This is a genomic window from Nocardioides sp. NBC_00163, from assembly GCF_045206295.1.
In the GTDB taxonomy this organism is placed as follows: Bacteria; Actinomycetota; Actinomycetes; order Propionibacteriales; family Nocardioidaceae; genus Nocardioides.
In genome coordinates this window covers 3,333,734-3,448,051 of the sequence record NZ_CP108155.1, presented here as the reverse complement: position 1 = coordinate 3,448,051, position 114,318 = coordinate 3,333,734, and the positions used below count along the sequence as shown (strand labels likewise).

Sequence of the window (114,318 nt, the reverse complement as noted above, 5' to 3'; positions counted from 1 at the left end):
CCGGTGCCGTTGTTGTTGGACGCCTTGCGCAACGGCGGGTGGGTCTCGTACTCGTCGGCGGCGGGCATCTCCCACGTCTCGGCAGTGAAACCGTCCTTGCCGGAGATCAGGACCGACGCCTTGTTGAGGTACTCGTAGTCCCCGTCGCCGGCGCGCAACGGGTTGACCAGGTCGTCCCGACCGTCACCGTTGACGTCGGCGACCGCGGGGATCTGAGACCCGCTGACGGCGTCGTCGTTCTTGACCGGGTCGTCGATGTCCCACGACGGCTCCGGGACGAACTTCTTGCCCTCGGGGTCGTAGGAGTAGACGCGAATGGCCCACTTCTGGTCCACGATCTCCTGGGTGATGAGCTCGTCCTTGCCATCGCCATCGACGTCGGCGAAGTTGGACGACCCGGCGACCCGATCACCGTCGGGCCCGGGCACCTCGAGGTCGGTCTTGGTGAGCTTCGAGCCCTGGCTCATCAGCAGGACCACTGCGGCCGGGGAGGCCTCCCTGGCGCCCATGATGACGTCGGCTCGCTTGTCGCCGTCGAAGTCGCCGACGTCGAAGTTGACGTCGAACGTGGCGCCCTGCCAGGGACCGGTGTACCAGTCGGTGCTCTTGCCCCAGGTGTTGTCGGCCATGCTCGGCATGACCGTCACCTGGAACTCGAGGTCCTTGAGCTTTGCCAGGTCGGCGTCCTCCTCGGGCAGCTTGGTCCCGTTGCCGACCGAGATCATGCCGATGTCGTCGCGGCCGTCGCCGTTGAAGTCGGCGCAGAACATGGCCAGGCGCTTGCCGGACGCCGGCACCTGGATGGCGCCGTCGGGTTGGTTCTTGGCGTTGGAGTCGACGTTGAACGAGGATCCGATGCCGGAGACCTGCACTACGTCGACCCGTCCGTCGGCGTCCACGTCGCCGAGCAGATTGCCGAACTTGAGGCCCTTGGTGGTGCCGGCCTCGAAACCCTTGCCGGTGGAGGCGAAGAGGGTCGCGGCGTTGCTGTCCCAGTTGTAGTTGACGTCACCGAACGGCGCACCGAGCACCAGGTCGCCCAACCGGTCCCCGTCGATGTCTCCGCTCACCGCCGGTTTGGGCTTCGCGGGAGTGTTCTCCGTGGTCGCGAGGGTGACACCCACCGCGGTGCCGCCCGCAACGACGACCGCGAGTGCCGCCGCGCCGGCGATCCACCACGTGGCCTTGGCACGTTTGAGCGTGACGGTGGCTCCGGACGCGAAGCCCATCTGTCGCCCGGCCATCGCGGCGAAGCGGTCCCGAACCCGGACCGCCTCGTTCGTACGCTGAGCCGGATCCTTGGCGAGGAGACCTCGTTCACCGGAGAGCAGGTCGTTGGCCTGCAGGGTGAAGTCATCGCGGCCCGGCAGCGTCGGGATCGGCTGTGATCCGTGGGCCATCGCGGTCTCGACGTCGTTCGCCCCGGTGAAGGGAACGGCCCCGGTGACGAGCTCGTAGAACAGGCAGCCCAGCGAGTAGAGGTCGCTCGCCGGAGTGGCCGGCGCACCCATCGCGCGCTCGGGGGCCAGATAGTTCCACGCACCGGAGTGGATCCCGGGCCGGGCGGTCGCGGAGTCGTCGGCGCGCGCCGCCGCGAAGTCGGCAAGGTAGGCGTACGGCGGGGTGTTGCCGTCGCGCAGCAGGATGTTCGACGGTTTCACGTCGCCGTGCACGACGCCGACCTCGGGCGAGTGGATCGCTGCCAGACCATCGGCGATCTGGGCACAGATGTCGGCGGCGAGCGGGCCGGGTAGACGGCCACGGGCCTTCAGCAGCGAGCCGAGGTCGCCGCCGTCGGCGAACTGGGAGACCAGATAGGGGGCGCCGTCGTTGGTCCGGCCGTTGGTGTAGACGCCCATGATGTGGGGCGAGTCCAACTTGGCCATCAGCGTGGCCTGCTTGTCGAACCGGGACACGAACTCTGGGTCCCGGGCACTGTGCCCGAGGAGCACCTTGATGGCGACCGCTCGGTTGAGGCGGGTGTCGGTGGCCCGGTAGACGACCGCCATCTCGTTGGACGCCACCTGCTGCTCGAGCCGGTAGGGCCCGATCATGCCGGGCGCATCCGCTCCTAGCACGGTCGCCGGCAAAGGTGCCTGCACAGGCGGAGGCGGCGGCGGGGCCTGGGTCGGCGGCAGGGTCGTAGGAGGCGGTGGTGGTGTCGGAGCAGGAGGCGGCGGTGGCTGCGGCGTACTGGAAGGTCCGCTGGGCCGAGCGACCCGAGGCCTGATCGTGGTCTTGTCGGGGTCGTCGACCGGAGGACGCTCGAACGACGGCTGCGGCCCGCGTGGGGCGTTGTCAGGGGTTCCGGTGGAATCGCTCATCCGAGGGTTCCTCCCATCAGGTTGTAGCGGCGTACATCGTCGGGCGACTTCTTCCACGTCGCCATCATGTGACCGGGGAACGTGCCGGTCTTCGAGGCCAGCGCCACGTAGAAGGCGTACGGGCTTTCGCTGGTGTCCTGCGTAACCGCGACGATGTCGGTCCGTCCGTCGCCGTTGACGTCGGCAACGGTCACGGGATACCTGCTGGTGGTCTTGAGGGTGTTGCGGGGCTTGGGAAGCTTCCCGCGGTTGGCGACCGAGAACTGGGTCAGGTCCTCGCTGAACGTGCCGACGGTGATCGACTGGCCCTCACCACGACCGGACTCCGCGGCGACGATCTCATCGCGACCGTCGCCGTTGACGTCACCGGCGACGAACGAGCTGATCGATTGATGCTTGAACGGGAGCGGCTTCGCGGCAGCGACAGACGTCCCCGCTCCCTGGTAGAGGTCCAGGTCCGACGTGCCAGACGTGAGGGTCATGTCCTCCGGACTACCTTCGACCCGATTCAGGACCACCAGATCGGCCTTCTCGTCGCCGGTGAACTCGCCCACCGCGACCTGCTCCACCGGTACGGCCGGATAGGACGCGAAGAGTGTCGGCTCCTCGAACCCTGACCCAGTGCCTCGGTAGACCCAGATCGTGCCGTCCCCGGCCCTTCTCCCCTGCGTGTCGAGATCGGGGTTCGGGTTGCCGAAGTGCGCGCTCATGAACAGGTCGGCGACACCGTCACCGTCGAAGTCGTCGGTGCCGAGGTCGTAGTAGAAGTTCGACCCCGTCATCTTCTTGCCCTGCTCGACGACCCCCGCGGGAGCTTTGATGGAACCCTCCAGATCACCGTGGAACTCGAAGCCCTTCTCGCTTCGCACGAAGGTGACGAGCGTGTTCTTCCCATCGCCTGCGAAGTCGCCGCAGAGCGGAAAGACCTCACCCCCGTCGTTGTCGGCCGGAAGCGCGGGGTCGTCGTACGTGACGGGCTTCGACGGGGTCAACGTGCGTCCGTCCGACTTCCACGTGACGACATCCACCCCCTCGCCGTCGGGGTTCTGGACGTTGGTGATCACGTCGCCGAACTTGTCCCCGTTCACATCCGCGTACGCAGCGCCCTTGACGGTCGGCACGATGGGCTCGGGTCCGTGGTCGACCCAGGGCTGGGTGATAGCCAGGGCTCCACCGACTCCGAGGGCGGCGACGCCGACCATCGCGGCACCGACCCGGAGCGGAGTGATCTTGGACGGCCGCTGCGCCTCCTCGATCAGGATGGCTTCGCTCTCGGAGGGCGCCCGGACGGCCGCGACCAGGATGGGCGCCGGGTTCGGGTCGGTCATCGACGGCGCGGGCACGAGCTGAGCGGGCGCGGTGATCTCGCGCAGCTTCAACAGGTCGTCCTTGAAGACCGCCGCGCTCTGGTAGCGGCTCCGTCGGTCCTTCGCCATCGAGAGCTGCAGGATCCGGTTGGCCGCCTTGGTCCAGTCATCGGAGCCGACGAACTGCGGGATCGGCGCGCTCTGGTGGGCCATCGCCACCTGCACGGCCGCACCCGAGTAGGGGATCTTGCCGGTCAACGTGAACCACAGCATGCAGCCGGCCGCGTAGATGTCTCGTGACGGCTCCGGCGAGATCGGCCGGCCCTGCGCGTCACGCTCGTCGCGGATGTATTCGGGCGCCAGGTAGTTCCAGGTGCCGGTGATCCCGCCGACAGGCGAGTCGGTGGACGAGGTCGCGATCCCGAAGTCGCACAGGTACGCGAACGGGTCGAGGGGGCTCGCCGGGTTGCGTACGAGCACGTTCGACGGCTTGACGTCCTGGTGGATGATCCCCGCCTGGTGGGCGTCGTGAAGCGCCCCCGCCACCTGGGCGTTCACCAGGCAGGCCAGGTGCGGCGCCAGCGGTCCGTTGCTGCGTACGAGTCCGGTCACATCACCGCCCTTGATGAACTGGGTGACGATGAACGGGCTGCCCTGCTGCTCACCGATGTCGTAGATCGCGATGATGTGGGGCGACCTGATCTGCGCCAGGGTCTGCCCCTCGCGGATGAACATGTCGATGAACTGTCGGTCGGCGAGGTGGGCATGCACCATCTTGAGGGCAACTTGCCGTTCGAGCTTGGTGTCGAAGGCGTCATAGACCACGCCCATTCCACCCTCACCAAGAATGCGATCCAGGCGGTAGTGGCCGAACACTGCCCCGGGATGAAGCGTCGTCATGCCCGCACCCTATTCAAGGGTGGAGCAACCCAACCACTCCAATGCGCTAAAAGTCGCCTACTTCTTGGTCGGCGACCATTCGACGATGGTCGAGACCAGCGGCGCGACCTGCCCGGAGCGGGGACGTACGCTGTCGACCTTCTTGTCGATCACCGTCACCGTCGGGTTCATCACGATCGGCACGACGATCGAATCCCGGACCAGTGTCTTCTCGATCTGGACGCGTACGTCGCGAGCCTCATAGGGATCGGCGGTGCGGGCCAGCTCGCTGATGAGGCGGTCGCGCTCGCGGTCGCCGCCACCGGTCGCGTTCTGGCTGCCCTTGCTACCCCACTGCGCCGAGATCTCCTCCGGCGTCTGCGGGACCGGGATCCGGACGAGCGCGGCGTCCCACTTGCTGCCGGAGAGCACCTTGTCGGCCGAGGACACACCACAGTCGGTGGTGCCCCAGCCCTCGTCGTCCACGACGTTCGAGATGGTGTCGTAGGCGCCTGAGGCGAACGCGCTCGACTTGTCGTAGGAGATGCACACCTTGGCGCCGCGCGGGGCCGTCGCGTCCTCGGAGGCCTTGAACTTCGTGGAGAACCCAGAGTCCTCGGTCGCGATCTGGTAGCCCTCGCCACCCGGCGGGAAGAGCATGACATCGGTGGCTTCGTACGCCTCGGCCCACTCGCCCGCGCCGCCCTCGGCGATGTCGCCGCGGGGCACCGCCCGCAGATAGGCCGTGCGGGTGTCCTTGCGCTTGAACAGGCCCCGGTCGGTGCGGAGGATCAGTGCCCACATGGTGCCGTCGTTGGCGTTCGCGACGCCGTAGTCGCGGCGCTCGAGGTCACGCACCTGCTTCCGGTTGGCCTTGGTCGGGGTGACCTGGACGACGTCGACCTTCTCCCCCAGGCTGTCCAGCGCGTCGGCGCTGGCCGGGGTGAGGCGTACCTGCTCGTAGGTCGGCCTGGCCTCGCCCGCGTATTCCGGGTTGGCCTCCAGGTCGACCTCCTGGCCGCTCTCGCCGGCCGAGATCTTCGAGACCCGGTAGGGGCCGCTGGAGAGCAGCGCCTCCTCGGATGCCTTGCCGTTCTCGGCGATCGCGAAGGACGAGGTCCAGGCCTCGGCGATCTTGGTGAGCTTCGCGGTGTCGGACTCCTCGATCGCGGTCTCGACGACCTCCTTGGCCTCGATCGGGTCCTCGATCTTCAGCGCCTTCTGGCCGACGACGTGCGCCGGCACGGCGACGTCCAGGGCCGTACGCCAGTCGACCACCGGCACCACCAGCGGGACCTCGATGGCGCGGGCGCCCTCGTCGACCTCGGGGATGTAGGCGCTCTTGGTCAGACCGGTCGGCACCGCGCCGAAGTCGACCGTGCCGTCCGGGCTTCCCTCCTTCGGAGTGCGGAAGTAACCCGAGGTCGCGGCCCAGGCGAGCATGAGATCGGCGGTGTCGATCGGTACCCCGTCGGACCAGGTCGGCTCGGCCAGGTCGTAGCGCACCCTGGCCTGCTCGTCGCCCTCCATGGTGACCTTGCCGAAGGTCTCGTCCATCTCGACGGTGTCGTTGACCAGGGTGCCGAAGGCTCCGCGGGTCAGCGAGGCGATGTCGAGGTTCCCGTCGGTCACGCTCGCCGCGCTCGCCGGGTTGGTGCTCGTCAAGGACTCCGTCCACGCGACGGCGACCTCAGACCCCTCCTCGACCGAGGCCGGAAGATCACCCGAGCAGGCGGTGGCGACCAGCGCCAGACTGGCAACGGAAACGAGTCCCGCGCGACGACGTGCCCCAGGATGCACCTTCAAGTCCCCTCTCCGAGACAACGGACGCCCAGATCCTAACGAGCCTCGGCCGAGACCGCCCACCGACGTAGCCGGTCTCCGCCGAGCAGCTTGTCGAGACCTCAGCCGGCGGGGATCTCCACCTGCTCCTTGAACTCGGCGATCGTCTTGTCCGAGCCGATCACCTTCGCGCCGTCGCGGACGTACTCGACGAGGTACGTGTCAGCCTTCTCGTCCACCTCGAAGGCGATCCATCCGGTGTGCTCACCGCCATCGCGCCGCGACACGTCCTCGAACGGCGTACGCTTCGCGGCGGTCAGCTCCGTGGCCACCTCGTCGGTGTCGGGCGACCAGAAGTCCGCCCCGTTGTCCCAGGAGATCTCGAAGTTCCCGTCCTGGATGAGGCCGCCGTACTCCTTCCCAGGAGTGACCTTGATCTGGAGCAGCACGATCTCGCCGCCTTCGGCGATGAGCTCAGCCTCCTCCGTCGACTGGAAGTCACGAACCGCGGAGATGACCTCGATCGTGTCGCCCATGTCGGGGTCCTTGAGCGTCTTCCCGATCTTCACCTCGGCCTCGGCGCCGGCAGGAGCCGCGGACGCTGACTCGGAGGCCGGGGCGCTGGACTCGACCTCGACCGCAGCGTCGGCATCGGCCTTGGTGTCCTCGGAGCCGCATCCCGTCAACGCGAGCGCGAGGCCGAGGCTGAGGCCGACGGCGGCCGATCGACAGGTCCGGACGGTGGTGCGAGTGCGCATGGAAAGGGTCCCTTTCAACAGTGAATGTTCCCGAGATCGAGAGGTACGGCGTCACCCTGGCAACCCGAGCCCCTGGTGGTCGCTCTCTACTTCGGCGTGTCGCACGGTGATCTGCACGACATCGCCTGGCCCTCGCCTATTCGCTGTTCTCGGCCAGCCACTCCGGGTTGATCGCCATCGCCGTGACCCTGGTGTCCTTGGTCGGGAAGTCGACGTCCTTCACGCCGACCTCGAGAGCCAGCGACGCCTTCCCCGTGGCCAGGTCGGTGCGCACCAGGCTCAGCTCGGTGAGCTCGGTCCACACTCGATCGCTCCGACGCCTGGTGAAGCGCTCGTGCAGGTCGCTCTCGTTCGTGACCGTGTAGGCGGCATTCGACGCGTACGTCATCACCTCAGCGTTGAGCCCGGCGGTACCTTCCAGATAGCCGACCTCGCGAGCACGAATCGGCGCAGCCTCGGTGGTCGGCAACGGCGCGCTCCACATCGTGTTGTCGACGACCCAGAAGAGCCGTCCGTCCGAGACCGTCACCCGAGCCGGTCCCCCGATGGGCGACGAGTCGTCCTGCGGATAGACGATCTCGTGGTCGACGGCGACCTGCGCCGCAGGCGTTCCCTTGGCCGTGTTCCAGACCCGCACGAGGTGCTGGTCGGCGTCGTTCTCCCACCCTTCGTACACAATGCCGTCGACACAGGGCGACGTCGTGCCCGGGAAGGTCGAGGGCTCCAAGGTGCTCAGGATGTCCGCACCGTCGTGTGGATAGGCCGACGTCAACGCGGCGCGGTTCAGCTGGCTCTCCGGGATGGACCCGCTGTCGTCCTCGAAGGCCTTGGTGTCGGTGCCCCTTCCCGATGAGAACACGCGCTCACCGCACACCGCCGCGGTCGATGTCTGACCGTACGGAGACACCCGCGTCGTCGCCTTGCCGCTGTCTCCGTCGATGTACGTCACGAACGGATCCTTCGACCCGTCCTCGGGGCTGAACCCGATCAACGTCCCCGCCCCGACCGGCACTCGATACCACTCATGTTGCGTCTCGATCTCGTTCCCACCGCTCGTACGCTCGTTCGCGGTCAGGCCCTTCTCATCGATCACGTAATCGTGGCTCCGATCGGACGTCGTGATCCCATCCTCCGTCCATGAGATCGCGGCGCCTTCGACCCGGCCGAGCTCGATCGCACGCGTCTCCCCCTTCGCGGAGACCAGCACGAGGTAGCTGGAGTCCTCGCCGCCCTCATGGATCCGCATCGCCAGGACCGCGTCCTCGGTCGCGAAGTCCTTCGGAGGCGGACCGACCTGGCCACATCCGGAGAGCAGAGCCGCCGAAGCCACCGCCATCGCCGCCACACGTCGAGTCAACGCACACATCCCGTCGTCAGTAGATGAGCAAAGGATGCTCAGGGTAGCGATCCCCGAGCGCCACCTGACTCAGACCCATGGGTCGCCGCAGACTAAGGTGAAGCCCTCGGCCTCGGGTAAGTGGAGCACTCATGAGTTTTGGCGCTGTCGCCGCCTTACTGATCGGTATCGCGATGCTGATCCTCCCGGCATGGCTGACGATTCATCTGGCACGCCGCCAGCGACGCCTGGCCACCTGGACCCGCACGGAGGCGACGATCCGCCACGTCTGGAAGAAGAAGTACGAGTCCTCAGCGACCGGAACATCCACGACGGAGACGTCCATCAATGCGCGCTACGAATACCGTGACGCCGCCGGGATCCAACACATCGGCGAAGTGGAGCACTTGGCTGACCCGAAGGTCGGTGACGTCATCGAGATCATCTACGACCCCAACGATCCAAAGACCAATGAGACCGTCTCTGGCGGCTCGGTCGTCGGCCGCGTCGTCAACTACAGCGTCGCCTTCATCGTCTTCGGCGGCATCGGGATCTTCCTGATCCTCGCGTCCCTCGGCCTGATCTCGGCGTAGCGATCAGGGACGGGCCGTGAAGGATCTACTCGGAGCACTCGCCGCTGGTCTCGAATCAACGCCCGCGTCACCAAGGCGTGGAAGCAGGATGTCAGCGGTGCGGCAGGCGACGTGACGTACCACGTCACCTGCACCTTCACCGCGCCCGAGACCGGCGGCAGCTACTACGGCCACAGCGAACATGGCTCGCAAGGCGTCGAGACGGGTGGCACCGTCGAGGTGATGTACGACCCCAAGGCTCCCCACAACAACGAACTACCCGGGGCCCGCTTCGCGATTAGGCCGCCGGCGGCGCCCAGCGAAGGGTCGAGACGCATACGTCGAACGCCGTCTTCCAGCCCACGAACACCGGGTCGGTCGCCGCCATCTCCACCGGCCGCGCGACAGAAGCCGTCAACTGCAGGCCACGGCGGTGATTCGACCCAGGGATCGGGGTCACGTACACGATCGAGGTCATGACGATGGAGCCGCCTTCGAGCTCCTTCGTCGACTCCCGTTCGAACCGGATGAATCGCTTGTCACCGAAGAGCGGCTTGGCGTCGTACGTCTGGATCGCATGCGTCACGTAACCATCGAGGCTCTCGCCGTTCGGCGCGCGACGGATGGTGGCGAACATGGAACCCGGAATGTAGACGTCGCCGGTCGGCTGCCCGGTGGCCGCGAAATAGGCGATCACGTTCTGCTGCTTCATGAGCGAGAACGCCTGGTCCATCTGCATCCGAAGATGCGCGTGCAGGTCGGGCCGGTTGGCAGCCATGCAACGCTGCTTCATCTCGGCGTCGATCGCGTCCCGGTCGGAAGCGTCGGGAACGTGGCGCTCCCATCCGTCGAGGAGCTTCAGGTGGAACTGCGGGTCCTTGGTTGCACCCAGCATCTCCCTCAACGAGCCTGCGCCGTTTCCAGACACCTCAAGCCTTTCCTTCGGCACTTGCAGTCAGAGGACTGCGGTCCAGTGCATCAAATTCATCGTAGGACACGATTGAACGCGAGCGGAGCGTGGTCAGCGCTTGACGCCTCGAGGCGAGGAGCACGTCCATTTCGTCCGAGGTCAGCGCGTTGACGTCGACCGCCGGCGGCTTCTCGCGAGAGTAGAGCCGAAACTCCGCGACGATCACCGCGATCCCGAACACCAGCAACAACAGCGGTGCCATCGCGAGGGGAACCCGCGGATATGCATCTGGGTCGCTCATGAGGATCAGGACCAGAAGCAGGACGGTCGAGACCGACACGAAGACCGAGAACCCGAACAGGGATCGGTCCCACTGTCGATGAGTCGAGCGAGCCCACGGCACGAAGTGATAGAGCAGGGCAAGGAATCCGAGCGCGCATCCGATGTAGACGCACGGAACCTCGAAACCCGGCGAGAAGTCTTCGGAGAGCTTCCTCGTGCCTCCGCCACTGGCAAAGATCGCCACGGAGAACAGCGGTCCGGCCAGACCGATCAGCGCGACCCAGTACATCAACTTGGCAGCAAGATTCGCCCCACCCGAGCGGCGACGCTTCCTCTCAGCTGACTCCAGTTCGATCTGCGCGTAGTCCAGAACGATTCGGTTCAGCTCGTTGATGTCGAAGCGATCGAAATTGCTGTGCACCGTTGCCCAGTTGCCCGGATCAATCGCTGCCGCCTTAGGCATTGGAAACCTGCTCCCATTCGTCAACTTGGTTTCGTGTGAGACCCGGAACCGGGCGAGCTTCGAAGGGACGCCCATCCGGATCGAGAAGTGACAGGCTCGACAGGATGATCGGCATCTGAGCGATCGTGAGCTGGAACGCCAAGGGGACGCCTGACTCCACGATCAACCCCACACCACCGGATTCGCCGCTGAAGGCGTAGACCGCGGTAGACAGATGGAGATCATGTCCGTCGACGCTCTCATCCCGCGATGCGATGCACTTGATACCGGGTCCAACCGCAGCACCGATGCACTCGTCGACGTCGAAGCCAGACTTCTCCCAAGCTTTCACGTCGAGGTCGCCGGCCTCGGCGAGCACGAGTCTGACTCGGCTGGGAATCGGGACCGTCAGCGGCCAGTGGAGCATCGTGACCAGCCTGCCAGGCTCGCCGATGGTAGCGAGGGAGTCGGCCAGTATGCGGCGAACGTCCTCGTCAGACCGCTGGCTCGCGTCCTCGCCGAACCACTCTCGGACTCGGGCACACTCGCTCGACACCCACGCGTCGGCGTCCTGCCCCAAGTCACTGGGGATCAACGTCCATTCGCGTTGCGGGTAGATTCCTTCAGCCCGCCAAGTTCCGACCACGGTCGTCCTCCGTTTTGATTACAAGCTCCGAGCAGCACTCATCATGCATGGAAGGTCGTCCGATCAGGCGAAGATGTCGACGGCTGAGTCGGGCAGGCCCTGGATCGTGTTCACCGTGCTGTAGAAGGAGTTGGCCTGCTTCGCCAACGCACCCTGAATGTCACCGGCGGCGCCCCAGATCTTGCCGTACTCGCTGATCCGCGTGAAGTCACCGACGTCAAGGCCGGCGTGGAGGCTGGTCATGATGTCCGGGAAGGCCTTGAGCTTGACGGCGTCACCAACGCCGCCAGCGGCCTTGTATGCAGCCGAGAACTTGGCGAACTTGCCAGCGTCTGTCAGGGCACCGACCGCATCGGCCATCTTTCCGAACTTGCCGAACGGTATGACGTCGAGAACCGCCAGCCCAAGGTCGACGATCGAACATTTTCCGGCACAGAACTGGATGGTCCTAGCAAGGAGTACAAGCGCCGATACCGCCATCGCGATGGCCGCAAGGGGTCCGGCAATGAACAGGGCCGCCACGAAGAGCACCATCGCGACGATCTCGAGGACCGCGATGATGTCGTCGAGGACCTCCCAGAAACCATCCTCGATCTTGCCGGACATCTCGTTACCGATGCCGCTGACAGCAGCGTCGTACGCATCCTCCCAGGAGTCGTAGTAGCCGTCCCAGGTCTCGGCGGCGTTCTCCCAGTCCTTGCGGGCCTGGTCCTTCGCCTCCTCGGCGTCTTCCTCCTGCTGCGCCTCCGGGCTGCCTTCCTTGGGACCGGCGCCCGGAAGGTGGGTCGGCGCACCTTCCATGCTGTCGAACTTGGCCCACAGGTCCTGGCAGGTGTCGACCTGCGACCTGATCAGCGGCTGCCACTGCTGAAGCTCTTCACCGTACTTCGCAATGATCGGGCCGACCGGCCGGTAGAGCTGACTGGCTTCACGGAGAGTCCCGTGCGAGTCACCGATCTTCTCCTGAAGCTTCTCTACCGCCTTGCCATCCATCTCGCCGTTGGCGAGATCGTGGGCGGCGATCATCGCCAGCTCATCGGCGCAGGAGCTCATCATCTCGCCCAGTCGCTCGATGGCGTTTCCGCGCTCGATGACGCCGGAGGGATTTCCCTCGACGGTCTTGATCTCTCTGCCCTTAGGGGACGAGTCCATGGTCTATGCGCTCCTTGGTCCGAGCAAGTGTGTCGTGGATGCGCGTCTTAGACGGCCGCGCCCGAAGGAGCACCGCCAGGCGCCCCGGGGGCTTGAATCGAAGTGTTCGACTGGAACTGAAGGGCAGTCTCGCTGTCCCAGTTCTCGAATCCGTCGACTACCCCTTTGACGTGCTCTTGGAGCTCTTTCAAGCTCTCCTTGAGATCGTCGCGCTTGTCATCCCAGCGCTCCTCGAAGTCCTGTGCCTTGTCACGAAGGTCGCTGCGCCCGTAAGGGTTGCCGATGTCGGCCTCCAGCTCCTCGGACTGACTTGTCGCGTTCTCGAACTCGCCGACAATCGAGTCGAGCTGCGACGCGATCCTCGAAAGAGTCTCGATCTTGATCCTGACGTCCGCCATCGCCCGCTTCCCTTCGATCTTCCGTCAGTTTGCCCCGTCAAAGTGCCGAAATGCTGCTGCGGGCGGGGCGACCGTTGATGTGTCGCCCCGCCCAGCAAGCAAGTGATCAGCCGCCGGCGAGCTGGCTGTCCAGGTCCTGGATGGCCGTGGCCATGTCACGCAGAGCCTGAGCCATGTCCTCGACACCAGCAATGGCGTCCTTCAGACCGGTGGTCATCTCCGTGTAGCCGTCCTGGAACTTACCGGACGCCTTCTCCGTCTTGAACCCGTCCTGAACGAGCTCGTCGACGTAGCCCTGGCACTCGTCCAGCGCGGACTCGATCGTGTCCTTGCCCTGGTCGAGCTTGTCGGCGGTGCCGGTCATCTCGTCGTATGTTGCCCCGAAGTCACTCATCGATCATTGCCTTTCCCGCGATTTCATTACACGGTGCCCCGCTGGGCAGCCGCTGGTCACCGTAGGCCACGCTTCACAAACTTGTGAAGCGCAATAACGGATTCGTTGTCATATTCATGCACAGTTCTCGTTACCGCCCGCCAGCGGCATCCGCCGGGTCGCCGATGAGACCGTCGCGACCCGACCGAGATATCCCGTAAGGCACACAAGAACACGGGATAAGGGCGACCAGAACCAGCCGCTCACCTTACCTACGCGACCGCACATCGATCGCGCGACAGGCCAATGTGCCTCGTCCCGAGTCAGGGAGTTGAGTGCCCTCAGAACTCGGGGAGTTCGTCCGGGTCATCCCACGGGAGCTCGGAGCCGTCGTCACGAACGTAGTGGGAGGTCACCGCGGTCGCCGGAGCGGTGACGGTTCCGTCCAACGTGCCCTGAATGCCGCCGAGGTACTTCTCGGCGATCTTTCCGTTGAAGACACCGTCGAGCAGGGCAGTCGGTCCGCCCGGGATGTTCTGGACCAGGACGTTGACCGAAGACCCCGACCCGTTCTGGTGGACTCGAAGCATGATGACCTTCGGCCACGACAGGGCCTTGGTCTTCTGCCTGATGATCAGGGCCTGGCCCTCATTGTGCACCGCCCGGATCTCGTACTTCTTCTCGTGCTGCGCAACCCCGAGCGCAGCCTGGAAGGCCGCCTCTGGGGTGACGTCGAGGTCAGCACTTCTCGCTCGTTCCGATCCCACGTGAACCCTTTGCTACCTAGATGGATGAAAGCCGTGAAGTTAGACGCGACCCTGAGCATCGAACTTGTGCCACGTTCCGACGCGCATTCGCTGCATCCGGTGACGCTGGTCCGCGGTCAGTTCGACGATCCCGCGCTCGCTGAGCACGTCGAGAACTTCCTCGCGCGCGGCGCTGTAGCGCCGCTGCGCACGATCGCTCTTCGGCACTCCTGCACGATGCTCCGACTTCGACACGAACTGGAGGATCGTCAGGGCGAGACCGAGTACGCCGGCGACCAACGCCGACCACTCGAGCCAGTCGCCGGGAAGATCGCCGTCGTAGGACTTCCCGACGACGAAGGTGACCACGACCGACACCGTCGCCACAAGACCGGAAACGATCGCGATCATCGACCGGGAACGCGTCTGCCACCACATGCTGAGCCAAGTCGCCGAGACGACGATCGAGATGATGAACAGGAAGGTCGCGATCAGCGTCAGATCATCCTGGGTGGAAGCGTCCTCCGTCGTGGTTGCCCAGGCGACCAGACCGGCCGCGAGCGCCGGCGCCAGCAGAAACGCACCGAGCGCCATCATCATCGCAACCATGAGTACGCCGAGGGTCCAGTTCGGCCCACCGTCGTCTCCGCTCGGGGTGAGCCGCTCCGAGATGATCTGCTTCTCTAGGTCACCCCATTTGATCGGGGTGGCGACGTTGGCCGACCGTGCCCACTCATGTGCCGACGGGCCCTTGTCAAAGGACAGCAAGTTCAGGCCTTCCACAATCGATAGGAGTCAGTCCCCGGGTCACGCGGTACCGCGGTTCCACCGAAGCGTAGCGACGCATGCGTCAAGGACCGCGCGGGTCGCCACCAGCGCGGGTGCGTCGGGTCCTACGTCCGGCGTACGTGCGAAGGCTGCCACCAGCTGCAGCGCCCTACGCCGTTGGGTGCCGGGGATCGGGGTGAAGTAGATCAGGGAGTGGTTGATGATCGGCTCGCCATCGAGGTCGATCGTCCGCTCCCGCTCGAACCGCAACGTGCGCGGGTCGCCGAACAACGGCTTCGCGCCGTACTTCTGGATGGCGTTGTGGGCCATCTTGTCCAATGACTGACCGGGCTCACCCGTGCGGATCGAGGCGTTGATCGAGGCCGGCAGGACGACGACGTCGTCCGGCTGCTCGCCTGCCGGCGCGAAGAAGGCGAAGACGTCGTTCTTCCGCATCCCGTCGAATGCCTTGTCGAACATGGCCTTCGCCTCGACGAACAGATCGGGGCGGTGAGCCTCCATGAACCGCTTCTTCATCCCATTGAGGAGCTCATCGTGGCCACCATCGATGTCGAAACGAGCCCACCCTCGCGGAAGGTCGATCTCGAAGTCCACGGTCTTACGCACTCCAAGTTGCTCACGTAGGTTCACAGCGTCGCCCCATCCGTCGCGATCGGCCAAGACTCGTCCACCGGCACTCCGGGCAGAGGAACCGACTGGAACACCTTCCCGTCCTCACGGACCATCCGAAGTATGTCCTTGAGCGCCACCAGTCCGCGAACGACCGAGGTCGTCAGCTGCGGAATGCACTCGTCCACGCCGAGCAGCAGGAGAGCCTCACCATCGCTGAAGGCGAAGTTCACCGACTCGATGATGACCGACCCACCCTCGAAGTTCAGCTCCTTGCGCGAAGACAGCTGAGCGCCAGGTCCGATGTGATCGGCCTCGGCCGCGTGCACGACGCCGTCCCATTGAGACATGTCCGGGACCGACTCGCTCTCCACCACGTGCAGGTGGCACGTCACCGCAGCCGCCGACATGACCGGCCACACCTGGAACAGGGCGTACGCCTCAGAGGTCTCACGCTCGTCGAGGGCCATCTGCAGCAGCCCGCGGATGTCTTCGATCGTCGTCGCCTCACCATCCCAACGCGGCGTACCGACCAGCTCATCGAGCATGCTCGAGGTCTCGTCGACCCACCGTTCACACTCAGCGGGCGTCAACCCTTCAGGAACAGGAAGCCACCCCGGAACATCCAGGTCGTCAACCAGCTCTACTGCCCACTTCGCCACTCTGCACCTCAGACGTTTGTTGCGCTTGAACCGAACCTAGAAACCAAGCCAGGCAGGCATGCCCGGGACCTTGATCTCAGGGATGTCGATCGGGATGGGGTCGAAGTGATCCGTCCCCTGCGTGAGCTTTCCGGCATTGCCGAGAGTGCCGAGCGTCGCGCCGAAGCGGGCAACCCCGAACTCGATCTTCGTCATGCCCCGGAACGCTCCCAGGCCACCCTTGAGGGCGTCGAGGTTGCCCATGTACATCTTCAGGTTGTCGGTCCGGAAGGCCTTGAAGGGCTTACCGATCAAGCCCTCGAGAACCTCGGCGCCGCTCTTCACCTTGAAGGCGTCCTTGAGTCGAGCTGCCTTGGTCAGGTCACCGATCGGACCCTTGCTCATGGCCTTCCAGGTCCTGGACAGAGCGGTCAGCTTGCTGCCCTTCGCCATGTTGGCCAGATGGCCGAGCTTGGAAAGGTTCGACAGCTTCCCGATCGGAATGATGGCCAAGGCATCAAGGGCCAACTGCCCCAGACTCTGCTGCCCGCAGGCGAACTTGATAGCGGAAACCGCAAAGGCAGCGAGCGCGAGGATGGCGGCCAGCGCACCGAAACCGGTGCAGAAGATCGCGACCACAGCGATGATCAGAGCGGCCCAGGTCAGGACCTCGTAGACCGCGTCGATGAAGTCTCCGTAGTTGTCCCAGAAGCCGTCCTCGATGGATCCGGAAAGGCCGTCGGAGATCCCGCTGACGGCTGCGTCGAAGCCGTCCTCCCATACGTCGTACCAGGTGTCGAAGACTTCGGCTTCGGTCTCCCAGTTCTCGTAGGCTTCCTTCTTGGCCTTGTTGTCGGCGGCCTCTTCCTTGTCGGTGTCGCCGATGCCGAGGAAGCCGCCGTCGTCCTCGGTCGTGCTGTCGTCCTTGTCACCGGGTAGGGCGTTGTAGATATCCCAGAGGTCACTGCACGAGTTCGCGGTGCGGTCGATCAGCGGTTTGTAGGTCTCCAGCATCTCACCGTAGGTGACGAGCACCGGACCAACAGGCTTGTAGAGGTCGGCCGCTTCCTCGAGGACCTTGTAGGAGTCACCGATGGTCTCCTGAAGCTTCTCGATGGCCTTACCCTGCTGCTCGCCACCAGCGAAGGTGTTCTCCTTGATGTCGCGCAGCGTGTCAGCGGAGGCATCCATCATCTTGCCGAGCCGCTCGATAGCGGACCCTCGCGCGATGATCCCCGAGGGCGAACCCTCGACCGACTTGATCTCGCGCCCCTTCGGGGAATCCTGCATGCCACCGAACATGGGGGTTGTCCTTTCCGTCAGGAGCGATTAAAGACTGTGGGTTCTACTACTTCTTCTTGGGCTCGAACTGGAGAGCGGTCTCGCTGTCCCACTCCTCGATCCCGTCGATAACGCCCTTGATGTGCTCACTGACCTTCTTCAGGCTGTCTTTGAGGTCGTTGCGCTTGTCGTCCCAGCGCTCCTCGAAGTCACACGCCTTGTCGCGCAGATCGCTCATGTCGAACGGGTCGCCGATATCAGCCTCGAGGTCCTCAGAGCTGTCAGTGGCGTTCTCGAACTCGTCGACGATCGAGTCCAATGACGTCTTGACCTTCTCGAGCTCAGAGATCTTGATCAAGATATCCGCCATGACTGTGCACCTTTCACGTAGTTACTGAGCACGCCGTCGAGTGTGGTCATCGCAGCGCGTGATCGAGAGAAAATGGAGAGATGGTGGGCCAGCAGACGCCAGCCCACCATCTGGCAAGCGTTGTTGCTCAGCCGCCGGCGAGCTGCGAGTCCAGGTCCTGGATCGCCGTGGCCATGTCACGCAGAGCCTGAGCCATGTCCTCGACACCAGCAATGGCGTCCTTCAGGCCCGTGGTCATCTCCGAGTAGCCGTCCTGGAACTTGCCCGACGCCTTCTCCGTCTTGAACCCGTCCTGAACCAGCTCGTCCACGTAGCCCTGGCACTCGTCCAGCGCCGACTCGATCGTGTCCTTGCCCTGGTCGAGCTTGTCGGCGGTGCCGGTCATCTCGTCGTAGGTTGCCCCGAAGTCACTCATCGATCATTGCCTTTCCGCAATTTTCATTACACGACACCGCGTTGCGGCGCCGTTCGTCACCATCACTCACGCATCACATGGTCGAGAAGCGTGAACCCGACGAGCCGACACCGTTATCCCGGGCGTGGTCCGAGATCCAGGCGATCAACGTCGTCGCGGTAGTTCTACCCGCTACGTCCGGTTCTAAACATCTCCGAAGGTAAAGGTTTCTGCTCACCTCGGTTAGGAGGTCGCAACAGCGCGCCAGCGGGAGTCGACACCGCGGCAGCATCTGGCCGAGACGGGTGATGGTGGGCCCGATGAAGCAAGCCCACCATCGTGACCAACGTTGTCGCTCAGCCGCCGGCGAGCTGCGAGTCCAGGTCCTGGATCGCGGTCGCCATGTCACGCAGAGCCTGAGCCATGTCCTCGACACCAGCAATGGCGTCCTTCAGACCCGTGGTCATCTCCGTGTAGCCGTCCTGGAACTTACCGGACGCCTTCTCCGTCTTGAACCCGTCCTGAACCAGCTCGTCCACGTAGCCCTGGCACTCGTCCAGCGCCGACTCGATCGTGTCCTTGCCCTGGTCGAGCTTGTCGGCGGTGCCGGTCATCTCGTCGTATGTTGCCCCGAAGTCACTCATCGATCATTGCCTTTCCCGGGATTTTCATGAGGTGACGCCTCTGAGAACGCCGCTGGCCACCGTAGGCCACCCGTCACAAGGATGTGAAGGGTAAAAACGACCTCGTTGTCAGATTCATGCAGAGTTCTCGGAGTCGCTCGCCAGAGGCATCTGCATGGTCACCATGCGCCCGGCCTGGACGAAGATTCCGCGGCCCACCGGGAAGTCGGTGCGCTTCAGCTTGCCGAACGGAACCTTGAACAGCGTGTCGCCGTCGTAGGTGTCCGGCTTGAGCACGAGGCCCTGGCGGGCGGCCTTCCACTCACCCATGACGCCCGAGCCGCCGCCGGCTCGAGTGACGTCGGCGTCGCCGACGAAGAGGTGGTCGGAGTTGTTGATCGCCTGCAGCAGGGCACGCATCGGGCGGTCGGCGGGACCGTCGGCCAGGTGGGTCATGTCCTCGGCGACGATCATGATGCGACCGGGGAAGGACTCGTCGGCGACGATCTCGGCGAGCTCGGTGACGAGCGCCTTCTCGTCGTCGGGGCGGGTGGCGCTGCGTACCCACGGCCGGAAGTCGCCGAGCATGGCGCGACGGCTGCCGAGGTGGAACAGCTTCACCTCGGGGTCGAAGCGCTCGACGGACTCGATGAGCGCCTTGAGGGCGTTCGTCTTACCGGACTGCGGCGGGCCGGTGATGATGAACGAGCCGATCGGGTCGAAGCCACGCGCGGACAGGGTGTCGTCGGCGATACCGAAGACGGGCTGCCCGTTGGCCTGCGCCGGCATGGCCCTGCTGGAGATCTTCGTCGGCAGGGCGCCGATCTCGCCGACCTCGGGAACACCCAGGGCCCGCAGCTGCGAGACCAGCTCGTCGAGAGCCTTGGTCTGCTCGGCCACGTTGGTCGTACCGCCCAGAACGGCGAGCTGCACCTCGGCCTTGTCGACGACGGCGCGGCCGGGCACCGACTGCTCGTTGAGTACGTCCTTGGGTGCTCCGACCAGCACGTACTGGCTCGGGTCGGAGAGCCGCATGACGACACGACGCGGGATGTTCGCGAAGACGGCCGTCGGGACGGACCCAGACCGGTCGGCGGTGATCACCGCGTGGATGCCGAGCGGGCGGCCCTCACCGAGGACCCGCATGAAGGACTGGTAGAACGGCGCGCGACCGGCTGCGATCTCCCACTCCTTCTTGAACTCGGGGTAGTTGTCGATGAGGAGCAGGATGCGCGGCATCGACTGGTCGGCGATCTCACGGTATTCGGTGAGGTTCGCGGCCGCGGCCTTGGAGAACAGCTCGGAGCGGCGGTCCATCTCCCGCTCGAGGGTGCGCATCAGCCGCTGCAGACGCTCGGCGTCGTCGCCGTCGATGATCGAGCCGACGTGCGGGAGACGCGCGATCGCACCCAGCGCGCCGGAGGCGAAGTCGAGGCCGTAGACCTGGACTCGACCGAGTTCCGGCCGCGCACCGGCAGCGGTCGCGATCGTCTTCAACAGGGTCGACTTGCCCGAACCGGAGGACCCGAAGATGAGCAGGGAGCCGTCGCGGTCGGGAGCGAAGTAGATCGCGTTCTGCTGCTGACGCTCCGGGATGTCGGCAAGGCCCAGCAGGATCTGTCCGTCACCCTCCAGCGGCAGGTCGCGCATGTCGACCACGGACGCCAGGTCATCGAGCCACGGTCGCCGCGGGGTCATCAGACCAGCGGTGGCGGAGGCCTTGATCAGGTTGGCCACGATCCGCTTCTGGTCGTTGGGGCCGAGGTCCTCGTCGTGCGAGTCGCTCTCCGGCGGACGCTCCGGCTCCCACTCCGTGATCGAACCGAACTTCAGCTCGGCCACCTTCACGTCAGCGGTGACGACCTCGTCATCGCGCGTCCATCCACCGGCGTACGCGGACTGGAACGGTGTCAGGCGACCCGGTCCGGTCTTCGCGATGCCGCGGCCCGGCAGGGACGGCGGGAAGGTCCCGGCGATCGGGTCGTCGACGACGTCCTTGGAGTCGGTCTCGTCGGCCATCCGCAGCGCGACGCGGAGGTTGGTGTTGGCCCGCAGGTTGTCCTTGATGACGCCGGCCGGGCGCTGGGTCGCCATGATCAGGTGGATACCGAGCGAACGACCTCGCTGGGCGATGTCGACGACGCCGTCGACGAACTCCGGCACCTCACCGGCCAATGCGGCGAACTCGTCGATGACGAGCACCAGCGCGGGCGGGCACTCCGGGTCCTGTCGCTTCTCCAGCTCGAGGAGGTCCTTGGCCTTCTTCCGGTTGAACAGGTGCTCGCGGTAGTGCAGCTCGGCCTTGAGGCTGGTCAGCGCACGGCGTACGAGGTGCGGGCTCAGGTCGGTCACCAGACCGACGCAGTGCGGCAGCTCGATGCAGTCGGCGAAGGCCGAGCCGCCCTTGTAGTCGACGAAGAGGAACGTCACCCGGTCGGGCGAGTGGGCCGAGGCGATGCCGAGCACCCACGCCTGCAGGAACTCGGACTTACCGGCACCGGTGGTGCCGCCGACGAGGGCGTGCGGGCCCTGCGTACGCAGATCCAGCGTCATCGCGTCGGAGGCTCCCTGACCGATGATGGCGCGCAGGTTGCCCGCCTTCTTCAGCCGCGGCCGCGGCCGGTCGGAGCGGTCGATGACCGAGTTGTTCTGCCGCCAGCGCTCCACCACGGAGTGCGGGTCCTCGGCAACCTCGTTGCCGACCAACGACAGGAAGCCGACCGAGTTGGGGAGGTCGGAGGAGTCGTGGACGACGGTGCTGGCGTCCACCACCGGCGCGAGCCGCTTGGCGAACATTTCCATGTAGGCGTTCGAGACGCCCTCGACAATGACACCCTCGTAGAGGTCGCCGTTGCGGACGAGCCCGACGGTGGCACGCTCCAGGCCGTCGCTCACGTCCAGGAAGCTGCGGCACACCGCCGGCAACGCCTCGACGGTGGAGGACATGAAGACCGCGTGTACGCCGACATCGGCGCCGCGCTCGAGCACCTGGACCAGCCGGGCCCGGTCGACCGGAGCATCGTTGGTGACGAAGACGACGATCGAGACCTGCACCCGGGCGTTGGTCTCCTCGCCGGCCCGGGCGACGTCGGTGCCGTACTGCATCGGGTTCCACTTCTCGGCGAACGGGCCGCGGTGCTCCGCGGTCCGGCCGGCGCGCATGATGTATTCCTCAAGTGCGCTGAGCAGGGCGTTGGCCGTCGGCGCGGAGTCGGCCAGCGGCATGTCCTTGAACCGGTTGGTCTCCGAGGTGGTGTGCGGCAGCCACTTGAGCCACTCGAACTCCTCGACCCAGTCCGGGTCGGCGAAGGCGACGGTGACGACCTCGTTGGGCGCGTGCAGACCGAAGAGCTGCACCGCGAGCCCACGCATCGCATCGGCGGCCGGGCCGGCCGGGCCGGCGACACCGACAGAGCCCACCGCGGGGAGCGACTCCAGCAGCGGTACGTCGTCGACGTACTTGTAGCGCTCCTTGAGGCGGTCGATCCGCTCGATGAACTCGGGCAGGCCGTTCTGGGTGTCACGCTCCGCGATCGAGTTGCGCGACAGGGAGCGGGTGGTGCCGAGGCGTACGGCCAGGAAGTTCCAGTGCTCGGGGCGCCGGGTCCACAGCCGCGGACCGAGCTGCATTGCCTGCTCGAAGACCTCGGCGACCGCCGGGACCTCCTCGTTGCGAGCGAGCTCCTCCTCGGGCTTGCTGCGGTAGAAGACCTCTTCCAGCTTCTCGAACTGCCGCTCGAAGAGCTCGATCTCGTGGTCCTGCTTCGCGCCGGCCTGGCGGTGCTGGTTGATGTAGTTGCCGACCGCCATCATCGGGGTCATCACGACCAGCAGCAGCGCGCGGGCGCGGCCGGTCATCGCGTAGATCGAGAGCGCCATGATGATCGGCGCGATCAGCACGAACCACGGGAACAGCTTCTTCTGCATCTCCGTGGGCATCCACGGCGGCGGGTGCTCGGTGCCGGGGTAGCGGACATCGACCCGCGGGCTGCGGTTGAAGAGCAGGCCGCCACCGCGCTCGAGGACCGGGTCCTCGACGGCGGAGAGGAAGTCGGCCGAGAGCTGCATGACCAGCGTGGTGCTGCCGATCACGACGGGCGTGTCCGGCGCCAGACGTACGCGGGAGACCTGGGTGCCGTCGACGACGACGCCGTTGGCCGAGTTGAGGTCGACGAGCTCGACCGAGCGGTCCACCTCGATGCGGGCGTGACGCTTGGAGACCATCGGGTCGGCGAGCACGATCTCGTTCTCGGGACCGCGGCCGATCGAGGCGTGGCCGGTGGTCAGCGGGAACGCCTGTCCCCGCACCGGACCGTCGATCGCCCGCAGCACACCGACGCTCTTGCGCCGCGAGCCGGTCGTCTCGTTGTCCGGGCCCATGTTGACGACCGCGGCCGCGAACCCGGAGCCGATCGGCGCGTCGCCGATGGGTACGTCGGGCTCGAGCGGCTCCATCCGGTCGGCGGTCGGCGGGGCGACAGCCAGGGTCAAGATGTCGTGCTCATTAGCGATCACGGAGCGCGCCGGGTCCGCGTCGGCGATGTGCCGAGCGACGTCACCAGCGGTGGCCGTGGAGTCGGCTGTGACGATCACATCCGCAGGCGCGACACCCGGCCGGTGCAGAGTGAGCTTGACCTTCATCCTTCGTTCCCCTCGTCAACGTGCCAGTCATTGCAGCCAGATGCGGCGGATGGAGCGGCGGTCACCCGCGACGCACCAGGGCCGAGCGGTCACCGAAGCGGATCATCGCGCCGACCGGTGCCAGCACCGGCTCCCACGCGTTCAGCCGTCGGGTGGCACCCTCGTGGATCACCACGGTGCCGTTGGTGGAGCCGCGGTCGGTGACCTCGACGCCGTCCCCGCTGGGGCGCAGCGAGAGGTGGGTCTTCGAGACCGACACGTCGATGATCGAGACCGTACGCGCCCCCAGCGTGTTCTCCGTCAGAGCGGGGTCACGGCCGACCAGCACCAGGCCGGCCACCGGGATCCGCTCACCGGAGTCGACCTTGAGCATGATGCCCCGCTCGCGCGGCTGCGCCGGAGGCTGCTGACCACCGGACGTGGGCAGCGGCGTGGGGGCCGGCGTGGGAGCGGGCGTAGGCGTCGGCGTCGGGGCCGGATGCGGGGTCGGTGTCGGGTAAGGCGTGGGCGTCGGGGTCGGAGGCGGCGGGGGAACCGTCTGGCCCTGGTTGGGGGTCACCGCGCGCGAGGGCGGGATCGACGGGGTCACCGGCTTCGGTGCCACCGGTCCCGACGGCGGTGTCGCGAGCGAGCCGCCCGCGGAAGCACCGGGCTCGTCGTTCCTCGCCTTCGGACGGGAGACGCCGAGTACGCCGGCGCTGACCCGCCCCGAGGGCCGGTAGCTGCCGGCGTCGTGATCGTTGGGTGTGGTGAGCGAGGGCAGCGACTTCCGCTGCGCGACGGGCGCGGCCGCGACCGTCTTCCGGGCGATGCGCATCCGCTTCTCGTCGTAGGGGTCGAGGCCCTCACGTACGTCGACCATCCAGATCTCGGCGACCTTGTCGTGCCAGCCGCGGTTCCGCTGTTCCTTGTCGAACAGCGGCGAGGCGAGGAAGGCGATCGGAGCGATCGGGATGATCCCGGAGCCCCAGAGCACCAGCGCGCGGAGGAAGGCGCGGCCGACGCCCGGCCGCTCGAGCGTCTTGACGTTGATCGAGCGGATTCCGACGACGGACTTGCCCAGCGTGACCCCGCGGCGGCCGTGGAAGACGATCTGGACGATGACGAAGATCAGGCTCAGCAACACGGTGGCGCCGCCCGCGATCGCCGCCAGCATGAAGTCGGGGTGGCTCAGGAACCGGGCGAAGCCGAACTTGCCCTGGGCAAGCTTCAGCAGCAGCGGGAGCGTGAAGACCAGGTAGGGGACCTGCAGGAGCAGGTAGCAGACGATGTCGACGGCGGCCGCGGCCGCACGGCGGCCCAGCGGCGCGTCCTTCAGACCGAGCGAGGCGGCGTAGGCCGGGTCCGGCTTTCCGTCGGCGGTGAGACCCTCGATCCGGTCGTCATTTTCGGCGACCTCCCATATCTCCACCGCAAGAACTCCCTCACGCCCGATGTCCGAGTAATTTCGGCGCTGACCAACAACGCCAGAAGGCTACCGGAATGTCCCGGCTCGGGCGCGATGGTGTCTGGCAGGATCGAGGTATGTCAACACCCTCCGGGCCATCAGGGAGCCTCGAGCGCATCGTCTTCTCGGACGGCAGCACCGCCGATCTCGTACGCAAGGAGGACGGCTGGGCGATTCAGATCGACGGCGTCGCGCAGTCCCACCTCGGGGAGGACCCGGCGCAACCGCCGAAGCTCGCCTCGATCCGGTGGATGCTGGCTGCGCTCGGGGACCAGGCGCCCCGCAGCGCCGCCCACCTGGGCGGCGCGCTGCTCGCGCTCCCCCGTGCGGTCGCCCACCGATGGCCGGCGACCAGGCAGACGGTCGTGGAGATCGAGCCCGCGCTGGTGGAGCTGACCAGGTCACGGTTCCCGCTTCCCCCGGGGATCACCATGGAGACCGCCGAGGCACGCTCCTGGCTCGAGGCGCACCCGGGTTCGGAACACGATGCCATCGTCATCGACGTCTTCGTCGGCAACCGGATCCCGCCGGCATTCACCTCGCTGGAGTGCATGGCCGCGGCGCGCAGCGCGCTGAGCGAGGAGGGTCGGCTCGTGCTGAACTCCGTCGCCGGCCCCGAACTGTTCTTCACCCGTCGTGAGCTCGCGACATTGCGTACGGTCTTCGGGCATGTCGCGATGATCGTGCAGGGGTCCGCGCTCGCGGGAGCGAGGTTCGGCAACGCCACCCTGATCGCCTCGGCGTCCCCGATCGACGGCGACGTGATCCGCTCCTCGCTCGCCGGCGACCCGTCGAAGGGTGCGCTGGTGACCGACCTCGACCCGATCATCGACGGCGCCGATCCGATCAGCGAGGCCGACCAGCTCTGGTCTCCGGAGCCGAACCTTCCCGACGCGAGCGCCGCGCTGCGGCTCCTCGAGCAGGCCCGCCAGGCCGTCGACACGCTCAGATCCGCCGCTGACTGAGGCTCCATCGCCTTTGTCTAGCGAGATTCGGCCCTATCGCTCGGCAGATACCGCAACAGGCATCGACAGCCATTTCTTTTACCGAAACCGGCTTGTAACGTTCAAACAACCTGCTTGCGACTTGCGGGCGGGATGCTTGATGCGCAGGACAAACCACGATGCACACCATCTATCCGTTGTAGGGGGGACCTCGATGGAAACACTCACCGCCACCCAGCCTGAGGCCAACAGTGCCGCGAAGCAGCACAGCCTCAAGTTCCGTCACGCCAGTGCCCTGACGAAGCTCATGGACGAGCGCCAGGACCTGCGCGGTGTTCACGTGTTCGCCGACTTCGTCGACGACTCGGTGCGCTGGTCCGCCTGACCAGCAGCTAAATGGGGGGATCCACGATCCCACGGCGCAAGGCCCGGCCGGTGAAGGCCGGGCCTTCGCTACGCCCGGTGGACGATCCGGCCGCCGACGGCGGTCAGCACGACCCCGCCATGGGCGATCGCGGCGAGATCCCCGACCGAGGCCCGGAGCGGGTCGATGTCGAGCACAGCCAGGTCGCCGCGTGATCCGGGAGCGACCGTGGGCTGACCGTCGACCGACGCCGCCAACGCCTCCTGGACGGTGAGTGCCTGCTCCGGGTGCCACGGCTCCTTGCCGTCCCGCGAGCGACCGACGGCGGCCGCGATGGCCAGCCACGGGTCGAGCGGCGCGACCGGAGCATCCGACCCGAGCGCAACCCGCACTCCCTCGTCGAGCATCCAGCGGGTCGCGAAGCAGCGGTCCTCCCGCCCCGGCCAGACGTCCTCGGTCATCTCGCGGTCGTCGAGGATGTGCGCCGGCTGCACGGATGCGGTGATCCCGAGCCGAGCCATCAGCGGCAGATCCTCGCGACGTACGAGCTGGGCGTGCTCGATGCTGCCGCGCGCCCCCGTCATCGCGTACGCCGCCAGCGCCTCCGCCACCGCCCGGTCACCGATCGCGTGCGTGGCCACCTCGAGGCCGGCCGCGTGTGCCCTCTCCAGGAGCCCCTGCAGCTCGTCCAGTGACTGGTTCGGCGCTCCGCAGCTGTCCGGGTCGTCGGCGTACGGGTCACAGCACCACGCCGTCCGCGTGCCGAGCGAGCCGTCGCTGATGATCTTCAGCGGTCCCATCGTCAGCCGATCATCGCCCGGGAGCAGCGGGTCGCCCGTACGCCGCCCCTCGGCGATCGCCTCGTCGAGCTGGTCGGCGTACGTCGCGACCCGGATGCGGAGCAGATCGCAGTCGTACGCCCACCGCCACCGCCAGTCGTCGAGCCGGACACCGACCTCGAAGTCGGTCATCCCGACCACCCCGAGCCCGGCGGTCCGGGTCAGCATCCGGCGGTAGGCCGCCGGTGTGTTCCCGCTGGCCTCGAAGAGCTCCGCGACCGTCGGATAGGCCTGGTACCACTCGGTCTCCTGCACCATGTCCTCACGGCGCGGCAGCCCCACCGCGTCGAGCGCGGCGGTGTTCAGCCAGGCGTGGTGGAAGTCGTGGTTGACCAGGATCGCGGGGATGCCGCCGGTGACCGAGTCGAGCTCGGAGACAGTCCCCCAGCGGTCCCAGGTGCCCGCCGAGTGGCCCGTCCCGACGATCGCCTCGCCCGGCTCGATCTCGCGCGCGGCCGCGGCGACCCGCGCCAGCGCCTCGGCGGGGGAACGGGTGCCCTGCAGGTCCAGCCTGCTGGCCCGCAGCGTCCACTGGCCGAGGTGGGTGTGGGCGTCCCACAGCCCCGGCACGAGCCAGCGCCCACCGGCGTCGTACGCCTCGACACCCTCCGGTCGGGACAGGCCTTCTCCGACCGCCGACACGACACCGTCGGCGACGAGAACGTCAACCACCCCGGCGGGCGCGTTCGCCTGAGGTGAGAGCGGAACGATGCGTACGTTCCTGAGGAGAAGGTCGGGCATGAGCAGACGATAAGGAGTCTGCCCATGCTCGAGCCAATCAGATACCGAGGAGCCTCAGCGGCGCTTGAAGATTCCCCTGACGAGTTCCCTTGCGGCGGTGCGCGCGGCCTGCTTGAAGGCAGTCGACTTCACCACCGTCTCGATCATCGAGTCGTCGTCGTCACGCGACCGGGATCGCGACCCGGAGGACTTCTTCGGGGCGGTCTTCTTGGCGGCCTTCTCCTCCGCCTCGGCCGTGCGTGCGGCCTCCGCGGCGTCCGTCTTCGCCTTGAGCTGGTCGACGGCGGACTCGACCTCGACGGACGCGGTGTACTTCGCCGCCAGCGGCGATGCCGCCACGGCGGCTTCCATCGCGGTGGCCTCCGCCGGACCCATCAGCGACTCGGGGGCGCGCAGCCGCGTCCAGGCGACCGGCGTCGGCGCGCCGCGCTCGTTCATGACGGTCACGATCGCCTCGCCGATCCCGAGCGTCTGGATGACCGCGCCGAGGTCGTCGTAGGAGGAGGTCGGGTAGGTGTTGACGCTGGCTTTGAGAGCCTTGGCGTCGTTGGGCGTGGCGACCCGCAGCTGGTGCTGGATGCGCGAGCCGAGCTGGCCGAGCACGTCGTCGGGGACGTCGGTCGGCTTCTGGGTGACGAAGAAGACGCCGACGCCCTTGGAGCGGATCAGCCGGACCGTGTTGGTGATCTGGTCGAGGAACGCGTCGGAGGCGTCGTTGAAGAGCAGGTGCGCCTCGTCGAAGAAGAAGACCAGCTTGGGCTTGTCGACGTCACCGACCTCGGGCAGCGCCCGGAAGAGCTCGGCGAGCAGCCACATCAGGAAGGTCGAGAAGATCGCCGGCCGGTCCTGCAGGTTGGGAAGCTCGAGCAGCGAGATGATCCCGGCGTCCCCGTCGTTGCGTACGAAATCCGTGACGGCGAACGCCGGCTCACCGAAGAACTCGTCCGCACCCTGGTCGGCGAAGGCGATGAGCGTACGCAGGATCACCCCTGTCGTCGCGGACGAGAGGCCGCCCAGGCCCTTGAGATCGGACTTGCCCTCGTCGGAGACCAGCCACTGCAGCACCGCCCGCAGGTCGTCGAGGCCGACCAGCTTCAGGCCGGCCTTCTCGGCGTAGTGGAAGACGAGACCAAGTGAGGACTCCTGGGTGTCGTTGAGATCCAGGACCTTGGAGAGGAGCGTCGGACCGAAGGCGTCGACCGTGACCCGGACCGGGATGCCGGCGCCCTCGCCGCCGAGCGCGAAGAACTCGACCGGGAACCCGCGCGCCTGCCAGGCCTGCCCGACGGAGGCCGCCCGTGCGGTCAGCTTCTCGCTCGACTCGCCCGGCGCGGACAGACCGGAGAGGTCGCCCTTGATGTCGGCTGCGAACACCGGGACCCCGGCTGCGGAGAGCTGCTCGGCGAGCAGCTGCAGGGTCTTCGTCTTCCCCGTGCCGGTCGCGCCGGCGACCAGCCCATGCCGGTTCAACATCCCCAAAGGAATGCGAATCGGCGTCTCCAACAACGTCTCAGCGTCCGCCATCAGGCCCCCGAGCTCGAGGGCGGAACCCTCGAATTGGTAGCCGGGCCCGACCGCTTCTGAGAGAGCAGCAGCATCCGTCATGACCAGGACTCTATGACTTCGTGCCCGATAGGGCGCCGAAGCGAGCGCCGTCCCAGTGCGTGTCCGGCAAGGCGGAGGAGGGAGGCGGCCCGGTGTTGGCCGTCGACCGACGACAACGCCGCCGGGCGCGTGCTGGGGCGGCGCGTAGCCGGCGATCTCCTATCGGGCACGAAGGCATGTGTTGGGATTTGGTCAGGGGGCGATACAGTCACGAGGGTGATCTTCAAGCGTGTCGGCGATTCTCGCCCCTACCCTGACCATGGTCTGACGACCAAGGGGTGGGCCGCGCTGCCTCCTCGGACGGTCCGCCTCGACGAGCTGGTGACCACGAAGGACACCCTCCAGCTGGTGGCTCTGCTCAACGAGGACTCGACGTTCTTCGGCGACCTCTTCGCCCATGTCGTGGAGTGGAACGGCGAGCTCTATCTCGAGGACGGGCTCCACCGGGCGCTCCGCGCGGCGCTCCAACAGCGCAACGTGCTGCACGCCCGCGTGCACAGCCTCGGTTAGGGCGTACCGAGCGGTTAGGCTCGGCGTCATGCTCGATTCGGCCCTCACGGGACTTCGTACGTTCATCATCCTCGCCGTGCTCGCGGCCGCGGTCGCTCTGGCCGGTGCCTGGGGATGGAACGCGATGACCGCACCCTTCCCGCAGAAGGTCGATGTCGGTCCGTGTGTGGACGCGCCGGTCAAGAAGGGCTCCGAGGTCTACCCGTCGCAGGTGGTCGTGACCGTGCTCAACGCGAGCACGCGCGCCGGGCTCGCCACCCGGGCGATGACGGATCTCGTCGACGCGGGCTTCGTCAAGGGGTCCACCGGCAACGCCCCCAGCGGCACGAAGCTGAAGACCGTCGAGGTGTGGACGCCCGACAAGAACGCGCCCTCAGCCGCGCTCGTCGCGAGCTGGCTCGGTGACGCGAAGATCATGGAGACCAAGTCCGACATCCCGGGCATCGTGGTCGTCACCGGCGAGAACTTCCCCGAGGTCACCGGCGGCGACAAGACCGTCACCGCCAAGGCGGACGCCACGATCTGCAGCCCTCCGGTCGAGTAGGCGCGTTCGCACGGATCTGCGAGGTTGGAATACCCGGTTAACCGGGTATTCCTGCACTTCTCTGGCATTGCAACACCTGAGAAGTGCAGGTTTCACCGGTTAACCGGGTATTCCGACCCACCCCTCAGCGCAGCCAACCGGCAAGCCGTCCCTTCCGGCTGACCATCTCGAGACGCCGTTCCGCGAGCTCACGCTGGTGACGGGGTACGACGACCAGGACGACGTCGCGGGCGCGGAGGACCGTGGTGTCGTCCGGAACCATGGTCCGCCCGTCGCGGATCAGCAGCGACACCGACGACCCCATGGGCAGCCGGAGCTCGCTGACCTCGACGCCGTGCAGGCGCGACTCGGGCGGGATCCGGAGCTGGATCAGATCGGCCGCGATCTGCTCCAGCGGCGCGACGTCGAGGTCGAGCGAGCGCGGGTCGTTGGGGCGAGCGACGTCGAGCACCCGGGCGACCCACGGCAGCGTCGGGCCGGTCAGCAGCGTGTAGACGACGACCATCACGAAGACCAGGTCGAAGAGCTCCTCGGCGCCGTCGACGCCCGCGGCCAGGGGGATGGTGGTGAGCACGACCGGCACTGCGCCGCGCAATCCGGCCCAGGAGACGAACGCGGTCTCGCGCCACGTCATCCGGGAGACCACGGTGCTGACCAGCACGGAGGCGGGCCGGGCGACAAAGGTCAGGATCAGCCCGGCGGCGAGCGCGAAACCGATCGTCTGGAGGTCGATACGCCCGGGGGACAACAGCAGCCCGAGCATCACGAAGAGCCCGATCTGGGCCAGCCAGGCGACGCCCTCGGCGAAGGACCTGGTGGCACCGCGGTGGGGCAGCTCGGAGTTACCGAGCACGAGCGCGGCCACGTAGATCGCCGCGAAGCCGGACCCGTGCAGCCACGCCGCTCCGCCGTACGCCAGGAAGGCCAGTGTCATCACCGCCAGCGGATAGAGGCCGGCGGAGGGCAGCGCGGCCCGCCGCATCAGCCATGCCCCACCGAACCCGACGAGCAGGCCGACCACGATGCCCAGCAGCAGCTCGCCGACCACGATCCCGGCCACGACGACCGGATGGTGCTCAGCGATCGCCCCGCTGGCGATCAGCGTCACGATCACCACGGTCGGGGCGTCGTTGAGCCCCGACTCCGCCTCGAGGACACCGGTCAGCCTCTTGGGCAGCGGAACCACACGCAGCACCGAGAACACCGCCGCGGCGTCGGTCGGTGAGGTCACCGCCCCCAGCAGGAACGCCAGCTGCCACGGAAGGCCCAGCAGGTAGTGCGCACCCACCGCGACGATCCCGATCGAGACGACGACCCCGACCGTGGCCAGCATCAGCCCGAGACCGAAGGCGGGACGTACGTCCTTCCACGACGTCGTCAGACCACCTTCAGCCAGGATCAGCGCCAACGCCCCGAAGCCGACCGCGTGCGCGAGCTGGGCGTCGTCGAACCGGATCCCGAGCACCGACTCGCCGAGCAGGACGCCCATCAGCAGGTAGATCAGCAGCGACGGGAGCCCGGCCTTCGTCGACATCCGCACGGCGAGGATCGCCAGGAGCGTGACCAGGGAGCCGATCAGCACGAACAGGTCGAACTGATGGACGTCGAAACTCATGTACGCCGGGCCCCCCTCCGACCTATGGACCTGCATCTTAGTGTTTGCTCCCATGGACCGCCTGACTGTTGCGCAACGCGCGAACGTGCCTCCTTTTCACGTGATGGACATGCTCGAGCGGGCGGCGCAGCGGCAGCGGACGTACGCCGATCTCATCTCGCTCACCTCGGGGCAGCCGTCCACGGGGGCGCCGCAGGCGGTCAGCGCCGAGGCGGTGCGGCTGCTGCAGAGCGGTGACCCGCTGGGCTATACGCCGGCGACCGGGATCCTGGAGCTGCGCCAGGCGATCGCGGGGCACCACCGGGCGTGGCACGGGATCGACGTCTCTCCCGAGGACGTCGTCGTGACCACGGGCGCCAGCGGCGGCTTCCTGGCGACGTTCCTGGCGGCGTTCGACACCGGGGACCGGGTGGCGATGGCCCGGCCGTCCTATCCCTGCTACCGCAACGTACTCGCGGCGCTCGGGTGCGAGGTCGTGGAGATCCCGACCGGTGCCGCCGAGCGCTTCCAGCCGACCGTGGAGCAGGTGCGGGAGCTGCACGAGCGCGTCGGTCTGAAGGGGCTCGTGGTGGCCAGTCCGGCCAACCCGACCGGCACGATGCTGCTGCCCGAGGAGCTGGCCGCGCTGGCTCGCTACTGCGAGGAGGCCGGGATCCAGCTGATCTCGGACGAGATCTACCACGGGCTGACCTACGGCGGGGACGGCAGCCGTGGCCGCAGCGCCTGGGAGACCTCGCGCGACGCCGTCGTGTTCGGCTCGTTCTCGAAGTACTTCTCGATGACCGGCTGGCGCATCGGCTGGCTGCTCGCGCCCGCCCACCTGCGACGCGCGATCGACGTCCTGGTCGGCAACTTCACCATCTGCCCGCCGACCCTCGCCCAGCATGCCGCGGTGGCGGCATTCACCCCGGACGCGTACGCCGAGCTCGACGGTCACGTGACCCGCTACGCGACCAACCGCGGGGTGCTCCTCGACGGCCTCCGCTCCCTCGGGGTCACCGAGATGGCGCCGGCCGACGGAGCGTTCTACGTCTATGCCGACGTCAGCCGCTGGACCGACGACACCATGGCCTGGTGCCACCAGATCCTCGACCGCACGGGCGTCGCGATGGCGCCCGGGGTCGATTTCGACCCGGTCGACGGACACCGCTTCGTACGCCTCTCCTTCGCCGGCTCCGCCGCCGAGATCGAGCAGGGCCTCGACCGCCTCTCCACCGTCCTGCGATAGGGCGTCGCGAGCGAATTTGAGAAAGTTCACGATTTTACGTTTAGAAACCGTTCCTGCGGGGTAGGACCATCACAGAGACCTGTCCGAGGAGGGATATGTACGGCGACAGCGACGTGATCCGTCGTCGGGTGAGCCGTCTGCGAGAGCAGGCTGGCGACATCCGCGCGAGTGCCGACAAGCTGGTGGTGCAGTCCGAGGCCGTGCCATGGCACGGTCGGGCTGCCGAGTCCCTCCGTGGGCGGATGAAGGAGCGTGCCACCGCGCTGCGGAGCTCGGCCGAGAAGCATGACCGGGCGGCCGACGCCCTGGCCAAGCACCTCAATCAGGTCGACCTGTTCAAGGAGCAGATCGCCGAGGCCGAGGCACGCGCCGAGGCGCTGATCGCCGAGGACAAGCTCGACGGATTCGAGGCCCCTGAGCCGGGCCACAAGGACTGGCTGGAGGTCACCTTCCGATGACCACGATCGACCTGGGCCCCGCTCCGGCGGCGCCGACAGAGCCGTGGGCGGGTGTGCCCCGCCGCGTCGGCCTGACCCTGCCTGAGCTGACCCATGCCTGCGAGACCATCGGGGCGCCGCTCCCGTTCGAGGTCGCGACGCACCGTGATGACGGGCTCGACGCCCGCTTGGGGCAGACCCGCTCGGCAGCCGAGGCCGAGGCCCTGGCGCGCGCCGTCGCCGGCTTCGGCGAGGGCAGCACCTCGCTGCAGCGCCGCGACCTCCTCGACGCCGACGGGACCCTCGACGCCGGGATCGCCGGCGCGCTGGGACTGCTGGCGACCCCGGAGGTGGTCATCGACCTCGACGTCGTCATCGACGGCCTCCGTGGCCGCGCCTGGCACCGGCAGAAGGGTGAGGCAGCCGCCTCGCTGGCCACCGTGGACGGGCTCGTCTTCGAGCTCTCCTGGTATCCCTCGGCGGCCTGGTCGACCGAGCTCGGCCGCACCGCGACGCTGCCGGGTGACACCGCCCGGCTGGCCTCGGCGGTGCCCGAGCAGCTGGAGGTCCCGTTCGCGACCGCTGACGCCGTCTTCGAGGCGCTGCGCACCGGGCGCGGCGATCTGGTGCCGGTGCTGACCGAGGGCGACGTGGTCGTCTCGCGGGCCCTCGAGGCGCTGTCCACCGAGGCCCACGGCCGGCTGCGTGCCATCGTCGCGACCACCGCCGATCCGGAGAACCCGCTGATCGGCACGGTCTCCTGGACGCTGGTCAACGACGGCTGGCGTTCGATGCGTACGGTGTCGCTCGATGGAGAGCTGACACTGCTGATCACCAGCGTGGAGCCGTCCGAGCTCGCCGCAGACCTTGCCCCTGTTCTCGCGGAGGTGGCTCGATGAGCTCTTCGTCCAACGATCCGATCAACCGCCTGGGACCACTCCCGAGTGGCGCACCCGACTCGGTGCCGCCGCCCGCGGGCCCGGAGGACAAGTACGAGCAGATCCTCGGCCTGGCCGGCTCCATCGGCGATGCCGGCGCGCAGCTGCTCGAGTGGGCCGAGCTCGGGCCTGCGATCCTGACTGACGACGACGTCACCTCCTCCGCCGAGCTCTCCGCGAAGACCTGGGAGCCGGCCGAGGACGAGATCCGGGCCGCGACCTCCGAGAAGGGTGGCGTCCTCGGGCTCAGCCAGGCGCTCGAGGCCGATGCGCTCTCGGTGCGGGCGACCGTGCAGACCTACCGCTGGATCGACGAGCTCCAGGCCGCTGCCCGCAGCACACTGGGCGCCATCGCGGCCAACGCGCTCGACTACCTCGCCCCCGAGGTCGAGCTCGGCGGGTCACTGCTGTCCGCCGGCCTGATCGAGACCGACGCGCTCGACCGTGAGGGCGTCACCGCCTATCTTGGCGAGCTCGCCCAGGGTCATCCCGAGCTGATGGACCACATCGCCACCGGCGGCGGGCTGCTCGAGTCGCTCGAGCTGCGCTCGTTGCTCACCGCCGGCTTCCCGCGCGGGGACGACGCCGGGGCAGCCACCGCGGGCGCGCTGCGCGCCGCCGGTATCGACGCGTTCGCGACCGACGCCGGGCACGCGCTGCGCGACATCGGCGGGGCGCTGGCCTCCACCGAGGAGGACACCGCGGCCGGCGACGTCACCGCCGCCACCCCGGCCACCATCGAGGAGCTGATCCGCACCCTCGAGGCCACCGAGACCGGTGTCGCGGTCCAGAAGACGGCGCCCGGCCGCTACATCGCCTATCTGCCGGGCCCGTACGCCGGCAGTCGGCGCCTGCGGCTCGTCTCCGGTGACCTCTCCGACTACATCGCCACCGCGTCGCGGACCATCGAGGAGGCGGTCGAGGCCGGCTCCCACGTGATGCTCGTCGGCGCCGCGGCCGGGGGCACCGCGGCGGCCGCGATCGCGGCGGCAGCCGGGGGTGCGTACGTCGTGGACCAAGTAGTCACCGTGGGTGCTCCTGGCGCGGCAGCGCCGCGCGTTCCCGAGACCACGCGAGTGCTTTCGCTGGAGGACCGCTCCGACCCGGTGGCGCTCCTCGGCGGGCTCATCAACGCAGGTGTCGGACACCGGTTCACGGTTGTCTACGACGGCACCACGGCGCAGGAGAGCCACTACGTCGCCGGCGGGCGGGCTGCGGACAACGCCGCCCACGACGAGCTCCGTGACGAGATCGGACGGATCCGCAGTCTGGGATACCTCGGCTGAGTTGCGGGCTTGCCTCGATGACGTGAGTCGATACGGTGTAGGTCGCCCTCGGCACCATCCCCGACCTCACCTGTCCTCGGACACCGGCCAGTCGATCGCGGAGGGCACTCTGACGCCTACCTGATCGGTCCCTGTGAAGTCCATCGTCGTCCATGCCGGCCTCCCCAAGACGGGCACCTCCGCGGTCCAGGCGTTCTTCCACGCCAACACGGAGACGCTCGCGAAGGCCGGCATCTTCTACCCTCAGCACACGGTCGACAAGAACGGCATCAGCGCCGGCAACGCCGGGTCGCTCATGGAGCGCTCGGGCCACCTCTTCGTGGCCTCGCCTCACGAGGTCGCCAGGACGCTCGAGGAGTTCGAGGGCAGCGGATGCCACACGCTGCTGCTCTCCTCCGAGGCGTTCCTCCCCGAGCTGCCCGGGATCGCCGAGCTGCTGCCGCCGCAGACCCGGTTCGTCCTGTACGTCCGCGATCCCCTCGCCTTCCTGGAGTCCGACTACAACCAGCGGGTCAAGCGGCTCGGGCATGTCGAGCCGTTCGTGGCGTCGCCTGATGCGTACGGCGGTTGGCTGGGTCACCAGCACCTCTACAACGCTCTCGACTCCGAGGCGGTGCGCGCCCGGCTCGTCCTCCGGCCCTACCTTCCCGAGCTCTTCGTCGGCGGCAGCCTGCTCACCGACCTGCTCGACACCGCCGCCATCGACCCCACCGAGCTCGGCGACCTGTCCTTGAGGCAGGTCAACCTCTCCTACTCGCTGCACGCGCTCGAGATCAAGCGCGCGCTCAACGTCCTCCCGCTCGGGCCGCAGCTGCAGGAGCGCCTCGACGTCCACCTCCAGTCCTGCCCCCTCGGGCCGACGACCTACACCCTGATGCCTCCCGCCGACCACGAGCGGCTCCGGAAGATCGCCGACGACGAGCTGCACGCTCTGGCCCTGCGGTACGACATCGACTCCCTCGAGCTCATGCGGGACCTGCTGCGGGAGAAGCCGCAGAAGCCCTTCCACCCGCAACAGCTCACCGACGACGAGGTCGACGCCGTCGTACGCCACATCGCCACCGTCGGCAAGCGCCTCACCCGCCGGATCGCCCAGACGCTCGTCGAGCACCCCGAGATCGAGCTCGTCTACCCTTCCCTGCGCGACTCTTTCGCCGCCGCTGCCGCCGAGCTCGACGAGGCGCCGGCCGCGCGGCAGCGCTGGTGGTCACGCTGGTTCTGAGCGGGCGGTTGGGATACCCGGTTAACCGGGTATCCCTGCACTTCTCAGGCGTTGCATTGCCAGAGAAGTGCAGGAAAAGCCTGAGAAGTCAGGCCAGGTCGGCAACCACGATGGTGTGGTTGTCCGGTTCTCCGGCGGCGACGACAGCGGCGGCCACCGCGTCGGCGACCGACTGCGGGCCGGCCTCGGCGGCGATCAGCGGATTCAGGTCGTCCGCGTAGGAGTGGACGCCGTCGGTGGTCAGCACCAGCCGGTCACCGGGCAGCAGCTCGAGCGACATCTCGTCGGCGACGACCCCGGGGACCAGGGCGCGGTTGAGCAGCGCCCGGTGCTCATGGGAGCGAGCCTCGTCGGCCGTAAGCTGGCCGGCCTCGACCATGGCGGCGACGACGGTGTGGTCGTGGGTGACCTGGCGTACGTCTCCGTCCCGCACCAGGAAGACCCTGGCGTCGCCGATGTGGGTGATTCGCGCGGTCGAGCCGTGCAGATCGACCGCGGTCAGGGTCGTGCCCGACTTCGGCACCTCCGCGAACACCTCCTGGATGGCCGACCGCAGCCCGCCTGCGGCGTACGCCGTCAGGGCCGCCCCGGCAAGATCGTCGCGCTCACCAAATCCGTCGGCGACGGCGATCAGCTCCGGGGTGACCAGGACGGCGTCCTGCTGGCTGGATCGGCCACCTGTCTCGTGGCTGAAGCCGAACTCGACGTTCAGGGTCTCGGTTGAAGTAGTCATCTGACGTGCCTCGCTCCTCAATCGGTGGACGAGGACGGAGACCATCTTGCGGCGGGTGGCCGTGTCGGCCTCGACCTGGCGCCAGTAGGTCTCGACCTCGACCGCCGCGAGCGCGGCGGGCATGTCGACGACCTCCCGGATCCGGGCCAGCGGCATCCCGACCAGACGCAGTGCGGCCACCAGGCGTGCGCGTTCCACCTGGTCGGGCCCGTAGCGGCGATAGCCGGAGACCGGGTCCACCTCGGCAGGAAGCAGCAGACCGAGGTCGTCGTACAACCTCAGTGCCTTCGGCGTCAGCCCGGTCTCCCGGGCGAAGTCGCCGATGTTCACAAGCCCCTCGAGCCCGCTCATGGTCACCATCCTCCCCGGTGAAGGTCACCGGTGGAAGCAGATTGGTGCTTCCCCTTGGGGCAACCTCAAGCCCCGGTCTGCTCGGTCCACTTCTCGAGCAGCCGGGCAAGCGACCGCCGCTCGGCCGCGGTGAAGACGGCGAGCAGGCGGTGCTCGTTGGCGATGTGGTCGGTGAAAGCCGCGTCGATCAGCTCGCGCCCACGCTCGGTCAGCGCGACCCGGCGCCCGCGACCGTCCTCATCCCGGCGGTCCCGGCTGACCCAGCCCTGAGCCAGGCAGCGGTCGACCCGCTTGGTGACCGCCCCCGAGGAGACCATCGTCTGCTCGCCGAGCTCCTTCGGAGTCAGGGCGTACGGAGCGCCTTGCCGTCGCAGCGTCGCCAGGACGTCGAACTCGCCCTCGCCCAGCCCGTGTTCGGCATAGACGCTGACCAGTTCGTCGGTGAGACGCAGCGCCAGTCGGTGCAGCCGGGCGATGACGGCCTGGGGGGTGATGTCGAGGTCGGGACGCTCCCGCTCCCATTGCTCCATCACGGTGGAGACGTGGTCTGCCATGACGACGGAATATATCTCACGCGGAAGGTATTATACCTTCCATGGAAAGTAGATTTGTGACCCTCGCGCTGACCGCGATCGCCCCGGTGGCATGGGGGTCGGGCTACTTCGTCACCGCCACGTTCCTGCCGCCGGACCGGCCGCTGTTCGGCGCAGTGGTCCGGGCACTGCCCTTCGGCCTGCTGCTCCTGGCACTCCGGCCGGGTCTGCTCCATGGCTCCTGGTGGTGGCGCACAGCGGCGCTCGGACTGCTCAACTTCGGGGCGTTCTTCGCCCTCGTCTTCGTCGCCGCCTACCGGCTCCCCGGCGGCCTCGCCGCCACCCTGACCGCGGTCTCGCCGATCGTGGTGATGCTGCTGGCCTGGGCCTTCGCCGGCGAGCGGCCACGGGCCGGATCGCTCGCGGCCGGCGTCGTCGGCGCCATCGGTGTCGCCCTGCTGGTGCTCCGTGGCGGCGCAAGCCTCGACCTGATCGGGGTCCTGGCCGCCTTCGCCTCGGTCGCCGTCTTCTCCACCGGCTTCATCCTCGTCAAGGTCTGGCGGCCGCCGGTCGGACTGCTCACCTTCACCGCCTGGCAGCTCGTCCTGGGCGGCCTCATCCTCGCCCCGGTGGCTCTCCTCGTCGAAGGCCCGCCGCCCACTCTCGACCTGCCGGCGATCGGGGGCTACATCTACATCGGCATCGCCGGCACCGTCGTCGCCTACGCGGTCTGGTTCCGTGGCGCGCGGCGCCTTCCCGCCGCCGCGGTGTCGCTGGTCGGCCTGCTCAACCCGGTCGCCGGGATCCTCATCGGGCTCGCTTTCGCGGGCGAACATCTCACTCCGACCAGCGGGCTCGGGATGGCGTTGGTCCTCGGTGGCGTACTCCTCGGACAGCCTGCGGTGCTCGACCGGATCAAGGCCGGACGTCGGCCAGAACCGGCCTCGCGTGCCGACGTTGGAGCAGCCGGATAGGTTCACCCCATGAAACTGCGTGCGCGTGCGCTTGAGCTTCTCGTCTTCACCGTCGGTGCCGGCACCTTGGGGTCAGAGATGGCCGCGGCTCGGCTGCTCGCTCCGTGGTTCGGCGACTCGACCATCGTGTGGGCCAACACGATCGCGACGGTGCTGGTGGCACTGGCGATCGGCTACGCCGTCGGCGGCAGGATCGCCGACCGGAACCCCCACCCCTCCGGCCTGGCCAAGATCGTGCTCGCCGCCGCCGCCCTCCTGGCCGCGGTGCCGTTCATCGCCGACCCGTTCCTCCCGCTCGCGGTCAGGGCCGTCGACCAGCTCAGCATCGCCACCTTCGCCGGCTCGCTGGTCGGGGTCGGCGTGCTGCTCGCGATCCCGCTGTTCCTGCTCGGCATCGTCAGCCCCTACGCCGTCCGGCTGACCGTCGAAGCCGTCGAGGACGCCGGCCACGCTGCCGGGCGCCTCTACGCGATCTCGACGGTCGGCTCCCTGGTCGGCACCTTCGCCGCCTCGCTGTTCCTCATCCCGGTCGTCGGGACGCGGCGTACGTTCCTGATCTTCGCTCTCCTCATGGCGATCTGCGCGATCCCGCACCTGGTCAAGCGCCGGCTGCCGGCGGCAGTCGTACCGGCGGTGATCCTCGCTCTGATCGCGCTGCCGACCGGGTCGATCAAGACGCTGACCAGCAACGGCGGCGAGGTGATCTGGGAGAAGGAGACGGAGTACCAGTACGCCCGCGTGGTCGAGTACGACGACGGCAGCCGCTACCTCGAGCTCAACGAGGGCCACGCCGTGCACTCGGTCTACACCGAGGGCCAGTACCTCACCGGCGCCTACTGGGACGAGATGCTCTCGCTGTCGTACGCCGGCGCGGAGGCGCCGAAGTCGGTGGCGATCCTGGGCTCGGCCGCCGGGACGACCGCGCGCCAGTTCGGCCACTTCGCCCCCGAGACCCGGGTGGACGCCGTCGAGATCGACGAGGACGTCACCGAGGTCGGCCAGAAGCTCTTCGACCTCAAGGACCAGCCGAACCTCCACCTCCACACCGCCGACGCCCGCCCGTGGCTGCAGAAGCAGACCCGGAAGTACGACGCGATCATGGTCGACGCCTACCACCAGCCCTACATCCCGTTCTACCTGACCACGAAGGAGTTCTTCGCCCTGGCGAAGGACCACCTGAACCCGGGCGGGGTGCTCGTCGTGAACTCAGCCCACCCGGAGGGCTCGACAGCGCTGGAGAAGGTCCTCACGGCAACGCTGCGGACCTCGTTCGGCGAGGCCGTGTGGCGGTCGGACTCCGGCCCGACCAACACCCACCTGATCGCGACCGTCGACCCGGAGGCGGATCCCGCCGCCAGCCTCGTCGCCACCGCGAAGTCGCAGCCCGCCGACCTCGCCGGCACGCTCACCGACTCCGCCGCCCGGCTCGAGCCGGGCACCCGGGGCGGGACGGTCTACACCGATGATGTCGCGCCGGTCGAGTGGCTCACCGACCTCAGCCTGCTCGAGGTTGCCTGACCCGCTCGGGCGCTTCACCTCGCCGATCGGCGTCTTGCGCAGGCACCCGACGCAGACCTGATTGGGCGCGACCTTGCTGAGCCTGCGCGGCGGCAGCACATGCCACGTCCCCAGCCGCCGGCCGCACACGGTCATGACGTACCCGTTGCTCCTCTTGCCTGAGCGAAGGTGCCAGAAGCTCCCACGGTCGGTGCGGTAGACCAGCGGGTCCTTGGACAGGACCGGCGGCCTCTCGCTGGACCCCATGCTGAGTCTGTCGTCTACGAACACGAATTCCCCCCAAGGAATGTCGATGGCTCTCGTCGTTGAGTGCCTCGAGACGCCGGTGTCACAGCTGGGCCATGCCGCCCAACGCCCCGAGACACGTTCGACCATAAGTCCACTCATTGCAACGGGTCAAGGCGGAAAGGGTGGGGCTATGCGGCTATTCGGGATCTGTACGCCTCAGTAACGTGTTCTCCCATGAGTAACCCCCGTCCGCGCGGCCTGCCGAAATACCTGCACGTGGCCGACTATCTGCGGGCCCAGATCGACGACGGCACCTATCTGCCCGGCGAGCGTCTACCGACGGAACCCGAGCTGATGGATACGTTCCCCTACGACCGCGCCACGATCCGGCGGGGTCTGGCGGTGCTGCGCAACGAAGGCCTGATCACCAGCGAGCAGGGCCGTGGTGTCTTCGTACGCGACGCCACCAAGACCCGCTACGACCTGATGAGCATGCTCATCACCGACCGCAGTCACCCGGCGAAGCCGGACGCCGCTTACAACCAGCCCCCGCGCGGCCCGGACGACGGTCTCTCGGTCGAGCACACCTACGAGGTGATCCCCGCCGGCGAGAAGCTGGGGGCGGCCTTCGACCTCGACCCGCGCAGCGAGCTGCTCAGCACCACCTTCACCTTCTACATCAGCGGCGACGACACCGCCGAATACCGCACCACGGCCTACATCCCGTATCCGCTGGTCATCGACACCCCGCTGGCCACGCCGTCCGCCGACTGGCCGCAGCCGCCGATCAAGGACCTGCTGGCCACGGTCGGCGTCAAGGTCACCACGGTCGCGATGGACATCGAGTCCCGGATGCCGACGCCGCAGGAGACCTACGACCTGCAGATCCCCGACGGCACCCCGGTCCTCTCCGACCGACGCCGCTTCCTCGCCGAGGACCGGGTCGTGTGCGTCACCGACTCGGTCGGGGTCGCCGACCGGATCGTCTACGGGCTGGACCTGAAGCTGCAGTGAGCCTGGCCCCGAAACGGCACGGCTTCAGGCCAGGTCGTGGACGAACTCCGACAGCTGGGTGAGGTTGCGGCACTCCCGCATCTCGATGATCGAGCCGTAGCGGGTGGCCTCGGAGTCGCCGGTGTCCCACTGCGTACGGACCTCGGGGTTGAGCCAGTGGGCGTGCCTGCTCGCCTCGGCCATCGCCCGTAGCGAGTCGACGGCGAGGTCCGAGTAGTTGGACCGGGCGTCGCCGAGGATCAGCAGCGACGACTTCGGTCCGAGGGCGTCGGCGTGCCGCTCCTGGAAGAGGGAGAAGGCGCGGCCGTAGTTGGTGCGCCCCATCCGGGCCGCGTGCTCGGTCGCCTTCGTCAGCTCGGTCATCGTGTCGACCAGGTCGGCGCCGGGCTTGAAGTAGGACGTGACCTCGTGGATCTCGTCGACGAAGGTGAACGCGCGCACCTTGCCGAACTGCTCGCGCAGAGCGAAGACGAGCATCAGCGTGAAGGTCGCGAAGTTGGACACCGAGCCCGACACGTCGCACAGGATCACCAGCTCGGTGCGGTGCGGCCGCTTCGGCCTGAAGCGCAGGTCGACGGGGACGCCGCCGGTGGACATCGAGGACCGGAGCGTACGCCGCAGGTCCACCGCTCCTCGCCGGCGCGCGTGATGCTCCTGGGTGAGCCGCGTCGCCAGCCGGCGCGCCAACGGGTAGATCTCGCGCCGCAGCGCCTCCAGGTCGGCCCGCCGCGCGTGCAGGAAGTCGAGCTTCTCGATGGTGGGGCGTACGGCGATCTTGGCGATCTGCTCGGGGCCCTTCTCCTCCGCGATGCGGCGGCGGGCGTCGGCCTCCACCAGGCCCGCGAAACGGTCCACCCGACGGGTGCCGACCCGGGCAGCCTCCTCGTCGGTCCAGCCGCCCTGCTGGAGCCCCTCGATGAGCCGCGAGGTGAGCTCGTCGGTCGAGAGCCGGCGCAGCGCGGTATAGGACGACCACGAGCTCAGCCCCGGGCCGCGACCGGGCATCGCGCCGAAGCGCGCCACCGCCTCGGCGGCCAGCTGACGGAGCATCTCGACATCGTCGGCCTCCAGCGCCTCGCTCAGCCGCGAGGTGAACTCGGAGAGCGCCTCCGGCCCGTCCTTAGCCACTCCAGCAGCCTCGGCGTCCGCGTCCATCCCCGAGCCGACCATCCGCGGGAAGTAGAGCTCGAAGAGCCCGTCGAAGGTGGCTCGCTGGTTGGCGCGCTTGACCAGGGTCGCGGCGTACGCCTCCTTCACCTGGGTCCGGTCGTTCCAGCCGATCAGGCCGAGGGCGGTGACCGCGTCGAGGCCTTCGGAGAGGGACACCGGCAGCCCGGCTCCCCGCAGTGCTTCGAGGAACTCGATGTGCCGGTCGAGGAGAGTCACCTCTTCAACCGCAGCTCTCGGACCGCGCGGTCGACGTCGGAGGAGTGCTTGAGGACGACGCCGAGGGTGTCGGCGACGGCCTTGTCGGAGAGGTCGGTGATCTCCAGCGCGATCAGGGTGCGCGCCCAGTCGACCGACTCGGCGATCGAGGGGGACTTCTTGAGCTCCAGCTCGCGCAGGCGGCCGACCACGGAGACGAGCTGGCGCGCCACCTTGTCGTCGAGGCCGGGCACCTGGGAGAGCACGATCTCGCGCTCCCGGTCGGCGTCGGGGTAGTCGAGGTGGAGGTAGAGGCAGCGTCGCTTGAGCGCCTCGGAGAGCTCGCGGGTGGCGTTGGAGGTGAGCACGACCAGCGGACGGCGGGTCGAGGTCATCGTGCCGAGCTCGGGGATGGTCACCTGGAAGTCGGAGAGGACCTCGAGCAGCAGCCCCTCGACCTCGACGTCGGTCTTGTCGACCTCGTCGATGAGCAGCACCGTCGGCTCCTCACGGCGGATCGCGGTCAGCAGCGGCCTGGTCAGCAGGAACTCTTCGGAGAAGATGTCGTCGTGGGTCTCCTCCCACGCCTGGCCGTCGTTGGCCGCCTGGATGCGGAGGAGCTGCTTCTTGTAGTTCCACTCGTACAGCGCCCGGGCCTCGTCCAGGCCCTCATAGCACTGCAACCTGACCAGCTCGGCCCCGGTCGCGCGGGTGATCGCCTTGGCCAGCTCGGTCTTGCCCACACCGGCCGGTCCTTCGACGAGCACCGGCTTCTCCAGCGCCCCCGCGAGGTAGGTCGTCAGCGCGGTCGAGTCGTCCGCGAGGTAGCCGACGTCTCCCATACGGGTGACGGCCTCGGCGGGCGAGGAGAACCAGGAAGACGTACGCGAAGGCATGACGCGACACTAGCGAGTCTGCTCCTGGTCTGCTCCCGGTGTCCGGGTGGGACGTTCGTCATAATGACGATCGGAGCCGTTACCGTCGGGCCCATCCGTCGTTGTGGTAGGCGTGCACTCGGACACTCCGCGACATCTGACGCTGGTCGTCGTCGCCATGAAGGTATGCGCGCTGACCGCGCTGGCGGCCTTCTGTCTGGTTGCCCTCACCACGCCGTCCGAGCCTCGGTCGCTGGCGAAGCGGGAGCAGCCCGAGCTCGCCGCGATGCTCGAGCAGCACCACTGCGTGGCGCCTCCGACGATCGCGCCCTGGCGCCGGGAGAGTGCCATCATCCGCTCCCCGCTCGGCGAGCTGAAGCACGTGCCGCTCGACGTCGGTCAGCTGATCGAGCAGGGCAAGGCACGCGGCGAGCTGATCGCGTTCTGCGCCGACCCTGCCTCCTAGACCTCAGCCCACCGCGGCCATCGCGTCGGCGAAGACCCGGAGCACGCGCGCCAGCACCGCCCGGTCGCCCTCGACGCGGAGATCGCCCTTCGCCAGTGCGTCGTCCAGGGACTGCCCGAGGAGCGCGACGCCCGCCCAGGCCGTCGAGTCGCCGGTGACCGCGACGTCGACTCGGGGAAGGTCACCGACGTCCAGGTCGAAGCCGTACTCGTTCCAGTCGAGACGGAACTCCTGGGCCTCCACGTCGGGGCACCGCGAGTCGGTCAGCTTCCAGCCCCAGTCGGTCAGGGCGTACGCCGTCGTCTTGGTGAGGTAGCCGAGCTCGGTCTCGACCACGACGCCCGCGCGCTCCAGGAACTGCAGCCGGTCGTTGAGCTCCTCGGTGCTGATCCCGATCAGGGACGACCTCAGATCAGGAGACGTACGCGGTCCGAACATCAGCTCGCGCACCACGATCAGACTCCACCGATCGCCGATCAGGTCCAGTGCGTGCGCCGCCGCGCACGCATCTCCCAGGCCCCCGTAGGACAGGTTCAGGGTCACGTCGATCCCTCCGAGCAGCTGGATCAGGTCGCGTCCAGTGAACCACGCCGGGCCGAGCGGAGAACCTCAGCTGGCCTCTGCGAGCGTGTCCGCGAACAGTCCGAGCACACGATCCAGCGCGGCGCGGTCACCCTCGACCTTCAGCCCGGCCTCGGCGATCGCGGCGTCCACGGGGAAGCCCATGAACACGACACCGGTCCAGGCCGTCGAGTCGCCCGCGATGGTCACGTCGGCGTCCTCGAGCGTGCCCTCGGCGAGGTCGAACTGGTTGCCCTTCCACACGAGCCGGAACTGCTGCGGGTCGACGTCCGGACGGCGGGCGTCGGTCAGCTCCCAGGCGACGCTGATCGGCTCGGGGGTCGTCGCGCTGCCGGCGGGCACCATCGTGCGCATCGCCACCATCACGCCACTGGGCGTCATCCCGGCGGACATGATCGGGAAGCGGGTCGAGCCGTGGGCCCAGCGACCGAGCGCCCCGAGGATCGTCTCGAGCTCGCGGCCCCACGGGGTGAGGGCGTAGGCCGTCGTCTTGGTGATGTAGCCGAGCTCTGTCTCGACCACGACGCCGGCATGCTCGAGGAACTGCAGGCGGTCCTTGAGCTCGTCGGTGCTGACACCGATCACGGAGGATTCCAGGTCACGCGCCGTACGCGGCCCGAACATCAGCTCGCGCACCACGATCAGGCTCCACCGGTCGCCGATCAGGTCCAGTGCGTGCGCGGCCGCGCACGCGTCTCCCAGGTCCCCGTATGTCAGGTTCAGGGTCACGTCGATCCTCTCCGAGTCATTCGATCGCATCGAGCGTAGTGAGCCCGAACTAGGCGTCGTCAGAGCCAGAAGTCCCGGCGTGCCCGCTGAAGATGCGGTGCCTAGGCGATGGCGGAGTACGCAGCAGCCACCCGCTCCACGGCTCGCCGGTCGCCCTCGACGGCCATCGAGCCGACCGGGCTCCCGGCGAAGACGACGTCCGCCCAGGCCGACGAGTCGCCGGAGACGGTCGCCGCGGGCGCGTCGTCCGCACCCTCGCTCAGCTCGAAACGGTCCTCGTCCCAGTGCAGGCGGTAGCGGCGTACGCCTGCGGCGGGACGCCGCTCGTCGTGCAGCTCGATCGCGATCCGGACGGGGCCGTCGCCCCAGTCGGCCATCGTGGCGTAGGGGGCCATGGTGCGCATCGCGACGATTGCGCCGTCGGGGGTCATGCTCCCGTCCACCGGGAAGCCGGGCGAGCGCTGCGCCCAGTGACCGAGCGATCGCATCACGTCCTCCAGCCCCTGCCCCCACTCGGTGAGCCGGTAGACGCGGGTCCGTCCGAGGTCGTCGAGCTGGGCCTGCTCGACGACGCCGCTGTCGCGCAGCGCCTTCAGCCTGGAGGTGAGCACAGCGGGCGTGATCCCGACGACGGCCGAGGCCAGGTCGGCGAACCGGCGCGGACCGAGCACCAGCTCGCGCGCGATCACCATGCTCCACCGGTCGCCGATGACGTCCATGGCGTGCGCGGTCGCGCAGGCATCACCCAGGTCGGCGTACGTCTGCTTCTTCGGCATCGATCCTCCAAACTCTCTTCACAAGAGTATCAACTATGTTTAACGTAGTCAGTATGACCACGATCTCACTTCCGCCCGTCGTCGACCGGACGACCTATCTGCACGAGCGCGACGCGCTCCTCGACCGCGAGAAGGAGCACACCCGCACGGGCGACGCTCTCGCCGCGGCCCGCCGAAGGCTCCCGATGACCGAGGTCGACGCGGCCGCACCGCTCGTCGGCGGCGCTGGGCGGGTCAGCCTGCTCGATGCCTTCGAGGGGCGTACACAGCTCTTCGCGAGCTACCACATGTGGCACACCGGCCATGCCGCCGCCGACCAGTGCGAGGGGTGCACGTTCTTCAGCGGCGGTGTGAGCGAGCTCGGCTACCTGCACTCGCGCGGGGTGACGTACGCGGTCTTCTGCCAGGGGCCCTACCCGGAGAGCTCCCGCTACCGGGACTTCATGGGGTGGGAGATGCCGTGGTACTCCGTGCCCGAGGAGTCGTGGGACGTCCTCGACGCCCGCGGGTTCTTCGGCGGCAAGGTCTGCTACCTGCGCGACGGCGACCGGGTCTTCGAGACGTACCGCACGACGGGACGTGGCGTGGAGCCGATGTCGGCGTCGTACGGGATCCTGGACATGACCGTCTACGGACGGCAGGAGACCTGGGAGGACTCACCGGAGGGCTGGCCGCGGCGCACAGGCATCGACGGCAGCCAGTTCCGTAGCGAGGAGGCGTCGACGACCAACCACCGCGCCGGCGTGAGCGGTCGCCCGACGGCGCAGTGGTCGCGGCTCGCCGCCGGGCGCGACGACGATCTCGGATCCGACACCGCCCCCACCGCCGACCACTGCTGTCACTGAGGAGCTCCGGATGCGTACGACGATCGCCCTGCCCACCCGGGACCGCGCCCGGTCCCATGTGTTCCTCCGCGACGGCCTCGGCCTCGAGACTCCCGGCGAGCTCGCCGACGACGGGGTCCCCGAACCGCTGCGCGCGACCCTGTCGGACTCCTGCGAGGTGATGATGATCCCGACCGGCGGGTTCAAGTGGGTCACCGGCCAGCTCGCGGACGAGCCGATGGACGCGGCTACCCTGCCTCCGCCGGAGGGCCCGAAGCAGTGCCTGGTCACCATCGAGCTCGGCTCGCGCGACGATGTCGACGCGCGCTATGCGGCTGCCATGGCTCTCGGCCGCGGCATGATCGAGCCGGAGTCGGCGCCGTGGGGTGAATACCGCGCGGTCGTCGCCGACCCCGACGGACACCTGTGGCAGCTGACGTCCCACTGAGGCCCGGTCTTGCCGCCCCTAGAATCTCCCTATGGCCGGAGACGACACACGGATGCTGCTGCTGGGAGCAGTGGCGCTGTTCGAGCCCGTCAACGGCTACCAGATCCGGCGCGAGCTGATGTCGTGGCAGGTCGACCAGTGGGCCAACATCAACCCGGGCTCGATCTACCACGCGCTGACCTCGCTGACCGAGAAGGGCCATCTGACCAGGCACGATCTGGTCGACAACGGGCGTACGGTCGCGGTCTACGAGATCAGCACCGGCGGCCGGGCAGAGCTGGAGCGCCTGGTCACCCGCTCGCTGCAGGCCGTGGACGTCTACAACGGCGTCTCCTTCTACGCCGCGTTCTCGCTGGTGCCGCTGCTGGAGCGGCCGTCCGTGGTCCAGCACCTGAGCGTCCGGCTGAAGAACCTGGAGCGCACGATCAAGGAGCTCGACGCCGCGGTCCGGGTGAACGCCCGCATGGTGCCGCCCCACACCGTCGCCGCGCTGCACCTCCAGCTCGACAAGCTCCGCTCCGAGCGGGCGTGGCTGGTGGAGGTCCTGGACGACGTACGCAGCGGCAAGCTCTTCTTCGCCGGCGACGCCCCCGACTGGGCACCGGCCGCGGACGACCCGGGCTGGCAGATGGACGCCGACCGGAAGCGCTACCGGGAGATGCTGCGCGGCTGAGCCGGCGCGGATCGCGCTCTATTCGTTTGACATACCGGGATCAAAATTGAACACTCACGGTATTCAAGTTTGAACATCCGAGTAAAACCGGGTGATTGTTGTCGGTGGTCCGTGCTTGTCTGGGACTCGCACGCACAAGGGAGTGACACATGATTCACGCACGCGGCTTGAGGCACACCTTCGCCTCCGGCCATGGCAAGCAGAAGAAAGAAGTCGTCGCGGTCGACGGAGTCGACCTCGACGTCGAAGAGGGCGAGGTGGTCGGCTTCCTGGGCCCGAACGGCGCCGGCAAGACAACCACCCTGCGCATCCTCACCACCCTCCTCAAGCCCACGGCAGGCACCGCCACGGTGGCGGGCTTCGACGTGGCCAAGCAGTCCGTGGAGGTCAGGCGGAGCATCGGCTACTGCTCCCAGGTCGGATCGACCTTCTCGGGTGCCTACGCCGGTGACGAGGTCGTCGACCACGGGATGCTCTACGGGATGTCCAAGAAGGACGCGGTCGCCCACGGCCAGGCGCTCTTCGAGAGGCTTCAGCTCGAAGGGCTGTGGCGCCGCAAGCCCCGCAACATGTCCGGCGGGCAGAAGCGCCGCCTCGACATCGCAATGGCGCTGATCCACGCCCCCAAGCTGGTCTTCCTCGACGAGCCGACCACCGGCCTCGACCCGCAGGCGCGGGCCAACCTGTGGGACCACATCGCCTCGCTGCGTACGGACCACGGGGCGACTGTCTTCCTGACCACCCACTACCTCGACGAGGCCGACACCCTCGCCGACCGGGTGATGGTCATCGACCAGGGCCGCATCGTCGCCAACGACACCCCGGAGAACCTCAAGGCCGCCGTCTCCGGCGACCTGGTCTCCCTGGAGGTCGCCACCGACGAGCAGGTCGCCATCGCCCGCGACAAGCTCGGCTCGATCTCGGAGACCATCGAGGTCGACGAGCGACTGGTCAGCGGCCGGGTGCCGCGGGCCGGGAAGGCCGTCCCCGGCCTGCTGCGCGACCTGGAGTCCAACGGCGTTTCCCTGGAGTCGATCGAGGTCGCCCGACCCACCCTGGACGACGTCTTCCTGACGTTGACCGGACGATCGCTGCGCGATGCCGACTCAGGCATTCCTGAGGCCGACGAGGCCACCGAGCAGACCCAGGAGGCCCGGTCATGACCGAGTTCCAGCAGCCCGTCCTCAAGTCCGGCTTCTTCCGCGAGTCGATGGTCGTCTTCAACCGCCAACTGCGGATGAACCTCCGCAACCCGGCCTGGGTGCTGATCGGCGTGATGCAGCCGATCCTCTACCTGCTGCTCTTCGGCCCGCTGCTCGAGCCGCTCATCGAGGAGCTCGGGGGGAACGCGTACAACTGGTTCGTCCCCGGCATGCTCGTTCAGCTCGGCATCTTCGGTGCCATGTTCGCCGGCTTCTCGCTGATCGGCGAGTGGCGCGAGGGCGTCATCGAGGCGGAGCGGGTCACCCCGGCCTCGCGTGGCGCGCTGCTGTTCGGCCGTCTCTACCGCGATCTGCTGCAGATCCTGGTGCAGGCGATCATCCTGGTCGCGCTCGGCCTGGTGATGGGCATGGACTTCAAGCCGGTCGGGATCCTCGTCGGGATCGCGATCACCGTAATGATCGGTGGCGCCGGTGCCGCCGCCTCCAACGCGTTCGCGCTGCTCGTGAAGAGCGAGGACGTGATGGCGCCGGTGACCAACATGCTGCTGATGCCGATCCTGCTGCTGTCGGGCATCTTCCTGCCGATGAGCTTCGGTGCCGGGTGGCTCGAGGCGCTGGCCGACGTCATCCCGACCAAGCACATCGTCGACGCGGTCCGAGCCTCGTTCTTCGGTGACCTCGGGGTGGCCGACATCGGCTGGGGCGTCGGCTGGACCCTCGGCCTGTTCGCACTCGCGGTCTGGTGGGGCATCTCCACGTTCCGCAAGGAGAACGCCTGACTTCTCCGGTGTTTCCTGCACTTCTCGGGTGTTGCATTGCCTGAGAAGTGCAGGAATACCCGGTTAACCGGGTATTCCTGCACCCCGGCCGATCTAGCGGAAACACCAGCGTCCTCTCAGCGGTGACTCAGCGAGAAGTGGCAAGGTAGGAGTGTGAACAGCCCTGCCACCCCGAGCGACAGCCCCGGCGACAAGCCGCACGTGCTGGTCGTCGACGACGACAAGGCCGTGCGTGAGTCGCTGCGCCGGTCGTTGGAGTTCAACGGCTACGTGGTCGCCTTGGCCGGCGACGGCGCCGAGGCGCTTGCCGGCATCGCCAACCACGACCCCGACGTGGTCGTGATGGACGTGATGATGCCCCGCCTCGACGGCATCGAGGCCACCAAGGCGCTGCGGGCAGCCGGCAACGACGTACCCATCCTGGTGCTGACCGCACGCGACGCCGTCGGCGACCGGGTCGACGGCCTGGATGCCGGGGCCGACGACTACCTCACCAAGCCGTTCGCGCTCGAGGAGCTGCTGGCCCGGCTGCGGGCGCTGCTGCGGCGGGCGGCCCCGGTCGGCGAGGACGACGAGGAGACGCTGCACTTCGCGGACCTGTCCATGAACACCACCACCCGCGAGGTGACCCGGGGCGAACGCGCCATCGAGCTCACCCGCACCGAGTTCACGCTCCTGGAGATGTTCCTGCGCCGGCCCCGCCGCGTACTCGATCGGTCCTTCATCCTCGAAGAGGTGTGGGGCTACGACTTCCCGACGACCGCCAACTCGCTCGAGGTCTACGTCGGCTATCTGCGCCGCAAGACCGAGGCCGAGGGTGAGGCCCGGCTGATCCACACCGTACGCGGCATCGGCTACGTCCTGAAGGAGCCGTGAGCAGCGCCGTGACCACGCCGGCAACCAGCTCGCGCTACCGCGGCTCTCTGGCGGGCCGGGTCACCCTGCTGACGACCCTTGCGGTCGCCGGCTCGATCACGCTGATCGCGATCGGGCTCTACTTCGTCGTACGCATCCAGCTGCAGGCCAACATGGACGAGTCGCTGCTCAAGCGAGCCAGTGTCGCTGCCGCGAACACCGCGTCCATCCAGGACACCCGGACCGGTGCTGCCTTCCCGACATGGGTGCTCAACGCCGGCGACATCCAGATCGCCGAGGTCGTCGACGCACACAACTACTGGTCGCCGACGTACGGCACGTTCCCGTTGCCCGGGGAGCCTGAAGAGGCGGTAGCGAAGGGCGATGCGAAGCAGGCAGTCCGGACGGTCCACACCCAGAGCGGTGTGTTCCGGGTCGTGAGCGTGCCGATCCCGGAGAGCGACTCCGCGCTGATGTTGGCGCAGTCGCTGGAGCCGCAGCAGGCGATGTACAAGCGACTCGGGCTCGTCGTGCTCCTCTTCGGCGCGGCCGGCGTCGTCGCCGCGGCGTTCGCCGGTTGGGTGGTGGCAGCGGGCGGGCTGCGGCCGGTGAGGCGGCTGACCGCCTCGGTCGACCGGATCGCGACGACCGAGGATCTCACCCCGCTCCCGGTCGAGGGCGACGACGAGATCGCCCGGCTGGCCACGTCGTTCAACCGGATGCTTTCCGCCGTCTCCGCCTCCCGGGACCGGCAGCGACAGCTGGTGGCGGACGCCTCGCACGAGCTGCGTACGCCGCTGACCTCGCTCCGCACCAACGTCGAGCTCCTCACCCAGGCCGACGCCTCGATCTCCGGCGAGCAGCGGGCCGAGCTGCTCGGCGACATCCGCGCCCAGATCGAGGAGCTCACCAACCTGATTGGCGACCTCGTCGAGCTGGCCCGCGATGCACCGGCCGAGCCGACGCTGGAGACGGTCGACATGTCCGAGGTGGTGGATCGGGCGCTCTCCCGGGTGCGACTGCGCGCACCGTCGGTGACCTTCACCGAGGAGATGGCGCCGTGGTGGGTCATGGGCGACGCCAGCTCGTTGGAGCGGGCGGTCACCAACCTGCTCGACAATGCCGCCAAGTGGTCGCCCGAGTCGGGGACGGTGCACGTCTCCCTCCACGGCGGCGTGCTCAACGTCGACGACGAGGGTCCGGGCATCGCCGAGGCTGACATCCCCTATGTCTTCGACCGGTTCTACCGATCCACCGAGGCCCGCTCGATGCCTGGGTCGGGGCTCGGCCTCGCTATCGTCCGGCAGGTTGCCGAGCGCACCGGCGGATCGGTCTCCGCGGCCCGGTCCCCGCACGGTGGCGCACGGATGACCATGCACCTGCCCGGCTCGACCTCACCCCGGCCGACCGAACCGCCCACAGCGGTGCTGAACAATTGAGGGTTGAAGCATTGAGATACGCCGTTCTGGCGCCCGCTATGGTGGCGCTGCTCTCCGTCTCTGCCTGTGGAGCCGAGGAGCCCGCCGATCCGTCAGCGTCCGCCTCCGCATCTTCCCCGGAGCATGCCTCCAAGGAGACGTTCAACCCGTGCGACGGGCTCGACATCTCCCCCGTGGAGAAGGCCCTCGGCTCCCAGCTCCGCGTTGAGAAGGGCACCTCGGCGGCACCCCGCTGCGCGCTGCTTCCGGAGGAGTCGGGCGGGACTGCGTACGAACTGAACTACCTGCCCTTCAAGGGCACCCTCGCGGATGCGTGGAAGACCATGAACGTTAAGTCCGGGGACGTCAGCGAGCCCGGGATCGAGGGTGCTGAGGACGCCCGGCTGGTCAAGCAGCAGGGCGTGAACTCGTACGCCGTCACCGGCTTCGTCCAGAACGGCACCCTGATCCAGAGCTTCAACTCCGTCGATCTGGAGCCCTACGACGGCGACGCCATGGACCGTGCCGCCCAGGCCCTCCTCGAGCAACTGAGCGCCAACGCCCCGTAGCCGGCTAGTGCTTCTTCGTCTCGCGCCAGGAGCGCTCGAAGGGGAGGCGCCAGGCGTGGGGGGCGATCAGCTGGTGGATCGAGTTGGGGCCCCAGGAGCCGGGGGCGTAGAGGCGCACGGGCGGAGGGTTCTCGAGGAGCGGCTGGGAGATCTCCCAGAGCGTCTCGATGCCCTCGGCCGTGGTGAAGAGCGTGTGGTCGCCGCGCATGGCATCGTGGATGAGGCGTTCGTACGCCTCGAGGACGCCGGTCGAGGAGGTCGTCTCCTGGGTGGCGAACTGCATGGATAGCTTCTCCAGCTTCATGCCAGGCCCGGGGCGCTTGCCGTAGAACGACAGCGACATCTTCGACTGGTCGGCGAGGTCGAAGGTGAGGTGGTCGGGGCCCTGGGTGCCGGCACCGGAGTTGGACGGGAACATCGTCAGCGGCGGCTCCTTGAACGCGATCGAGATGATCCGCGCGCCCTCGGCCAGCTTCTTGCCGGTGCGCAGGAAGAACGGCACGCCTGCCCAACGCCAGTTGTCGATGATCACCTTCATCGCGATGAAAGTCTCGGTGTCGGAGTCGTCGGCGACCTCGTTCTTGCCGCGGTAGCCGGAGTATTGACCACGCACCACGTTGCGTGGATCCAACGGCTGGATCGACCGGAAGACCTTGTTCTTCTCCTCGCCGATCGGGTCGGGAGCAAGCGACGTCGGCGGCTCCATCGCCATGAACGCCAGCACCTGCATCAGGTGGGTCACGACCATGTCGCGGTAGGCGCCGGTGCTCTCGTAGAACGCGGTGCGTCCCTCCAGGCCCAGCGTCTCGGGGATGTCGATCTGGACGTGGTCGATGAAGTTGCGGTTCCAGATCGGCTCGAAGAGTCCGTTGGCGAAACGGAAGGCCAGGATGTTCTGCGCGGCCTCCTTGCCGAGGAAGTGGTCGATCCGGAAGATCTGCTCCTCGGAGAAGACCTCGTGGATCTTCGCGTTGAGCTCCTTGGCCGACTCGAGGTCGGTGCCGAAGGGCTTCTCCATGATGATCCGGGCGCGCTCGACGAGGTCTGCCTCCTCGAGCTGACGGATCACGTCCTGAGCGGCCTTGGGCGGGACGCTGAGGTAGTGGAGGCGGCGCACGTCGTTGCCGAGCCCCTGGAGCTTCTTCTCGGCGAGCTTCACCGCGTCGGCGAGCGCGTGCGGGCCCTCCTTGGTCGAGACGTAGGAGAGCATCCCCCCGAACGCCGCCCAGCGCTCGTCGGTGATGTCGCCCTTGCCGAACTCCTCGCACGCCTCACGAGCGAACTCCATGAACTGCTCGTCGGACATATCCTCCAGCGACGTGCCGACGATCTGGGCGTCCGTCATCAGCCCGGCCTCGTTGAGTCTGAGCAGGCCAGGCAGGAGTTTGCGGCGCGCCAAATCACCGGTCGCACCGAAGAGCACGATCACATGTGGCAGGGCTTTGTCGTCGATGGTCGCCATGATGAGTCCACGGTAGTCCTCGTTTTATGAACGTTCCAATAGACAACGGCCGCCGTCTCAACGTGTCGCCGTCTTTTCACCTGTTTGATCATCTGCCGAGGGAAGCGCGCACCCGATCGGCCTTCAACCGCGCCTCGGCGGCCTCCTCCGCGACGTCGGATCTGACCGTGATCCCGCCACCGGTGCCGATCTGCCAGGTGTGGGTGTCGTGGGTCGTCAGGGTGCGGATGATGACGCCCAGATCGGCCGGTCCGTCGCCCGAGATCCAGCCGAAAGCACCGGCGTACGCCGCCCTCGGCCCACCCAGATCACGCTCGGCCCGCTCGATGACCTCCATCGTGCGCAGCTTGGGCGCACCGGTCATCGACCCGGCGGGGAAGAGCCTGCGCAGCGCCTCGATCGTGGTGATCTCGTCCCGCAGGCGGCCTCTGACCGTACTGACCAGCTGGTGCACGCTCGGGTAGGACTCGACTCGCATCAGGCCCGGCACCTCCACGGTCCCCGGCTCGCAGACCATCGCCAGGTCGTTGCGGAGCAGGTCGGTGATCATCAGGTTCTCGCTGCGGAGCTTGGGATCGGTACGCAGCAGGTCAGCGTTGGCAGCGTCCTCCTCGGCGTCTGCGCCCCGCGGGGTCGTGCCCTTGATCGGCCTCGTCTCGATCACCCGGTCGGCGTCGATCAGGGCGTACCGCTCCGGGCTCGAGCTCAGCAGCCACGCCGCGTGGCCGGCGACGTCGTGCTGAAGGAACCCTGCGTACGGGGCCGGGTTGATACTCCTGAGCCGCAGGTAGGTCTCCACCGGGTCGGCCTCGGCCTGGACCGTGGTCCGGTAGGTCAGGTTCGCCTCGTAGGTGTCGCCGGCTCGAAGTGCCTCCTGGACCTGGTCGAAGGCGGCGCGGTAGGCGGGGGACGGCGGGGAGGAATACCCGGTTAACCGGGTATTCCTGCACTTCTCTGGCGTTGCAACACCCGAGAAGTGCAGGGATTGCCAGAGAAGTTCGTGCTCGAAGAGCCGAAGATGCGACGGCCTCATCCAGACGGCATCCGGGACGTCGTCGGAGGGAGCAGCGGGGAGGTCGGTTCGGCAGGCGTAGCCGAGGTAGCCGAACCACTGCTCCCCGGGGCCGATCTCGCGCTCCAGGACCTGCCAGATGTCGTCGCCGACGACCTCGGAGCGGCCGCCGGCGTGGCGCAGAACCTCGCGACGAGCGGCGGAGTAGGTCAGCGAGACGTCGTCGTCCTCCAGCCAGCCGATCAGGGACCGGGTGCCCGACCATTCGCGCGCGCCGCCGCCGTCGAGCCAGACGCAGCGCGGGTGTGCGGCGGCGACCTCGGCGAAGAGGCCCTCGACGCTCATCGTGGCCCCGGTCGGCCCAGGAAGTTCGCGACCATCGCCGCACCATGCTGGGAGAGCACCGACTCCGGGTGGAACTGCACGCCCTCCAGCGGCAGCAGCCGATGACGTACGCCCATCACGACCCCGTCCTCGGAACGGGCCGTCACCTCCAGGACATCGGGGACCGAGACGGCCGCCAGGGAGTGGTAGCGGACCGCCTCGAGCGGCGACGGGATGCCCGCGAAGACCCCGCGCCCGTCGTGCGTCACCCGGGCCACCTCACCGTGAGCGGGCTCGATCCGGTCGACGACACCGCCGTAGGCGGTCACCAGTCCCTGCATCCCCAGGCAGACGCCGAGGACGGGCCACCCCCCGTCCAGAAGTACGTCCCGCCCGACCGCGAAGTCCGCCGGATCGGCCGGGTGGCCGGGCCCGGGCGAGAGGACCACATGGCTGTAGGCGGCGAGGTCCCCGAGCTTCACCTCGTCGTGCTCCACGACATCCGGAAGGGCCCCGGTGACCTGCGCGATCATGTGGACGAGGCTCCAGACGTAGGAGTCGTGGTGGTCGACCACGACGATCTTCATCACTGCGCCAAAAGATCGCTGACGACGTCGTGAATGAGGTCGTAGCCGCGCTCGGTGAGGACCGACTCCGCATGGAACTGGATGCCGGCGTAGTGCGGACCGGAGATGGCGTGGATGTCACCCGTCTCCGGATCGGCATCGACCGACACCCTCGCGGGCAGCTCCGTGGAGCCCACCCGTCCGACGAAGGTGTTGTAGAAGCCGACCCGCTCACGACGCGGCCGCCCGCCGAACCCGAGACCGACGCGGGTCTGGGTGCCCTGGAAGACGATGTCCTTGTAGTGCAGCCCGATCCCGAGCTGGTGGCACAGCGCCTGGTGGCCGAGGCAGACCGCCAGGAACGGCTGCTCGGTCTCGAGCAGCGACGCGACCGCGGCGCGCAGCTTGGCCATCTTCGGATCAGTTCCGTCGCGCGGGTCGCCCGGTCCGGGCCCGACGATGACGAGATCAGCACCCGCGAAGGCGCCGTCCTCGTAGTCCTCGTGCCGCACGACCGACGAGGTCATGCCGAGCACCCGGAGGACGTGGCGCAGCATGCGTACGAAATCGTCCTCGCCGTCCAGGATCACCGCGTGCTTCCCGGCGAGGTGGGCCGAGGGCTCCTCATCGCCCTGGTCGGTGAGCCAGAACGACGACAGCCGGCGGTTGCGGGCGGCCAGGGTCAGCAGCAGGTCCTCGTCGTTGACCAGCTCGGAGACGTCCTGGGCGAGCGCGGGCGCGGCCGGCACCAGCCCGAAGGCCGACAGGATCCCGCCGGCCTTGGCGTGCGTCTCGGCGACCTCGTACGTCGGGTCGGAGTCGCGCACCAGAGTCGCGCCGGCGCTCACCTTCAGCCGGCCGTCGACAGACACGTCCGCGGTGCGGATCACGATCGGCGAATCGACCGTCGGGGCACCGGACTCGTCACGGCCGAGCAGCGCGAGGGCGGCGCCGTAGTAGCCACGGCCCTCCGGCTCGTACTTCTTGATCAGCCGGCAGGCGTTCTCCACCGGCGAGCCGGTGACGGTGGCGGCGTACATCGTGTCGCGCAGGATCTCGCGCGGGTCGCGGGCCGAACGGCCGGCCAGCAGATACTCGGTGTGGATCAGCCGCGACATCGGCTTCAGGAACGGCCCGAGCACCTGGCCGCCCTGGTCGCAGATGTCGCACATCATCTTGAGCTCCTCGTCGACCACCATGAAGAGCTCGTAGACCTCCTTCTGATCCGTCAGGAAGTCGGTCAGCTGCCCCTTGAGATCGTGCGCGATCTTCTCGGGCGAACCCTCGAGGTCGTGCGGCAGCCGGAACGTGCCGGAGATCGGGTTCATCCGGACGTCGCCGCCGTGGACGCTCACGTGCCGCTCCGGCGAAGCGCCGATGAGATAGCGGTCGCCGGTGAAGAAGCAGTAGGTCCAGTACGCCCCGCGCTCACGCTCCAGAAGACGACGCAGCACGGTGAGCGCGCGGTCGTGGTTCCAGTCGTCGAGCTGGGCGCGGTAGTGGCGGCCGATCACGAAGTTGGCGCCCTCGCCCTGGCCGATCTCGTCCTCGATGACGGTCTTGACCAGGTCGGCGTAGGTGTCGTCGTCCACGTCGAACCCACCGCGGTCCACGAACTCCACGGGGACGTCGGGAAGCGCCTCGATCACCTCGGCGACGGAGAACTCCCACTCGCGCTCCACGTCGACGACCACCAGCGGGGTGCCGTCGTCGTGGGCCTCGAAGCCCCGCTCGCTCACCTGACGGAACGGCACCGCGAGCAGTCGGTCGGCCACCTTCCCCGGCTCCGGGGTGCCCTCCTCGAGAGGTACGTCGAGCAGCGACTCGACCACGGACCGGGTGCCCGCCAGCATGCCGACCGTGTCGCGGTCACCCGCCCGCGAGGAGCGCCGGATGATCGCCCACGCCTCGTGCCCCGTGATCTCCTCGATCGCGGTCCGGGCGGGGCTGTTGGTCGTCATGGAATGAGCCTAATCCGTGCGCTGACGCGTGACCCATTCGATTCGGATGGTGGGCCGTGCAACCCCACAGTGCCCCGAATCCGTTGACAGTGCGTGAGACGTTCCCAAGACGCCGAGTTCGAGGCCTTCGTACGCCGCCACCGAGCGCCGCTCGTCGGCACTGCCCGGCTGCTGACCGCCGGCGACGCCCACCTGGCCGAGGATCTGGTCCAGTCGACGCTGGTCAAGGTCTATCTGGCCTGGGGGCGAGCGTCCCAGCACCCCGCTGCGTACGCTCGCCGCACCCTGGTCAACTGTCTGACCGACCACCGCAGGCGCCCGTTCTTCCGGCGGGAGCAGGGCGCGGTCACGCTGCCCGAGGCACCGGTCGAGGATCCGGCGATGGTCGATCCCGAGCTGGTCGCCGCCCTGGCCGAGCTGCCGCCCCGGCAGCGCGCGGCCGTCGTGCTCCGCCATGTCCACGACCTCTCGGTCGAGGAGGTCGCCGACGCGCTCAGCTGCTCGACCGGAACCGTGAAGTCCCAGACCGCGCGCGGCCTGGACAAGCTCCGGGCGCTGCTCACCCCCACCCAACTGACAGGAGACTCCCGATGAACGACGTGATCGACCGCCTCGCCCGCCTGACCCCGTCCCCGTCCACCTCGGCGACCGAGGACGCCGCTGCCGACCTTCGCCGTGGCCACCGGGCGCTCTCCCGGCGCCGGATCAAGCGCGCCGCACTCGGCGGCGCCGCGCTGACCCTCGCGGTCGGTGGCGCCTTCAGCGGCATCGCGCTGACCTCCGGCAACGACGGCGCGCCGACCGTCCAGGCCGCCGACAACGTACGCCTGGTCGACTACGACGGCACCCAGATGCCCGGGTTCACCGTGGCGAAAGTGCCCGAGGGGTTCGTACTGCAGGGATCCGACCAGTACGTCCTCGCCGTCGCTCGCCCCGACGACGACACCACGGTCAGCGACTTCCGGGACAAGATCGTGGTGACCCTGGAGACGACGGCATCGGGGACCCAGGACCCGGCCAATACCACCGTCGGCGGCCAGCCCGCCACCCTCGTCACCACCCCCGACGGCGCGACGATGCTCAAGTACGCCTACCGCGACTTCACCGTCGTCATCCAGATGTGGAACACCATCCACCTCACCGACGAGCAGCTCGTCGAGTTCGCTGAGGGTGTCGAGGTCACCGCCGACGCCAAGCCGTCCGTCGGCTGACCCTCCTCCCGACGCCCACCCGCGCAGCTAGGCTTCGCGGGTGGGCGTCAACGATCTGAGCAACGACGAGTTCGAGCGGCTCTACGGCCCTTGGGCGAAGCGCACACCGGCGGACGTGGCCGCCCTCTTCGAGGGCTATCCCGGCACCTGGTGGGTCGCGGGCGGTTGGGCGATCGAGGCGTTCACCGGCGTACGTCGTGAGCACGAGGACACCGACACCTGCGTGCTCCGCAGCGATCTCGCCGTGCTGCGCAAGCAGCTGGCGGGGCGCTTCGACGTATGGGCGGCCGGCACCACGGCGCTGCGTCCGCTACTCCCGGACGACGATCCCGATGGCGCCGCGGACGATGTCCTCTGGGAGACCGAGGGTCAGGTCTGGACGCGGCGGAGCGCTCAGGATCCGTGGGAGTACGACCTGCTGCTAAACCCCGGCACCGCCGGTGAGTGGGTCTATCGGCGTGAGGAGTCGATCCGGATGCCGATGTCCGACGCGGTCTGGGAGCGCGACGGGATCCGCTATCTCCAGCCCGAGATCCAGCTCCTCTACAAGGCCCCGGGGCTCCGCTCGAAGGACCAGCTCGACTTCGACAACACCGTGCCGCTGCTCGACGACCGCCGGCGTCGCTGGCTGCGTGGCGCGCTCGAGCAGACCTTGCCCGACCACCCCTGGATCACAGCCCTCTAGTCCCTCGGCGACAGGTCGTCAGGAGACGGTGGTCAGCAGCTGGGTCGCACGGGTCAGGACGACGTAGAGCGTGGCGCGGCCGGTGGCCGACTCGCGTTCGATCTCGTCGGGGCTGACCACGACGATGCCGTCGAACTCGAGGCCCTTGGTGTCCAGGCCGGTGAGTACGACGATGCGGTCCTCGCCGGACGGCACCGAGGTCGGGTCGGCGGCGGAGGCGGCGGCGCTGGGGGCGGCGTCCGCGAACTCCGACCAGGACGCGAGCCACGAGTTGACCTCGGAGCGGCGCGCGACCGGGACCACGACGCCGACGGTGCCGCTGACCTGCGACGCGATCTCGCCGACCGCCTCCCGGGTGGCCTTCTCCAGGTCGACCGCGTGCTCGATGACCCGCGGCTCGACGCCGGTGGAGCGGACCGCGGTCGGAAGGTCGGCGTTGAGCCCGACCCGCTCAGCGTAGGCCGCGGCGAAGTCGTAGATCTCGGCCGAGTTGCGGTAGTTCGTGGACAGGTGGAACGCGTGGACGGGCTTGCCCTCGAGCGCCTTGGCTCGGGCGGCGTCGGCCTCCTCCGCCACCGGCCACGAGGACTGGGCGGGGTCGCCGACGATGGTCCACGAGGCCGTACGTCCCCGGCGACCGACCATCCGCCACTGCATCGGCGTCAGGTCCTGGGCCTCGTCGATGAGGATGTGGGCGAACGGGTCGTCGTCGATCCGGTACGTCGGCGGGCGCCAGCCCCGCCCCGAGGAGAACTCGCGGTCGGAGGCGGTCATCAGCTCGGCGATGTCTATGCCGCTCTGGTCGGCGTCGCGCTCGTCGGCGACCTGCTCGGGGATGTCGCCGATCGCGTACCGGAGCTCGTCGAGCAGCGGAATGTCCTCGATGGCCAGGTCGGCGTCGGTCAGGCCGCGGCCGGCCCACGACTTGAGGAGCAGCTGCTGCTCGTCGTGGGTCAGGATTCCCTCGGAGACGCGGGCGAGGAACTCCGGCTCGCGGAGCCAGCCGAGCACCTCACGCGCCTCCAGCGCCGGCCACCAGGCAGCGGCGAACTCGAGGAAGGCGGGGTTGTCGAGCATCTCGTCGTTGAAGACCTCGCGACCGCGCTCGCGGCCGCGCTCACCGCGTACCTGCCGCCAGAGGATGTCGAGAAGCATCTGAGGTACGCGACGCAGCTGCTGGTTGCGCCGGCCCTGGCTCATCAGCTGACGCCGCAGCTCACCGAGCCGCTTGCCGTCCAGGCGCAGCGAGTCGTCGCGGTAGAAGACCTTGAACTCGCGCGGGGAGCCCGGCGCCTGCTGACGCGAGGCGCGACGCAGCACCTCGGCCATCCGGACCGAGCCCTTCACGTCGGCGACGGCGGGGTCGTTGTGCCAGGTCGCGCGTACGCCGTCCACGACCTCACCCAGCGAACGCAGCGCCACCGCGGTCTCGCCGAGGCTCGGCAGGACACGCTCGATGTAGCGCATGAAGACGCCCGACGGGCCGACGATGAGCACGCCACCGGACTCGTAGCGGCGACGCTCGGTGTAGAGCAGGTAGGCGGCGCGGTGGAGTGCCACCACGGTCTTGCCGACGCCCGGACCACCGGAGATCGTCGTGACGCCCTTGCCCGGCGCACGGATGGCCTTGTCCTGCTCGGCCTGGATGGTCGCGACGATGGAGTGCATCGTGCGGTCGCGGGCACGGCTGAGCTGGGCGATCAGCGCGCCCTCGCCGACGATCGGCAGGTCAGCACCGGAGCGCTCCAGCGCCTCGGCGTCGAGCAGCTCGTCCTCGACGCCGATGACGCTCTGCCCCTCCGACCGGAGCACCCGCCGGCGGATCACCGACCGCGGCTCCACCGCCGTGGCCTGGTAGAACACCGCGGCCGCAGGCGCCCGCCAGTCGATCAGCAGCGAGTCACGCTGCGCGTCGCGCAGACCGATGCGGCCGACATAGCGCGGCTCGGTGTCGACCGACGGGTCGAGGTCGAGGCGGCCGAAGACCAGCCCCTCGTGAGCGGCATCGAGCTGCGCGATGCGTCGCGCCGCCTGGAAGGCGAACGCGTCGCGCTCGACCAGACCGCCCTCATGCCCCAGGGCCCCACGTTCGCGGCCCTCGTTGGCCAGCTCGTGCGCAGCGCGCGCCGACTCTCCCAGCTGGAGGTAGACACGATCTACGAACCCCTGCTCCTGAGCGATCTCGCGCTCAGCCAGCTTGTCGTTCAACTGGATGTTCCCCCGTCACAAAGATCCACACCCGCCGTGCGCCCCCCATGGCGCACGGCAAGGAGATAACTCTACCCCCGACGTGGTGTTATGAGGGCAGCGGTGCCACCAATCGACCGCCGCGGCGAACCGGCTAGCCGCCGACCCAGCCCTCCACATGGTCGATGACCGCCAGGTTGATCTCGATCGTGCCGTCAGCGGGGACGTACGGGGATCCGTCCTTGTGCAGCGCCCGCAACGTGATCTTGTGTTTCCCTGGTCCGCCGAGCACGACCGACCCACCGCCGCTGCTGTGGTAGTTCGCCCGCGGCTCGGTGCACCATTCGGCGCTCTCCTGGTCCCAGCCATCGGCCGACAGGTAGACGTGCAGATCGCCCGGGATCTCGAAGTCGCAACCGAACTCCACCCGAAAGTTGTCGAGCGTGGTGGTGAACTCGATGGTGTGGCCGGCCGGGTCGAGCAACTCACGTGCGTCCGAGCTCTCCCAGCGAGCGACGATCTCGCTGCCGTCCGGCGTTGCCGTCGGAGGGGCGACGGACACCTCCGGCTCCGACGACCATACGAAGCCTTCGTCATCGCCGCCGAAGGGGTTGATCACCCACAGGACCCCGGCGACCACGACCAGGAAAACCGCACCCGACAAGACCTTGACCATCTCTACTTCCTTCCAGCAAGGAAGCGGAGCCTAGCGTCGCGCGCACCCTCGAGCGCTGGAATTTCCACAAGCCATCAGTCGTCTCGCTGGCGCTACTTCTTGCGAGACAGGAACGCGGTCATCGCCTCGCGGGCCTCGTCGGAGCCGAAGAGGCGGGCGGAGAGGGCGGCCATCTCGTCGCCGCCGGCGTCGATGTGCTCGACCAGGCCGCGGACCATGAGCCGCTTGGTCTCGCGCAGCCCCTGGGGGGAGCCCTCGAGCAGGGAGGAGGTGATGGCGGCGACCTCGTCGTCGAGCGAGGCGGCGGGGACGGCGGCGGTCAGGATGCCGATGCGGGCCGCCTCGGCGGCGTCGAACTTGTCGCCGGTGAGGAAGTAGCGGGAGGCGGCGCGGGCATCGATCCGGGGCAGGATCGAGAGGGAGATCGCGGCGGGGGCCAGGCCGAGCCGGACCTCGGTGAGCGCGAACGAGACAGTGTCGGCGGCGATCGCGATGTCGGCGGCGGCGACGAGCCCGAGACCACCGGCGCGCACCGGTCCCTGGACCTTCGCCACGACGGGCTTGGTCAGGGCGACGATGGTGCGCTGGAGACGTACGATCCCGCGGGTGCCCTCCTCCATCGGCACCGTCGCGGCCTCGGAGAGGTCGGCTCCGGAGCAGAAGACGGTGCCCGTGGCCTGGAGCACGACGGCCTTGACGGAGGTGTCCTTGTCGGCCGCGTGCAGCGCCTCGAACAGCTCGGTGACCAGCTGGCGGGAGAGCGCGTTGCGGTTGGCCGGCGAGTCGAGGGTGATGGTGGCGACACCATCGGCGACGTCGAGGTGGACGAGCTCTGCGTTGGTTTCAGGCGACTCAGTCATGGGGCAGACGATACGGTGCTTGACTGGAGGGGTGGACGCGGTCCTCGATGCATTTTCCGCCATCCCCCGGGAGGGCTTCCTCCCGCCCGAGGAGCGTGACTTCGCGCGCTTCGACGAGCCCCTTCCGATCGGTCACGGACAGACCAACTCGCAGCCGCGGACGGTGGCCGACATGCTCCATCTTCTCGAGGTCGCGCCGGGCGACAAGGTGCTCGACGTCGGCTCCGGGTCGGGCTGGACCACCGCGCTGCTCGCCCACCTGACCGGCCCGGAGGGCAGCGTCATCGGGGTCGAGCTGGAACCGTCCCTGGTCAGGTTCGGCCGCCGCAACCTGGCAGCGACCGGCCAGCCGTGGGCCCGCATCGAGAAGGCGAAGCCCGGGGTCCTCGGGTGGCCCCGGGAGGCTGCGTACGATCGCATCCTCGTCTCCGCCGAGGCCGAGGCCCTGCCGCGCGAGCTGATGGACCAGATCGCTGCACCCGGCCGGATGGTGGTCCCGGTCGCCGGGCTGATGATGCTGGTGGAGCGGAACGCGACGGGCACGTCGCGACTGAGCAGCCACGGCTGGTATCGCTTCGTGCCGCTGCGGAAGAAGCCCTAAGGCGTACGCCGCTTCGGCTCGTCCTCGTCGGGATGCGGCACCGCGCGCAACTGGCCGGGTGGCACCGGGGGCGGTGGCTTGGTCGGCGGGAGGGGCCGGCTGAACTCGTCGTGGCGACGGATCCGCCGCGCGGTCTTGCGGAGCCAGGAGGGGTCCATGACGATCTCGTGGCTGTCGCCGTCGGGGCCGTCGAACGTGACCGCGACCGTCTCGAAGCCCTTGTGACGCTGCATGAGGGCATAGCTCGCGTAGGCGCGGCGGTCGGCCTCGGTCAGCTCGACCTCGTCGGTGAAGAGGGTGAGAAGCGCTCGCGGCCACAGGTGACGCGCGTAGACGACGTTGACCTCGATCGAGATCACCACCATCAGCGCCGCGACGTAGAGGAAGGCGACGAGACCGAGGACCAGTGCGAAGGTCTGGTTCATGCCGCGAGTGGCGGCGAGCACGTGCTGGACGAACTCCGCGCCGAAGTACTGCAGCACCTGCCACAGCAGTGCGAACGTGAACGCGCCCGGGAGGGCGTGCCCGAGGGCGTGGTCCCGCGTGGTGGCCATCCGGAAGACGACGCAGAGCATGCCGGTGACGATCACGACGGTGCCGAGGATCACCAGCCAGTAGCCGACGTCGACCGCCTTGAACCCGAGGAAGTCGGTGCGGCTCAGCACCAGCGACAACGCGGTCACCGAGAGGATCGCCAGACCGCCGGCAGCGAGCATGAGCAGCGCCCGCACCCTCAGCAGAATCGGGTTGGGGCGGCTGTTGCGCGGCACGGACCAGGCCGTGTTGACCGCGTTCTGCAGCGAGAGGCCCAGGCCGAGCGCACCGTAGAGGGCGGTGATACCACCGATGACGATCGCGCCGGTCGAGCCGGTGAGCTCCTTACGGCCGAGCTGGTCACCGATGATCGGGAACTGCGCCAGCGCCGTGTCGAGCACCGCCTCCTGCAGGCTCGGGTTGCCCTCCAGCACGAAGCCGAGGATCGAGGAGGCGAGCAGCAGGAGCGGGAAGACCGCCACGAAGGCGTAGTAGGTGATGATCGCGGCGAGGTTGTTGCCCTGGTCCTCGTAGAACTTGTAGACGACACCGAGCGGGAACGCGACCGGCGGGAACCGGCGCTGAGCCCGATCCATTGCCGTCGCCGCTCCAGCCATAAGGGTCAGGCTAACCCCTGTGCGACCCGATAGATTGAACGTCGGCCAGGTCAGCAGGCCAGCACACTCGAGGAGATGACCCACCAGATGTCGAACTTCGGCCCGCCACCCGGGCCGCCGCCAGGCGCACCGCAGGACCCCGCTCGTGGACCGGGCGAGCAGCCCCAGGCCCCGCCGTGGGCACAGCAGTCGTACGTCCCCACCGGCCCGCCGCTGGCGACCTGGGGTCGCCGAGCCGGGGGTGCGCTGATCGACGCGGCACTGCTGGTGCCGTTCTATCTGGTCGCCGGCGTGGGCGGCGGGTTGTCGCAGGAGTCCGGCTTCTTCGTCACCATCTTCGGCCTCCTGGTCACCCTGGTCGGCTGGCTGGGGTTCATCGGCTTCGCCGTCTGGAACCACGTCCTCAAGCAGGGCCGCACCGGCTACACCATCGGCAAGGGCGTCGTCGGGATCAAGCTGGTCCGCAAAGAGTCACAGGCGACGACCGGCGTCCCGATGGCGCTGGGACGGCAACTGCTCCACGTCCTCGACGCGTTCTGCTTCATCGGCTACCTGTGGCCACTGTGGGACGACAAGAGGCAGACCTTCGCCGACAAGATCGTCGCGACGCTGGTCCTGGTGGAGCCTCGGGCTCAGACGTGACGGGCTCAGGCGTGTGCGCTGACATTTACGTTGAGATGTGGCCATACTCGGCGCATGTCTAACTACGGCCCGCCCCCTGGCGCCCCGCAGGACCCCTCCGGCCAGCCCCTGCCGCCGACTCCGCCGCCAGCACCGGCCTACGGTCAGCCCAGCGCTCCGCCGCCTCCGCCCGCGCCGGGCTACGGCGCTCCTGCCGCTCCCGGCTACGGCGCCGCCCCGGCCGGTTACGGCTACGGCGCCCCGACCCCGCCGTACGCCTCCTGGGGCGCACGCGCGGGCGCCTTCATCATCGACGGACTCGTCGGCGCGGTGGCCATGATCCCGTTCTGGATCGGCTATGGCCTGCTCATCGGCGGGGCCGCCGCGGGTGGTGTCGCGGAGTATGACCCGAACACCGGCATGTACACGGACGCCGGCGAGCCCAACGGGGCGCTCATGGCCATCGGCGGGCTCCTCATGTTCATCGGCTTCCTCGTGTCTCTCGCCTTCTTGTTCTGGAACTACGGCCTGAAGCAGGGCAAGACGGGCTACTCGATCGGCAAGGGCGTCCTCGGCATCAAGGTCGTCAAGGAGGCCGACGGTCAGGTCCTCGGCACCTGGTTCTCGATCGGGCGTTTCTTCGTCCACTACCTCGACCAGCTCGCCTGCTACATCGGCTACCTGTGGCCGCTGTGGGACGACAAGCGTCAGACCTTCGCCGACAAGATCCTCAGCACGATCGTGATCATCGAGCCGAAGAAGTAGAGACAGACGTACGCAACAGGGCCGGTCGCTCACGCGACCGGCCCTGTACTCATTTCGCCGTGATCAGTAGGACTTCGGGAGTCCCAGGGTGTGCATGGCGATGTAGTTGAGGATCATCTCCCGGCTGACCGGGGCGATCCGGCCCAGACGGGCGGCGACGAGCTGGTTGGCCAGGCCGTACTCGACCGTCAGGCCGTTGCCGCCGTGGGTGTGGACCGCGGCATCGGTGGCGTTGCAGGCGACCTCGCCGGCGGCGTACTTGGCCATGTTGGCGTACTCCCCGGCACCGGCGTCGTCGCCGGCGTCGTAGAGCGCGGCGGCCTTCTGCCACAGCAGGCGAGCCTGCTCCAGCTCGATCTTGACCTTCGCGAGCGGGTGCGCGATGCCCTGGTGGGAGCCGATCGGGGCGTCCTTCCAGACCGACCGGGAGCCGGCGTACTCGACCGCCTTTGCGAGCGCGTAGCGCGCCATCCCGCAGGAGAGGGCGGCGCCCATGATCCGCTCGGGGTTGAGGCCGGCGAAGAGCTGCCAGATCCCACCGTCCTCGTCGCCGACGAGCGCGTCGGCGGGGAGACGTACGTCGTCGATGAAGAGGGTGAACTGCTTCTCCGGCGCCTCCCAGGCCATCGGGATGACCTGCTTGGTGAACCCCTCGGAGTCGGTCGGGACCACGAAGAGCGCGGGCTTGAGCTTGCCCGTCTTGGCATCTTCAGTGCGGGCGACGATGAGGACCGAGTCGGCCTCGTCGACACCGGAGATGAAGGTCTTCTGGCCGTTGAGCACCCAGCTGTCGCCGTCACGCTTGGCCGTGGTGGTGATCTTGTGGGAGTTGGAGCCGGCGTCGGCCTCGGTGATCCCGAAGGCCATCAGGTGCGAGCCGTCGGCGATCGCGGGCAGCCAGCGCTTCTTCTGCTCGTCGGTGCCGCAGCGGCCGATGATGCTGCCGCAGATCGCCGGGCTGACGACCATCATCAGCAGCGGAGCGCCGGCGGTCGCGGCCTCCTCGAGCACGGCGGCCAGGTCGCTCATGCCACCGCCACCACCGCCGTACTCCTCGGCGATGTTGACGCCGAGGAACCCATTGCGGCCCATCTCGAGCCACATCTCGGTCATCTTGCCGCCCTCGCGGGCCTGCTTGGCGACGAAGTCGTGGCCGTACTTGCCGGCCAGCTTCGCCACCGCCTCCCGCAGCGCGATCCGCTCCTCGGGCTCGCCGAATGGGTTGGGCACAGTTGCGGTGGTGGTGGTCATGCTGTCTCCTCTACGACGGCCAGCACCTCGCCGGCGGCGACCTGGGTTCCTGGTTTGACGTTGATCTGAGCGAGTACGCCGTCGGTGGGCGCGGTCACCGTGTGCTGCATCTTCATCGCCTCCAGGACCAGCAGCGGCTGGCCCTCGGTGACGTTGCTGCCGGCTTCGGCGAGCACGCTGATGACCGATCCCGGCATCGGCGCCAGCAGGCTTCCGGGCTGGGTCTGGGTCGCGGGATCGGTGAACCTCGGACGCTTCCGCAGCGCGGTGTGGCCGAACGAGGAGTCGACGTCGATCCGGTCGCCGGTGACGGCGATCTCGTACGTCGTCCGCAGCCCGTCACGCTCCAGCACAACTCGGCTCTGACCTGCATCGACGACCTCGAAGCCGTCGATGCGGTAGCCGTCGCGGGTGCCGTACCACTCCACGACGAGACCACCCTCGGAGTCATCCTCGAAGACCGTCCGCTGGGGCTGGTTGGTGACGTTGCGCCAGGCGACCGGGAGCCCCGGGCGACGGGTCCCTTCGGCCAGCGCGACCGCCGCCGCGACAGCGGCACCAGGGTCGTCGACCGGTGAAAGAAAATTCTCTTTCGCGAGCAGAGCGGTGGTGACCTCGCCGCTGCGGAACGCATCGGAACCGAGAATCCCGATCAGCTGCTCCCGGTTGGTCACCAGGCCATGGATCTTGGCCGTACGCAGCACCCCGACGAGCCGCCGGATCGCCGCGTCGCGCGTGGGGGCGTGCACGATCACCTTCGCCAGCATCGCGTCGTAGAAGGTGCTGACCTCCGAGCCGGACGTGAAGCCGGCGTCGATCCGGGCATCGCCCGGAAACTCGAGCGTCGTCAACGTCCCCGACTGCGGCTGATAGTCCGCGGAAGGATCCTCGGCATACAGCCGCACCTCCACCGCATGCCCGCTGGTTGAGCCGCCGGAGCCGCTAGGCGAAGGCGTGTCGAAACCAACACCTTCAGCCACCGCGATCTGCAGCTCCACCAGATCCACCCCATGAACCAGCTCGGTCACCGGGTGCTCCACCTGAAGCCGCGTGTTCATCTCCAGGAACCAGAACCGCTCCGAGGCGGCGTCATAGAGGAACTCGACGGTCCCCGCCCCGCGGTAGTCGATCGCCGCGGCAGCGTTCCGGGCGGCCTCGTGGAGCGCCGACCGGACCGCATCGGGCAGCAGCGGGGCCGGGGACTCCTCGACGACCTTCTGGTGGCGGCGCTGCACCGAGCAGTCACGCTCACCGAAGACCGCGACGTTTCCGGCGCCGTCGCCGACGACCTGGACCTCGACGTGGCGGCCGGCCTCGACGTACGGCTCGACGAAGACGGTCCCGTCCCCGAAGGCGGACGCGGCCTCGGCCTCGGCCTTGGCGATCTCGGCGCCGAGAGCGTCGAGGGAGCGGACGATCCGCATCCCGCGCCCGCCCCCGCCGGCGGAGGCCTTGACCAGCAGCGGCAGGTCGGACTCGACCGGCGAAGCCGGCGCCTCCAGGACCGGGACCCCGGCGGCGGCCATGATCTTCTTGGCCGCGATCTTGGAGCCCATCTGCTCGATCGACTCGGGCGCGGGCCCGATCCAGACCAGCCCGGCCGCCTCGACAGCGCGGGCGAAGTCGGCGTTCTCCGACAGGAACCCGTAGCCCGGGTGGATCGCGTCGGCACCGGCCACCTTCGCCGCCTCGATGACGAGGTCGGCGCGGAGATAGGTCTCGGCGGGGGCGTTGCCGGGGAGGCGTACGGCATGGTCCGCCTCCGCCACGAACGGCAGGTCCGCGTCGGCGTCGGAGTGCACCGCGACGGTCTCGATCCCGAGCTTGCGGGCGGTGCGGAAGACGCGCGAGGCGATCTCGGCGCGGTTGGCGACCAGGATTCGACTGATGGTCATGGCACTCACATCCTGAAGACGCCGAAGTTCATGGCGCCTTCGATCGGTCGGGTGGCGATGGCGGAGAGGCAGAGGCCGAGGACGGTGCGGGTGTCACGCGGGTCGATGACGCCGTCGTCGTAGCCGAGCCCGGAGAGGAACATCGGCAGCGACTGCTCCTCGACCATCCCCTCGACCATCTCCTTGACGCCCTTGAACCCGTCGGCGTCGAAGACCTCGCCCTTCTTCTCCGCGGACTCGCGGGCGACGATCTCCATCACGCCGGCGAGCTGGGCCGGCCCCATGACCGCGGACTTGGCCGAGGGCCAGGTGAACAGGAAGCGGGGGTCGTACGCACGCCCGTTCATGCCGTAGTTGCCGGCGCCGTAGCTCGCGCCCATGATCACGGTCAGGTGCGGGACGGTGGAGTTGGAGACCGCGTTGATCATCAGCGCGCCGTGCTTGATGATGCCGCCCTGCTCGTACTCCGTGCCGACCATGTAGCCGGTGGTGTTGTGCAGGAACAGCAGCGGGGTGTCCTTCTGGTTGGCGAGCTGGATGAACTGCGCCGCCTTCTGGGCCTCCTCGCTCATCAGTACGCCGCGGGCGTTGGCGAGGATGCCGATCTCGTAGCCGTGGAGCCGCGCCCAGCCGACGCAGAGCGACGGCCCGTAGAGCGGCTTGAATTCATCAAAGGCCACCTCGTTGTTCTCTTCGGTGGTCGAGCCTGTCGAGACCCCGTCGACGATCCGCAGGATCGCCTCGCGCGGGTCGAAGGGCTCCTTGAGGTCGGTCGGGATCAGGTCGAGCAGGCCGTCGGGGTCGAGCTCGGGCTCGTAGCTCGCCTTCGGCTCGGGACCGTGCTTGCGCCAGTTGAGCCTGGCCACGACGCGTCGCGCCTGCCGGATGGCGTCGTGCTCGTCGACGGCGAGGAAGTCGGAGGAGCCGGAGATGCGCGAGTGCATCTCGGCGCCGCCCAGCGACTCGTCGTCGGTGTCCTCGCCGGTGGCCATCTTCACCAGCGGCGGGCCAGCCAGGAAGACCTTCGCGCCTTCCTTGACCATGATCACGTAGTCGCTCATGCCGGGGACGTACGCACCACCGGCCGTCGAGTTGCCGAAGACCACCGAGATGGTCGGCTGCTTGCGGGCGGAGGCTCTTGTCAGGTCGCGGAACCCCTTGCCGCCGGGGATGAAGATGTCCTTCTGGGTCGGCAGGTCGGCGCCGCCGGACTCGGTCAGGTTGATCGTCGGGAGACCGTTCTTCTCCGCGATCTCCGCGGCCCGGAACGAGCGCTTGAGGGAGTAGGGGTTGAGCGCGCCACCCTTCACCGTCGGGTCGTTGGCGACGATCATGCACTCGACGCCCTCGACCACGCCGATGCCGGTGATGATCGAGCCACCGACCGGGAAGTCGCTGCCCCAGCCGATCAGCGGCTGGGTCTCCAGGAACGGGCTGCCCTCGTCCAGGAGCAGCTCGATCCGCTCGCGGGCGAGGAGCTTGCCGCGGGCCTTGTGGCGGGCGACGTACTTCTCGCCGCCTCCGGCCGCCGCCTTGGCGTGCTCGGCGTCGAGCGCCTCGATCTTCTCGAGGAGGGCTTCTCTGTTGTCGCTCATCGGGCCTGCCTCATCGGTCCAGTCCCAGCAACTTGGCCGCCAGATCCGTCATCACTTCGGTGGCTCCTCCTCCGATCGGCAGGATCCGGGCGTCGCGGTAGTGCCGCTCGACCTCGGTCCCGTGCATGTATCCCGTCCCGCCATGGAGCTGGACGGCCTGGTCGACGACCCAGGTGCAGGCCTCGACCGCTGTCTGCTTGGCCAGCGCCGCCTCGGCGATCGTGGCCTGGGTCGACCCCTCGCGGTCGTAGCGCGCGACCACGGCGTGGGTGTAGGCCTTGGCCACCTCGACCTGCCGGTGCATCTCGACCAGCTTGTGGCGTACGACCTGACGCTTGATCAGGGGCTCACCGAAGGTCTCCCGCTGGCGGCAGAAGTCGGCGGTGAGCGCCAGGCAGCGGGCGGCGGTGCCGTAGCCCTGCACGGCCAGCGCGATCCGCTCGGTCACGAACGCCTCGGCGATGTAGATGAACCCGGCGTTCTCGTCGCCGACGAGGTTGGCGGCAGGGACGCGTACGTCCTCGAAGGCGAGCTCCGCGGTGTCGGAGCAGTGCCAGCCCATCTTGGCGAGCTTGCGCGTGACCGTGAATCCACCGGTGGTCGAGCCTGTCGAGACCTCCTTGTCGATCACCAGCAGGCTGATGCCGCCGGCGCCCGGGCCGCCGGTGCGGACCGCGGTGGTGACGAAGTCGGCGCGTACGCCGCTGGTGATGAACGTCTTGGCGCCGTTGACCACGAACTCGTCGCCGTCGCGGACCGCCGTGGTGCGCAGGTGGGAGACGTCGGAGCCGCCGTCGGGCTCGGTGATGGCGAGGCTGCCGATCTTCTCACCGGCCAGCGTGGGCTTCACGTAGGTGTCGATGAGGTGGGGCGAGCCGTGCTTGGCGATGTGCGGCAGCGCGATCCCGTGGGTGAACAGGCCGGCGAGCAGGCCGGAGGAGGCGCCCTCGGACATCATCCCCTCGGTCACCGCGACCGTGTCGGCCAGTCCGCCGCCCTCGCCGCCGGCCTCCTCCGGGAACCCGATCCCGAGCAGACCCTGCTTGGCGGCGGCCTTGTGGACCTCCCGCGGGATCTCCTGGTTGTCTTCCCATTCCTGCAGGTCAGGGAAGACCTCACGGCGAGCGAACTCGGCGCCCAGCTGGAACAGATCCTCGCTCACAGAAGCCCCTCCGGAATGTCTACAAATCGGCTTCGCGCCCATTCGCCCAGGCCCTTCGCCTGCGGGTCGAACCGCGTCGAGGCGGCCACGCCCTCGCCGAGCAGGTCGTGGATGACGATGTTCACCCCGCGCAGGTGAGGCAGTGGCGTGATGTCGATGGCGAGATCCTCGGCCTCGGGCAGCAGCTCCCGTACCCACTCCGGGGTGACGGTGTCCAGCAGCCACTCGACGGCCACGTCCGACTTCCCCTGCGGTACCCAGAGCCCGAGGTTGGCGTCGCCGCCCTTGTCGCCGGATCGCGCATAGACCAGCTCCCCCAACTCCCGCCGAGGCGTCGCCTCGGTCGGTCGAGAGGTCATCTTGTCCGACGCACGTGACGTCTCGGCCGACGCACGTGACGCCTCGGCGTACGCCAAGGGAGCAGGGACCTCGTAGGTCGAGCCGTCTGGGAGGTGGACGGTCTCCGGGGCGCGGTCGCGCCGGACGTACGCAGCCTTGTAGATCCCGAACGGAGACGGCCGTCCCGGGGGCGCGGTGACGTGGAAGCCCGGGTAGGAGGCCAGCGCCAGCTCGATGGCCGGAGCCGTCATCGCACGGCCGACCGCGTCGGCGTCCGCCGCCCGCGCAGAGAGCCGCAGGATGCAGGCAGCTCCCTCCTCGGTCGGCGAATCGGGCGCGGGGATGCGGTAGGTCGACCAGGTGTAGTCCGGTCCGATCGGGAGCTCGGCGTCGAGCTGGTCACGCAGCCAGGTCGCCTTGGCGTCGATGTCGGGACCGGTGAGCACGAACTCGGCAGAGTTGCGGTAGCCGCCGAGCGAGTTGACCGCGACCTTGAGGGTCGCCGGTGGCGGGGTGCCGGTCACGCCCGTGATCGCGACCCGGTCGATCCCGACCTCCTGCAGGCGGATCGAGGTCAGGTCGGTGGTGACGTCGGGACCGAGGTAGAGCGGACCCTGGATCTCGTAGAGCAGCTGCGCGGTGACCGTGTCGACCGTGACCGTGCCGCCGGTCTCGTCCTGCTTGGTGATGATCGAGGAGCCGTCGACGGCGATCTCGGCGACCGGGAAGCCCAGCGGACGCGCCCGAGCCTGCGGCGACATGGTCAGGAACCCGGAGAAGTTGCCGCCGGTGGCCTGGGTGCCGCACTCGATCACGTGCCCGGCGACCACGGCGCCGGCGAGCTCGTCGTAGGAGTCGCGCTTCCAGCCGTGGTGGGCGATGGCCGGCCCGACGACGACCGACGCGTCGGTCACCCGGCCGGTGACGACGATGTCGGCGCCGGCGTCGAGCGCGTGCGCGATCCCGAAGGCACCGAGATAGGCGTTGGCGGTCAGGGCGTCGGGGTGGGAGTCGAGGCGACCGCGGAGGTCGTCGCCGTCGACGTAGGCGACCTTCGCCCGGGTGCCGAGCGCCTCGATCGCCTTCGCCAGCCCCGCGGGGTTGAGACCGCCGGCGTTGGAGACGATCTTGACGTCTCGCTGCAGCGCGAGGTCGATGCTGTCGGCGACCTGGCGCAGGAAGGTCTTGGCGTAGCCGGTCGACGGGTCCTTGAGGGTGTCCTTGCCGAGGATGAGCATGGTGAGCTCGGCGAGGTAGTCGCCGGTGAGCACGTCGAGCCGACCGCCCTCGAGCATGTCGCGCATCGCCGAGAACCGGTCACCGTAGAACCCGGAACAGTTGCCGATCGTGATCATCACGCGTCCCCTTCCGGGGCCCGTCCGGAGCCGGCGGGGCCGGCGAACGCCTGGGCGATGCTCAGCCACTTCTCGGCGTCGTCCCCGGTGGCCTCCAACGCGGTGTCGTCGCGGTGGATGCGCTGGGTGACGAGACGCGCGAAGTCGTACGCCGGACCTCGGACGCTCTGCGTCGCGTCCTCGGGCCCCCACTCCCAGACCTCACCGGACGGCGCGGTCAGCTCGATCCGGAACGGAGAGCTCGGCGGAGTCAGACCGTGGACGCCGTAGGAGAAGTCGCGGGTGCGGGTGCCGAGGTGACAGACGTGCTTGATGCGGTCGCTGGGCTCGTAGGTGAGGCCCAGCGCCTCACGCACGTCCAGCCCGTGAGCCCAGGTCTCCATGAACCGCGCGGTCGCCATCGAGGCCGGCGACATCGGCGGCCCGAACCAGGGCAGCTTCTGCCCGTTCGGGACGCTCGCGAGCGCTCCGGCGAGCTCGCCGCGTACGCCGTCCCAGTGCTCCAGCAGGTCGGTCGCCGGCATCGTGGCCAGCGCCAGCGCAGCCTCGTCGACGTAGCCCTCGGGGTTCTTGATCCCCTCGGTGACCAGCTCGTCCCACGCGGTCGCGTCACCCGCCACCCACTCGGTCGCGGCGATCGCGGCTTCGTCGGTCCAGGCCAGGTGGGCGATCTGGGCGGCCACGTCCCAGCCCGCGGCCGGGGTCGGCTCGCGCCAGCCCGCCTCGCTCAGGCCCGCCACCACCTGGCGTAGCTCGAACCCCTCCATGGAGAGGTCCTCGAGAAGTTCATCCAGCAGGCTCATCGCAGCTCTCTTTCCAGGACCTCGGCCCAGTGATCGAGGATCCGCTCGCGTCGGGCGGCGTCGTCGGTAATCGTGTCAGCCAGAGCCAGGCCGCGGACGAGATCGAGCGTGGCCTGCACGAGCTCGCGCACCCCAGGCTTCGACTCGTCCACGTCGAGCAGCTCGACCGTGGCCCGGTGGAGCTCGCGGCCGATGCGCTGCTCGAGCGGACCCACCGCCGCGGCCAGCTGCTCGTCGGTGCGGGCCGCGACCCACAGCTCCAGGGCCGCGGCGAAGACCGGCGAGGTGACCTGCTCGGCGAGCATGGCGAGCACGTGCCGCGTACGCTGCCCGCCCTCCGGCAGTGCCCCGGCAGCCTCCTTCAGCGCCTCGCCACGGGCTTCGGTGATGTGCTCGACCGCCGCCACGACCAAGTCGTTCTTGGCCGGGAAGTGGTGCAGCTGCGCCCCGCGGGAGACCCCGGCGCGCTGGGAGACGAGCGTGGTCGAGGTGCCGGCGAAGCCGCGCTCGGCCAGCAGCTCGACGGTGGCGTCGAGGAGGCGGGTCCGCATCGCGCGGGTGCGCTGCTCCTGAGGTACGCGGGTGGCCTGGCTCACAGACGGGACTCTGCCGCGCCAGAAACAAACAGTCAACCCTGACTGTATATTTCTGAGACGGCGATGCCGCAGGCGGAAGCAGAACGTCCGGAACCGCTCGTAACGTCGGTCCCATGGCTATCGCACGCAATCCTCAGTGGGTCATCGACTGTCCCGACACGGCAGCCCTGGCCGCCTTCTACGCACAGCTCCTCGGATGGGAGTCCAAGGTCGACGACGACGGCGGCTGGGCCAGCGCCTGGGGCGAAGGCGGATCGCTGGACTTCCAGCGCGTCGACAACTACCAGGCTCCGAAGTGGCCCGGCCAGGACGTACCTCAGCAGACGCATCTCGACGTCACCGTCGATGACCTCGACGAGGCCGAGGCCGCGACCCTCGCCCTCGGCGCCACCAAGCACGAGGTCCAGCCCGGCGAGTCCTTCCGCGTCTTCCTCGACCCCGCCGGCCACCCCTTCTGCCTCTGCAAGGCCTGACGCCGAGAAGTCACCCCCGTCGGCCGAGAAGTCACGTACGCGGATCGAGTCGGCACCAACATGCCAACTCGATCCGCGGGAGTGACGCCTCGGCCGACGTACCTGACGCCTCGGCGGGCTATTCGACCCGGGCCACCATGGGCAGGCGACCCCGGGTGGTGACCGCGACGATGAGCGCGATCAGCAGGGGCAGCCCGACGACCACGATGCCGACGAGGTCCCACGGGATCTCGAGGTAGTGCGCGGCGACGCTGTCGCGCTCGGGCCAGCCTTCGGTGGTGATCGGATAGCTGATCGCGATCCCGGGAACGAACCCGATGAGAGCGCCCGGGACCGCCCCGAGGAGCGTCACGACCAGGGCGTACGAGGCAGCGACCCCGCGTCGCGTACGCGTCCTGGCTCCGACCGCCGACAGGGTCGCCAGGTCGGGACGAGCGTCGTTGAGCGCCAGATGGGTCGCGGTCAGCGCGCCGCCGATCATCAGCACGGCCCCCAGGGTGACCAGGAGCAGCCAGACGATCACGGCGGTGTCCGTCTCCTGATAGCCCCGCTCGATCAGGATCGTCGTAGGGAACTGCCCCGCGGCCAGGGCCTCGTCGAGGTCGGTCTCCGCGGCGGCACTGAGCCGGGCGCTCTCGATGTAGAGGCCCAGGACCTGCGGTTCGACACCGAGCTTCTTCACCATCGCCGGCGTCACGACCGCGTACGCGGGCGCGGCACGGTCACCGACGTCGAGGTAGGTGGCCGGTACGTCGACGGTGACAGCGTCGCGATCCGTCTGCTCCTCCTCGGACCACTCCTTGATCACCAGGCGCGCCGACGTCGAGGACCGGAGCTCGTCGTCGGTGGTGAACACCACCGCACCCGAGGACCGCAGGGTCTCTGCCGCAGTGGCGGCATCCCGCTCGGAGAGCGATCGCGCCACCGCCGGCGGAAGCGTCCCGTCGGTGCCGGCGACGACGAGGTCGCCGAACTCGCCGATGGTGGTGTCGAGCGGGATCGCCTCACCGTCACCGGTCTCGACGGCGACGTACCGTCCGTCGGCCTCCGATGTCGCGCCGGTGGTGAGTGCGGCCGTCGCGCCCGGGATGGCCTTCTCGACCTGCGCGGCGATGTTCTCCCACCGCGCTCTCGTCTCGTCCGGGTCGACGTCGCTCTCGGTGGCGCTGTGTCGCGGATGCACCACGGCGTCGCCGATCGTGAAGGAGGGCAGGTAGCTCTCCTGGTTCTGCTCCTGGTCGCTGCTGAACGCGATCCCGAGCGTGACCACACCGACCACCGTCACCGCGATCGCACCGGCAGCCGGCACCGTCCGGGTGCGGTGCCGATCGGCGTCGCGGGTCGCGAACCGGATCACCAGCGGCATCCGGGCGCTGAACCGCGCGGCCGCGGACACGAGGGCGGGAAGGATGAACAGCACCCCGGCGACACAGAGCAGTACGCCGAGAGCGATCGGGATCCCGCTGAGCGCATTCCGGGTGCCGAACGCCGCCGATGCGACTCCGGCGATTACCAGCACGAGGCCGATGATCGGCGAGCGTCGCGAAGGCAGGGTCTCGGACCGCCGCCCGGACAGTACGCCGACGACGTTCTGTCGCGAGGCGATCCAGGCCGGCACGATTGCTGCGCAGATCGCGGCCGCGAAGCCGAAGACGGCGACCGCAAGGACCTGCAGCCACGGCACCTCGAACGGGCCGAACCAGGCCGAGACCTGATCCTGGGCCAGCGGCTGGAGCAGCCGCGCCAGCCCGACCCCGAGGACCGCACCGACGACGGCCGCGACCGCACCGATCACGATCGCCATCCCGAGCAGGACGCGCCGGGACTGTCGGGCAGTCCCTCCCGAGGCCGCGATCAGAGCCAGGTCGCGCGCCTGGCGCCGGGCCGCGACCGCGAACGCCGGCCCGGCCAGCAGGACCACCTCGAGGATCACCATGACCACGATGAGCACGAGGACCACGAGCTCGGACGGATCCGGGGCGCCCATGGGCGGACGGATCTCCTTGTCCGCTGCGCGCGCCGCCGCCGGCGGGTCCATGACGACCGAGCGCGAGAGCACGAACGCACCCGCGGCGTTCAGGTCCTCGATGTCGGACCAGGTCACCGGCCCGCCGCCGACCAGCCAGGTCGAGCGGTCGCTGGTGTAGTCCACAGGAAGGTCCACTCCGGCGATGAAGGGGTCGTTGCGTACGTTCGCCGACTCGACGATCCCGACGACCTTGCGCGTCTCATCGATCTCGCCGTTCGGGATCAGCAGCTCCTCACCGACGCCCGGCCCCCGGAACGCGAGGTTCGAGTTGACCACGACCTCATCCGGGCCCTGTGGGAGACGACCCTCGGTCAGCCGGGCCAGCCCGGCGGCGAGCGGGTCGTTCAGATCGGTCTCCAGGCCGCTGGCCCAGGTGACCCCCTTGTCGGTGCGTACGTCGAAGGTCCGGTCCTCCGCCTGGAGCAGTGGGCGGTCCCCGATGACGGCCTTCACCCCGGCCGCGTCGAGCGGGTCGGCGTCGGACTCGTCGAGCCATTCGGAGGCGTTCTGGGGGTCGATGCCCTGCCGCACGACAGCGGAGCCCTGCACGTCGATGCTCGCTGCGGCCTCGGTGCCGAGCCGGCGGTCGAGGCCTTCCACGGTGTCGACGTCATAGGTCTGGTACGTCACCGCGACCGCGGTCACGCCCGCCACCGGCAGCGCGATCATCAAGATGACCAGCAGGCTGCGCCACTTCGCCCGCCGGGCCTCCCGTTGCCCGATGCGCAGGGCGAGTCGCCAGCCGGCCAGACGTCCGCTCATGCCTCGACCTCGTCCACGAGTGCCAGATTCGGCGTCTCGCCGGCCTCGTCGACGACGAGCCCGTCGCGCACGTAGATCACCCGGTCGGCCCAGCTGGCGTAGCGCGGCTCGTGGGTGACGAGCACACCGGCCGCGCCCGCGTCGCAGCGCGCCCGGATCAGCTTGAGGATGTCCTCGCCGGTCTCGGTGTCGAGGGCGCCGGTCGGCTCGTCGGCCAGGATCAGGCGGCGCTCGCCGACGATCGCACGGGCGATCGCGATCCGCTGCCGCTGCCCACCGGACATCTCGTCGGGGAACCGGTCGGCGAACCCGTCGAGCCCGACCTCCTCGAGCGCCGTCCTCGCCGCGGCCCTCGCCGAGCGGCGGCCGGCGCCGTCGAGCTCGAGCGGCAGCGCGACGTTCTCGGCGGCGGTCAGCGCCGGGATCAGGTTGAAGTCCTGGAAGACATAGCCGATCGACGTACGCCGCAGCTTGGCGCGCCCGCTGACCCCGGCCTCGTCGAGATCCTGGCCGTCGACCTCGACGGAGCCCGAGCTCGGCGAGTCGAGACCGCCGGCGATGGTCAGCAGCGACGACTTCCCGGAGCCGCTCGGCCCCATGATGGCCACCAGCTCACCGGCGTACGCAGCGAGGCTGACGCCGCGCAGGGCGTGCACCTCGGCGGCGCCGGTGCCGTGGACGCGGCTCACGTCGGTGAGCCGGAGGACGGGTTCACTCATCGGTGGACTCCTTGGTCGAGGTGTTGACGGGCTTGGCGTGGACGCGGCGGCTGAGCCGCTCGCGGGCGTCGGCGAGCCAGCGATCGCTGTCGTGGCTGAGGCGGCGTAGATCGTGGGCGAGGGCGGCATTCATCGGGGCTCCGGAGCGGTGCTCGTGGAGGCCGCCCGGCGGAGCCGGGACTCGCAGTGGTCGAGCCAGCGGATCTCGGCCTCGGCCGCGAAGATCAGGCGATCGAGGACCAGCCCACCGGCGAGGTCGTCACCGGCTCCGGACCGCGACTGGCGGCGGTACCCCTGAAGGGCCTGCATCGTCGCGTTGCGCTGCTGCTGGACGACCTTGCCGACGTCCACGCTGGGCACCGCGACCGCCACCGCGAGCTTGATCGCGAGCTCGTCGCGCTGCGGCTGCGTACGCTCCACCGGGGTGTCGAACCACCCCTTCACCTCGACCTTGCCGGCCTCGGTGAGCTGGTAGAGGGACCGTCCCTCCGCGTCGGTCCCTCCAGCCTCGACGAGGCCGTCACGCTCGAGTCGCGACAGGGTCGTATAGACCTGCCCGACGTTCAGCGGCCAGCTCGCGCCGGTGCGCTGCTCGAACTCGGCGCGCAGCTCGTAGCCGTAGCGCGGCTTCTCCAGCAGCGCCAGCAGTGCGTGTTTCACGGACACTCGATCACCTCCCTTGGTTACTTACTGAGTATGTATATACCGAGTATGCACTCGCCTGCAAGCCGGAATCCCGGGACCAACGGCCAGGGTTCGGGAAATTCCGCAGCCAGGTCCTCCCCCGGCATGGAAGACTTCCGCCGCCGGTTCGGGTCGGCGTCCACCAGCCCACCTGAACCAAGGAATAAGAAGTGTCACGTCATGGACGTGTCGTCGCGCTGGCCGCGGCGTCACTCGCTCTCGGCGGGATGAGCGTCATCCCGATGACCTCGTACGCCGCCGAACCCGACCCGATCGCGACCTACAAGGACCGCGCCGGCGTCCCCCTGACCATCCACCGGACCACTGGCGGCGAGGCCGACTTCATCGGTGCGAAGAGCGACTCGGCGAAGCCGTTGGGTGCCTCCGTCGCGCCCGACAAGGCCGCCCGGACCCACCTCACCCAGGCCGGCAAGGCCCTCGGCACCCACGACCTCGACCTTCGCGAGCAGGACACGACCGCGGCCGTGGGCGGCGGTTCGGTGACCCGGTTCGACCAGTACGTCGACGGCCTGCCGGTCCTCGGCGGCGAGGTCGTCGTCGGGCTCGACGAGGATCGCGGACTCACCTCCGCGGCCACCAGCCTCTCCAACGCCACCTCGGCGCAGGAGACGAGCGTCAGCCGCACCAAGGCGGCCGCGGCGGCCAAGGCGGTCGTCGCCAAAGCTCACGGAAGCGCGGCGAGCGGTCTCATCGTCGATGACCAGGGCGTCTGGCTCTATGACGACGAGCTTGTCCGGGGCCCGCAGATCGGCACGACCAGCGTCCGCCGGCTCTCGGTGACCGACGGCTCGGCGATCCGCGATACCGTCCTGGTCCACGCCGGCACCGGCCGCGTGCTCATGCGTGTCGACGAGATCGCCCACGCCAACCGCCGGATCTGCGACAACGCCAACGTCCGCGCGGCGGAGAACGGCTGCGCGGACACGAGCCTCACGGTCAAGCGGCGCGAGGGCGATGCGCCCGCCGGGATCGCCGACGTCGACAAGGCGTACGACATGCTCGGCGCGACCTCCGACCTCTACGCCTCCCTCGGGCTGGACCTGACCGACGCGATCGGCTGGTCCAGCGGCGCCACCGGCAAGGCGATCACCGCCACGACCCGCTACTGCGAGCCGACGGTTCCGGACTACACGCCGCCGTGCCCGATGGACAACGCCTTCTGGAACGGCCAGCAGATCCACCTCGGCCAGGGCCTCGCGGTCGACGACATCGTCGCCCACGAGCTGACCCATGGTGTGATCGAGCGCAGCTCGAACCTCTTCTACTGGTACGAGTCGGGCGCCATCAACGAGTCGATGGCCGACGTCATGGGCGAGATCGTCGACCACCGCTACGCCACCGCCGGCGACTCCCCGACCGACTGGCGCATCGGCGAGGACTCCTCGCTGGGAGCGATCCGCAGCCTCGCCAGCCCGACGGCGTACGACCAGCCCGACAAGATGACCAGCTCGCTGTGGGACGCGGACGACCTGACCTACTACGCCGACGGCGGCGGTGTGCACACCAACAGCGGGGTCGGCAACAAGACCGCGTACCTCATCTCCCAGGGCGGCTCGTTCAACGGCCGCACCATCTCGGGGATCGACGGCGACGACGCGAGCCTCCAGAAGACCGCGACGCTCTACCTCTACACCATCCAGCACCTCGTCTCCGGAAGCCAGTACGCAGATCTCGGCCGTACGCTGGCCACCGGCTGTGACGCTCTGGCGGCCGCCGGCACCGCCGGCTTCACGTCGGCCGACTGCGCGCAGGTGCGCCTGGCCACCGACGCGACCGAGCTGGCGAAGTCACCCACCAAGGCAGGTGCGACCCGCCCCGCGGAGGCGCCGAGCACCTGTCCCGCCGGGAGCGTCGGCAAGGCCGCGTTGGCCACCCCGTCGACCAGTCGCGGCGTGCTCTGGAACGCGGCGCCGGACGCCGCGCTGGGCATCCCCGCCAACGACCGCGACGGCAACGGCTCGGAGTTCGGCATGAACCCCGACCCCGAGGCCTATGGCGACCCGACTGCCAGCGGCCTGACGACGGCCGGCATCAAGGTGCCGGCGGGCAAGCGGACCTATCTGCGGTTCAGTCACTGGTACCTGTTCGAGTGGTATACCGGCGGCGATCCCGCCTACCCGGCACCGCAGTACTTCGACGGCGGCGAGGCCCGCCTGCTGGTCAACGGTGTCGCGACCGCCATCCCGTCCTCGGCCTGGGTGAACGGCCCCAAGCAGAAGCTCCTCCTCAACAGCCCCACCAAGCCGCTGACCGGCTTCGGCGGCGACTCCAACGGATGGATGAGCTCCCGCGTCGACCTTTCCGCCTTCGCCGGCAAGACGGTGCAGTTCCAGTGGCTCGTCCGTGGCGACAGGGAAGGCTCGTTCATCGGCTGGTTCGTAGACGGTCTCGAGCTCTACACCTGCAACCCGCAGACGATCGCGAACACGGCCGTACCGAAGATCAGCGGCTCCCAGCGGGTCGGCTACACCCTGACCGCGTCGAAGGGCTCCTGGAGCCCGACCGCAACGACGGTGCGCTACCAGTGGTTGCGCAACGGTGCCGCGATCAGCGGCGCCACCGGCGCGACGTACAAGCTGACCGGATCGGACCACGCCAGGACGATCCAGGTGCGGGTCACCGCCTACTCCTCGTCGTGGCCGGCGGCCAACCCGGGAGTCAGGACGAGCTCGGGCACCGGCAAGATCCTGGCCGGCTACCTGACATCCGTCACGCCGTCGATCGGCGGCACCCGCAAGGTCGGCTACCTCCTCACCGCCGTCCGCGGGGAGTGGAGGCCGGCCGGGGTGACGTACTCCTACCAGTGGCTGCGCAATGGCAAGGCCATCTCGGGAGCCACCGGCAAGACGTACCGACTGCGGTCGATCGACCGCAGTGACCGCATCCGCGTCAGGGTGACCGGCCGCAAGACCGGCTACTACACCGCGTCCCGCCTCTCCGCCGCGACGGCCGTGATCCGCTGACCCGACCTGACCCGACGATGGCGGCGCTCAGCCGTCATCGTCGGGTCGGCCGGGATGCAACAGCAGGTCGACCTCGTCGATGACCACCTCGGTCACCACACCGGCGGCGAGACCGTCGATCCGGATGCCCTCGATGGCGGCCACGAGGCCGTCCCGCTCATCCGTCAGCCGCGCCGCGGGCCGCGCTCGGACCGCGTCGGCGACCCGGCGCTCCAGCGCCGTGTGCAGGACGGCGCGCGGGTCGATGTACGCCGCACCGACCCGAGGCGGGTCGACGTTGACCAAGAAGGTGGCGAGGACGCGTACGTCCTGGCCGTCGCCCGTCCGGGTCCGGACGACGACCGCGATCTCGAGCTGTCCGGTCGGCCACTCGAGCACCTCGTGGAAGCCCGGGATCGCCAGCGTCATCGCGTCGGAGGCGATCCGGACGATCCGCCGGTGCCTGGTCACCACCAGGCACTCACCACGGCGTGCTCGCCGCAGCAACGAGGCCACCACGAGGCCGACCGCGATCGCCGCGATCACCAGAACCGTCGCCATCTCCCCCATGGCTCCGAGTCTTCTCGGCGAACACGCCGTTCCGAATGGGCTCTGCCACCCATTCGTCCTCTCCTGGGTACGTCAGCCGGACGTGCCCTGTGCCCAGGGACTGATCCGCACCTCGGCCCCATCGAGGATGTCGAGATTGCTCGGCGCGCCCGGCCAGCTGACCGGGATGGTGACCGGTTTGCCGCCCGGTAGCGCGGTCACCCGGAGATCGGTGGTGACATCAGGATCGTTCGCGGTGGACATCGCCTGCCAGTCGATCACGGCCGTCACCGACTCCCCCGCGGGGACGACGACGCGTGCGGGCACCATCGACGGCTCGTACGGCTTGGTGGTCACACCGGTCTGCGCGGCGCCCACCTCGTTCAGGAACTCGACCATGGGCACGCCTTCGATCGCGCACGCCTGACCTCCGACGTTCCGGGCCCCGATCCACGCCTGCCGCGAACCCGCAGCGGCATCGTGTCCGCCGAAGGTGACCTCGAGATCCGGCATCCGGCACGACGGCGCCGCCGGGTCGGCCGGCCAGGGCTCGGCATCGCCGAAGGGCGGCATCGTCGTCGGCGGTGGGGTCGTGCCGCCGACCCATCCTTCGACCTCGCCACCGCGCGTGCCTTGGACCGTGTACGCCAGCGGCTGCCCGGACCGCCCGGGATAGCCGTCGTAGGTGGTGAGCCACCGGCTGACGTCATCGATCACGCCATCGCCTGCAGCGGCCTCGACCAGGACGGTCAGCGGATCGTAGGGAGCCGACAGCTGAGCGGAGGTCACCGACGCGTGCTCGGAGGCGTCCACCACCAGCCTGACTGCGGCCGGATCGGGGAGCTCGTTCGACCGGTACCAGGCCTCGCCGCCCCGCAGGTCCACCGGGCGCTGCGAGCTGCGTGCGACCGTGGCGACCGCGACCAGCGCGTCCTTCGGCGCCTGCACGTCGGCCTTGGCAGGGCTGCCAGCCCGCTCGCCGGCGACGCTCACCGACACCGATGTGGCACCAGCCTCGCGCAGCGCGACGGCATCGGCGAGCGCGTCGGCCACGGCATCGACCGGGTCCAGCCCACTCGCGCCCACCCGGACGTCCGTGGAGCCCATTGCGAACGATGTGCTGGTCCGGTCGGGGCCGGCCTCCGGTACGAGCCGAGCGGTCTCGGGCTCCAGCAACCGGAGCACCTCCCGGCCGGCCGCAGCCGCCTCGTTCCCGGACAGGTCGCCGTCAAGGGTCACCTCGACGCGGACGGAGTGCTCCCAGCTGTCCGCCTCACCGAAATCCTCGCCAGGAATGCGCCTGGACTCGTCGACAGCCAACACCATGCGTACACCGGGAACAGACTTCGGCCGGTCGGAGAGCTCGAGGAACGTCGATGTCGTCTCCATCGACGCGGTCCCGGCTGCCGACTCACTGCGCCAGTGCCAGAGCATCGCAACCGCACCGCCGACCAGTGTCAGCAGGACGAGCCCGACGACCACGATCCCCACCCGGAACTCGCGCCTTCGTGTGCTGCCCGGCATCGCCACGTACGTCCTCCTCGACCTCTGCGAAGGCAAAGACTCGCACGGGCGAAGCCTGACCACCCCCGCAAATAGCGAACCGGCACGGTTCCTTCACAGGATCCGTGCCGGTTCACCACATTGCCGTGGCTGGCTGGTTCAGACCGGGAAGGCCTCACCCTTCGCCGCGAGGTCACGGAGGTACTGCGTCGGGCGGAACCGCTCGCCGTACGTCTCCGCCAGCTCGTCGGCACGAGCCAGGAACGCCTCGATGCCGATCGAGCCGTCAGCGGCCTCGTAGCCGGTGATGAACTGGGCCGCACCACCGGTCTGCGGCGGGAAGCCGATGCCGAAGATGGAGCCGATGTTGGCGTGCGCGGCGGAGGTGATGACACCCTCCTCGAAGCACTTCGCCGTCTCCAGGGCCTCGATGAAGAGCATCCGCTCCTCGGCGTCCTTGATCGGGATCTGCTTCTCGGCGACTGGGAACACGCTGCCGAGGTCGGCCCAGATCGAGCCGCGCTTGCCGTCGGTGTAGTCGTAGAAGCCGGCGCCCTTGAGCTTGCCGGAGCGCCCCGCCTCGATGAGCGGGTTGAGCACCTTCTCCGTGGCGGTCAGCTCCTCGACGCCGGCAGCCTCGCGGGTCGTACGAGCGATCTTGACCATGAGCTCGTGGTTGAGCTCGTCGGCGATCTGCAGCGGCCCGACCGGGAACCCGGCCTGGGTCGCGGCACGCTCGAGCGAGTAGGGCGCGAACCCCTCGGCGAGCAGCTCCAGACCCTCCTGGATCTGGGTGCCGATGACGCGCGAGGTGTAGAAGCCGCGGCTGTCGTTGACGACGATCGGGGTCTTCTTGATCTGCTGGACGACGTCGTACGCCTTGGCCAGCGCGACGTCGTTCGTCTCGGCGCCCTTGATGATCTCGACCAGCGGCATCTTGTCGACGGGTGAGAAGAAGTGCAGGCCGATGAAGTCGGCCGGGCGGTCGATCCCCTTGGCGAGCTCGGTGATCGGCAGCGTCGAGGTGTTGGAGCAGAGAACCGCGTCCTCGTTGACGAACGGGGCGATCTCGCTGAAGACCTTCTGCTTCAGCGAGACGTCCTCGAAGACCGCCTCGACGACGACGTCCACGCCGGCGAAGTCCTCCGGCGCGACGGTCGCAGTGATCCGGTTGAGGATCTCGTCGGCCTTCGCACTTGTCAGCTTGCCGCGCGAGACCGCCTTCTCGTTGAGCTTGGCGGTGTACGCCTTCCCCTTCTCGGCCGACTCGATGGCGACGTCCTTGAGGACGACCTCGGCACCGGCCCGGGCGAAGGAGTACGCGATGCCCGCACCCATCATCCCGGCACCGAGCACGCCGACCTTGGTCGCCTTGAACTTCTCGACGCCGTCAGGACGAAGCGTGCCGGCGCCGATGGCGCCGAGGTCGAAGAAGAACGCCTGGATCATGTTCTTCGACTGCTGGCCGGTGACCAGCGTGGTGAAGTAGCGCGACTCGATCCGGGTCGCGGTGTCGAAGTCGACCATCGCGCCCTCGACCGCAGCCGACAGGATCGCCTTCGGCGCACGCATGTCGGACTGCTTGAGCTGCTTGCGCAGGATCGGCGGGAACGCGGGCAGGAAGCCCGCGAGCGCCGGCGAGGTCGGCTTGCCACCGGGCATCTTGTAGCCGGGCTTGTCCCACGGCTGGGCGATCTCGTCGGGGTTGGCCTTGATCCACGCCTTCGCGGCGGGAACGAGCTCATCGGGGGAGGAGACGAGCTCGTCGACCAGACCCTTCTCCTTGGCGGCGGCAGGCTTGAACTTGGTGCCCTGACCCAGGACGTCCATCAGCCCGGTCATGATGCCCAGCAGGCGTACGACGCGGGTGACGCCACCGCCGCCCGGAAGCAGACCGAGGGAGACCTCGGGCAGGCCGATGTCGTAGCGGGCGTCCAGCGCGATGCGGTGCTGGGTGGCCAGCGCGATCTCCAGACCGCCACCGAGGGCGGCGCCGTTGATCGCCGCGACGACCGGCTTGGGGAAGGTCTCCAGCTTGCGGAGGGTCGCCTTGATCGACTCGACCTCCTCGAAGACCTGGGCACCGTTCTCGGGCCGCACCTGGATCATGTTCTTGAGGTCACCACCGGCGAAGAAGGTCTTCTTCGCGGAGGCGATCACCACGCCGGTCACACCGTCGGCCTCGGCGTACAGCTTCTCGACGGCCTCCGCCATCGAGGTCTTGTACAGCTCGTTCATGGTGTTGGCCGACTGATTCGGGTCGTCCAGGGTCAGGGTGACGATGCCGTCGGCATCGCGGTCGTACTTAACGGCAGACTCAGTCATCTCTTCGCAAACCTCTCTCAGACCAGCTCGACGATCGTGGCGATACCCATGCCGCCACCGACGCACAGCGTGGCGAGACCGCGCTGCTTGCCCTGACGCTCGAGCTCGTCGACCAGGGTGCCGAGGATGATGGCACCGGTCGCGCCCAGCGGGTGACCCATGGCGATCGCGCCGCCGTTGACGTTGGTGACCGACTCGTCGATACCCATGTCCTTCATGAACCGCATCGCGACGGCGGCGAACGCCTCGTTGATCTCGAACAGGTCGATGTCGTCGACGGTGAGACCTGCCTTGGCCAGCGCCTTGCGCGAGGCCGGGGCGGGGCCGGTGAGCATGATCGTCGGGTCGGCGCCGGAGACGGCGGCCGAGATGATCCGGGCACGCGGGGTGAGCCCGTTGGCCTTGCCGGCCTCCTCGGAGCCGATCAGCATCAGCGCGGAGCCGTCGACGATGCCGGAGGAGTTTCCGGCGTGGTGGACGTGGTCGATCTTCTCGACCCAGTGGTACTTGGCCAGCGCGACGTCGTCGAAGCCGGCCTCCTGGCCCTGCTGGAGGAAGGACGGCTTGAGGCCGGCCAGGGTCTCGGCGGTGGTGCCGGGGCGGATCAGCTCGTCGTGGTCGAGCACGGTCAGGCCGGTCTGGTCGACGACCGGGATGACGGCGTCCTTGAAGTAGCCGTTCTCCCAGGCGGCGGCGGCCCGGGCGTGGGACTGGGCGGCGTAGCGGTCGACGTCCGCGCGGCTGAAGCCCTCGATGGTCGCGATCAGGTCGGCGCCGATGCCCTGCGGGACGAAGCCGGTCTTGAGCGCGGTGTCCGGGTCCTGCGCCCAGGCGCCGCCGTCGCTGCCCATCGGCGCCTTGCTCATCGACTCGACACCACCGGCGAGGATGAGGTCCTCGAACCCGCCGCGTACGCGGGAGGCGGCCTGGTTCACGGCCTCGAGCCCGGAGGCGCAGAAGCGGTTGAGCTGCACCCCGGCGGTCGTCTCGGGGAGCCCGGCCTTGATGGCGGCGGTCTTGGCGATGTCACCGCCCTGCTCGCCGACAGGGGTGACGACACCGAGGACGACGTCGTCGATCCGCTCGGGGTCGAGGTTGGGGTTCCGCTTGCGCGCCTCGTCGATCAGGCCGACCACCAGGTCGATCGGCTTGACCTCGTGGAGCGCTCCGGTCTTCTTACCCTTCCCGCGCGGCGTGCGCAGGTGGTCATAGATGAATGCTTCAGCCATGCGCCGATTGTGACACTAAAACTGTCACAGTCAACAGGGTTGGTCCGAAAGGTTCACGAGAGATTGCGGGAGATCGTCCGGTTCACCGCGTCCTGGAAGCTCACCACGATGGCCTCGGTGGTGAGCTGCCGCAGGCGCGGGAGCACCTCCTCGAGATGCGCAGCCTCCTCCGCGGTGTGGTGGGTCCGCTTGAACGGATCGACCACCTGGTCGCGCAGGATGGTGTTGAGTTCGTCCGCCAGGTTTGCCATGAGGCGTGAGGTCGCTGCGTACGCCGCCGCCAGCGCGTCACGAGGCAGCCCCAGTGCGATCAGCTCACGCCCGATCCGGGCCTGGATGTCCTCGGTCGGCTCGGTGGCCCAGGAGGTGATCATGGCGCGCTGCATCGCGAGATCCTCCCGCGTGATGTCGGCAGGGAGCCGTCCGAGGTAGCGCTCGATGGCCTGCAGCGTGAACCCGTGCTCCTGGAGCGCGGTGACCAGATCCAGTCGAGCGCGGTGCTCGGGACCGTAGTAGGCCACCCGCCCGCGGCGGATCGGCGGCGGGATCAGCCCGAGGCTCGCGTAGTAGCGCGTCGTACGCACCGACAAGCCCGTGGCGGTCGACAGCTCATCGATCGTCATCAGTTCCTCGGTCGTCTCCGTCATAGTCAGGGACCGTAGACCAAACGGTTGCGACTTCGCCAGTGTTACTGTCACAGTTGCTCCGTCGCCACCCCGACAATGCGGTCTGCGTCACAGACGTGAGGCACGATGAGCACGACTGTCTACGAAGGAGTGTCATGCCCGAGAAGCCCACCATCTACGAAGCTGAGCACGAGGACTTCCGTGCCACGGCGAAGGCCTTCTTCGAGAAGGAGGTCGTGCCCTTCCACGATCAGTGGGAGAAGGACGGCATCGTTCCCCGCGAGCTGTGGAAGAAGGCCGGCGACACCGGGCTGCTCTGCTTCGACGTCGAGGAGGAGTACGGCGGCCCCGGCATCAAGGACTTCCGGTTCAACTCGGTCCTTCACGAGGAGATGGCGAAGATCGGCGCCAGCGGGCCCGGCTTCTTCGTCCACACCGACATCATCGTCCCCTACATCTCCCACCTCGGCACCCCGGAGCAGAAGGCTCGCTGGCTGCCGGGCTGCGTCTCCGGCGACATCATCACCGCCGTCGCAATGACCGAGCCGGGCGCCGGGTCGGACCTCCAGGGCGTACGCACCACCGCGGTCGACAAGGGTGACCACTACCTCCTCAACGGCTCGAAGACGTTCATCTCCAACGGCATCAACGCCGACCTGGTCATCGTGGTCGCCAAGACCAACCCCGACGCCGGTGCCCACGGCATCTCCCTGCTCGTGGTCGAGCGCGGCATGGAGGGCTTCGAGCGCGGCCGCAACCTCGACAAGATGGGCATGAAGGCGCAGGACACCGCCGAGCTCTCCTTCACCGACGTGGTCGTACCGAAGGAGAACCTGCTCGGCGAGGAGGGCTCCGGCTTCGTCTCGCTGATGACCCTGCTGCCGCAGGAGCGCATCTCGGTCGCCTCGATCGCGGTTGCCGCGGTCGAGCAGGTCCTCGAGCTCTCGCTCGACTACGCCCGCACCCGCGAGGCCTTCGGCCGCCCGATCGGCCGCTTCCAGAACACCGCGTTCACGCTCGCCGAGATGGCCACCGAGGCCTACCTCGCCCGCCTCTTCCTCAACGACGCCGTCACCCAGCTCAACGCCGGCACCGCCGACACCGTCCTGGCCAGCATGGCGAAGTGGTGGACCACCGAGCTGCAGAAGAAGTTCGTCGACCAGGGCGTCCAGATCCACGGCGGCTACGGCTACATGATGGAGTACCCGATCGCCAAGGCGTTCGTCGACAGCCGCATCCAGACCATCTACGGCGGCACCACCGAGGTCCAGAAGCTGATCATCAGCCGACACCTCGGGCTGTAGTCAGGAAAGCTCCTTGGAGCGTACGTAGGCGGCGCGGGTGGCCTCGAGGAAGGCCGCCCGCAGGCCGTTCTGCTCCAGCGCGCCGAGCGCGGCGGCGGTCGTGCCGCCCGGGGAGGTGACCTGCTCGCGGAGGATCGCGGGGTGGGTCCCGCTCTTGAGGAGCTCCGCGGAGCCGGACAGCGTCTGGATGACGAGCGTCGTCGCGTCGTCCCTGGTCAGGCCCAGGTGGACGCCCGCCTCGATCCAAGCCTCGGCGACCATGAAGACGTACGCCGGGCCGGAGCCGCTGATCGCGGTGACGGCGTCGATCTGCGACTCGGGGACCGTGACGACCTTGCCGACGGCACCCATCAGGTCAGCCGCGGTCTCGATGGCTTCCGGCGTCGCCTTCGCGCCACCGGCGACCGCGGACATGCCTTCGCCGACCAGGGCAGGCGTGTTGGGCATGACCCGCACGACCGAGACGCCGTCCGGCACGGCCGGCTCCATCGCTGAAGTCGGAACACCAGCGGCCAGCGACACCACCGTGGCCCCCTGCCGCAGCGACGATGCGATCGACTCCAGCACCGGTACGACGCCATAGGGCTTCACGCCCAGCACCACCACGTCGGCCTCGGCGACAGCCTCGGTGGCCGGCAGCGTACGAATCCCGTGCTTCTCACGGAGCGCGGCGGCCTGCTCCTCGCGAGCCTCGACGACGATAACGCTCTCCGGAGCGTGGCCGGCCTCGAGAAGTCCGGCGAGGACAGCCCCACCCATGTTGCCTGCACCGATGATCGCGATGGTCATGCTCGTCAGTCTGTCAGAGCGGACGACCTGCGGAGATATGGCCCCAAACGGCCCAAGCAACTGCTAGGTTGCGATACCCATAGCAGTAAATATGCCGCTGGTCACCGGGAGGCCACATGCGCATCAGACGTACGTCCCTGCTCGCTGTGATCGCCCTCGCGGTGACGGTCGCGATGGTGGGACCACCCGCCTCAGGTGACGATGTGGAGCGGCGGCTCCCGTCGCCGGAGTCCGAGGTCAACGTGACCGGCGAGCCGTTCACCGGGACGGCTCCGGACGGCACGGTGCAAGGGCTGATCGACGCCCACAGCCACATGTTCATGCAGGACGGGATCGGTGGCGCGGCGGTCTGTGGGAAGGCCTGGTCGGCGGCCGGGATCGCAGACGCGCTCCAGGACTGCCCCTCCCACGGGATCGCCGGGGAGACCGCGCTGCTGGAGAACCTGACCCGCTCGGGCAGCCCGCTGGGGTTCCACGACACCACCGGCTGGCCGTCGTTCGCCGACTGGCCGGCCTACGACTCGCTGACCCATCAGCAGATGTACTACCGCTGGGTCGAGCGGGCCTGGCGCGCCGGACAGCGGATCCTGGTGGTGCAGCTGACCAGCAACAAGGCGCTGTGCGCGATCAACCCCGGCACCCACCAGTCCTGCGACGAGATGACCGCGGTGCGGAGGCAGGCCAGGGATGCGTACGACACCCAAGCGTTCATCGACGCGCAGTACGGCGGCGAGGGTCGCGGGTGGTACCGGATCGTCACCGACGCCGAGCAGGCGCGCGAGGTGATCGAGGACGGCAAGCTCGCCGTCGTGCTCGGCATGGAGACCTCCGAGCCGTTCGGCTGCTCCCAGAAGCTGCGGCTGCCCTCGTGCACCCGCGCCAACATCGACGCGGGGCTCGACGAGCTGAAGTCGCTCGGGGTCTCGTCGATGTTCCTGTGCCACAAGTTCGACAACGCGCTGTGCGGGGTCCGCTACGACAAGGGCACGACCGGGCTGCTGATCAACGCCGGTCAGTTCCTCACCACCGGGACGTTCTGGACGCCGAAGGCCTGCGACCCCGGCCAGCCGCACGACAACAATCCGCGCCTGGTCGACCGGCCCGCCGAGCTCGCCTGGCTGCCGCAGCCGCCGATCTATCCCTCGGGCACGGTGTGCAACCCCCACGGGCTCTCGGCCCTCGGCGAATACGCCCTTCGCGGGCTGATCAAGCGCGGCATGATGGTCGAGGTCGACCACATGAGCGCCAAGGCCGCCGGCCGCACCCTCGACATTCTCGAGGAGACCGACTACCCCGGCGCCCTCGCCAGCCACTCCTGGATGGACGAGCGCTACCTCGACCGGCTCTACGCCCTCGGCGGCTTCTCGACGATCTACGGTCACAGCACCGACCAGTTCCTGGCCGAGTACGCCCGCACCGCACCCGTCCGTGACCGCTACGGTGCCGGCATCGGCTTCGGCTTCGACATGAACGGCTTCGGCGGCACGCCTGGCCCGGCGAAGACGCGCGTCACCTACCCGTTCCAGACCTTCGACGGCGGCTCCGTCGTCGACCGGCAGGTCACCGGCCAGCGGATCTGGGACTACAACACCGACGGCGTCGCCCACTACGGGATGATCCCCGACTACCTCGAGGACCTCCGTCTCACCGGCGGCCAAGACGTTATCGACGACATCGTCCGCGGCTCGGAGTCCTACCTGCGTACGTGGGCGGGGGCTCAGGCCGCCGCCTATTAGCCGCAGCTGCCATGAGGTCGGTGGGTTCAGCCGTCGTTTCTCGTACGTCTCAGCCAGCCGCCGCCGAACAGGGCCCAGACGACGAGCACGGGCTGGAAGAACAGCCGGATCAGCCGCTTGCTGTCTGTGTCGAGACCGAACGCGTCGACGCCTTCTACATATTGCGCGATGTTGCCGGGGAAGATCGCCACGAAGAACGCGGCAAGCAGCGCTCCGACGAGACGTCGCTTGCTCGGCAGCAGGACGAAGGCCAGCCCGAGCCCGATCTCGACGACGCCCGAGCCGACCACCGTCAGGTCCTCATCGACCGGGAACCATTCGGGCACCTGCGCCCGGAACTCCTGTCGCTGGGTGGTCAGGTGCGCCACCCCGGCGCCCACCATGATCACACCCAGCAGGATGCGCGCTGTAGTCCGCGCGGTCGAGGTCATCGCACCACTGTAGGAGAACGCGCAGGAGCTCGACGGGGTCGACCACTGCTGGTCGGACCCCGTCGAGGCTTCACTTCAGAAGAGGTTCTCCACCAGCGGGGTCGGGGAGCCGAAGCGGTGAGCGGTGATCGACACGGCCTGCTCGCGCAGGAAGGTGAGCAGCTCGACCCGGCCGGCCTCGACGACGGGCTGGGCGTAGAGCGCGACGTCGACGCGGCCCTGGCTCGCTTCCGCGAAGGCCTCGCGCGACCCACCCAGGAGGCGTACGCGGCTGGGCGCGTACGGCCCGGAGACGAACGACGCCCACGCGGCCGCGTCCTCGACGACGTACGTCGCACCGGTCGCGCGGACCAGCGAGGCGGTCTCGTCGTCGAGCGCCGTGGCGACGGACACCGTCACCGGAGCGCCGGCAGCCACACCCGCGGCGAGAACGCGCAGCAGGTGGGCGATCGAGCCACCCTCGTACCGGATGGTGACCGGCACCGGCGAGTAGCGCAGCACGTTGACCTCGGCGGTCAGTCGCGAGACGTCCCGAGCGGCACCGAACTCGCGCTCCCAGGCGAGAGCGTCCGAGCCAGCCCCACGCTTGAGCATGTCGAGCTCGTCCAGCTGCAGCCGGGCGGCCCAGTCGACGAGCGACCGTACGGCAGGAGCCGGCGTCGTGAGCTCGGTGGCGGGAGCCGGGACCCAGTCGCTGAGGCCGACCAGGTAGTTGGGCCCGCCGGCCTTCGTCCCGGCGCCGACCGCCGACTTCTTCCAGCCGCCGAACGGCTGACGGCGCACGATCGCGCCGGTGATGCCGCGGTTGACGTAGGCGTTGCCGGCCTCGACGGAGTCGAGCCAGTGCGAGATCTCGGCGCGGTCGAGGCTGTGGATGCCGGCGGTGAGGCCGTAGTCCACCTCGTTCTGGATCTCGAGAGCCTCGTCGAGCGAGGAGGCCGAGATCAGGCCGAGGACGGGACCGAAGTACTCGGTCAGGTGGAACTCGGAGCCACGCTTGACGCCGGTCTTCACACCCGGCGACCAGAGCCGGCCGGTGTCATCGAGCTGGCGCGGCTTCACGAGCCACGTCTCGCCCGGGGCGAGCGTCGTCAGCGCCTTGAGCAGCTTGCCGGAGGCGGGCTCGATGACCGGTCCGACCTGCACCGTCGGGTCCGTCGGATAACCCACGCGAAGCGAGGTCACCGCGTCGATCAGCTGGTCGCGGAAGCGGCGCGAGGTCGCGACCGAGCCGACCAGGATGCCCAGCGACGCTGCCGAGCACTTCTGCCCGGCGTGACCGAAGGCGGAGTAGACGAGGTCCTTGACGGCCAGGTCGAGGTCGGCGTCCGGGGTGACCACCAGCGAGTTCTTGCCGGAGGTCTCGGCCAGCAGCGGCAGGTCCGGGCGGAACGAGCGGAAGAGCTCGGCCGTGTCGAACGCGCCGGTCAGCACCAGCCGGTCGACCAGCGGCGAGGCGATCAGCGCGCGACCGACCTCGTTCTCCGGCACGTGGACGAGTCGGAGCACCTCCTTCGGCACGCCCGCGGCCCACAGCGTCTCGACCAGCACCGAGCCGCAGCGCTGAGCCTGCGGAGCCGGCTTGATCACCACGGCCGACCCGGCCGCGAGCGCGGCCGCGACACCACCGGTCGGGATGGCCAGCGGGAAGTTCCACGGCGGGGTGACGAGCGTCAGCCGCACCGGCACCGCGCGGGCGCCGTCGACCGTGTCGAGCTCCTCAGCCAGGCTCGCGTAGTAGTTGAGGAAGTCGATCGCCTCGGAGACCTCGGGGTCACCCTGGTCGAGCGTCTTGCCGCACTCGGAGGCGCCGACCTCGAGCCACTCGGCCCGGCGTCGCTCGACCTCGACCGCCGCGGCCCGCAGCACGGCGGCCCGTTCGGCGCCGGTCTTGCGGCCCCAGTCGGCCTGGGCGCCGACGGCACCCTCGAGCACCGACTCGACGGCCTCCACCGAGGTCAGCGTGTGGTCGGCGACCAGCTGGTCGCCCAGCGTCGAGGAGCCCACCCGGGCGATGATCGCCTTGCCCCACTCCCGGTTGCCCGGCAGGTGCGGGTCGGTGTCGGGGGCGTTCTCGAACAGGGTCTGGACGTCGTCCGCGACCGGGGAGCGCCGGTCCTGGGTCCGGTTCGGCGCCGGCACGGAGTCGTCGACAGCGGCGAGGGAGCGTACGAACCGCTCCTTCTCCCGCTTGTAGAGGGCCTCGGAGGAGTTGAGGTCGAAGACGGCCGACATGAAGTTATCGGTGCTCGCGCCCTCCTCGAGGCGACGCACGAGGTAGGCGATCGCGACGTCGAAATCCTTCGGGTGCACGACCGGCACGTAGAGCAGCAGGTCGCCCACGGTCTCGCGGACGGCCTCGGCCTGGCCCTCGGCCATACCCAGCAGCATCTCGAACTCGACCGAGTCGCGAACCCCACGCTGACCAGCCAGGATCCAGGCGTACGCCACGTCGAACAGGTTGTGACCGGCGACCCCGACGCGCACGTTGGCCATCCGCTCGGGGGTCAGCGCCCAGGAGAGCACTCGCTTGTAGTTGGTGTCGGAGTCCTGCTTGGTCGACCAGGTCGCGACCGGCCAGCCGTGCAGCGACGCCTCGACGTGCTCCATCGGCAGGTTGGCGCCCTTGACCAGCCGCACCTTGATCGCCGCGCCCCCACGCGCACGGCGAGCAGCCGACCACTCCTGGAGCCGCATCATCGCCGACATGGCGTCGGGCAGGTAGGCCTGCAGGACGATGCCCGCCTCCAGGTCGGCCAGCTCGGGCCGGTCGAGGAGCCGCGTGAAGACGTCGATGGTCATGTCGAGGTCGCGGTACTCCTCCATGTCCAGGTTGATGAACTTCTTCGTCCCGGCGGCCGAGGACGTCGCCGCGTAGGTGTAGAGCGGGAGGAGCCGCTCGACCACGTGCGCCACCGCTTCGTCGTACGCCCAGACCGCATGCGGCGCGACCGGCGAGGAGACCTTCACCGAGACGTAGTCGACGTCGTCGCGCGCGAGCAGCTTGCGGATCCCGGCCAGGCGCCGGTCGGCCTCCTTCTGCCCGAGGACGGCCTCGCCGAGGAGGTTGATGTTGAGGTTCACGCCGCGCTCGCGAATCCGCTCGATCTGCTTGCCGAGCCGCGCGTCGGAGGCGTCGATCAGCAGGTGCCCCACCATCTGCCGCAGCGCACGACGCGCCACCGGAATGACGAACCACGGCGCGACCAGCGACATCAGCGCGCCGAGCTTCACGCCCAGCTTCAGGTGCCAGGGCAGGAACGAAGGTACGTTGCCGGCCAGCTCACGGAGGCTGGCCGCGGCCACGCGTACGTCCTCGGGCCGGATCACCCGGTCGACGAAGCCGACGGTGAAGTCGAGTCCGGCGGGATCCTTGAGTACGTCGGCGAGGCGCTGTGCGGCCGGGGCGGCGGGCTTGGTCGAAGCCTTCGCCAGCCAGCCGCGAACGAGGTGGTCGACCTCGGAGATGAGCCCGTCATTGGTGGTCATAGACCCGAGTATGCGACCAGAGTCACGTAAGATAAAGCGATGTTTGCTGGAGATCATTCGTAAGTAGAACTGAAGGATCAAGATGCTCGACGTCCGGCGTCTCCGACTGCTCGCCGAGCTCGCCGCGCGCGGGACCCTCGCTGAGGTCGCCGAGGCCCTCCACCAGAGCCCGTCATCGGTCTCCCAGCAGCTCGGCCAGCTCGAGCGCGAGGTCGGGGTGCCGCTGCTGCGCAAGGCCGGCCGACGGGTCCAGCTCACCGCCGCCGCCGAGGTCCTCGTCGAGCACACGACCGAGATCCTGGCCCGGCTCGAGGCGGCCGAGGCCGCGGTCACCTCGCTCGGCGACGAGACCGCCGGCACCGTCCGGGTCGCCGTCTTCCAGTCCGTGGCTCTCGCCTACATGCCGCAGGCTCTCGCCGACCTGACCCGGCGCCATCCTCGGCTGCGGGTCATGTTGTCCCAACGCGCGCCGGAGCAGGCGCTCAACGACCTCGCCCTGCGCGAGCTCGACCTGGTGGTCGCCGAGCACTATCCCGACCACGGCGCACCGCACTTCGACGGTCTCGACCGGCAGCCGCTGACCACCGACCGGCTCCGGCTCGCGGTCCCGCCCGAAGGCTCCGGAGAGATCTGGGACGGCATCACCTCGCTGGCCGACGCCGGTCGGGTCCCGTGGGCGATGGAGCCGCCGGGCACGGCGTCCCGCCACTGGATCGAGGAGCAGTGCCGCCGGGCAGGTTTCGAGCCCGAGGTCCGCTACGAGACCGACGACGTCGAGGCCCATGTCGCGCTCGTGGAGTCCGGCAACGCCGTCGCCCTGCTCTCCGACCTGATGCGCGTACGCCATCGGACGGCCGTGCGGCTCATCGAGCTGCCGGGTTCACCGCGGCGTACGGTCTTCACCGCGACCCGGACCGCGATCGCCGACTCCCCGGGGATCATCGCGTGCCGTGCCGCGCTGGGTCGCGTCGTACCGGCGGACCTGACCCTGCCCGGCTGAGCTCGATCAGTTGAGCTCGATCAGCCGAGGAGCTCCTCGAGCGGCTGGTCGTGGTCGATCGAGAGCCCGTACGCCGTCGTGCGGGTGTCGATCATGGCCAGGACGGCCTCGGTGACGACCGAGGTCAGATGCTCGGCGTCGGGGATGCCCTCGCCGAGGTGGACCCAGCGGCGTACGGCACCGAAGACCATCCCGATCAGGCCGTAGATCAGCGGGTCGACGGCCTTCTTGTCGATCTCGGAGACCTCCACACCGGTCAGCTCGAACGCGGCCAGGATCAGCTCCTTGATCCGCTCCGCGATCCGGTCGAGCCCCTGCTGCAGCGGACCGGTGCCGTTCGGCGCGGTGTCGACATCGGCCACCTGGTGCAGGAGCGGGTGCTCGAGCGCCCAGTTGACGTACGCCCCCACGGTGCGGGAGATGATCTGCCGGATCGATCCGGTCAGCTCCATCGCCGGGAAGAGCTTGGCCCACAGACCGTCGAGGATGTCGGCCTGGATGGCGAGGTCGAGCTCACGTCGGTCGGCGAAATGCCGGTAGACCACCGAGCGGGAGAGCCCCGCGGCCTGGCCGATCGCCTGCAGGCTGACGTTGACGCCGTCGGTCTCGATCAGACCGATCGCGGCATCGACGATGCGCTTTCGTCGGTCATCGTTGTGACGCTTCCAGCGAACTGCCCTGCCATCCATGGTGGGACCATCGTAGTCCCACGTACTTCACGCCGGGTCTGGAATGCCTGTCACAGTAATCACAGACCCGGCGCCGAAAGTGGTCAGGCGAAACGGATCACACCGTCCGCGACCGGCGACCCGAGCGCCTTCATGTCCACGAGGTAGTTCTGCTTCGCGGTCCACGGCGCCCGGTCGCCGGCCTTCGGCATGAGGTCCAGCGAGCGCTGGATGTAACCGGAGGCCAGGTCCATGAACGGCCGCTCCTCGACGCTCGGGTCGCGGGTGACCGCGGCGACGTCGTAGCCGTTCTCCCCCATGAAGTCGAGCAGCCGGATCACGTAGTCGGTGACCAGGTCGGCCTTGAGCGTCCAGGAGGCGTTGGTGTAGCCGATGGTGTAGGCGAAGTTCGGGATCCCGGTGATCATCAGGCCCTTGTACGCCATCTGCTCGGGCAGGCTGACCGGCTCACCGTCGACGGTGTAGTCGAGGCCGCCGAAGAGCCTGAGGTTGAGGCCGGTGGCGGAGATGACGATGTCGGCCTCGAGCGTCTCGCCCGACTCGAGCTCGATGCCCTTCGGCACGAACGTCTTGATCCGGTCGGTCACCACCGCGGCGTACCCTTCGCGGATCGACTTCATCATGTCGCCGTCGGGGACGAAGCAGATGCGCTGGTCCCACGGGTTGTAGGGCGGGTTGAAGTGCTTGTCGACGTACGCGATCGCCTCGTCCTTGGTCATGCCAGGACGGCCGCCGCGGGCGGTGAGGCCGTTGATCCACTGGTCGCGGATCACCTTCTTGACCACACCGGGAGCCCGGCGAGCGATCTGGTAGGTGCCGACGGTGAGGGCGATGTTCTCCCAGCGAACGGCCTCGTGGCCGATCTTCTCGCGCACGCGCTTGAAGGGCAGCTTGCCGAGCAGCTTGAACGGCGCCGTCTTCAACAGCGAGGCGATCGCGTCCTGACCCGGGCGCGAGAGGATGTACGTCGGCGTGCGCTGCAGCATCGTCACCTTCTCGGCACGGTCGCTGCCCTCGCCCGCCAGGTTGGGCAGGAGGGTGACGGCGGTCGCGCCGGAGCCGATGATGACGACCTTCTTGCCCGCATAGTCGAGGTCCTCGGGCCAGTGCTGCGGGTGCACGAAGGTGCCCTCGTAGTCGTCGAGACCGGCGAACTCCGGCTGGTAGCCGTTGGCGTAGTCGTAGTAGCCCGAGCAGTTCCACAGGAAACCGGCGGTGATCTCGGTCGGGCCGTCGGAGGTCTCGACGTAGACCGTCCACTGCTTGTCCTCGGTGCTCCACGCGGCACCGGTGACCTTGTGGCCGTAGTGGATCAGCTTGTCGACGCCGTAGTCCTTCGCCGTCTGGCGCAGGTAGTCACGGATCTGGTGACCGTCGGCGAGCGCCTGCGCGCTCTCCCACGGCCGCCACTTGAAGGCGAAGGTGAACATGTCGGAGTCGGATCGGATGCCCGGATAGCGGAAGAGGTCCCAGGTGCCGCCACTGGCATCACGCTGCTCGAGGATCGCGAGCGTCTTTCCAGGAAGGCGCTCACGGAGCTGTGCGGCCGCTCCGATGCCGGAGACGCCGGCACCGATGATCAGTACGTCGACATGCATGTGGGCCAGGTTACCCGGGAGTACGTGTTTGCGACACCCTGTCCCGCAAACTTTTGCAAGCAATTTGGATCTCCACCGCTGATCAACGGCACGCAAACAATCGCCACCCGGGCACCACAACCGTGCTTGTAGTCACTACGCTGCGATCTGCAGCTGTGGGGGCGGCGAAGCATCCACAGCGATTTCGGGGTCACTCACCCATCGCTTTCGGTGGCTGAGGCTGCATGCGGACCGCATCGTGCGGTCAGATGGTCTTCGAAAGGTTTTCGAGTGTTGAGTTTCGTACGCGCCGGCGCGATCGTCGCCGGCGTCACCCTTGCCGGGCTCTCAGCCGCCCCGGCGTTCGCGACCGACCCGGCCGGCAACAACGGCACCGTCAAGATCGAGGAGTACCTCGCTCCCGACGACGCGCCGGACACCACGCCGGAGAACGACCCCCACCAGGGATGCAAGTTCGACATCGAGTGGTACGGCTTCGACGAGGGCGTCGACATCGTCTCGAAGGTCTCCTTCGAACTGCAGGCGCCGACCCTCGACGGCGAGCTCACCGTCGACGGTGATCTCGAGGTCTTCGTCGGCGACGACGCAGCCTCCGGCGCGGGCACCGACGACGGCTTCGACGGCCGCGAGACCTACACCCTCCACTCGACCGGTGTCGCGCACGCCCAGCAGGGCTACCACGTGAAGGTCACCGTCCACACCCCGGGCAGCAAGGGCAACGACACCAAGTCCAAGGTCTTCTGGTTCGAGAACTGCGACGAGGCGACTCAGTCCCCGTCGCCGTCCCCCTCCGAGTCTCCCTCCGAGTCGCCTTCGGAGACCCCGTCCGAGACCCCGTCCGAGGAGCCCTCCGAGACGCCGACCGAGGCCACCCCGGTCTCCGACGAGACCGAGCCCGCTGACGAGGAGTCCTCCGAGGCGCCGGTCACCGACTCCGACGTCCCGACCAACATCGACGCCGGCCTCGCCGGCGAGAGCGACTCTGCCGTACCCGCGATGTGGCCGCTGCTGGCCATGCTCGCCGGCGCTGCCGCTGCCGGCACCGCGCTCGTCGTGGTCCTGCGTCGCCGCGCTGCCGCTCTGGTCCACAAGGACTGAGCCAACCCGCGTCACATAGAACGGCGCGGCGTATGACCTTCGGGTCGTACGCCGCGCCGTTTCTGCGTCCTCAGTCCTGGAACGCGGCGCCCTTCTCGATCAGGGCGTCGGCGTCCTCGATGCCCCAGGCGGCGAGGGCCTCGCGGGTGTGCTGGCCCGCGCTGGCGGCCGGTCCCGCACCCAAGGTGGAGGTGGTCCGGCTGAACCGCGGAGCGGGGGCGGGCTGGGTGACGCCGTGGTGGGTGACGTACGTCTGGCGGGCCTGCAGGTGCGGATGCGTGGCGGCCTCGGAGGGGGTGAGGACGGGGGCGACGCAGGCGTCGGTGCCCTCGAAGAGCTCGGCCCACTCAGCCATCGTCTTGGACCCGAAGGTCTTGGCGAAGAGGTCGCGCATCTCGTCGTAGCGCTCCATCTCGTACTGCCCCGGGCAGACCCCGTCGAGCCCGAGACGGCTGACCATCTCGGCGAAGAACTTGCCCTCCAGCGCACCGACCGCGACCTGCCGGCCGTCGGAGGTGTCGTAGAGCGCGTAGAACGGCATCGCGCCGTCGAGCAGGTTGCTCTGCCGCTGCTCGTGCCAGGTGCCGGAGGCGAGCATCCCGGAGATCATCGTGGCGAGGTGGGCGGTGCCGTCCACGATCGCGGCGTCGACGACCTGCCCCTGGCCGGTGGTCTTGGCCTCGACGAGCGCGGCCAGGATGCCCATCACCAGGTAGGTCGATCCGCCGCCGAAGTCGCCGAGCAGGTTGAGCGGGAAGTGCGGACGGGCCCGGTCCTGGCCAAGCCCGTTGAGTACGCCGGTGGTGGCGATGTAGGTGAGGTCGTGTCCGGCGGACTGCGCCAGCGGACCGTCCTGGCCCCAGCCGGTCATCCGGCCGTAGACGAGGCGCGGGTTGCGCTCCAGGCAGGTGTCGGGTCCCAGACCGAGGCGGTCGGTGACGCCCGGGCGCAGCCCCTCGATGAGCACGTCGGCGGTCTCCACCAGGCGCAGGACGGTCTCGACGGCGTCCGGGTTTTTGAGGTCCAGCGCGATGCTCGGGCGGCCGCGGGTGAGCAGGTCGCCGGCACCGCCGCCGAGCACGTTGCCGCCCGGCCGGTCGACCCGGATCACGTCCGCACCCATGTCCGCGAGGAGCGTGCAGGCGTGCGGCCCCGGCCCGATCCCCGCCAGCTCGACGACCTTGACCCCGCGGAGGGGACCGGTGCCCTGGCCCAATGTCACTGTGGATTTCTCCGTCGACTCAGTCATGGCTTCCATCTTTCCAAAGTCCAGCCTTCCAGAGTCCGGAACGCACCGCCCGGCGTGACCTGATCGCGGAGCCGAGTCCGATACGCTCCGAGACACACTCGCCGGTGCACAGGAGCAGAGAAGTTGTCTCGGGAAATCCCCACGTCCCCCCAGTCCGCCCCCCAGGCCAGCTCTGTGAGCCCGCTGATGGCGAACGATCCTCGCGAGATGGGTCCGTACGTGCTCACCGGCCGCCTCGGCCACGGCGGTATGGGCGTCGTCTATCTGGGCGAGGACGCGTACGGGATGCAGGCGGCGGTGAAGGCGATCCTTCCCGAGCTCACCTCCGACCCGGGGTTCCGCGCACGGTTCGAGCGGGAGATCCAGGCAGCCAAGAGGGTTGAGAGCCGGTTCACCGCGAAGGTGCTCGACGCCGACCCCGATGCCGGGCAGCCCTGGATGGCGAGCGAGTACGTCGCCGACCCGCCGCTCAACAAGCTGATCGGCTCCGGCCAACGCCTGCCCGAGATCGACGTACGCCAGCTGGTCGCCGGCGTCGCCGAGGCCCTCGCCGCGGTGCACGCTGCCGGGCTGGTCCACCGCGACATCAAGCCGGGCAACATCCTCTACGGCGCCACCGACCCGTGTGTGATCGACATGGGCATCGCCCGCGCCGTCGACGGCACCGCGCTGACCCAGACCGGCAAGGCGGTCGGCACCTACGGCTACCAGGCGCCCGAGCAGGTCCAGACCGGCACCTTCTCCAGCGCCGTCGACATCTGGGCCCTGGGTCTGGTCGCCTTCGTCGCCGCCACCGGCCGCTGGCCGTTCAGTGGCGAGATCGGCTCGATGGGGCATCTCCTCAAGGGCGAGTCGCCCAATCTGAGCCTCTGCCCGGTCTACCTGCGCCCGCTGGTCGCCGCCTGCCTGGCCGAGGACCCGACCGGACGCCCCTCCGCCGCGGACATCCTGGCCACCAACGGCGACTGGACCCTGCTGCCGGCCCCGGTCACCTCGGCGGAGGAGACCAGCATCGGCACGCTGTCGCCGGCGCTCGCCACGGGCGGGATCGCTCGCGCCCCGCACCCCGCCACGGCTTCTTCCAACACCGCCGACCTGCCGACGATGGCGCCCACGTTTGCTGAGCCTGCCCAACCTTCCGGCCGGCGCTGGAAGGTCGCGGTCCTGGCCGCGGCGGCCGTGGTCCTGGTCTCGGCCGGCGTGGCTGTCGCCGCCAATCCCGGCCTCCTGCCCGGCCAGGACGAGTCACCGAAGGTCGGCGAGGTGACCCCGTCTGCCGAGCCGAGCACCGGGGAGAGCAGCATCGCGCCGACGACGCCGGTCGGCGGCTCGGTCGACACCGGGACGGATCCTGGTCTGAACGAGGAACCCGACGACGAGGGCGCGGGGGGCGACGGCGAGATCGCCCCCAGCAGCGGTACGGCCACCGGCGACCCGGCGCCTTCGGAGTCACCGGACGCGAGCGCGCCGGCCCCCAGCGACCCGGCCACCGACCCGGCCACCGAGGCCCCGACGGCCGAGCCGACCGAGACCGCGACGGTCGAGCCGACCGGGGATCCCGTCGAGGATCCGGCCGCGACCGCGACTCCCTGACGCTTCGGCCAGCTCGTTCTGAAGGGCGGCTCGTAGGGGTCGGAGAGACCCCGGTCACACCGTGTCCAAGGTTGGATCGATCAAGGTGGCCGGGGGTCTCGTCGCGCCGATAATCGAGCCTGGCGGGGTGTGCCGTCCCTTCTTCCCGAGCAACCGAAAGTTGAGCTGTGAGCGACACCGACGAGACCTTCAACGACTGGCAGCACCGCGAGGAGCTCGCGGAGACGATGATCCCGATCATCGGCAAGCTCTACCGCGAGAAGGATGTCACCATCCTGGTCCACAGCCGGTCGCTGGTGAGCAAGTCCGACATCTCGATCCTCAAGGCGCACCGCTTCGCGCGCCAGATCGAGGGCGAGGAGCTCTCGGTCACCGAGACGTTCCCGCTGCTCCAGGCGGTCGCCAAGCTCGACCTCGGTCCCTCGAAGATCGACCTGGGCCTGCTCGCCGTCCAGTACGCCGAGGACGAGCGTGGCCTCTCCGTCGACGACTTCGTCGCCGAGAAGCTGTCCGGCGCCACGGGTGAGAACAAGCTCGAGCGCAACGGCGGCCAGGACGTCGTGCTCTACGGCTTCGGCCGGATCGGCCGGCTCGTCGCCCGGCTCCTCGTCGAGAAGGCCGGCTCGCGCCACGGTCTGCGGCTGAAGGCCGTCGTCGTCCGCAAGGGCGGCGAGGACGACCTCATCAAGCGCGCCTCGCTGCTGCGTCGCGACTCGATCCACGGCCAGTTCGCCGGCACCATCACGGTGGACGAGAAGAACGGCGTGATCATCGCCAACGGCAACCCGATCCAGTTCATCTACTCCAACGACCCGACGACGGTCGACTACACGGCGTACGGCATCAAGGACGCCATCCTGATCGACAACACCGGCAAGTGGCGTGACCGCGAGGGCCTCTCGCAGCACCTGCGCCCGGGCGTCAAGAAGGTCCTGCTGACCGCGCCGGGCAAGGGCGACGTCCCCAACATCGTCCACGGCGTCAACCACCAGACCCTCACCGGCGACGAGTCCGTGATCTCCTGCGCCTCCTGCACGACCAATGCGATCGTGCCGCCGCTGAAGCTGATGGAGGACCGCTTCGGCATCGTGCGCGGGCACGTCGAGACGGTGCACTCGTTCACCAACGACCAGAACCTGCTGGACAACTACCACAAGGCCGACCGCCGTGGCCGCTCCGCACCGCTCAACCTGGTGCTCACCGAGACCGGTGCCGCCTCCGCCGTCGCGAAGGCGCTCCCGGACCTGAAGGCGAAGATCACCGGCAACTCGATCCGCATCCCCACCCCGGACGTCTCGATCGCCATCCTGTCGCTCTCGCTCAAGAGCGAGACCTCGAAGGAAGAGGTCGTCGACTACCTCCGCGAGGCCTCGCTCACCGGCGAGCTGCGTCGCCAGGTGGACTTCACCACCGCCCGCGACGCGGTCTCCTCCGACTTCATCGGCTCGCGCGCCGCCTCGATCGTCGACGGCAACGCGACCATCGTCGACGGGGACTCCGCCATCCTCTACGTCTGGTACGACAACGAGTTCGGCTACTCCTGCCAGGTCGTCCGCACCGTTCAGTCGATCTCCGGTGTCGAGTACCCGACCTTCCCGGCCCCGGCTGCTGTCTGAGGCGCCTGAATCGGAACAGCCCTACGCTGCCCCGTCTCGTCCGATCTGCGGATGAGACGGGGCATCTTGGTCCCAGGCCCGGAGGATGGCGTCGGTGTCGGTCAGGCCGACCTGCGCCACGTCGCGCAGGACCGGGGCGGACCGGAGCCACATCTCGTACTCGAGCCGCTCCTTCTGCTTGTCGGCATCGACCCTGAGCCAGTCGACCTCGCGCAACGGTCCGTTCGTCGGTGCACCCCAGACCGTCACCGCCGGTCCCCGCTCGAGGGGCAGCCAGGTCTCCTTCATCGGGTCGAACCAGTCGCCCGGCGGTTCGACCCGGAACGTACGTGGCGGCGTGCTGCGGTTGGCCGCCGGTGGTGCTCCTTCGTCGTAGGTGTGGCCGGTCACCTCGGCTCCGAACACCACCCAGCTGGCGACCGTCGCGACCAGCGGGAACCGGCCGCCGTCCAGGCAGCCCCAGCGGTCCAGCATCGACCCGAGGAGGGGCGGCACGTACCAGTTGCGTCGCACTATCTCGGCCTGCTCCTCCCAGGTCCGTGAGAGGTTCAGCTTGCGATCGCGACCGAGCCTGACGATGAGCGGCCGGACCGCATCCAACGTCTGATCCGTGCAACGCGGCCGGGCCAACAGCGCGGCCAGCCTGCCGACGTCATAGACGATCGCACTGCCCGCCCTGTGCCCTCGGCCGGCAAGACCGGTGGTCAGGGCTCTGTTCGCCTCGACCTTCCCGATCATGTGCAGCTCGCAGATCCGACGTATCGCCTCGCGCGTCGTGATTCGTGTAGTGGCCCCCATGTGCAGGGACGCTATGAAGGGACGTCGCGCCCGTGCGACCGAAATCAAGATCCTGTGGATAACCCTGTGGAAACCACGTGGGTGGCGGCCGGCCAGGAGGCCGGATCCGTTCCTTTTACAAGACGATGACGCCTTGTGAATCATTCACAAAGCGTCATCGTCTTGTAAAAGGAGCACGCATCGACGTTGTGCTCAGGAACGGACCCGGGCGAGGAAGGCGCGGGTGCGCTCCTCGACAGGGTCGCCGAAGAGCTGCTCAGGCGGACCCTGCTCCAACACACGCCCACCGTCGAGGAAGCAGACCTTGGTGGCGACCTCGCGGGCGAAGGACATCTCGTGGGTGGCGAGCACCAGGGTCGTACCCGCCTCTGCCTCGGCGCGGACGATCTCCAGCACCTCGCCGACGAGCTCGGGGTCGAGGGCGGCGGTGATCTCGTCCAGGAGGAGCAGGCGCGGCTGCGTGCACATCGCGCGCACCAGCGCGACCCGCTGCTGCTGACCTCCCGAGAGGGCGTCGGGATGGGCATCGGCCTTGTCGGCGAGGCCGAACCGGGCCAGCAGGGTCCGCGCCCGATCAGCGGCCTCATCAGCTCGGACGCCATGGACGCGCACCTGCGCCAGCGTGCAGTTGTCGAGCACGGACAGATGCGGGAAGAGGTTGTAGGCCTGGAAGACCATCCCGATCTCGCGGCGAACCGAGCGCGGGTCAACGAGCGGGTCGGAGATCTCCCGGCCGTCGAAGGTGATCACTCCGTCGTCGATAGTCTCGAGCAGGTTCAGGCAGCGCAGCAGGGTCGACTTCCCCGAGCCCGACGCACCGATCAGGCAGACCACGTCATGGTCCCCGACCGACAGGTCGAGACCGTCGAGCACGACCTTCCCGCGATAGGCCTTCCGCAGTCCCTTGGCCTCCAGCAGCCCAGACGTCACCGGCGCAGTCATCGGCCCTGCTCCTTCTCGATCTGTCGCCGCATCAGCCAGTCGGTGAGCCGAGTGAGCGGGACCGCGACGATGAGGAAGTACGCGGCAGCGACCAGCAGCGGCGTGCCGTTGAAGTTGTAGCCCTGGTAGTCCTGGGCCGCCCGGAGCGCCTCGAAGACACCCACCGCCGAGATCAGCGCGGTGTCCTTCTGCAGCGAGACGAGGTCGTTCATGAGCGGCGGTACGACGCGGCGTACGGCCTGTGGAAGGACCACGAAGCGCATCGTCTGTGAGTGGGTCAGCGCCAGCGCTTCGGCCGAGGCGACCTGAGTCGGATGGATCGCCAGGATGCCGGCACGGAAGACCTCGGCGACGTAGGCGCCGTAGCAGAGCACCAGGGCGAACGTGGTCAGCCAGAACAGCGAGCTGGTCACCCCCGACAGCCCCAGCGCCGGGATGCCGATGCCGCAGATGACGACGACCAGGATCGACGGCACCCCGCGAAAGAGATCGGTGTAGCCGGTCGCCAGGAGCCGCAGCGGCGCCAGCCACGGTGAGGTCGTCTGGCGGGCGATCGCGACGAGGGCACCGAGGATGAGTACGCACGGTTCCGCGACCAGGAAGATCCGGATGTTGATCCAGAACCCCTCCGCGATCGCCGCGAACGACTCGCGCGCGTGCGACCAGCTCAGGAAGTAGTCCCGGACCCGCTCCCACCCGGGCGAGGAGAGGACCAACAGCACCAGCCCGACCGCGACCACGGCGGTCACCACCGTGGCGATGGCGGTCTGCTGGAGCCGCTGGCGGCGACGTACGGCCTGTCTTTCGAGTTCCCGCTCGCTGGGTTCCCAGGTCACCTGCGGGCTGGTCACTTCAGACTGCGTCATTTCAAGATTGGCACGGAGACGACGTCGGAGAGCCACTCCTTCTCGAGCGCGGCGAGGGTGCCGTCCTCCTCGAGCGCGGTCAGCGCCTCGTCGATGCAGGACGCCAGTCCGCTGTCCTTCTCGGTCAGCAGGCCGAACTCCTCCGGCTTCTCGCTGCTCTCGAACTGCCCGGTGATCGTGCTGCCCTCGATCTCGGCGGCGGTGATGTAGAACGCGGTCGGCAGGTCGAAGACGAGCGCGTCGACCTGACCGTTGAGCAGCGCCTGCTTCGCCTGGTCGCTGGTGTCGAAGACCAGCGGGTCCGTGCTCGGCTGCACGTCCTCGCGGATCGCGGTGAGCGACGTGGTCGCCGTCTGGGCGCCGAGCTTGAGGTCCTTCAGGTCGGCCAGCGACCCCGCCGCAGCGGCACCATCCTCCATCGTCACGACCGCCTGCGAGGCCGTGTAGTAGCCCTGCGAGAAGTCGACGACGTTCGCCCGCTCGGGCGTGATCGAGATCTGGTTGATGTCGAAGTCGAACTTCTTCTCGCCCGGCGTGTAGGAGGTGTTGAACGCCTGCTTGACCCAGACCACGTCGTCCTTCGCGAAGCCGAGCTGCTCGGCGACGGCGTAGGCGACCGCCGACTCGAAGCCCTTGCCGTTGCTGGGGTCGTTCTCGGAGAACCACGGTTCGTACGCCGGGGAGTCGGTGCCGATGGTCAGCTTGCCGTCCTGCTTCAGCGGCAGGTCGGCGGCCTCGCAGGAGGCCGGTGCGCCGCCGCCGGCGCTGGTCTCGCCCTCGCTTCCGCAGGCAGTCAGCGCCGCGGCGAGAGCGAGCGGAGCGACGGCAAGGGCAGCGAGGCGAGCACGCATGTGCGGAATCGGCATGATCGGAATCGTAAGGGAACGGGCACTGGCCACTTCTTATTACTCATGAGTAGCATACGTCCATGGCGTACGAATCCCTGCTCTCACCGATCACCATCGGGTCGCTCACGCTGCGCAACCGAGTGGTGATGGGGTCGATGCACACCGGCCTCGAGGACCACGTGTGGGACATCCCGAAGCTGGCGGCCTACTTCGCCGAGCGGGCACGCGGCGGCACCGGGCTGATCATCACCGGCGGCTACGCCCCGAACAAGCGCGGCTGGCTCAAGCCGTTCGCGAGCGAGATGAGCTCCCGGCTGCACGCCGCCCAGCACCGCCGGGTCACCGGCGCGGTGCACGAGGAGGGCGGCGCGATCGCGATGCAGGTGCTGCACGCGGGGCGCTATGGCTACACGCCGTTCTCGGTCAGTGCCTCGGCCGTCCAGGCGCCGATCAACCCGTTCAAGCCCGCGGCCCTCTCCGACAAGGCTGTGGACGCGACCGTGAACGACTTCGCCAAGAGCATCTCGCTGGCGAAGAAGGCGGGCTACGACGCGGTCGAGATCATGGGGTCGGAGGGCTACCTGATCAACCAGTTCCTCGCCGAACGGACCAATCAGCGCGAGGACCGCTGGGGTGGCACGGCGACCAACCGGATGCGGTTCCCGGTGGAGATCGTGCGGCGCTCGCGGGAGCTGGTCGGTGACGACTTCCCGATCATCTTCCGGCTCTCGATCCTCGACCTGGTCGAGGACGGCCAGACCTGGGAGGAGACGATCGACCTCGCGTACGCGCTCCAGGACGCCGGCGTCTCGGTCTTCAACACCGGCATCGGCTGGCACGAGGCGCGGGTGCCGACCATCATCACCCAGGTCCCGCGTGGTGCGTGGCTCGACATGACCGCCCGCCTCAAGGCCGAGGTGTCGATCCCGGTCTGCGCCTCCAACCGGATCAACACCCCCGAGCTCGCCGACGGGGCGATCGCCGAGGGCAAGGCCGACCTGGTCTCGATGGCCCGGCCGCTGCTGGCCGACCCCGAGTTCGCCAAGAAGACCGCCGAGGGCCGCACCGACGAGATCAACACCTGCATCGCCTGCAACCAGGCCTGCCTGGACCACGCTTTCGCCAACAAGGCCGCGTCCTGCCTGGTCAACCCGCGCGCTGCGCGCGAGACGACGCTCGTGCTCAGGCCGACCAAGCTCAAGCAGACCGTTGCCGTCGTCGGCGCCGGACCGGCCGGCCTCGCCGCCGCCACCTCGGCCGCCGAGCGCGGCTTCGCGGTGACCCTGTTCGAGAAGTCCTCGCAGCTCGGGGGCCAGTTCCGCCTCGCGATGGCGGTACCCGGCAAGGAGGACTTCAAGGACACGCTGCGCTACTTCACCCGGCGCCTGGAGGTGCTGGGCGTCGAGGTACGTCTCGACACCGAGGCCACCACCGCCGACCTGGAGCCCTTCGACCACGTCATCGTCTCCACCGGCGTGACACCGCGGCTCCCGCGGATCGCCGGCTCCGAGGACGACCGGGTCGTGACGTACGCCGACGTGCTCGCCGGCCGGGTCGTCCCGGGCCGCCGCGTCGCGGTGATCGGCGCCGGCGGCATCGGCGTCGACGTGTCCGCCTGGCTGACCCACCAGCCCGAGACCCTCGAGGAGTGGAAGGCCCGCTGGGGCGTCGGTGACCCGGCGACCTTCCGCGGCGGTCTGACCAGGCCGGTCCTGGAAGCACCGGCTCGCCAGGTGACCCTGCTGCAGCGCAAGTCCACCCCGATCGGCATCGGCCTCGGCAAGACCTCCGGCTGGGCCCACCGCGCCCATCTGAAGCAGGACGGCGTCAAGCAGGTCCGGGGTGCGACGTACGACAAGATCGAGGCCGGCGACGACTCCCTCACCCTCCACTACGCCGTCGACGGCGAGCCCCGCACGCTCGAGGTCGACCACGTGATCCTCTGCGCTGGCCAGGAGTCGGTGCGCGACCTGTGGACCGAGCGGGAGCACTGGCACCTGATCGGCGGGGCCGACGTCGCCGCCGAGCTCGACGCCAAGCGTGCGATCAGGCAGGGCACCGAGGTCGCCGCGGGCTTGTAGCCTGTCCCGCATGAGCGATCCCGACTGCCTGTTCTGCAACATCGTCGCGGGCAACATCCCCTCGACGAAGGTCTACGAGGACGAGGAGACGTACGCCTTCACCGACATCGCCCCGGCGGCCGAAGGTCACACGGTGGTGGTGCCGAAGACGCACACCAAGGACGTCCTCGAGGCCGACCCGGCGGTCTTCGCCGCGACCGCCAAGACCGCCCAGGCGGTCGCGAAGCGGGTGGTCGACGTACTGCAGGCGGACGGGGTCAACGTACTCAACAACTGCGGGCCGGCCGCGTGGCAGACGGTGTTCCACCTGCACTTCCACGTGATCCCGCGCTACACCGACAAGACCAAGGACTCGCTCACACTCCCCTGGGTGCCTCACCCGGGCGACATGGACGCGATCAGGGCCATCGGCGAGAAGCTCGCCTTCTAGTCAGCCCGTCGGGGCGCCCTCGGCGTGCGCGGCGACCATGTCGGCGTACCAGCCGAAGGACCGTTTGGGCGTACGCACCCCGGCGGCGTCGACGTGCACCAGGCCGTACTTCCCGCCCACGCCGTCCTCCCAGTCCTTGCCGGTGAACGGCGCCTCCCAGCCGTCGCGGTCGAGCAGGGTGTAGGCGTAGAAGCCGCGGACGTCGACACCGCGCTCGATGGCGGCCGAGACCGCCTCCAGGTGTGCCTCGAGGTAGTCGATCCGGGCCTGGTCGTCGACCTCGCCGTCGACCATCGGAGCGTCGTACGCAGCACCGCACTCGGTCACCACGATCGGCGGCATCGCGGCGCGATAGCGGGACCGGGTGATGATCAGCCACTCCCGCAGGGCGGTGGGCACCACGCCCCAGCCGGTGTCGGTGGCGGGGTAGCCGACGAGCGGAACCATCCGGAACGGGATGTCGTCGCCCTCGGCGGAGGCGCCGATGCGCTGCGGTGCGAAGAAGTTGACGCCGTAGAAGTCCAGGGGTGAGCGGATCACGGCCATGTCGCCCGGCATCGTGACCTCGTCGGCGAGACCGGCGATGTCACGGGGATAGCGGCCCATCAGCATCGCCTCGAGAGGCACCGCGTTCCAGGCCAGGTCGATGAGCTTCGCCGCGCCGACGTCGGCGGGATCCTCCGAGAGCGGCCAGATCGGCTCATGGTGGTTGGCGCACCCGACCGACTCGACCCCGGCGGCGCGCAGCACCTGCACGCCGCGGCCGTGGGCGAGGAGCAGGTGGTGCATCGCCGCGACGACTCCCCAGCCCGCGCGGCGGCCGGGCGCGATAGTGCCGAGGCCGTAGCCGAGGTAGCCGGCGACGTTGGGATCCTGGACCGGCACCCACTCCGGGACGCGGTCGCCGATCAGGTCCGCGACCGTCTGGGCGTAATCGCCGAACGCGTCGACAGTGGCTCGGTTGAGCCAGCCG

At 68.7% G+C, this 114,318-nt stretch carries 104 protein-coding genes and 1 pseudogene (2 of these 105 only partly in view); 39 read left to right on the top strand and 66 right to left on the bottom strand.

Annotation, left to right across the window (positions count from 1 at the left end):
* The 5 genes from OG801_RS16545 to OG801_RS16525 all read right to left on the bottom strand — a co-directional run.
* A protein-coding gene (locus OG801_RS16545; RefSeq protein WP_355020549.1) for a protein kinase domain-containing protein crosses the window boundary here: on the bottom strand, positions 1-2,054 show its 5' portion. It extends 10 nt beyond the left edge of the window; 2,054 of the gene's 2,064 nt are visible here — the first part of the coding sequence; the start codon lies at positions 2,052-2,054; its stop codon lies off the left edge, out of view.
* A 266-nt stretch (positions 2,055-2,320) separates the two neighbouring features.
* On the bottom strand, positions 2,321-4,531 hold the full coding sequence (locus OG801_RS16540) for a protein kinase domain-containing protein (protein WP_406029850.1): 2,211 nt from the start codon (positions 4,529-4,531) through the stop codon (positions 2,321-2,323).
* 57 nt (positions 4,532-4,588) lie between these two features.
* A complete protein-coding gene (locus OG801_RS16535) occupies positions 4,589-6,175 on the bottom strand; it encodes an ABC transporter substrate-binding protein (RefSeq protein ID WP_355020551.1) in 1,587 nt (528 codons plus the stop codon).
* Positions 6,176-6,414: 239 nt separating this feature from the next.
* A complete protein-coding gene (locus tag OG801_RS16530) occupies positions 6,415-7,050 on the bottom strand; it encodes a transcriptional regulator (RefSeq protein WP_355020552.1) in 636 nt (211 codons plus the stop codon).
* 136 nt (positions 7,051-7,186) lie between these two features.
* The gene (locus OG801_RS16525) at positions 7,187-8,407 is read right to left on the bottom strand and encodes a hypothetical protein (protein WP_406029847.1); all 1,221 of its coding nucleotides are present in this window, start codon (positions 8,405-8,407) and stop codon (positions 7,187-7,189) included.
* Between the two features lie 131 nt (positions 8,408-8,538).
* On the opposite strand from OG801_RS16525, the gene OG801_RS16520 reads away from it, so the two are divergent.
* Both OG801_RS16520 and OG801_RS16515 read left to right on the top strand, forming a co-directional pair.
* Positions 8,539-8,979 (top strand): DUF3592 domain-containing protein, encoded by a 441-nt coding sequence (locus tag OG801_RS16520; protein WP_406029845.1) that lies wholly within the window; start codon positions 8,539-8,541, stop codon positions 8,977-8,979.
* Between the two features lie 54 nt (positions 8,980-9,033).
* Positions 9,034-9,168, top strand: a pseudogene (locus OG801_RS16515) (hypothetical protein); the annotation flags it as partial.
* An 88-nt stretch (positions 9,169-9,256) separates the two neighbouring features.
* On the opposite strand, the gene OG801_RS16510 reads toward OG801_RS16515, so the two are convergent.
* The 16 genes from OG801_RS16510 to OG801_RS16435 form a co-directional block, all read right to left on the bottom strand.
* A complete protein-coding gene (locus OG801_RS16510) occupies positions 9,257-9,853 on the bottom strand; it encodes a protein TPRXL (protein ID WP_406029843.1) in 597 nt (198 codons plus the stop codon).
* Positions 9,854-9,887: 34 nt separating this feature from the next.
* Positions 9,888-10,613 carry a hypothetical protein gene (locus OG801_RS16505; RefSeq protein WP_355020556.1) on the bottom strand — a complete coding sequence of 242 codons (726 nt, stop codon included), beginning with the start codon at positions 10,611-10,613 and terminating at the stop codon, positions 9,888-9,890.
* On the bottom strand, positions 10,606-11,187 hold the full coding sequence (locus OG801_RS16500) for a hypothetical protein (RefSeq protein WP_406029841.1): 582 nt from the start codon (positions 11,185-11,187) through the stop codon (positions 10,606-10,608). The genes OG801_RS16505 and OG801_RS16500 overlap by 8 nt, the downstream gene beginning before the upstream one ends.
* A 114-nt stretch (positions 11,188-11,301) precedes the next feature.
* The gene (locus OG801_RS16495) at positions 11,302-12,390 is read right to left on the bottom strand and encodes a hypothetical protein (RefSeq protein WP_406029840.1); all 1,089 of its coding nucleotides are present in this window, start codon (positions 12,388-12,390) and stop codon (positions 11,302-11,304) included.
* 47 nt (positions 12,391-12,437) lie between these two features.
* Positions 12,438-12,788: a flagellar protein FlgN gene (locus OG801_RS16490; RefSeq protein WP_406029838.1), complete on the bottom strand. Its 351-nt coding sequence runs from the start codon at positions 12,786-12,788 to the stop codon at positions 12,438-12,440.
* Positions 12,789-12,894: 106 nt separating this feature from the next.
* Positions 12,895-13,152: a WXG100 family type VII secretion target gene (locus OG801_RS16485; protein ID WP_040754909.1), complete on the bottom strand. Its 258-nt coding sequence runs from the start codon at positions 13,150-13,152 to the stop codon at positions 12,895-12,897.
* Positions 13,153-13,502: 350 nt separating this feature from the next.
* A complete protein-coding gene (locus OG801_RS16480; RefSeq protein WP_406029837.1) occupies positions 13,503-13,928 on the bottom strand; it encodes a hypothetical protein in 426 nt (141 codons plus the stop codon).
* 39 nt (positions 13,929-13,967) lie between these two features.
* Positions 13,968-14,675 carry a hypothetical protein gene (locus tag OG801_RS16475; RefSeq protein WP_406029835.1) on the bottom strand — a complete coding sequence of 236 codons (708 nt, stop codon included), beginning with the start codon at positions 14,673-14,675 and terminating at the stop codon, positions 13,968-13,970.
* Positions 14,676-14,714: 39 nt separating this feature from the next.
* A complete protein-coding gene (locus tag OG801_RS16470) occupies positions 14,715-15,302 on the bottom strand; it encodes a protein TPRXL (RefSeq protein WP_355232700.1) in 588 nt (195 codons plus the stop codon).
* A gap of 20 nt (positions 15,303-15,322) precedes the next feature.
* Positions 15,323-15,853: a hypothetical protein gene (locus tag OG801_RS16465; RefSeq protein ID WP_406029833.1), complete on the bottom strand. Its 531-nt coding sequence runs from the start codon at positions 15,851-15,853 to the stop codon at positions 15,323-15,325.
* 150 nt (positions 15,854-16,003) lie between these two features.
* Positions 16,004-17,236: a hypothetical protein gene (locus OG801_RS16460; RefSeq protein ID WP_355232702.1), complete on the bottom strand. Its 1,233-nt coding sequence runs from the start codon at positions 17,234-17,236 to the stop codon at positions 16,004-16,006.
* 58 nt (positions 17,237-17,294) lie between these two features.
* Positions 17,295-17,597: a flagellar protein FlgN gene (locus OG801_RS16455; protein ID WP_355232703.1), complete on the bottom strand. Its 303-nt coding sequence runs from the start codon at positions 17,595-17,597 to the stop codon at positions 17,295-17,297.
* A 127-nt stretch (positions 17,598-17,724) separates the two neighbouring features.
* Positions 17,725-18,012 carry a WXG100 family type VII secretion target gene (locus OG801_RS16450; protein WP_141791345.1) on the bottom strand — a complete coding sequence of 96 codons (288 nt, stop codon included), beginning with the start codon at positions 18,010-18,012 and terminating at the stop codon, positions 17,725-17,727.
* 335 nt (positions 18,013-18,347) lie between these two features.
* Complete coding sequence (locus OG801_RS16445) at positions 18,348-18,605, bottom strand: WXG100 family type VII secretion target (RefSeq protein ID WP_040754909.1); 258 nt, start codon at positions 18,603-18,605, stop codon at positions 18,348-18,350.
* Positions 18,606-18,749: 144 nt separating this feature from the next.
* Positions 18,750-23,255, bottom strand: a complete 4,506-nt coding sequence (locus OG801_RS16440; RefSeq protein WP_355020566.1) for an FtsK/SpoIIIE domain-containing protein — start codon at positions 23,253-23,255, stop codon at positions 18,750-18,752.
* A 61-nt stretch (positions 23,256-23,316) separates the two neighbouring features.
* Positions 23,317-24,666: an RDD family protein gene (locus OG801_RS16435; protein ID WP_406029830.1), complete on the bottom strand. Its 1,350-nt coding sequence runs from the start codon at positions 24,664-24,666 to the stop codon at positions 23,317-23,319.
* 113 nt (positions 24,667-24,779) lie between these two features.
* On the opposite strand from OG801_RS16435, the gene OG801_RS16430 reads away from it, so the two are divergent.
* Both OG801_RS16430 and OG801_RS16425 read left to right on the top strand, forming a co-directional pair.
* On the top strand, positions 24,780-25,667 hold the full coding sequence (locus OG801_RS16430; protein WP_406029828.1) for a spermidine synthase: 888 nt from the start codon (positions 24,780-24,782) through the stop codon (positions 25,665-25,667).
* A gap of 193 nt (positions 25,668-25,860) precedes the next feature.
* The gene (locus OG801_RS16425; RefSeq protein WP_168381080.1) at positions 25,861-26,031 is read left to right on the top strand and encodes a hypothetical protein; all 171 of its coding nucleotides are present in this window, start codon (positions 25,861-25,863) and stop codon (positions 26,029-26,031) included.
* A 68-nt stretch (positions 26,032-26,099) separates the two neighbouring features.
* Here OG801_RS16425 and OG801_RS16420 read toward each other — a convergent pair whose 3' ends face one another.
* Positions 26,100-27,590 carry an amidohydrolase gene (locus OG801_RS16420; protein ID WP_406029826.1) on the bottom strand — a complete coding sequence of 497 codons (1,491 nt, stop codon included), beginning with the start codon at positions 27,588-27,590 and terminating at the stop codon, positions 26,100-26,102.
* A gap of 54 nt (positions 27,591-27,644) precedes the next feature.
* Positions 27,645-29,195 carry a helicase HerA-like domain-containing protein gene (locus OG801_RS16415; protein ID WP_406029824.1) on the bottom strand — a complete coding sequence of 517 codons (1,551 nt, stop codon included), beginning with the start codon at positions 29,193-29,195 and terminating at the stop codon, positions 27,645-27,647.
* A gap of 216 nt (positions 29,196-29,411) precedes the next feature.
* On the opposite strand from OG801_RS16415, the gene OG801_RS16410 reads away from it, so the two are divergent.
* Together OG801_RS16410 and OG801_RS16405 are read left to right on the top strand one after the other, a co-directional pair.
* Positions 29,412-29,705, top strand: coding sequence for a type II toxin-antitoxin system VapB family antitoxin (locus OG801_RS16410; RefSeq protein ID WP_045551249.1), 294 nt, complete (start codon positions 29,412-29,414; stop codon positions 29,703-29,705).
* 28 nt (positions 29,706-29,733) lie between these two features.
* Entirely contained in the window at positions 29,734-30,249 is a 516-nt protein-coding gene (locus tag OG801_RS16405) for a LytR C-terminal domain-containing protein (RefSeq protein ID WP_355020571.1), read from the top strand.
* Positions 30,250-30,373: 124 nt separating this feature from the next.
* Here OG801_RS16405 and OG801_RS16400 read toward each other — a convergent pair whose 3' ends face one another.
* Positions 30,374-31,864, bottom strand: coding sequence for a potassium/proton antiporter (locus OG801_RS16400; protein WP_406029822.1), 1,491 nt, complete (start codon positions 31,862-31,864; stop codon positions 30,374-30,376).
* A 52-nt stretch (positions 31,865-31,916) separates the two neighbouring features.
* Here OG801_RS16400 and OG801_RS16395 point away from each other — a divergent pair, with 52 nt between their 5' ends.
* The 5 genes from OG801_RS16395 (at position 31,917) to OG801_RS16375 (ending at position 36,975) form a co-directional block, all read left to right on the top strand.
* A complete protein-coding gene (locus tag OG801_RS16395; protein WP_355020573.1) occupies positions 31,917-33,092 on the top strand; it encodes a pyridoxal phosphate-dependent aminotransferase in 1,176 nt (391 codons plus the stop codon).
* Between the two features lie 95 nt (positions 33,093-33,187).
* Positions 33,188-33,550 (top strand): hypothetical protein, encoded by a 363-nt coding sequence (locus tag OG801_RS16390; protein ID WP_355020574.1) that lies wholly within the window; start codon positions 33,188-33,190, stop codon positions 33,548-33,550.
* A complete protein-coding gene (locus OG801_RS16385; protein WP_406029819.1) occupies positions 33,547-34,428 on the top strand; it encodes a hypothetical protein in 882 nt (293 codons plus the stop codon). The genes OG801_RS16390 and OG801_RS16385 overlap by 4 nt, the downstream gene beginning before the upstream one ends.
* A complete protein-coding gene (locus tag OG801_RS16380) occupies positions 34,425-35,753 on the top strand; it encodes a hypothetical protein (RefSeq protein ID WP_406029818.1) in 1,329 nt (442 codons plus the stop codon). The genes OG801_RS16385 and OG801_RS16380 overlap by 4 nt, the downstream gene beginning before the upstream one ends.
* Positions 35,754-35,886: 133 nt before the next feature.
* Complete coding sequence (locus OG801_RS16375) at positions 35,887-36,975, top strand: hypothetical protein (protein ID WP_406029816.1); 1,089 nt, start codon at positions 35,887-35,889, stop codon at positions 36,973-36,975.
* Positions 36,976-37,063: 88 nt separating this feature from the next.
* On the opposite strand, the gene OG801_RS16370 is transcribed toward OG801_RS16375, so the two are convergent.
* Both OG801_RS16370 and OG801_RS16365 read right to left on the bottom strand, forming a co-directional pair.
* Entirely contained in the window at positions 37,064-38,059 is a 996-nt protein-coding gene (locus OG801_RS16370; protein ID WP_355020578.1) for a MerR family transcriptional regulator, read from the bottom strand.
* A gap of 65 nt (positions 38,060-38,124) precedes the next feature.
* A complete protein-coding gene (locus OG801_RS16365; protein ID WP_406029814.1) occupies positions 38,125-38,613 on the bottom strand; it encodes a MarR family winged helix-turn-helix transcriptional regulator in 489 nt (162 codons plus the stop codon).
* Between the two features lie 41 nt (positions 38,614-38,654).
* On the opposite strand from OG801_RS16365, the gene OG801_RS16360 reads away from it, so the two are divergent.
* The 3 genes from OG801_RS16360 to OG801_RS16350 all read left to right on the top strand — a co-directional run bounded on the left by OG801_RS16360 (position 38,655) and on the right by OG801_RS16350 (position 42,326).
* Positions 38,655-39,566, top strand: a complete 912-nt coding sequence (locus OG801_RS16360) for a DMT family transporter (protein WP_406029812.1) — start codon at positions 38,655-38,657, stop codon at positions 39,564-39,566.
* A gap of 9 nt (positions 39,567-39,575) precedes the next feature.
* Positions 39,576-41,084 carry a spermidine synthase gene (locus OG801_RS16355; protein ID WP_406029810.1) on the top strand — a complete coding sequence of 503 codons (1,509 nt, stop codon included), beginning with the start codon at positions 39,576-39,578 and terminating at the stop codon, positions 41,082-41,084.
* Between the two features lie 462 nt (positions 41,085-41,546).
* Complete coding sequence (locus OG801_RS16350) at positions 41,547-42,326, top strand: GntR family transcriptional regulator (RefSeq protein ID WP_355020582.1); 780 nt, start codon at positions 41,547-41,549, stop codon at positions 42,324-42,326.
* A 24-nt stretch (positions 42,327-42,350) separates the two neighbouring features.
* Here the strand turns inward: OG801_RS16350 and OG801_RS16345 are convergent, their stop codons facing one another.
* On the bottom strand, positions 42,351-43,712 hold the full coding sequence (locus OG801_RS16345) for a vWA domain-containing protein (RefSeq protein ID WP_406024885.1): 1,362 nt from the start codon (positions 43,710-43,712) through the stop codon (positions 42,351-42,353).
* Entirely contained in the window at positions 43,709-44,587 is an 879-nt protein-coding gene (locus OG801_RS16340) for an AAA family ATPase (RefSeq protein WP_378817257.1), read from the bottom strand. Before OG801_RS16340 ends, OG801_RS16345 begins: the two co-directional genes overlap by 4 nt.
* Positions 44,588-44,699: 112 nt before the next feature.
* On the opposite strand from OG801_RS16340, the gene OG801_RS16335 reads away from it, so the two are divergent.
* Positions 44,700-45,032, top strand: coding sequence for a hypothetical protein (locus OG801_RS16335; RefSeq protein WP_406029808.1), 333 nt, complete (start codon positions 44,700-44,702; stop codon positions 45,030-45,032).
* Between the two features lie 3 nt (positions 45,033-45,035).
* Here the strand turns inward: OG801_RS16335 and OG801_RS16330 are convergent, their stop codons facing one another.
* The 3 genes from OG801_RS16330 to OG801_RS16320 all read right to left on the bottom strand — a co-directional run bounded on the left by OG801_RS16330 (position 45,036) and on the right by OG801_RS16320 (position 47,119).
* Positions 45,036-45,575 carry a winged helix-turn-helix transcriptional regulator gene (locus OG801_RS16330; protein ID WP_406029806.1) on the bottom strand — a complete coding sequence of 180 codons (540 nt, stop codon included), beginning with the start codon at positions 45,573-45,575 and terminating at the stop codon, positions 45,036-45,038.
* A gap of 66 nt (positions 45,576-45,641) precedes the next feature.
* On the bottom strand, positions 45,642-46,343 hold the full coding sequence (locus OG801_RS16325; RefSeq protein ID WP_406029804.1) for a winged helix-turn-helix transcriptional regulator: 702 nt from the start codon (positions 46,341-46,343) through the stop codon (positions 45,642-45,644).
* Positions 46,344-46,444: 101 nt separating this feature from the next.
* Positions 46,445-47,119: a winged helix-turn-helix transcriptional regulator gene (locus OG801_RS16320; RefSeq protein WP_406029802.1), complete on the bottom strand. Its 675-nt coding sequence runs from the start codon at positions 47,117-47,119 to the stop codon at positions 46,445-46,447.
* A 53-nt stretch (positions 47,120-47,172) separates the two neighbouring features.
* On the opposite strand from OG801_RS16320, the gene OG801_RS16315 reads away from it, so the two are divergent.
* The 8 genes from OG801_RS16315 to OG801_RS16280 all read left to right on the top strand — a co-directional run bounded on the left by OG801_RS16315 (position 47,173) and on the right by OG801_RS16280 (position 53,848).
* Positions 47,173-47,964, top strand: a complete 792-nt coding sequence (locus tag OG801_RS16315) for a DUF899 family protein (RefSeq protein WP_406029800.1) — start codon at positions 47,173-47,175, stop codon at positions 47,962-47,964.
* Positions 47,965-47,974: 10 nt separating this feature from the next.
* The gene (locus tag OG801_RS16310) at positions 47,975-48,391 is read left to right on the top strand and encodes a VOC family protein (protein ID WP_406029798.1); all 417 of its coding nucleotides are present in this window, start codon (positions 47,975-47,977) and stop codon (positions 48,389-48,391) included.
* Between the two features lie 31 nt (positions 48,392-48,422).
* Positions 48,423-49,064, top strand: a complete 642-nt coding sequence (locus OG801_RS16305) for a PadR family transcriptional regulator (RefSeq protein WP_406029796.1) — start codon at positions 48,423-48,425, stop codon at positions 49,062-49,064.
* A gap of 149 nt (positions 49,065-49,213) precedes the next feature.
* Positions 49,214-50,227, top strand: a complete 1,014-nt coding sequence (locus OG801_RS16300) for an ATP-binding cassette domain-containing protein (protein WP_406029794.1) — start codon at positions 49,214-49,216, stop codon at positions 50,225-50,227.
* Entirely contained in the window at positions 50,224-51,006 is a 783-nt protein-coding gene (locus OG801_RS16295) for an ABC transporter permease (protein WP_355230901.1), read from the top strand. Before OG801_RS16300 ends, OG801_RS16295 begins: the two co-directional genes overlap by 4 nt.
* A gap of 201 nt (positions 51,007-51,207) precedes the next feature.
* Entirely contained in the window at positions 51,208-51,882 is a 675-nt protein-coding gene (locus tag OG801_RS16290; RefSeq protein WP_355230943.1) for a response regulator transcription factor, read from the top strand.
* The gene (locus tag OG801_RS16285) at positions 51,879-53,300 is read left to right on the top strand and encodes a sensor histidine kinase (RefSeq protein ID WP_406029792.1); all 1,422 of its coding nucleotides are present in this window, start codon (positions 51,879-51,881) and stop codon (positions 53,298-53,300) included. The genes OG801_RS16290 and OG801_RS16285 overlap by 4 nt, the downstream gene beginning before the upstream one ends.
* 11 nt (positions 53,301-53,311) lie before the next feature.
* Entirely contained in the window at positions 53,312-53,848 is a 537-nt protein-coding gene (locus OG801_RS16280) for a hypothetical protein (RefSeq protein ID WP_406029790.1), read from the top strand.
* Positions 53,849-53,852: 4 nt separating this feature from the next.
* On the opposite strand, the gene zwf is transcribed toward OG801_RS16280, so the two are convergent.
* The 4 genes from zwf to OG801_RS16260 all read right to left on the bottom strand — a co-directional run bounded on the left by zwf (position 53,853) and on the right by OG801_RS16260 (position 59,173).
* A complete protein-coding gene (gene zwf / locus OG801_RS16275; protein WP_406029788.1) occupies positions 53,853-55,310 on the bottom strand; it encodes a glucose-6-phosphate dehydrogenase in 1,458 nt (485 codons plus the stop codon).
* Between the two features lie 88 nt (positions 55,311-55,398).
* Positions 55,399-56,667 (bottom strand): anthranilate synthase component I family protein, encoded by a 1,269-nt coding sequence (locus tag OG801_RS16270; protein WP_406029786.1) that lies wholly within the window; start codon positions 56,665-56,667, stop codon positions 55,399-55,401.
* Positions 56,664-57,233, bottom strand: coding sequence for an anthranilate synthase component II (locus tag OG801_RS16265; protein WP_406029784.1), 570 nt, complete (start codon positions 57,231-57,233; stop codon positions 56,664-56,666). The genes OG801_RS16270 and OG801_RS16265 overlap by 4 nt, the downstream gene beginning before the upstream one ends.
* Positions 57,233-59,173, bottom strand: a complete 1,941-nt coding sequence (locus tag OG801_RS16260; RefSeq protein WP_406029782.1) for an anthranilate synthase family protein — start codon at positions 59,171-59,173, stop codon at positions 57,233-57,235. Before OG801_RS16260 ends, OG801_RS16265 begins: the two co-directional genes overlap by 1 nt.
* A gap of 93 nt (positions 59,174-59,266) precedes the next feature.
* Here OG801_RS16260 and OG801_RS16255 point away from each other — a divergent pair, with 93 nt between their 5' ends.
* From OG801_RS16255 to OG801_RS16245, 3 genes are read left to right on the top strand one after another with little or no spacing between them, the layout of a single operon-like run.
* A complete protein-coding gene (locus tag OG801_RS16255; RefSeq protein ID WP_355230913.1) occupies positions 59,267-59,767 on the top strand; it encodes a SigE family RNA polymerase sigma factor in 501 nt (166 codons plus the stop codon).
* On the top strand, positions 59,764-60,384 hold the full coding sequence (locus OG801_RS16250; RefSeq protein ID WP_406029780.1) for a hypothetical protein: 621 nt from the start codon (positions 59,764-59,766) through the stop codon (positions 60,382-60,384). Before OG801_RS16255 ends, OG801_RS16250 begins: the two co-directional genes overlap by 4 nt.
* A gap of 40 nt (positions 60,385-60,424) precedes the next feature.
* A complete protein-coding gene (locus tag OG801_RS16245) occupies positions 60,425-61,069 on the top strand; it encodes a hypothetical protein (RefSeq protein ID WP_406029778.1) in 645 nt (214 codons plus the stop codon).
* A gap of 18 nt (positions 61,070-61,087) precedes the next feature.
* Here OG801_RS16245 and OG801_RS16240 read toward each other — a convergent pair whose 3' ends face one another.
* From OG801_RS16240 to OG801_RS16230, 3 genes are all read right to left on the bottom strand, one after another.
* Positions 61,088-63,277, bottom strand: coding sequence for a HelD family protein (locus OG801_RS16240; protein WP_406029776.1), 2,190 nt, complete (start codon positions 63,275-63,277; stop codon positions 61,088-61,090).
* A 133-nt stretch (positions 63,278-63,410) separates the two neighbouring features.
* On the bottom strand, positions 63,411-63,932 hold the full coding sequence (locus tag OG801_RS16235; RefSeq protein WP_406029774.1) for a hypothetical protein: 522 nt from the start codon (positions 63,930-63,932) through the stop codon (positions 63,411-63,413).
* A gap of 92 nt (positions 63,933-64,024) precedes the next feature.
* Complete coding sequence (locus tag OG801_RS16230; RefSeq protein WP_406029772.1) at positions 64,025-64,792, bottom strand: enoyl-CoA hydratase family protein; 768 nt, start codon at positions 64,790-64,792, stop codon at positions 64,025-64,027.
* 19 nt (positions 64,793-64,811) lie between these two features.
* On the opposite strand from OG801_RS16230, the gene OG801_RS16225 reads away from it, so the two are divergent.
* Positions 64,812-65,393 carry a protein-L-isoaspartate O-methyltransferase family protein gene (locus OG801_RS16225; protein ID WP_406029770.1) on the top strand — a complete coding sequence of 194 codons (582 nt, stop codon included), beginning with the start codon at positions 64,812-64,814 and terminating at the stop codon, positions 65,391-65,393.
* On the opposite strand, the gene OG801_RS16220 is transcribed toward OG801_RS16225, so the two are convergent.
* A complete protein-coding gene (locus OG801_RS16220; RefSeq protein ID WP_406029768.1) occupies positions 65,390-66,523 on the bottom strand; it encodes a YihY/virulence factor BrkB family protein in 1,134 nt (377 codons plus the stop codon). The genes OG801_RS16225 and OG801_RS16220 overlap by 4 nt on opposite strands.
* 96 nt (positions 66,524-66,619) lie before the next feature.
* On the opposite strand from OG801_RS16220, the gene OG801_RS16215 reads away from it, so the two are divergent.
* Together OG801_RS16215 and OG801_RS16210 are read left to right on the top strand one after the other, a co-directional pair.
* Positions 66,620-67,186, top strand: coding sequence for an RDD family protein (locus OG801_RS16215; RefSeq protein ID WP_378678649.1), 567 nt, complete (start codon positions 66,620-66,622; stop codon positions 67,184-67,186).
* A 54-nt stretch (positions 67,187-67,240) separates the two neighbouring features.
* Positions 67,241-67,930 carry an RDD family protein gene (locus tag OG801_RS16210; RefSeq protein ID WP_406029766.1) on the top strand — a complete coding sequence of 230 codons (690 nt, stop codon included), beginning with the start codon at positions 67,241-67,243 and terminating at the stop codon, positions 67,928-67,930.
* 63 nt (positions 67,931-67,993) lie between these two features.
* Here the strand turns inward: OG801_RS16210 and OG801_RS16205 are convergent, their stop codons facing one another.
* Genes OG801_RS16205 through OG801_RS16175 form a run of 7 tightly spaced genes read right to left on the bottom strand, consistent with a single transcriptional unit; the run spans position 67,994 to position 76,926 of the window.
* Entirely contained in the window at positions 67,994-69,181 is a 1,188-nt protein-coding gene (locus tag OG801_RS16205; protein ID WP_406029764.1) for an acyl-CoA dehydrogenase family protein, read from the bottom strand.
* On the bottom strand, positions 69,178-71,076 hold the full coding sequence (locus tag OG801_RS16200) for a biotin carboxylase N-terminal domain-containing protein (protein WP_406029762.1): 1,899 nt from the start codon (positions 71,074-71,076) through the stop codon (positions 69,178-69,180). Before OG801_RS16200 ends, OG801_RS16205 begins: the two co-directional genes overlap by 4 nt.
* Before the next feature lie 5 nt (positions 71,077-71,081).
* Positions 71,082-72,671 (bottom strand): acyl-CoA carboxylase subunit beta, encoded by a 1,590-nt coding sequence (locus tag OG801_RS16195; RefSeq protein WP_406029760.1) that lies wholly within the window; start codon positions 72,669-72,671, stop codon positions 71,082-71,084.
* 10 nt (positions 72,672-72,681) lie between these two features.
* The gene (locus tag OG801_RS16190; protein WP_406029758.1) at positions 72,682-73,833 is read right to left on the bottom strand and encodes an acyl-CoA dehydrogenase family protein; all 1,152 of its coding nucleotides are present in this window, start codon (positions 73,831-73,833) and stop codon (positions 72,682-72,684) included.
* Positions 73,830-75,527: an acyclic terpene utilization AtuA family protein gene (locus OG801_RS16185; protein ID WP_406029756.1), complete on the bottom strand. Its 1,698-nt coding sequence runs from the start codon at positions 75,525-75,527 to the stop codon at positions 73,830-73,832. The genes OG801_RS16190 and OG801_RS16185 overlap by 4 nt, the downstream gene beginning before the upstream one ends.
* Complete coding sequence (locus OG801_RS16180) at positions 75,527-76,330, bottom strand: TIGR03084 family metal-binding protein (protein WP_406029754.1); 804 nt, start codon at positions 76,328-76,330, stop codon at positions 75,527-75,529. Before OG801_RS16180 ends, OG801_RS16185 begins: the two co-directional genes overlap by 1 nt.
* Positions 76,327-76,926 (bottom strand): TetR/AcrR family transcriptional regulator, encoded by a 600-nt coding sequence (locus OG801_RS16175; protein WP_218131252.1) that lies wholly within the window; start codon positions 76,924-76,926, stop codon positions 76,327-76,329. The genes OG801_RS16180 and OG801_RS16175 overlap by 4 nt, the downstream gene beginning before the upstream one ends.
* A gap of 113 nt (positions 76,927-77,039) precedes the next feature.
* Here OG801_RS16175 and OG801_RS16170 point away from each other — a divergent pair, with 113 nt between their 5' ends.
* Positions 77,040-77,399 carry a VOC family protein gene (locus tag OG801_RS16170; protein WP_406029752.1) on the top strand — a complete coding sequence of 120 codons (360 nt, stop codon included), beginning with the start codon at positions 77,040-77,042 and terminating at the stop codon, positions 77,397-77,399.
* A gap of 118 nt (positions 77,400-77,517) precedes the next feature.
* Here OG801_RS16170 and OG801_RS16165 read toward each other — a convergent pair whose 3' ends face one another.
* The 4 genes from OG801_RS16165 to OG801_RS16150 are packed head-to-tail and all read right to left on the bottom strand — an operon-like array spanning position 77,518 to position 81,569.
* Positions 77,518-80,190, bottom strand: a complete 2,673-nt coding sequence (locus tag OG801_RS16165; RefSeq protein WP_406029750.1) for an FtsX-like permease family protein — start codon at positions 80,188-80,190, stop codon at positions 77,518-77,520.
* Positions 80,187-80,909, bottom strand: coding sequence for an ABC transporter ATP-binding protein (locus tag OG801_RS16160; protein ID WP_406029748.1), 723 nt, complete (start codon positions 80,907-80,909; stop codon positions 80,187-80,189). The genes OG801_RS16165 and OG801_RS16160 overlap by 4 nt, the downstream gene beginning before the upstream one ends.
* Complete coding sequence (locus OG801_RS16155; protein ID WP_355229122.1) at positions 80,902-81,042, bottom strand: hypothetical protein; 141 nt, start codon at positions 81,040-81,042, stop codon at positions 80,902-80,904. The genes OG801_RS16160 and OG801_RS16155 overlap by 8 nt, the downstream gene beginning before the upstream one ends.
* Complete coding sequence (locus OG801_RS16150) at positions 81,039-81,569, bottom strand: PadR family transcriptional regulator (protein WP_406029746.1); 531 nt, start codon at positions 81,567-81,569, stop codon at positions 81,039-81,041. Before OG801_RS16150 ends, OG801_RS16155 begins: the two co-directional genes overlap by 4 nt.
* A 194-nt stretch (positions 81,570-81,763) precedes the next feature.
* Here OG801_RS16150 and OG801_RS16145 point away from each other — a divergent pair, with 194 nt between their 5' ends.
* Positions 81,764-84,577 (top strand): M4 family metallopeptidase, encoded by a 2,814-nt coding sequence (locus tag OG801_RS16145; protein WP_406029745.1) that lies wholly within the window; start codon positions 81,764-81,766, stop codon positions 84,575-84,577.
* A gap of 27 nt (positions 84,578-84,604) precedes the next feature.
* On the opposite strand, the gene OG801_RS16140 is transcribed toward OG801_RS16145, so the two are convergent.
* From OG801_RS16140 to OG801_RS16120, 5 genes are all read right to left on the bottom strand, one after another.
* Complete coding sequence (locus OG801_RS16140; RefSeq protein WP_406029743.1) at positions 84,605-85,126, bottom strand: SPFH domain-containing protein; 522 nt, start codon at positions 85,124-85,126, stop codon at positions 84,605-84,607.
* Positions 85,127-85,198: 72 nt separating this feature from the next.
* Positions 85,199-86,629, bottom strand: coding sequence for a DUF4232 domain-containing protein (locus OG801_RS16135; RefSeq protein ID WP_406036281.1), 1,431 nt, complete (start codon positions 86,627-86,629; stop codon positions 85,199-85,201).
* A gap of 138 nt (positions 86,630-86,767) precedes the next feature.
* Positions 86,768-88,933 (bottom strand): 3-hydroxyacyl-CoA dehydrogenase NAD-binding domain-containing protein, encoded by a 2,166-nt coding sequence (locus OG801_RS16130; protein ID WP_406029741.1) that lies wholly within the window; start codon positions 88,931-88,933, stop codon positions 86,768-86,770.
* 17 nt (positions 88,934-88,950) lie between these two features.
* On the bottom strand, positions 88,951-90,162 hold the full coding sequence (locus OG801_RS16125; RefSeq protein ID WP_406029739.1) for an acetyl-CoA C-acetyltransferase: 1,212 nt from the start codon (positions 90,160-90,162) through the stop codon (positions 88,951-88,953).
* Positions 90,163-90,215: 53 nt separating this feature from the next.
* Positions 90,216-90,809 carry a MerR family transcriptional regulator gene (locus OG801_RS16120; protein WP_406029737.1) on the bottom strand — a complete coding sequence of 198 codons (594 nt, stop codon included), beginning with the start codon at positions 90,807-90,809 and terminating at the stop codon, positions 90,216-90,218.
* Between the two features lie 134 nt (positions 90,810-90,943).
* Between OG801_RS16120 and OG801_RS16115 the strand changes: the two genes are divergently transcribed.
* On the top strand, positions 90,944-92,092 hold the full coding sequence (locus OG801_RS16115; protein ID WP_406024960.1) for an acyl-CoA dehydrogenase family protein: 1,149 nt from the start codon (positions 90,944-90,946) through the stop codon (positions 92,090-92,092).
* Here OG801_RS16115 and proC read toward each other — a convergent pair whose 3' ends face one another.
* A complete protein-coding gene (gene proC / locus OG801_RS16110; RefSeq protein ID WP_406029735.1) occupies positions 92,093-92,881 on the bottom strand; it encodes a pyrroline-5-carboxylate reductase in 789 nt (262 codons plus the stop codon). It lies immediately after the preceding gene.
* Between the two features lie 116 nt (positions 92,882-92,997).
* On the opposite strand from proC, the gene OG801_RS16105 reads away from it, so the two are divergent.
* Positions 92,998-94,617: a Coagulation factor 5/8 type domain-containing protein gene (locus OG801_RS16105; RefSeq protein WP_406029733.1), complete on the top strand. Its 1,620-nt coding sequence runs from the start codon at positions 92,998-93,000 to the stop codon at positions 94,615-94,617.
* Positions 94,618-94,643: 26 nt separating this feature from the next.
* Here the strand turns inward: OG801_RS16105 and OG801_RS16100 are convergent, their stop codons facing one another.
* Both OG801_RS16100 and OG801_RS16095 read right to left on the bottom strand, forming a co-directional pair.
* Positions 94,644-95,048, bottom strand: coding sequence for a hypothetical protein (locus tag OG801_RS16100; RefSeq protein WP_406029731.1), 405 nt, complete (start codon positions 95,046-95,048; stop codon positions 94,644-94,646).
* A gap of 75 nt (positions 95,049-95,123) precedes the next feature.
* The gene (locus OG801_RS16095) at positions 95,124-98,537 is read right to left on the bottom strand and encodes a bifunctional proline dehydrogenase/L-glutamate gamma-semialdehyde dehydrogenase (RefSeq protein WP_406029730.1); all 3,414 of its coding nucleotides are present in this window, start codon (positions 98,535-98,537) and stop codon (positions 95,124-95,126) included.
* 82 nt (positions 98,538-98,619) lie between these two features.
* On the opposite strand from OG801_RS16095, the gene OG801_RS16090 reads away from it, so the two are divergent.
* A complete protein-coding gene (locus OG801_RS16090) occupies positions 98,620-99,537 on the top strand; it encodes a LysR family transcriptional regulator (protein ID WP_406029728.1) in 918 nt (305 codons plus the stop codon).
* A gap of 20 nt (positions 99,538-99,557) precedes the next feature.
* On the opposite strand, the gene OG801_RS16085 is transcribed toward OG801_RS16090, so the two are convergent.
* Both OG801_RS16085 and OG801_RS16080 read right to left on the bottom strand, forming a co-directional pair.
* The gene (locus OG801_RS16085; protein ID WP_160025880.1) at positions 99,558-100,226 is read right to left on the bottom strand and encodes a TetR/AcrR family transcriptional regulator; all 669 of its coding nucleotides are present in this window, start codon (positions 100,224-100,226) and stop codon (positions 99,558-99,560) included.
* 83 nt (positions 100,227-100,309) lie between these two features.
* Positions 100,310-101,824 carry a flavin-containing monooxygenase gene (locus tag OG801_RS16080; RefSeq protein WP_406029727.1) on the bottom strand — a complete coding sequence of 505 codons (1,515 nt, stop codon included), beginning with the start codon at positions 101,822-101,824 and terminating at the stop codon, positions 100,310-100,312.
* Between the two features lie 273 nt (positions 101,825-102,097).
* Here OG801_RS16080 and OG801_RS16075 point away from each other — a divergent pair, with 273 nt between their 5' ends.
* On the top strand, positions 102,098-102,922 hold the full coding sequence (locus tag OG801_RS16075; RefSeq protein WP_406029725.1) for a hypothetical protein: 825 nt from the start codon (positions 102,098-102,100) through the stop codon (positions 102,920-102,922).
* A gap of 70 nt (positions 102,923-102,992) precedes the next feature.
* On the opposite strand, the gene OG801_RS16070 is transcribed toward OG801_RS16075, so the two are convergent.
* Positions 102,993-104,171, bottom strand: a complete 1,179-nt coding sequence (locus OG801_RS16070; protein ID WP_406029723.1) for a CaiB/BaiF CoA transferase family protein — start codon at positions 104,169-104,171, stop codon at positions 102,993-102,995.
* A gap of 186 nt (positions 104,172-104,357) precedes the next feature.
* Here OG801_RS16070 and OG801_RS16065 point away from each other — a divergent pair, with 186 nt between their 5' ends.
* Positions 104,358-105,764, top strand: coding sequence for a serine/threonine protein kinase (locus OG801_RS16065; RefSeq protein WP_406029722.1), 1,407 nt, complete (start codon positions 104,358-104,360; stop codon positions 105,762-105,764).
* Positions 105,765-105,931: 167 nt separating this feature from the next.
* On the top strand, positions 105,932-107,380 hold the full coding sequence (locus OG801_RS16060; protein ID WP_378817907.1) for a glyceraldehyde-3-phosphate dehydrogenase: 1,449 nt from the start codon (positions 105,932-105,934) through the stop codon (positions 107,378-107,380).
* Between the two features lie 21 nt (positions 107,381-107,401).
* Here OG801_RS16060 and OG801_RS16055 read toward each other — a convergent pair whose 3' ends face one another.
* From OG801_RS16055 to OG801_RS16040, 4 genes are all read right to left on the bottom strand, one after another.
* A complete protein-coding gene (locus OG801_RS16055; RefSeq protein ID WP_406029720.1) occupies positions 107,402-108,118 on the bottom strand; it encodes a hypothetical protein in 717 nt (238 codons plus the stop codon).
* Between the two features lie 252 nt (positions 108,119-108,370).
* Positions 108,371-109,120 (bottom strand): amino acid ABC transporter ATP-binding protein, encoded by a 750-nt coding sequence (locus tag OG801_RS16050; protein ID WP_406029718.1) that lies wholly within the window; start codon positions 109,118-109,120, stop codon positions 108,371-108,373.
* Positions 109,117-109,986 (bottom strand): amino acid ABC transporter permease, encoded by an 870-nt coding sequence (locus tag OG801_RS16045; RefSeq protein WP_406029716.1) that lies wholly within the window; start codon positions 109,984-109,986, stop codon positions 109,117-109,119. The genes OG801_RS16050 and OG801_RS16045 overlap by 4 nt, the downstream gene beginning before the upstream one ends.
* Positions 109,983-110,852: an ABC transporter substrate-binding protein gene (locus OG801_RS16040; protein WP_406029714.1), complete on the bottom strand. Its 870-nt coding sequence runs from the start codon at positions 110,850-110,852 to the stop codon at positions 109,983-109,985. The genes OG801_RS16045 and OG801_RS16040 overlap by 4 nt, the downstream gene beginning before the upstream one ends.
* 62 nt (positions 110,853-110,914) lie before the next feature.
* Between OG801_RS16040 and OG801_RS16035 the strand changes: the two genes are divergently transcribed.
* Positions 110,915-112,915: an NADPH-dependent 2,4-dienoyl-CoA reductase gene (locus tag OG801_RS16035; RefSeq protein ID WP_406029712.1), complete on the top strand. Its 2,001-nt coding sequence runs from the start codon at positions 110,915-110,917 to the stop codon at positions 112,913-112,915.
* Positions 112,916-112,925: 10 nt separating this feature from the next.
* Positions 112,926-113,345 carry an HIT family protein gene (locus OG801_RS16030; RefSeq protein ID WP_406029710.1) on the top strand — a complete coding sequence of 140 codons (420 nt, stop codon included), beginning with the start codon at positions 112,926-112,928 and terminating at the stop codon, positions 113,343-113,345.
* Here OG801_RS16030 and OG801_RS16025 read toward each other — a convergent pair whose 3' ends face one another.
* Positions 113,346-114,318: the 3' portion of a glycoside hydrolase family 1 protein gene (locus OG801_RS16025; protein ID WP_406029708.1), read on the bottom strand. It continues 248 nt past the right edge of the window; 973 of the gene's 1,221 nt are visible here — the last part of the coding sequence; its start codon lies beyond the right edge, outside the window; the stop codon is at positions 113,346-113,348.

Excerpts from the sequence above, each read along its gene's own strand:
- OG801_RS16540 (WP_406029850.1), bottom strand. The coding sequence starts at position 4,531 with ATGACGACGCTTCATCCCGGGGCAGTGTTCGGCCACTACCGCCTGGAT.
- OG801_RS16530 (WP_355020552.1), bottom strand. The coding sequence starts at position 7,050 with ATGCGCACTCGCACCACCGTCCGGACCTGTCGATCGGCCGCCGTCGGC.
- OG801_RS16520 (WP_406029845.1), top strand. The coding sequence starts at position 8,539 with ATGAGTTTTGGCGCTGTCGCCGCCTTACTGATCGGTATCGCGATGCTG.
- OG801_RS16510 (WP_406029843.1), bottom strand. The coding sequence starts at position 9,853 with ATGCTGGGTGCAACCAAGGACCCGCAGTTCCACCTGAAGCTCCTCGAC.
- OG801_RS16505 (WP_355020556.1), bottom strand. The coding sequence starts at position 10,613 with ATGCCTAAGGCGGCAGCGATTGATCCGGGCAACTGGGCAACGGTGCAC.
- OG801_RS16495 (WP_406029840.1), bottom strand. The coding sequence starts at position 12,390 with ATGGACTCGTCCCCTAAGGGCAGAGAGATCAAGACCGTCGAGGGAAAT.
- OG801_RS16490 (WP_406029838.1), bottom strand. The coding sequence starts at position 12,788 with ATGGCGGACGTCAGGATCAAGATCGAGACTCTTTCGAGGATCGCGTCG.
- OG801_RS16485 (WP_040754909.1), bottom strand. The coding sequence starts at position 13,152 with ATGACCGGCACCGCCGACAAGCTCGACCAGGGCAAGGACACGATCGAG.
- OG801_RS16465 (WP_406029833.1), bottom strand. The coding sequence starts at position 15,853 with ATGCTCGATGAGCTGGTCGGTACGCCGCGTTGGGATGGTGAGGCGACG.
- OG801_RS16460 (WP_355232702.1), bottom strand. The coding sequence starts at position 17,236 with ATGCAGGATTCCCCGAAGGGGCGCGAGATCAAGTCGGTCGAGGGTTCG.
- OG801_RS16455 (WP_355232703.1), bottom strand. The coding sequence starts at position 17,597 with ATGGCGGATATCTTGATCAAGATCTCTGAGCTCGAGAAGGTCAAGACG.
- OG801_RS16450 (WP_141791345.1), bottom strand. The coding sequence starts at position 18,012 with ATGAGTGACTTCGGGGCAACCTACGACGAGATGACCGGCACCGCCGAC.
- OG801_RS16445 (WP_040754909.1), bottom strand. The coding sequence starts at position 18,605 with ATGACCGGCACCGCCGACAAGCTCGACCAGGGCAAGGACACGATCGAG.
- OG801_RS16440 (WP_355020566.1), bottom strand. The coding sequence starts at position 23,255 with ATGAAGGTCAAGCTCACTCTGCACCGGCCGGGTGTCGCGCCTGCGGAT.
- OG801_RS16430 (WP_406029828.1), top strand. The coding sequence starts at position 24,780 with ATGTCAACACCCTCCGGGCCATCAGGGAGCCTCGAGCGCATCGTCTTC.
- OG801_RS16425 (WP_168381080.1), top strand. The coding sequence starts at position 25,861 with ATGGAAACACTCACCGCCACCCAGCCTGAGGCCAACAGTGCCGCGAAG.
- OG801_RS16420 (WP_406029826.1), bottom strand. The coding sequence starts at position 27,590 with ATGCCCGACCTTCTCCTCAGGAACGTACGCATCGTTCCGCTCTCACCT.
- OG801_RS16415 (WP_406029824.1), bottom strand. The coding sequence starts at position 29,195 with ATGACGGATGCTGCTGCTCTCTCAGAAGCGGTCGGGCCCGGCTACCAA.
- OG801_RS16405 (WP_355020571.1), top strand. The coding sequence starts at position 29,734 with ATGCTCGATTCGGCCCTCACGGGACTTCGTACGTTCATCATCCTCGCC.
- OG801_RS16400 (WP_406029822.1), bottom strand. The coding sequence starts at position 31,864 with ATGAGTTTCGACGTCCATCAGTTCGACCTGTTCGTGCTGATCGGCTCC.
- OG801_RS16395 (WP_355020573.1), top strand. The coding sequence starts at position 31,917 with ATGGACCGCCTGACTGTTGCGCAACGCGCGAACGTGCCTCCTTTTCAC.
- OG801_RS16390 (WP_355020574.1), top strand. The coding sequence starts at position 33,188 with ATGTACGGCGACAGCGACGTGATCCGTCGTCGGGTGAGCCGTCTGCGA.
- OG801_RS16385 (WP_406029819.1), top strand. The coding sequence starts at position 33,547 with ATGACCACGATCGACCTGGGCCCCGCTCCGGCGGCGCCGACAGAGCCG.
- OG801_RS16380 (WP_406029818.1), top strand. The coding sequence starts at position 34,425 with ATGAGCTCTTCGTCCAACGATCCGATCAACCGCCTGGGACCACTCCCG.
- OG801_RS16370 (WP_355020578.1), bottom strand. The coding sequence starts at position 38,059 with ATGAGCGGGCTCGAGGGGCTTGTGAACATCGGCGACTTCGCCCGGGAG.
- OG801_RS16365 (WP_406029814.1), bottom strand. The coding sequence starts at position 38,613 with ATGGCAGACCACGTCTCCACCGTGATGGAGCAATGGGAGCGGGAGCGT.
- OG801_RS16360 (WP_406029812.1), top strand. The coding sequence starts at position 38,655 with ATGGAAAGTAGATTTGTGACCCTCGCGCTGACCGCGATCGCCCCGGTG.
- OG801_RS16355 (WP_406029810.1), top strand. The coding sequence starts at position 39,576 with ATGAAACTGCGTGCGCGTGCGCTTGAGCTTCTCGTCTTCACCGTCGGT.
- OG801_RS16350 (WP_355020582.1), top strand. The coding sequence starts at position 41,547 with ATGAGTAACCCCCGTCCGCGCGGCCTGCCGAAATACCTGCACGTGGCC.
- OG801_RS16340 (WP_378817257.1), bottom strand. The coding sequence starts at position 44,587 with ATGCCTTCGCGTACGTCTTCCTGGTTCTCCTCGCCCGCCGAGGCCGTC.
- OG801_RS16320 (WP_406029802.1), bottom strand. The coding sequence starts at position 47,119 with ATGCCGAAGAAGCAGACGTACGCCGACCTGGGTGATGCCTGCGCGACC.
- OG801_RS16315 (WP_406029800.1), top strand. The coding sequence starts at position 47,173 with ATGACCACGATCTCACTTCCGCCCGTCGTCGACCGGACGACCTATCTG.
- OG801_RS16310 (WP_406029798.1), top strand. The coding sequence starts at position 47,975 with ATGCGTACGACGATCGCCCTGCCCACCCGGGACCGCGCCCGGTCCCAT.
- OG801_RS16305 (WP_406029796.1), top strand. The coding sequence starts at position 48,423 with ATGGCCGGAGACGACACACGGATGCTGCTGCTGGGAGCAGTGGCGCTG.
- OG801_RS16300 (WP_406029794.1), top strand. The coding sequence starts at position 49,214 with ATGATTCACGCACGCGGCTTGAGGCACACCTTCGCCTCCGGCCATGGC.
- OG801_RS16295 (WP_355230901.1), top strand. The coding sequence starts at position 50,224 with ATGACCGAGTTCCAGCAGCCCGTCCTCAAGTCCGGCTTCTTCCGCGAG.
- zwf (WP_406029788.1), bottom strand. The coding sequence starts at position 55,310 with ATGGCGACCATCGACGACAAAGCCCTGCCACATGTGATCGTGCTCTTC.
- OG801_RS16270 (WP_406029786.1), bottom strand. The coding sequence starts at position 56,667 with ATGAGCGTCGAGGGCCTCTTCGCCGAGGTCGCCGCCGCACACCCGCGC.
- OG801_RS16265 (WP_406029784.1), bottom strand. The coding sequence starts at position 57,233 with ATGAAGATCGTCGTGGTCGACCACCACGACTCCTACGTCTGGAGCCTC.
- OG801_RS16260 (WP_406029782.1), bottom strand. The coding sequence starts at position 59,173 with ATGACGACCAACAGCCCCGCCCGGACCGCGATCGAGGAGATCACGGGG.
- OG801_RS16250 (WP_406029780.1), top strand. The coding sequence starts at position 59,764 with ATGAACGACGTGATCGACCGCCTCGCCCGCCTGACCCCGTCCCCGTCC.
- OG801_RS16235 (WP_406029774.1), bottom strand. The coding sequence starts at position 63,932 with ATGGTCAAGGTCTTGTCGGGTGCGGTTTTCCTGGTCGTGGTCGCCGGG.
- OG801_RS16230 (WP_406029772.1), bottom strand. The coding sequence starts at position 64,792 with ATGACTGAGTCGCCTGAAACCAACGCAGAGCTCGTCCACCTCGACGTC.
- OG801_RS16220 (WP_406029768.1), bottom strand. The coding sequence starts at position 66,523 with ATGGATCGGGCTCAGCGCCGGTTCCCGCCGGTCGCGTTCCCGCTCGGT.
- OG801_RS16215 (WP_378678649.1), top strand. The coding sequence starts at position 66,620 with ATGACCCACCAGATGTCGAACTTCGGCCCGCCACCCGGGCCGCCGCCA.
- OG801_RS16210 (WP_406029766.1), top strand. The coding sequence starts at position 67,241 with ATGTCTAACTACGGCCCGCCCCCTGGCGCCCCGCAGGACCCCTCCGGC.
- OG801_RS16205 (WP_406029764.1), bottom strand. The coding sequence starts at position 69,181 with ATGACCACCACCACCGCAACTGTGCCCAACCCATTCGGCGAGCCCGAG.
- OG801_RS16200 (WP_406029762.1), bottom strand. The coding sequence starts at position 71,076 with ATGACCATCAGTCGAATCCTGGTCGCCAACCGCGCCGAGATCGCCTCG.
- OG801_RS16195 (WP_406029760.1), bottom strand. The coding sequence starts at position 72,671 with ATGAGCGACAACAGAGAAGCCCTCCTCGAGAAGATCGAGGCGCTCGAC.
- OG801_RS16185 (WP_406029756.1), bottom strand. The coding sequence starts at position 75,527 with ATGATCACGATCGGCAACTGTTCCGGGTTCTACGGTGACCGGTTCTCG.
- OG801_RS16180 (WP_406029754.1), bottom strand. The coding sequence starts at position 76,330 with ATGAGCCTGCTGGATGAACTTCTCGAGGACCTCTCCATGGAGGGGTTC.
- OG801_RS16170 (WP_406029752.1), top strand. The coding sequence starts at position 77,040 with ATGGCTATCGCACGCAATCCTCAGTGGGTCATCGACTGTCCCGACACG.
- OG801_RS16165 (WP_406029750.1), bottom strand. The coding sequence starts at position 80,190 with ATGAGCGGACGTCTGGCCGGCTGGCGACTCGCCCTGCGCATCGGGCAA.
- OG801_RS16160 (WP_406029748.1), bottom strand. The coding sequence starts at position 80,909 with ATGAGTGAACCCGTCCTCCGGCTCACCGACGTGAGCCGCGTCCACGGC.
- OG801_RS16155 (WP_355229122.1), bottom strand. The coding sequence starts at position 81,042 with ATGAATGCCGCCCTCGCCCACGATCTACGCCGCCTCAGCCACGACAGC.
- OG801_RS16140 (WP_406029743.1), bottom strand. The coding sequence starts at position 85,126 with ATGGGGGAGATGGCGACGGTTCTGGTGATCGCGGCGATCGCGGTCGGC.
- OG801_RS16135 (WP_406036281.1), bottom strand. The coding sequence starts at position 86,629 with ATGCCGGGCAGCACACGAAGGCGCGAGTTCCGGGTGGGGATCGTGGTC.
- OG801_RS16130 (WP_406029741.1), bottom strand. The coding sequence starts at position 88,933 with ATGACTGAGTCTGCCGTTAAGTACGACCGCGATGCCGACGGCATCGTC.
- OG801_RS16125 (WP_406029739.1), bottom strand. The coding sequence starts at position 90,162 with ATGGCTGAAGCATTCATCTATGACCACCTGCGCACGCCGCGCGGGAAG.
- OG801_RS16120 (WP_406029737.1), bottom strand. The coding sequence starts at position 90,809 with ATGACGGAGACGACCGAGGAACTGATGACGATCGATGAGCTGTCGACC.
- OG801_RS16115 (WP_406024960.1), top strand. The coding sequence starts at position 90,944 with ATGCCCGAGAAGCCCACCATCTACGAAGCTGAGCACGAGGACTTCCGT.
- proC (WP_406029735.1), bottom strand. The coding sequence starts at position 92,881 with ATGACCATCGCGATCATCGGTGCAGGCAACATGGGTGGGGCTGTCCTC.
- OG801_RS16105 (WP_406029733.1), top strand. The coding sequence starts at position 92,998 with ATGCGCATCAGACGTACGTCCCTGCTCGCTGTGATCGCCCTCGCGGTG.
- OG801_RS16100 (WP_406029731.1), bottom strand. The coding sequence starts at position 95,048 with ATGACCTCGACCGCGCGGACTACAGCGCGCATCCTGCTGGGTGTGATC.
- OG801_RS16095 (WP_406029730.1), bottom strand. The coding sequence starts at position 98,537 with ATGACCACCAATGACGGGCTCATCTCCGAGGTCGACCACCTCGTTCGC.
- OG801_RS16090 (WP_406029728.1), top strand. The coding sequence starts at position 98,620 with ATGCTCGACGTCCGGCGTCTCCGACTGCTCGCCGAGCTCGCCGCGCGC.
- OG801_RS16085 (WP_160025880.1), bottom strand. The coding sequence starts at position 100,226 with ATGGATGGCAGGGCAGTTCGCTGGAAGCGTCACAACGATGACCGACGA.
- OG801_RS16080 (WP_406029727.1), bottom strand. The coding sequence starts at position 101,824 with ATGCATGTCGACGTACTGATCATCGGTGCCGGCGTCTCCGGCATCGGA.
- OG801_RS16070 (WP_406029723.1), bottom strand. The coding sequence starts at position 104,171 with ATGACTGAGTCGACGGAGAAATCCACAGTGACATTGGGCCAGGGCACC.
- OG801_RS16065 (WP_406029722.1), top strand. The coding sequence starts at position 104,358 with ATGGCGAACGATCCTCGCGAGATGGGTCCGTACGTGCTCACCGGCCGC.
- OG801_RS16055 (WP_406029720.1), bottom strand. The coding sequence starts at position 108,118 with ATGATCGGGAAGGTCGAGGCGAACAGAGCCCTGACCACCGGTCTTGCC.
- OG801_RS16050 (WP_406029718.1), bottom strand. The coding sequence starts at position 109,120 with ATGACTGCGCCGGTGACGTCTGGGCTGCTGGAGGCCAAGGGACTGCGG.
- OG801_RS16045 (WP_406029716.1), bottom strand. The coding sequence starts at position 109,986 with ATGACGCAGTCTGAAGTGACCAGCCCGCAGGTGACCTGGGAACCCAGC.
- OG801_RS16040 (WP_406029714.1), bottom strand. The coding sequence starts at position 110,852 with ATGCCGATTCCGCACATGCGTGCTCGCCTCGCTGCCCTTGCCGTCGCT.
- OG801_RS16035 (WP_406029712.1), top strand. The coding sequence starts at position 110,915 with ATGGCGTACGAATCCCTGCTCTCACCGATCACCATCGGGTCGCTCACG.
- OG801_RS16030 (WP_406029710.1), top strand. The coding sequence starts at position 112,926 with ATGAGCGATCCCGACTGCCTGTTCTGCAACATCGTCGCGGGCAACATC.